The organism is Azotobacter tropicalis, assembly GCF_059739045.1.
Genome location: NZ_AP046059.1, coordinates 2,958,327 through 3,073,669 on the forward strand (window position 1 = coordinate 2,958,327; position 115,343 = coordinate 3,073,669).

The 115,343-nt window shown below is 69.9% G+C and carries 84 protein-coding genes and 11 pseudogenes (2 of these 95 cut by a window edge); 61 read left to right on the top strand and 34 right to left on the bottom strand.

All coding sequences use genetic code 11. The annotated features are described in order from the left end of the window. A protein-coding gene (locus Atro_RS14035) for a LysR substrate-binding domain-containing protein (protein WP_497923199.1) crosses the window boundary here: on the top strand, positions 1-125 show its 3' portion. It extends 583 nt beyond the left edge of the window; 125 of the gene's 708 nt are visible here — the last part of the coding sequence; its start codon lies beyond the left edge, outside the window; it ends in the stop codon at positions 123-125. A 12-nt stretch (positions 126-137) separates the two neighbouring features. Here the strand turns inward: Atro_RS14035 and Atro_RS14040 are convergent, their stop codons facing one another. The 3 genes from Atro_RS14040 to Atro_RS14050 are packed head-to-tail and all read right to left on the bottom strand — an operon-like array spanning position 138 to position 4,387. After that, on the bottom strand, positions 138-1,616 hold the full coding sequence (locus tag Atro_RS14040; protein WP_497923201.1) for an alpha-amylase family glycosyl hydrolase: 1,479 nt from the start codon (positions 1,614-1,616) through the stop codon (positions 138-140). A gap of 9 nt (positions 1,617-1,625) precedes the next feature. Further along, positions 1,626-2,054 (bottom strand): hypothetical protein, encoded by a 429-nt coding sequence (locus tag Atro_RS14045; protein ID WP_497923203.1) that lies wholly within the window; start codon positions 2,052-2,054, stop codon positions 1,626-1,628. Continuing rightward, positions 2,036-4,387: an MGH1-like glycoside hydrolase domain-containing protein gene (locus tag Atro_RS14050; RefSeq protein WP_497923205.1), complete on the bottom strand. Its 2,352-nt coding sequence runs from the start codon at positions 4,385-4,387 to the stop codon at positions 2,036-2,038. The genes Atro_RS14045 and Atro_RS14050 overlap by 19 nt, the downstream gene beginning before the upstream one ends. A 387-nt stretch (positions 4,388-4,774) precedes the next feature. On the opposite strand from Atro_RS14050, the gene Atro_RS14055 reads away from it, so the two are divergent. From Atro_RS14055 to Atro_RS14085, 7 genes and pseudogenes are all read left to right on the top strand, one after another. After that, positions 4,775-5,443: a YjfI family protein gene (locus Atro_RS14055; RefSeq protein ID WP_497923207.1), complete on the top strand. Its 669-nt coding sequence runs from the start codon at positions 4,775-4,777 to the stop codon at positions 5,441-5,443. Positions 5,444-5,458: 15 nt separating this feature from the next. Further along, complete coding sequence (locus tag Atro_RS14060; protein ID WP_497923209.1) at positions 5,459-6,160, top strand: PspA/IM30 family protein; 702 nt, start codon at positions 5,459-5,461, stop codon at positions 6,158-6,160. Between the two features lie 114 nt (positions 6,161-6,274). Beyond that, positions 6,275-6,760 (top strand): rhomboid family intramembrane serine protease, encoded by a 486-nt coding sequence (locus Atro_RS14065; RefSeq protein WP_497927686.1) that lies wholly within the window; start codon positions 6,275-6,277, stop codon positions 6,758-6,760. Between the two features lie 363 nt (positions 6,761-7,123). Then, positions 7,124-7,777, top strand: coding sequence for a DUF2491 family protein (locus tag Atro_RS14070; protein ID WP_497923211.1), 654 nt, complete (start codon positions 7,124-7,126; stop codon positions 7,775-7,777). 15 nt (positions 7,778-7,792) lie between these two features. After that, a pseudogene (locus Atro_RS14075) lies at positions 7,793-8,215 on the top strand (DUF350 domain-containing protein); the annotation flags it as partial. Between the two features lie 19 nt (positions 8,216-8,234). Next, positions 8,235-8,924 carry a DUF1190 domain-containing protein gene (locus tag Atro_RS14080; RefSeq protein ID WP_497923213.1) on the top strand — a complete coding sequence of 230 codons (690 nt, stop codon included), beginning with the start codon at positions 8,235-8,237 and terminating at the stop codon, positions 8,922-8,924. 9 nt (positions 8,925-8,933) lie between these two features. After that, positions 8,934-10,091 (top strand): glutathionylspermidine synthase family protein, encoded by a 1,158-nt coding sequence (locus Atro_RS14085; protein ID WP_497923215.1) that lies wholly within the window; start codon positions 8,934-8,936, stop codon positions 10,089-10,091. 19 nt (positions 10,092-10,110) lie between these two features. Here the strand turns inward: Atro_RS14085 and Atro_RS14090 are convergent, their stop codons facing one another. The 3 genes and pseudogenes from Atro_RS14090 to Atro_RS14100 all read right to left on the bottom strand — a co-directional run bounded on the left by Atro_RS14090 (position 10,111) and on the right by Atro_RS14100 (position 14,476). Then, positions 10,111-11,805, bottom strand: a complete 1,695-nt coding sequence (locus tag Atro_RS14090; RefSeq protein WP_497923217.1) for a methyl-accepting chemotaxis protein — start codon at positions 11,803-11,805, stop codon at positions 10,111-10,113. Between the two features lie 119 nt (positions 11,806-11,924). Beyond that, positions 11,925-13,729: pseudogene (locus Atro_RS14095) on the bottom strand (EAL domain-containing protein). A 141-nt stretch (positions 13,730-13,870) separates the two neighbouring features. Continuing rightward, complete coding sequence (locus tag Atro_RS14100) at positions 13,871-14,476, bottom strand: phosphoesterase (RefSeq protein ID WP_497923219.1); 606 nt, start codon at positions 14,474-14,476, stop codon at positions 13,871-13,873. A gap of 108 nt (positions 14,477-14,584) precedes the next feature. Here Atro_RS14100 and lpxO point away from each other — a divergent pair, with 108 nt between their 5' ends. Continuing rightward, the gene (gene lpxO / locus Atro_RS14105) at positions 14,585-15,484 is read left to right on the top strand and encodes a lipid A hydroxylase LpxO (RefSeq protein WP_497923220.1); all 900 of its coding nucleotides are present in this window, start codon (positions 14,585-14,587) and stop codon (positions 15,482-15,484) included. Positions 15,485-15,539: 55 nt separating this feature from the next. Here the strand turns inward: lpxO and Atro_RS14110 are convergent, their stop codons facing one another. Continuing rightward, a complete protein-coding gene (locus Atro_RS14110; protein ID WP_497923222.1) occupies positions 15,540-16,445 on the bottom strand; it encodes a LysR family transcriptional regulator in 906 nt (301 codons plus the stop codon). A gap of 137 nt (positions 16,446-16,582) precedes the next feature. On the opposite strand from Atro_RS14110, the gene Atro_RS14115 reads away from it, so the two are divergent. From Atro_RS14115 to Atro_RS14135, 5 genes are all read left to right on the top strand, one after another. Continuing rightward, the gene (locus Atro_RS14115; protein ID WP_497923224.1) at positions 16,583-17,281 is read left to right on the top strand and encodes a CoA transferase subunit A; all 699 of its coding nucleotides are present in this window, start codon (positions 16,583-16,585) and stop codon (positions 17,279-17,281) included. Positions 17,282-17,314: 33 nt separating this feature from the next. Further along, on the top strand, positions 17,315-17,971 hold the full coding sequence (locus Atro_RS14120; protein WP_497923226.1) for a CoA transferase subunit B: 657 nt from the start codon (positions 17,315-17,317) through the stop codon (positions 17,969-17,971). Positions 17,972-18,023: 52 nt separating this feature from the next. Further along, entirely contained in the window at positions 18,024-19,214 is a 1,191-nt protein-coding gene (locus Atro_RS14125) for an acetyl-CoA C-acetyltransferase (protein WP_497923228.1), read from the top strand. A gap of 47 nt (positions 19,215-19,261) precedes the next feature. Further along, positions 19,262-20,185: a 3-hydroxyacyl-CoA dehydrogenase family protein gene (locus tag Atro_RS14130; protein WP_497923230.1), complete on the top strand. Its 924-nt coding sequence runs from the start codon at positions 19,262-19,264 to the stop codon at positions 20,183-20,185. A gap of 130 nt (positions 20,186-20,315) precedes the next feature. Beyond that, positions 20,316-21,755 carry a short-chain fatty acid transporter gene (locus Atro_RS14135; RefSeq protein WP_497923232.1) on the top strand — a complete coding sequence of 480 codons (1,440 nt, stop codon included), beginning with the start codon at positions 20,316-20,318 and terminating at the stop codon, positions 21,753-21,755. 58 nt (positions 21,756-21,813) lie between these two features. On the opposite strand, the gene Atro_RS14140 is transcribed toward Atro_RS14135, so the two are convergent. The 3 genes from Atro_RS14140 to Atro_RS14150 are packed head-to-tail and all read right to left on the bottom strand — an operon-like array spanning position 21,814 to position 27,641. Further along, the gene (locus Atro_RS14140) at positions 21,814-23,349 is read right to left on the bottom strand and encodes an efflux transporter outer membrane subunit (protein WP_497923234.1); all 1,536 of its coding nucleotides are present in this window, start codon (positions 23,347-23,349) and stop codon (positions 21,814-21,816) included. Beyond that, a complete protein-coding gene (locus tag Atro_RS14145; protein WP_497923236.1) occupies positions 23,346-26,483 on the bottom strand; it encodes an efflux RND transporter permease subunit in 3,138 nt (1,045 codons plus the stop codon). Before Atro_RS14145 ends, Atro_RS14140 begins: the two co-directional genes overlap by 4 nt. A 3-nt stretch (positions 26,484-26,486) precedes the next feature. Further along, positions 26,487-27,641 (bottom strand): efflux RND transporter periplasmic adaptor subunit, encoded by a 1,155-nt coding sequence (locus Atro_RS14150; RefSeq protein WP_497923238.1) that lies wholly within the window; start codon positions 27,639-27,641, stop codon positions 26,487-26,489. A 216-nt stretch (positions 27,642-27,857) separates the two neighbouring features. Here Atro_RS14150 and Atro_RS14155 point away from each other — a divergent pair, with 216 nt between their 5' ends. Continuing rightward, on the top strand, positions 27,858-28,643 hold the full coding sequence (locus Atro_RS14155; protein WP_497923239.1) for an IclR family transcriptional regulator: 786 nt from the start codon (positions 27,858-27,860) through the stop codon (positions 28,641-28,643). Positions 28,644-28,706: 63 nt separating this feature from the next. Here Atro_RS14155 and Atro_RS14160 read toward each other — a convergent pair. Beyond that, positions 28,707-30,162 (bottom strand): annotated as a pseudogene (locus tag Atro_RS14160) (right-handed parallel beta-helix repeat-containing protein). 618 nt (positions 30,163-30,780) lie between these two features. Here Atro_RS14160 and Atro_RS14165 point away from each other — a divergent pair. Further along, a pseudogene (locus Atro_RS14165) lies at positions 30,781-33,367 on the top strand (M10 family metallopeptidase C-terminal domain-containing protein). Positions 33,368-33,636: 269 nt separating this feature from the next. Further along, a pseudogene (locus Atro_RS14170) lies at positions 33,637-36,634 on the top strand (M10 family metallopeptidase C-terminal domain-containing protein). An 84-nt stretch (positions 36,635-36,718) separates the two neighbouring features. Here the strand turns inward: Atro_RS14170 and Atro_RS14175 are convergent. The 3 genes and pseudogenes from Atro_RS14175 to Atro_RS14185 form a co-directional block, all read right to left on the bottom strand. Next, the gene (locus Atro_RS14175) at positions 36,719-38,050 is read right to left on the bottom strand and encodes a TolC family outer membrane protein (RefSeq protein ID WP_497923241.1); all 1,332 of its coding nucleotides are present in this window, start codon (positions 38,048-38,050) and stop codon (positions 36,719-36,721) included. After that, on the bottom strand, positions 38,050-39,393 hold the full coding sequence (locus Atro_RS14180) for an HlyD family type I secretion periplasmic adaptor subunit (RefSeq protein WP_497923243.1): 1,344 nt from the start codon (positions 39,391-39,393) through the stop codon (positions 38,050-38,052). The genes Atro_RS14175 and Atro_RS14180 overlap by 1 nt, the downstream gene beginning before the upstream one ends. Before the next feature lie 3 nt (positions 39,394-39,396). Then, positions 39,397-41,108: pseudogene (locus Atro_RS14185) on the bottom strand (type I secretion system permease/ATPase). Positions 41,109-41,604: 496 nt separating this feature from the next. Between Atro_RS14185 and Atro_RS14190 the strand changes: the two are divergent. After that, positions 41,605-42,267: a peroxiredoxin gene (locus tag Atro_RS14190; protein ID WP_497923245.1), complete on the top strand. Its 663-nt coding sequence runs from the start codon at positions 41,605-41,607 to the stop codon at positions 42,265-42,267. Positions 42,268-42,980: 713 nt separating this feature from the next. Beyond that, complete coding sequence (locus tag Atro_RS14195) at positions 42,981-44,300, top strand: MFS transporter (protein WP_497923247.1); 1,320 nt, start codon at positions 42,981-42,983, stop codon at positions 44,298-44,300. Positions 44,301-44,360: 60 nt separating this feature from the next. Here Atro_RS14195 and Atro_RS14200 read toward each other — a convergent pair whose 3' ends face one another. The 4 genes from Atro_RS14200 to Atro_RS14215 all read right to left on the bottom strand — a co-directional run bounded on the left by Atro_RS14200 (position 44,361) and on the right by Atro_RS14215 (position 47,714). Further along, a complete protein-coding gene (locus Atro_RS14200; protein WP_497927687.1) occupies positions 44,361-45,137 on the bottom strand; it encodes a formate/nitrite transporter family protein in 777 nt (258 codons plus the stop codon). A gap of 134 nt (positions 45,138-45,271) precedes the next feature. Beyond that, positions 45,272-46,486: an NO-inducible flavohemoprotein gene (gene hmpA / locus Atro_RS14205; RefSeq protein WP_497923248.1), complete on the bottom strand. Its 1,215-nt coding sequence runs from the start codon at positions 46,484-46,486 to the stop codon at positions 45,272-45,274. A 62-nt stretch (positions 46,487-46,548) separates the two neighbouring features. Continuing rightward, complete coding sequence (locus tag Atro_RS14210; protein ID WP_497923250.1) at positions 46,549-47,055, bottom strand: CBS domain-containing protein; 507 nt, start codon at positions 47,053-47,055, stop codon at positions 46,549-46,551. After that, positions 47,025-47,714, bottom strand: coding sequence for an HPP family protein (locus Atro_RS14215; RefSeq protein ID WP_497923252.1), 690 nt, complete (start codon positions 47,712-47,714; stop codon positions 47,025-47,027). The genes Atro_RS14210 and Atro_RS14215 overlap by 31 nt, the downstream gene beginning before the upstream one ends. Before the next feature lie 384 nt (positions 47,715-48,098). Here Atro_RS14215 and Atro_RS14220 point away from each other — a divergent pair, with 384 nt between their 5' ends. Continuing rightward, complete coding sequence (locus Atro_RS14220; RefSeq protein ID WP_497923253.1) at positions 48,099-48,563, top strand: hypothetical protein; 465 nt, start codon at positions 48,099-48,101, stop codon at positions 48,561-48,563. Positions 48,564-48,617: 54 nt separating this feature from the next. Here Atro_RS14220 and hmpA (Atro_RS14225) read toward each other — a convergent pair whose 3' ends face one another. Then, positions 48,618-49,799 carry an NO-inducible flavohemoprotein gene (gene hmpA, locus Atro_RS14225; protein WP_497923255.1) on the bottom strand — a complete coding sequence of 394 codons (1,182 nt, stop codon included), beginning with the start codon at positions 49,797-49,799 and terminating at the stop codon, positions 48,618-48,620. 170 nt (positions 49,800-49,969) lie between these two features. Here hmpA (Atro_RS14225) and norR point away from each other — a divergent pair. Beyond that, a pseudogene (gene norR, locus Atro_RS14230) lies at positions 49,970-51,516 on the top strand (nitric oxide reductase transcriptional regulator NorR). A gap of 95 nt (positions 51,517-51,611) precedes the next feature. On the opposite strand, the gene grxD reads toward norR, so the two are convergent. The 7 genes from grxD to nifA all read right to left on the bottom strand — a co-directional run bounded on the left by grxD (position 51,612) and on the right by nifA (position 56,923). Next, a complete protein-coding gene (gene grxD / locus Atro_RS14235; RefSeq protein WP_497923256.1) occupies positions 51,612-51,941 on the bottom strand; it encodes a Grx4 family monothiol glutaredoxin in 330 nt (109 codons plus the stop codon). A gap of 9 nt (positions 51,942-51,950) precedes the next feature. Then, entirely contained in the window at positions 51,951-52,313 is a 363-nt protein-coding gene (locus tag Atro_RS14240; protein ID WP_497923258.1) for a thiosulfate sulfurtransferase GlpE, read from the bottom strand. Next, positions 52,310-52,897 carry a nitrogen fixation protein NifQ gene (locus Atro_RS14245; RefSeq protein ID WP_497923260.1) on the bottom strand — a complete coding sequence of 196 codons (588 nt, stop codon included), beginning with the start codon at positions 52,895-52,897 and terminating at the stop codon, positions 52,310-52,312. Before Atro_RS14245 ends, Atro_RS14240 begins: the two co-directional genes overlap by 4 nt. After that, complete coding sequence (locus tag Atro_RS14250; protein WP_497923262.1) at positions 52,897-53,340, bottom strand: ArsC/Spx/MgsR family protein; 444 nt, start codon at positions 53,338-53,340, stop codon at positions 52,897-52,899. Before Atro_RS14250 ends, Atro_RS14245 begins: the two co-directional genes overlap by 1 nt. A gap of 12 nt (positions 53,341-53,352) precedes the next feature. Beyond that, on the bottom strand, positions 53,353-53,631 hold the full coding sequence (locus tag Atro_RS14255; protein ID WP_497923264.1) for a 4Fe-4S dicluster domain-containing protein: 279 nt from the start codon (positions 53,629-53,631) through the stop codon (positions 53,353-53,355). A 41-nt stretch (positions 53,632-53,672) separates the two neighbouring features. Continuing rightward, the gene (gene nifB / locus Atro_RS14260; RefSeq protein ID WP_497923266.1) at positions 53,673-55,184 is read right to left on the bottom strand and encodes a nitrogenase cofactor biosynthesis protein NifB; all 1,512 of its coding nucleotides are present in this window, start codon (positions 55,182-55,184) and stop codon (positions 53,673-53,675) included. 281 nt (positions 55,185-55,465) lie between these two features. Continuing rightward, positions 55,466-56,923, bottom strand: a complete 1,458-nt coding sequence (gene nifA, locus Atro_RS14265; protein ID WP_497927688.1) for a nif-specific transcriptional activator NifA — start codon at positions 56,921-56,923, stop codon at positions 55,466-55,468. Between nifA and Atro_RS14270 the strand changes: the two genes are divergently transcribed. Further along, on the top strand, positions 56,885-57,016 hold the full coding sequence (locus Atro_RS14270; protein WP_497923268.1) for a hypothetical protein: 132 nt from the start codon (positions 56,885-56,887) through the stop codon (positions 57,014-57,016). The two genes, nifA and Atro_RS14270, sit on opposite strands and share 39 nt — an antisense overlap. Positions 57,017-57,052: 36 nt before the next feature. On the opposite strand, the gene nifL is transcribed toward Atro_RS14270, so the two are convergent. Further along, a complete protein-coding gene (gene nifL, locus Atro_RS14275) occupies positions 57,053-58,612 on the bottom strand; it encodes a nitrogen fixation negative regulator NifL (protein WP_497923269.1) in 1,560 nt (519 codons plus the stop codon). A gap of 424 nt (positions 58,613-59,036) precedes the next feature. Here nifL and rsxA point away from each other — a divergent pair, with 424 nt between their 5' ends. The 9 genes from rsxA to Atro_RS14320 are packed head-to-tail and all read left to right on the top strand — an operon-like array spanning position 59,037 to position 65,636. Beyond that, the gene (gene rsxA / locus Atro_RS14280; protein ID WP_497923271.1) at positions 59,037-59,609 is read left to right on the top strand and encodes an electron transport complex subunit RsxA; all 573 of its coding nucleotides are present in this window, start codon (positions 59,037-59,039) and stop codon (positions 59,607-59,609) included. Between the two features lie 49 nt (positions 59,610-59,658). After that, positions 59,659-60,183 (top strand): RnfABCDGE type electron transport complex subunit B, encoded by a 525-nt coding sequence (locus tag Atro_RS14285; protein ID WP_497923273.1) that lies wholly within the window; start codon positions 59,659-59,661, stop codon positions 60,181-60,183. Positions 60,184-60,203: 20 nt separating this feature from the next. Beyond that, the gene (gene rsxC, locus Atro_RS14290) at positions 60,204-61,691 is read left to right on the top strand and encodes an electron transport complex subunit RsxC (RefSeq protein ID WP_497923274.1); all 1,488 of its coding nucleotides are present in this window, start codon (positions 60,204-60,206) and stop codon (positions 61,689-61,691) included. Next, positions 61,688-62,767, top strand: coding sequence for an RnfABCDGE type electron transport complex subunit D (locus Atro_RS14295; RefSeq protein WP_497923276.1), 1,080 nt, complete (start codon positions 61,688-61,690; stop codon positions 62,765-62,767). Before rsxC ends, Atro_RS14295 begins: the two co-directional genes overlap by 4 nt. Before the next feature lie 15 nt (positions 62,768-62,782). Then, the gene (rsxG, locus tag Atro_RS14300; protein ID WP_497923278.1) at positions 62,783-63,472 is read left to right on the top strand and encodes an electron transport complex subunit RsxG; all 690 of its coding nucleotides are present in this window, start codon (positions 62,783-62,785) and stop codon (positions 63,470-63,472) included. Positions 63,473-63,485: 13 nt separating this feature from the next. Beyond that, a complete protein-coding gene (locus Atro_RS14305) occupies positions 63,486-64,202 on the top strand; it encodes an electron transport complex subunit E (RefSeq protein WP_497923280.1) in 717 nt (238 codons plus the stop codon). Positions 64,203-64,224: 22 nt separating this feature from the next. Beyond that, positions 64,225-64,488 (top strand): RnfH family protein, encoded by a 264-nt coding sequence (locus Atro_RS14310; protein ID WP_089169628.1) that lies wholly within the window; start codon positions 64,225-64,227, stop codon positions 64,486-64,488. Between the two features lie 24 nt (positions 64,489-64,512). Beyond that, positions 64,513-65,244, top strand: coding sequence for a dinitrogenase iron-molybdenum cofactor biosynthesis protein (locus Atro_RS14315; RefSeq protein ID WP_497923282.1), 732 nt, complete (start codon positions 64,513-64,515; stop codon positions 65,242-65,244). Next, the gene (locus Atro_RS14320) at positions 65,241-65,636 is read left to right on the top strand and encodes a NifB/NifX family molybdenum-iron cluster-binding protein (protein ID WP_497923283.1); all 396 of its coding nucleotides are present in this window, start codon (positions 65,241-65,243) and stop codon (positions 65,634-65,636) included. Before Atro_RS14315 ends, Atro_RS14320 begins: the two co-directional genes overlap by 4 nt. A 584-nt stretch (positions 65,637-66,220) precedes the next feature. On the opposite strand, the gene Atro_RS14325 is transcribed toward Atro_RS14320, so the two are convergent. After that, positions 66,221-66,649, bottom strand: a complete 429-nt coding sequence (locus Atro_RS14325; RefSeq protein ID WP_497923285.1) for a TOBE domain-containing protein — start codon at positions 66,647-66,649, stop codon at positions 66,221-66,223. A 204-nt stretch (positions 66,650-66,853) separates the two neighbouring features. On the opposite strand from Atro_RS14325, the gene Atro_RS14330 reads away from it, so the two are divergent. From Atro_RS14330 to modC, 4 genes are all read left to right on the top strand, one after another. Further along, positions 66,854-67,666: a TOBE domain-containing protein gene (locus Atro_RS14330; protein ID WP_497923286.1), complete on the top strand. Its 813-nt coding sequence runs from the start codon at positions 66,854-66,856 to the stop codon at positions 67,664-67,666. 40 nt (positions 67,667-67,706) lie between these two features. After that, positions 67,707-68,462, top strand: a complete 756-nt coding sequence (modA, locus tag Atro_RS14335) for a molybdate ABC transporter substrate-binding protein (RefSeq protein ID WP_497923288.1) — start codon at positions 67,707-67,709, stop codon at positions 68,460-68,462. A gap of 18 nt (positions 68,463-68,480) precedes the next feature. After that, entirely contained in the window at positions 68,481-69,161 is a 681-nt protein-coding gene (modB, locus tag Atro_RS14340) for a molybdate ABC transporter permease subunit (RefSeq protein WP_497923289.1), read from the top strand. Between the two features lie 79 nt (positions 69,162-69,240). Next, a complete protein-coding gene (gene modC / locus Atro_RS14345; protein ID WP_497927689.1) occupies positions 69,241-70,326 on the top strand; it encodes a molybdenum ABC transporter ATP-binding protein in 1,086 nt (361 codons plus the stop codon). 10 nt (positions 70,327-70,336) lie between these two features. Here the strand turns inward: modC and Atro_RS14350 are convergent, their stop codons facing one another. Beyond that, a complete protein-coding gene (locus Atro_RS14350; protein ID WP_497923291.1) occupies positions 70,337-71,647 on the bottom strand; it encodes an MFS transporter in 1,311 nt (436 codons plus the stop codon). Between the two features lie 268 nt (positions 71,648-71,915). Here Atro_RS14350 and Atro_RS14355 point away from each other — a divergent pair. The 16 genes and pseudogenes from Atro_RS14355 to hypE form a co-directional block, all read left to right on the top strand. Then, positions 71,916-72,986: pseudogene (locus Atro_RS14355) on the top strand (hydrogenase small subunit); the annotation flags it as partial. 1 nt (position 72,987) lies between these two features. Next, a pseudogene (locus Atro_RS14360) lies at positions 72,988-74,795 on the top strand (nickel-dependent hydrogenase large subunit). Positions 74,796-74,811: 16 nt separating this feature from the next. Next, entirely contained in the window at positions 74,812-75,534 is a 723-nt protein-coding gene (gene cybH, locus Atro_RS14365) for a Ni/Fe-hydrogenase, b-type cytochrome subunit (protein ID WP_497923293.1), read from the top strand. Between the two features lie 147 nt (positions 75,535-75,681). After that, entirely contained in the window at positions 75,682-76,311 is a 630-nt protein-coding gene (locus Atro_RS14370) for a HyaD/HybD family hydrogenase maturation endopeptidase (RefSeq protein ID WP_497923294.1), read from the top strand. A gap of 2 nt (positions 76,312-76,313) precedes the next feature. Continuing rightward, positions 76,314-76,640 (top strand): HypC/HybG/HupF family hydrogenase formation chaperone, encoded by a 327-nt coding sequence (locus Atro_RS14375; protein WP_497923296.1) that lies wholly within the window; start codon positions 76,314-76,316, stop codon positions 76,638-76,640. Then, positions 76,637-77,083: a hydrogenase gene (locus Atro_RS14380; RefSeq protein WP_497923298.1), complete on the top strand. Its 447-nt coding sequence runs from the start codon at positions 76,637-76,639 to the stop codon at positions 77,081-77,083. The genes Atro_RS14375 and Atro_RS14380 overlap by 4 nt, the downstream gene beginning before the upstream one ends. Further along, positions 77,080-77,931 carry a hydrogenase expression/formation protein gene (locus tag Atro_RS14385; protein WP_497923300.1) on the top strand — a complete coding sequence of 284 codons (852 nt, stop codon included), beginning with the start codon at positions 77,080-77,082 and terminating at the stop codon, positions 77,929-77,931. The genes Atro_RS14380 and Atro_RS14385 overlap by 4 nt, the downstream gene beginning before the upstream one ends. Then, complete coding sequence (locus Atro_RS14390) at positions 77,928-78,146, top strand: rubredoxin (RefSeq protein ID WP_497923301.1); 219 nt, start codon at positions 77,928-77,930, stop codon at positions 78,144-78,146. The genes Atro_RS14385 and Atro_RS14390 overlap by 4 nt, the downstream gene beginning before the upstream one ends. 6 nt (positions 78,147-78,152) lie before the next feature. Then, entirely contained in the window at positions 78,153-78,608 is a 456-nt protein-coding gene (gene hybE, locus Atro_RS14395; protein ID WP_497923303.1) for a [NiFe]-hydrogenase assembly chaperone HybE, read from the top strand. Beyond that, complete coding sequence (locus tag Atro_RS14400; protein WP_497923304.1) at positions 78,605-79,651, top strand: nickel-dependent hydrogenase large subunit; 1,047 nt, start codon at positions 78,605-78,607, stop codon at positions 79,649-79,651. Before hybE ends, Atro_RS14400 begins: the two co-directional genes overlap by 4 nt. Next, the gene (hypA, locus tag Atro_RS14405; RefSeq protein ID WP_349569164.1) at positions 79,644-79,985 is read left to right on the top strand and encodes a hydrogenase maturation nickel metallochaperone HypA; all 342 of its coding nucleotides are present in this window, start codon (positions 79,644-79,646) and stop codon (positions 79,983-79,985) included. The genes Atro_RS14400 and hypA overlap by 8 nt, the downstream gene beginning before the upstream one ends. A gap of 2 nt (positions 79,986-79,987) precedes the next feature. After that, on the top strand, positions 79,988-80,905 hold the full coding sequence (gene hypB / locus Atro_RS14410) for a hydrogenase nickel incorporation protein HypB (RefSeq protein WP_497923307.1): 918 nt from the start codon (positions 79,988-79,990) through the stop codon (positions 80,903-80,905). A gap of 20 nt (positions 80,906-80,925) precedes the next feature. Next, the gene (hypF, locus tag Atro_RS14415) at positions 80,926-83,232 is read left to right on the top strand and encodes a carbamoyltransferase HypF (protein ID WP_497923309.1); all 2,307 of its coding nucleotides are present in this window, start codon (positions 80,926-80,928) and stop codon (positions 83,230-83,232) included. Beyond that, positions 83,232-83,486, top strand: coding sequence for a HypC/HybG/HupF family hydrogenase formation chaperone (locus Atro_RS14420; protein ID WP_090937317.1), 255 nt, complete (start codon positions 83,232-83,234; stop codon positions 83,484-83,486). The genes hypF and Atro_RS14420 overlap by 1 nt, the downstream gene beginning before the upstream one ends. After that, positions 83,483-84,622, top strand: a complete 1,140-nt coding sequence (hypD, locus tag Atro_RS14425; RefSeq protein ID WP_497923312.1) for a hydrogenase formation protein HypD — start codon at positions 83,483-83,485, stop codon at positions 84,620-84,622. The genes Atro_RS14420 and hypD overlap by 4 nt, the downstream gene beginning before the upstream one ends. Next, complete coding sequence (gene hypE, locus Atro_RS14430; RefSeq protein ID WP_497923313.1) at positions 84,619-85,644, top strand: hydrogenase expression/formation protein HypE; 1,026 nt, start codon at positions 84,619-84,621, stop codon at positions 85,642-85,644. The genes hypD and hypE overlap by 4 nt, the downstream gene beginning before the upstream one ends. Positions 85,645-86,290: 646 nt before the next feature. Here the strand turns inward: hypE and Atro_RS14435 are convergent. From Atro_RS14435 to Atro_RS14450, 4 genes and pseudogenes are all read right to left on the bottom strand, one after another. After that, a complete protein-coding gene (locus tag Atro_RS14435; RefSeq protein WP_497923314.1) occupies positions 86,291-86,686 on the bottom strand; it encodes a hypothetical protein in 396 nt (131 codons plus the stop codon). Between the two features lie 435 nt (positions 86,687-87,121). Then, positions 87,122-87,519 (bottom strand): annotated as a pseudogene (locus Atro_RS14440) (hypothetical protein). 305 nt (positions 87,520-87,824) lie between these two features. Beyond that, complete coding sequence (locus Atro_RS14445; protein WP_497923316.1) at positions 87,825-88,388, bottom strand: HupE/UreJ family protein; 564 nt, start codon at positions 88,386-88,388, stop codon at positions 87,825-87,827. Between the two features lie 120 nt (positions 88,389-88,508). Then, complete coding sequence (locus tag Atro_RS14450; RefSeq protein ID WP_497923317.1) at positions 88,509-89,249, bottom strand: sulfite exporter TauE/SafE family protein; 741 nt, start codon at positions 89,247-89,249, stop codon at positions 88,509-88,511. 198 nt (positions 89,250-89,447) lie between these two features. Here Atro_RS14450 and Atro_RS14455 point away from each other — a divergent pair, with 198 nt between their 5' ends. From Atro_RS14455 to fhuF, 10 genes and pseudogenes are all read left to right on the top strand, one after another. Further along, positions 89,448-89,999, top strand: a complete 552-nt coding sequence (locus tag Atro_RS14455) for a sigma-70 family RNA polymerase sigma factor (RefSeq protein ID WP_497923319.1) — start codon at positions 89,448-89,450, stop codon at positions 89,997-89,999. A 23-nt stretch (positions 90,000-90,022) separates the two neighbouring features. Continuing rightward, the gene (locus Atro_RS14460; protein ID WP_497923321.1) at positions 90,023-91,705 is read left to right on the top strand and encodes a multidrug ABC transporter permease/ATP-binding protein; all 1,683 of its coding nucleotides are present in this window, start codon (positions 90,023-90,025) and stop codon (positions 91,703-91,705) included. 147 nt (positions 91,706-91,852) lie between these two features. After that, entirely contained in the window at positions 91,853-92,056 is a 204-nt protein-coding gene (locus Atro_RS14465; RefSeq protein WP_089169604.1) for an MbtH family protein, read from the top strand. Positions 92,057-92,135: 79 nt separating this feature from the next. Then, positions 92,136-94,643, top strand: coding sequence for an AMP-binding protein (locus Atro_RS14470; RefSeq protein ID WP_497923323.1), 2,508 nt, complete (start codon positions 92,136-92,138; stop codon positions 94,641-94,643). A gap of 47 nt (positions 94,644-94,690) precedes the next feature. Then, the gene (locus tag Atro_RS14475) at positions 94,691-101,164 is read left to right on the top strand and encodes an amino acid adenylation domain-containing protein (RefSeq protein ID WP_497923325.1); all 6,474 of its coding nucleotides are present in this window, start codon (positions 94,691-94,693) and stop codon (positions 101,162-101,164) included. 56 nt (positions 101,165-101,220) lie between these two features. Further along, positions 101,221-102,966, top strand: a pseudogene (locus Atro_RS14480) (amino acid adenylation domain-containing protein); the annotation flags it as partial. Continuing rightward, positions 102,963-108,368 (top strand): amino acid adenylation domain-containing protein, encoded by a 5,406-nt coding sequence (locus Atro_RS14485; protein ID WP_497923326.1) that lies wholly within the window; start codon positions 102,963-102,965, stop codon positions 108,366-108,368. The pseudogene Atro_RS14480 and the gene Atro_RS14485, both read left to right, overlap by 4 nt. Positions 108,369-108,687: 319 nt before the next feature. Next, a complete protein-coding gene (locus Atro_RS14490) occupies positions 108,688-111,885 on the top strand; it encodes a TonB-dependent siderophore receptor (RefSeq protein WP_497923328.1) in 3,198 nt (1,065 codons plus the stop codon). 139 nt (positions 111,886-112,024) lie between these two features. Beyond that, on the top strand, positions 112,025-113,329 hold the full coding sequence (locus tag Atro_RS14495; protein ID WP_497923330.1) for a lysine N(6)-hydroxylase/L-ornithine N(5)-oxygenase family protein: 1,305 nt from the start codon (positions 112,025-112,027) through the stop codon (positions 113,327-113,329). Further along, positions 113,330-114,052 carry a siderophore-iron reductase FhuF gene (fhuF, locus tag Atro_RS14500; RefSeq protein WP_497923332.1) on the top strand — a complete coding sequence of 241 codons (723 nt, stop codon included), beginning with the start codon at positions 113,330-113,332 and terminating at the stop codon, positions 114,050-114,052. Positions 114,053-114,180: 128 nt separating this feature from the next. On the opposite strand, the gene fhuB is transcribed toward fhuF, so the two are convergent. Then, on the bottom strand, positions 114,181-115,343 hold the 3' portion of the coding sequence (gene fhuB / locus Atro_RS14505) for a Fe(3+)-hydroxamate ABC transporter permease FhuB (RefSeq protein WP_497923334.1). 850 nt of this gene lie beyond the right edge of the window; 1,163 of the gene's 2,013 nt are visible here — the last part of the coding sequence; its start codon lies off the right edge, out of view — the gene reads right to left on this strand; its stop codon occupies positions 114,181-114,183.

Sequence of the window (115,343 nt, forward strand, 5' to 3'; positions counted from 1 at the left end):
ACGCCGAGCTGTATATCGCCGCGCGCCAGGACAGCGAGAATCCGGTGCTCCCGGCCTTCATGCGCATGGCCAAGGCGTATTTCGCGCAGCGCAATGCCGGCTCGCCGGCCTGCGAGCAGGACTGAAAACGCCCCGCCCTAAACCTTCGTCACCTCGAAGGCATGGCAGCCCCAGGCCGGCAGGGCGAGGTACAGGCCGCGGGCGGCGAGTTCGTCGCCGTCGCGTTCGTAGCACGCCGTGCCCAGCCGGTCGCGCAGCTGCCAGGTGCGGCCGGCCAGGTCGCTCCACGGCAGCCTGACGTAGCCCTGGCTCGGGTGGTCGGCGTAGTTCACCGCGACCAGGCGGCGCCGCTCGCCCGGGCCGCTCCAGGCGAAGACGATCAGCGCGTCGTGGCTGGGATTGCCCGCCCAGGCGGGGGCGGCGTCGAGCAGTTGCCAGTGGCCGTCGCGCATGACCGGCTCCTTGAGGCAGGCGAGAAGGGCGTCGTAGAAGGCGGCGAGCGCGGCGTCCGGCGTCTCGTCCGGAGCGCGGGCGAGGTGGGTGGGAATGCGCGCCTGCCGACCCTCGCGCTGGCCCTGGTGGAAGAAGCGCAGGCCGGGGCTCAGGAAGGTGATCGCGGCGGCCGCGCGGTGCCGCTCCGCGGCGAAGGTGGCGGCGGCGCGCGGTTCGTCGTGGTTTTCCAGAAAGCGCGCCAGGCGGTCCTGGAAGTCGAGCCCGGCGCGCAGGTGCTCGCGCACGGCCCCGGCCGGACCGGCCACCAGGCGGTCGTAGAGGCGCTTGTCGTAGGTGTAGTCGAAGCCCTGCTGCTGCAGCGTCCACTCCAGGTCCCAGTAGACCTCGGCGAGGAACAGGAAGCCCGGGCGCTCGGCGTGGATCGCCGCGGTGGCCCGTGGCCAGAAGGGCGCGGCGGCGATCCCCCAGGTGCGCGCGAAGACCTCCGGCAACAGCAGCATCGCCATGTCGCAACGCAGCGCGTCGCACTGCCCGGCGATCCGCCGCAGCTCGCCGAGCATGGCCTCCTGCACTGCCGGATTGCCGTAGTTCAGCTGCAGGGTATCGGGCCAGCCGGGGAAGTAGGGATCGCGGCCGTAGGCGAGGATGCGGCTGCCGGCGGCGCTTTCCAGGCGCCGGTAATTCTGTGGCTCGGCGGCCAGCTGCGCCTCGCTGCCGGCGACGAAGAATTCCGGATGCGCGTCGACCCAGCGGTGGTCCGGCGCCAGGTGGTTCGGCACGAAGTCGAGCATCAGCCGCAGGCCGCGCGCCTGCAGGCGTTCGCGCAGGCGGGCGAGGGCCGCGTCGCCACCGAACTCGGCGTGCACCCGGTAGTCCTGGACGGCGAAGCAGGAGCCGCACACGTCGGCCTCGCGAAAATCCGCAAGGATGCGGCGGAATTCGGCCAGCCATTCGGGATGCGACAGCGATACGGCCCGCGCCGCCGCGCCGGTCTGCCAGACGCCGAGCAGCCAGACGAGGTCGAAGCCGTCCTCGGCCAGGCGGTCGAGCTCCGCCTCGCCGAGGTCGTCGAGGGTCGCCGGACGGCCCAGCGCGGCGCCCAGCTCGGCCAGGCGGACCCGGGTGTTGAGCTGGAACAGCGCGGGATAGCGGGGTACGGGCATGGCGGCCTCCTATTCCTGCACCTTGCCGCCCGCCTGCTCGCGGGTCATGCGCGCCTCGAGGCGCTCCCGCGGGGTCTGCCGCACGTCGCTGGCCTCAAGGCGCCCGAACAGGTCCAGCAGGCGGGCGATGAGGCCGGTCCAGCCGGTCTGGTGGCTGGCGCCCAGGCCGGCGCCGGTGTCGCCGTGGAAGTACTCGTAGAAGAGGATCAGGTCGCGCCAGTGCGGGTCGTCCTGGAACTTCGCGCTGTCGCCGTAGACCGGGCGGCGCCCGCCGTCGTCGCGCAGGAACAGGCCGGCGAGCCGCCGGGAGATCTCCTGCGCCACCTCGAAGAGCGTCATGCGCGTGCCGGAGCCGGTGGGGCACTCGACGCTGAGCTCGTCGCCGTAGAAGTAGTAGAGGTTCAGCAGGCCGCGGATGATCAGGGTGTTGACCGGCATCCACACCGGTCCCCGCCAGTTCGAGTTGCCGCCGAACATCCCCGAGTCCGACTCGGCCGGCAGGTAGGCGACGCGGTGTTCCTGGTCGCCGACCCGGAACACGAAGGGGTGCTCCAGGTGGTGGCGCGACAGCGAGCGGATGCCGTGGGGCCGAGGAACTCGTTCTCGTCGAGCAGGTAGCCGAGAACCCGCTCCAGGCGTTCCCGGGACAGCGGCGAGAGCAGCCGGCGGCCGTTCAGGCCGACGTAGCCCTCGCTCGTCGGGGCGACCTTGGCCACCACCTCCGGATGGCGTTCGCGGAACAGCTGGATCAGCTCCAGCAGCCGCGGGTGGCGATTGGCGACGTCCGCATCGAAGGTCGTGCAGGCGCACAGCGGCAGCAGCCCGACCATGGAGCGGACCTTCAGGCGCATGGCCGAGCCGTCGGGCAGGCGCAGCACGTCGTAGAAGAAGCCGTCCGCCTCGTCCCACATCTCGTCGTGATGCTCGCCGATCCGGTCCATGGCGTAGGCGATCCACATGAAATGCTGGAGGAAGTTGAACGCATACTCCTCGTACTGCGGATCGCGGTCGGCGAGGATCAGCGCCATCTCCAGCATGTTCTGGCAGTAGAAGGCCATCCAGGCGGTGCCGTCGGCCTGCTCCAGGGTGCCGCCGGTGGGCAGCGATGCGCTGCGATCGAAGACGCCGATGTTGTCGAGGCCGAGAAAGCCGCCGGCAAAGACGTTGCGGCCCTGCGGGTCCTTGCGGTTCAGCCACCAGTTGAAGTTGAGCCGCAGGCCCTGGAAGGCGCGTTCGAGAAAGGCGAAGTCCTCGCGGCCGAGATCCCGCTCCACCTTGTAGAGAAACAGCGTGGCCCAGGCGTGGACGGGCGGATTGACGTCGCTGAAGTTCCACTCGTAGGCCGGGATCTGCCCGTTCGGATGGCAGTAAAGGCTCTTCAGCATCAGGCTCAGCTGCTCCTTGGCGAAGTCGAAGTCGACCAGCGCCAGGGACAGGGTGTGGAAGGCCAGGTCCCAGGCGGCGTACCAGGGGTACTCCCACTTGTCGGGCATGGAGATGACGTCGCCGTTGAACATGTGGAACCACTCGGCGTTGCGCACCTGCCGGGTGCCGCCGGCCAGCGGATGGGCCTGGTGTTCCTTGAGCCAGGTGTCCACGTCGAACAGGTAGTACTGCTTCGACCAGAGCATGCCGGCGAGCGCCTGGCGGTGGACCCGGCGCTCGTCCTCGTTCAGCGTGTCGGGGACGATCCGCGCGTAGAACTCGTCGGCCTCGGCGAGGCGCGCGGCGAAGACGCTCGCGAAGGACTCGCCGAACGGTTCGCCGAATGGCTCGCCCGAGGGTTCGCCGGCGCTCAGCCGCAGGCGGACCACCGCGCAGCCGCCGGCCGGCACCTCGAGCAGGTAGCGGGCCGCGGCCTTGGTGCCGCTCCGCGCCGGGTTGACGGCCGCCTCCTCGCCGGCGATGAGGTAGCGGTGGAAGGCGTCCTTGACCCAGGGCGAGGCGTTCGGCTGGCGCCAGAGGCGCTCGGCGTTGCTCTCGTTCTCGGTGAACAGCAGCTCCGGCGTCCCCTCGCAGGCCAGGCGGTAGTCGCCCAGCTCCGGATGCGCGGCGTGGATGGAGCCGTCTTGCGCGCGCAGGGCCGGCCTGGCCTGGCCCTCCTTCCACGACCAGGTGTTGCGGAACCACAGGGTTGGCAGCAGTTGCAGCCGCGCGGCCTCGGGACCGCGGTTGTGGACGCTGATGCGGATCAGGAGATCCTCGGGACCGGCCTTGGCGTATTCGAGGACGACGTCGAAGTAGCGGTCGTCGGCGAACACGCCGGTATCCAGCAGTTCGTACTCGGGCTCCTGGCGCGAGCGGTCCCGGTTGGTGTCCACCAGGTCGCTGTAGGGGTAGGCCCGCTGCGGGTACTTGTAGAGGTACTTCATGTACGAGTGGGTGGGCGTCGAGTCGAGGTAGAAGTAGTACTCCTTGACGTCCTCGCCGTGGTTGCCCTCGCGGTTGGTCAACCCGAACAGGCGCTCCTTGAGGATCGGGTCGCGCTCGTTCCACAGGGCCAGGGCGAAGCACAGGCGCTGCCGGTCGTCGCAGATCCCGCCGAGGCCGTCCTCGCCCCAGCGATAGGCCCGCGAGCGGGCCTGGTCGTGGCTGAAGTAGTCCCAGGCGTTGCCGTCCTCGCTGTAGTCCTCGCGGACCGTCCCCCACTGCCGTTCGCTCAGGTAGGGTCCCCACTTCTTCCAGGGAACGCCCGCCTCGCGGGCCTCGTTCAGGCGGCGCTGCTCCGTCACGTCGACGAAACGGGGCGGCTCGTTGAATTGCGGCATCATGATTCGTTCGCGCCTCTAGGTGTCTGGCTGCAGGACCCCGCTTCGCCGCTCTGCCAACTGCCGGAGCGGCTGATTTCTGAATCTAGATCGGCGTGGCCGAAAAGCCAGCAGGGCGGGCGGCAGGGTTCGCGGCAGGGGCGGTAGTCCCGCCTGGAGAGCCGGACGGGTGCAGAGCTAGGGCTGAACCATGACCGGTCGTCGCTCTGGCCGACGGCCATCGAGCCGGCTGCGTTCTTCCCCGGACGAAGGAGCGCACCGCGCCGGCGTCGTCTCCTTTTGCCAACCGCGTCGCGCTTTGCCGCTATCGCCGCAATATCTCACACGTGAGATATTGCGGCCGACTGATCCTTGATCTAATTTTTCTCACATGTGATGGATTCAACGAGCATGCCAAGCAGGAAACCCATGCCGTCCGGAGCGCCGGAGCCTGGCTCCGCGCCGGCCGGATCGAAGAAGAAGCCGTCGAGTTTCTACATGAAGCGCATGCGCGGCGCGCTGGCCGAGGCCGGTTATGTGAAGCACGAGGCCTGGGTGCTGCCCGAGAACCGGGAGCGGCTCAAGCAGCTCGAGAAGCGACTACGCCAGCCGCTGTTGGCCGGCACATTCAGACTGGAGGAATACATGAGCGCAGGGGAAAACTGGACCATCGACCGCCTCTACGGCGCCTTGCAGGCGCTGGACGAGGTGACGGCCGGGGAGATCGGCATCGCCCTGGTCCAGGGCGCCGAGCCGAGCATCAGGCTGCAGATGAACGAGTACGGCGGCCTGCCGATCTACCTCGCGGTGGTCGGCGAGCAGATCGTCGTCGACTCGGTGCTGGTCGACATGGAGGCCATCGCCGACGTCGCCCGCTTCAACGACGCCGTGCTGCGCAGCCGGGAGCTGTTCCCGCTGTCCTCGATCGGCATCGAGACGATGCCCAACGGGCAGACCGTCTACAACATGTTCGGCGCGCTCAGCGCCGCTTCCAGCCTGACCAACGTGGTGACCGAGGTGTTCACCCTGGTCGACAACCTTCAGCGCGCCGCCGAGGCGTTCGAAGACTTCTTCAAGTAACAGGGGAGTATCCGCATGTCAGGCACGTCCATCTGGAGCAAGCTGTTCACCGCCATCCGCGGCGGCGCCACAGAAGTCGGCGAGGCCATCGTCGACCAGCAGGCGCTGCGCATCCTCGACCAGGAGATCCGCGACGCCGACGCCGCGCTGGCCGAGGCCCGCCAGGAGCTGGCCGCGATCATGGCCAAGCACAGCCTGGCGACCCGCCGCGTGGCCGAGCACGACGCCAAGATCCACGACCTCGAAGCCAAGGCCCTGGCGGCGCTGAAGGCCAACCGCGAGGACCTGGCGACCGAGGTCGCGCAGCTGATCGCCAACCTGACCAACGAGCGCGACGCCGAACACAAGCAGGCCGGCGAGTTCGGCGCCTACGTCGAGAAGATGCGCAAGGACGTCGCCAAGGCCGAGGCGCGCATCAGGAGCCTGCGCCAGCAGGTCGACATGGCCCGCGCCCGCGAGAGTGTGCAGAAGGCCCAGGTCAGCGCTTCCATCGCCAGCGGCGGGGCCAACGGCAAGCTGGAGACCGCGGTCGGCACCCTCAATCGCCTGAAAGCGAAGCAGGACCAGCGCGCCGCCGAGCTAGAGGCCCAGGAGCAGCTGGCCGAGGCGTCCACCGGCAACGACCTGGAGCGGCGCCTGAAGGAGGCCGGCATCGTGCCGGACGCCGGCAGCGCCGATGCGGTGCTGGAGCGCCTGCGCAAGCAGGCCGCCGAGTAAGGCAGTAACGCGCGCCGGGGGTGGGGGAGGCCCCGTCCCCGGTGCACCGCCGATCGGGGACAGGCAGTGAATATCGTCGACGGATTCCGCGTGGTGGCCGGCCTGGCCGGGTTGATGCTGGCGCTGCAGGTGGTCAACGCGCTCAGCGGCTACCGCCTCAACGGCTTCGGCCTGCTGCCGCAGTCGCTCTGGGGGCTGCCGGGTATCGTCGCCTCGCCCTTCCTGCATGGCTCGTTCGTGCACCTGGCCGGCAACCTGCTGCCGTTCCTGGTGCTCGGCAGTCTGGTGGCCGCCGAGGGCCGGCGGCGCTTCGTCGCCGTCAGCCTGGTCGTCGTCCTGCTCGGCGGCCTGCTGGTCTGGCTGTTCGGCCGCGACGGCGTGCACCTCGGTGCCAGCGGCTGGGTATTCGGCCTGTGGGCCTGGCTCCTGGCGCGGGCCTGGTACCGGCGCAGCTGGCGCAACCTGCTGGTCGCCGGCGTGGTACTCCTGCTCTACGGCGGCCTGGCGTTCGGCCTGCTGCCGGGGCGCGGGACCTCGTTCGAGTCGCACATCGCCGGGGCGCTCGCCGGCCTGGTCGCGGCGCGGCTGCTGCCGCCCTAGGGCCTGTTAACACTACTCCGCGCGGCCGCGACGGAGCCTGTTTTTGCGCGGGGTTAGGCGCGAGGAGAGAGGTTTGGTCATTCCAAACGAACGACGAGCAACGACGCACCGCGCAAAAACAGGCCCGTCCCTGCGGGTTGCGCGGCAAATGGCGCCATGCGTCGTTGCGGGACTTGGCAAGGGAATGCCATTCCCTGCGTCCCGCGCCTCGCCTGGCGCCATTTGGCGCAGCAACGCGGCTCGCGGAGAGTAGTGTTAACAGGCCCTAGCATCCCCTTGCCGGCGGCCGATCCGTCCGGCGACACCCTATCCAGGGCGGTGAGCCGTCGCACCGCGCCGCCGCCCGTCGCAAGGAGAATGGCCATGAGCTGGCTCAAGCGCATGATGGGCTTCGCAGCCCCGAAGAGCGAATCCGTAGTGCCCGAAACCGGTCCGCTGGGTCTCGCCCGCGGCCGGGCGGTGGGCTTCGATCCCAGCCTGGGCCTGCTGCTCGAGGGCCATTCGCGGGTCTGCGTGCCCGCCCGCCAGTCGATCTGGAGCGAGGGGGTGATCGATCTCGGCCAGTCCCACTGGCTGTCGCGCTACTACCTGGACGACCAGGACTTCTGGCTGCAGGTCCACACCACCGGCGCGCGGGACGGGCAGGTCGAGTCGCTGATCCTGTTCAACTACCTCGACTGCGTCAGTGTTGCCAGCGAGGCGGAGCTGCGCCGCCTGGCCGGGCCGGACAGCCCCATCGGCCTGCCGCGCTACCGCCTCGACGGCGTCGAGTTCGCCCGCGAGTGGGGCAGCGAGGCGGGCCAGACCCGGCTGGTGGATCTCTTCGAGCGGGTGCGCAGCGCCAACGACGAGGCCTACGGCATCGGCCACTACGCGATGCTCTACGCCCGCGACACCGGTCTCACCGCGCGGCGCGAGTTCCTGCTGTTCTCGGTCGAGGAAGACGCCGAGGGTGCCGTCAGCCTCAGCACCGCGCTGGGCGTCTCGCTCTACACCACCGATCTGCACCTCATCTGAAACAGGGAAATACCGATGCTCGACGCATTGCAAATGTCGCTCAACCCGGCGGCCGTGTCCGGCTTCCTCGCCTACATGCTGGGCGCGGCGCTCCTCTTCGTGCTCTTCCAGCTGGTCTACACGCGGCTCACCCCGCACCGCGAGTTCGCCCTGATCCGCGAGGGCAACGTGGCGGCGGCGATCGCCCTGGCCGGGGCGATCGTCGGCTTCGCCATTCCCGCCAGCAACGTGATCGCCCATTCGGTCGGCCTGCTCGACTTCGTGGTCTGGGCATTGATCGCCGCCATCGTCCAGTTGCTGGCGTTCTTCGCCGTCCACCTGGCGCTGCGCGACCTGCCGGCGCGCATCCAGAAGGGCGAGATCGCCGCCGGCATCTACGTGGCGGCGGTGGCGGTCGGCGTCGGCCTGCTCAACGCCGCCTGCATGACCCCAACTGAGCGGCCGACGGGAGGCCCCGATGAAGCGCAGCAGTTACGTGCAACTGTCCCTGGCCACCTCGATCAGCCTGGCGATCGCCGGCTGCGACGACGGGCGGCAGAATCTCTACAACCTCGAGCAGAAGCTCCGCTTCCAGTCGGTGCAGGAGTGCGTGAACCAGAAGATCCCGGTCGACGTCTGCTCCGACGCCTACATGGCCGCCCTCGCCGAGCACCGGCGCATCGCGCCGGTGTACGACCGCCAGGCCGACTGCGAGGCCGACTTCGTGCCCGGCTACTGCCAGGCCGATTCCGCCGGCCGCTACGTGCCGCAGCCGGGCGGCTTCGAGCTGACCGCCAGCGGCGCCGTCACCCAGGCGCAGATGGACAGCGCCCGCGCCCAGGCGGGCGCCTCGGGCAGCTCCCTGGACGGCCTGCTGACGGGCATGCTGATCGGCAACCTGATGAGCGGCCTCGGTGGCGGGCGCTATTACAGCGAGCCGGTGTATCGCTACCGCGACGGCCGCGGCACCTTTTCCAGCTCCACCCTGGGCCGGCGCATCGAGACGGGTTCGACCTTCCCGAACTCGCGGCAGAGCCGCTACGGCCAGGGCTACAGCACCACCACCAGCAAGCCGATTTCGACCTCCGCGGCTACCTCGCGCGGCGGCTTCGGCAGTCAGTCCAGCGCGCGCAGCGGCTGGGGCGGCAGCAGCAGCGTCGGTGGCTGAGGAGGCCTCATGCAGAGAATCGCGATCGACGAACGGCCGGACTGGCGGCGGACCGCCGAGCGGCTCGGCTTCCGCTTCCACACCATCGACGGCGAGGCCTACTGGGACGAGCGCGCCTATTACCGCTTCAGCCTCGCCCAGGTCGAGAACGACATCGAGGCGCCGACCAACGAGCTGCATGCGATGTGCATGGATCTGGTCGAGCGGGTGGTGCACAGCGAGGAGCTGCTCGCGCGCCTGGCGATCCCGCCGGCGTTCCACGAGCTGATCCGCACCTCCTGGGTCGAGGGCCATCCGCACCTCTACGGGCGCATGGACTTCTCCTACGACGGGCGCGGGCCGGCCAGGCTGCTGGAGCTGAACTACGACACGCCGACCAGCCTCTACGAGAGCGCCGCCTTCCAGTGGGGCTGGCTGGAGGAGTGCATGGCCCTCGGCCGGCTGCCGCGCCACGCCGACCAGTTCAACAGCATCGAGGACCAGCTGCGCCAGGCGTTTTCCGAGCTGGGCATCCGCCGGCCCTTCTACTTCGCCGCGCTGCGCGGCTCGGCCGAGGACCGCGGCACCACCGACTATCTGCGCGGGATCGCCGAGCAGGTGGGCATCGCCACCCGGCACATCGACCTCGAGGACATCGGCCTGAACGCCGAGGGCCGCTTCGTCGACCTCGAGGAGCGCTGGATTCCCCACCTGTTCAAGCTGCATCCTTGGGAGTTCGTCTTCCACGAGCCATTCGGCGCGGCGCTGGCCGACTGCGACACGCAGTTCTTCGAGCCGCCGTGGAAGGCGGTGCTTTCCAACAAGGGCATCCTGCCGCTGCTCTGGGAATTCCACGAGGGCCATCCGAACCTGTTGCCCTGCCACCTGGATACGGATGCCGCCAGGCCGGTGCCCAGGGGCTGGGTGCGCAAGCCCTTCTTCTCCCGCGAGGGAGCCAACGTGGAGCTGTGCACGGCGGCGGGCGAGACCTTCCGGGTCGACGGTCCCTATACCGACGCGCCCTACATCCTGCAGGCCTGCGCGCCGCTGCCGCGCTTCGCCGGCAACCACACCCTGATCGGCTCCTGGGTGATCGGCGACAACGCCGCGGGCATGGGCATCCGCGAGGACGACGGCCCGATCACCCGCGACTCCAGCCGCTTCCTGCCGCACGTCATTCTCGACTGAGCCGGGGCGGGGGCGTTGCTCAGAACGCCTCCCACTGCCCCTCGGCGACGCTCGGGGCCGGCCTGGCGCGTTCCCGCCGCGGTGCCGGCCGGGGCGATGCGGCGATCCGCTCCTGCACTGCCGGAACCGGCTCGGGCTGGGGTTCGGCGCCCAGCCGGAACACCGCCACCGCCTCCTCCAGATGCCGCGCCTGCTCGGCCAGCGAGGACGACGCCGCCGACGCCTCCTGCACCAGCGCCGCGTTCTGCTGCGTCACCTCGTCCATCTGCGCGATCGCCGTGTTCACCTGCCCGATCCCCTCGCTCTGCTCGTGCGAGGCCGCCGAGATCTCGTCGATGATGTCGGTCACCCGGTGCACCGCCTTCACCACCTCCTCCATGGTCCGGCCCGCCTGCTCGACCAGTTGCGAGCCGTCGCCGACCCGCTTGGTCGAGGCCTCGATCAGCGCCTTGATCTCCCGCGCCGCCTCCGCCGAACGACCCGCCAGGTTGCGCACCTCGCCGGCCACCACCGCGAAGCCGCGGCCCTGCTCGCCGGCACGCGCCGCCTCCACCGAGGCGTTCAGGGCAAGAATGTTGGTCTGAAAGGCGATCGAGTCGATCACCCCGACGATCTGCGCGATCTGCTGCGAGCTGTCGCTGATCTCGCGCATCGTCTCCACCACCCGGCCGACCACTTCGCGGCCCTGCCCGGCGGTGCCCGACGCGTCGTTGGCCAGCGCGCTGGCCTGGCGGGCGTTGTCGGCGTTCTGCTTCACCGTCGCGGTCAGCTGCTCCATGCTCGCCGCGGTTTCCTCCAGCGAGGCCGCCTGCTGCTCGGTGCGCGAGGACAGGTCGGCGTTGCCGCTGGCGATCTGCTGCGCGCCGACCAGGATCGAGCCGCTGCCGGCGCGCACGCTGCCGACGATCCGCACCAGGCTCTCCTGCATCTCGCGCATGGCCGCCTGCAACTGGCCGATCTCGTTGCCCGAGGTCACCGGGATCGGCTGCGACAGGTCGGCCCGCGCCAGGCGCTGCACGTATCCCACCGCCTCGGTCACCGGGCGGACCACGAAGCCCGTCAGCATCGCCCACAGCCCCAGCATCAGCAGCAGGGCGAAGGCCAGGGAGGCACTGCCGACGATCGCGAAGACACCGAGGCGGGCGTGATAGTCGGCCAGTTGTCGCGCGCCGTGGGCTTCCAGGTAGGCCATGGTGTCGGCCAGGTCCTTGGCGACCTTGGGGCCGCGCTTGAAGATCATCTCGTCCTCGAGCTGGTCGAAGAGGTCGGTGTCGCCGTCCTTCCAGGCCTGCAACTGCTTGCCGAGCGCCGCCAGGGTCTCGTCCAGATCGGCGGCCACCGTTTCCAGCATCTGGCGCCCGTCCTCCTTGGCGAACGGCGGCATGCTCCTGAAGTCCGCCAGGGACTGGCGGGCGGTGCCGAGCAGTCCCTGGAGTTCGGCCTGCTGCTCCTGCCGCTCCACCATGCCGACCAAGCCGACGGCGCTCATCTTGCCGTAGGCTTCCAGGTGCGCGAAGACCTTCAGGCTCAGCCTGTCGATCTGGCGCAGCAGGTCGATGCGGGTGGCGGTCCGCGTGCGGTCTTCGAGCGCCCGGTTGGCCATATCGGTGCCGGTGTAGCCCAGCGTGGCGATGATACCGATCAAGAGCGCGAAACAGGCCAGGGTGGTGGTGACGATCGCCCTGATGCTCAGGCTACGCAAGAAACCCAACATGAAAATCTCCTTAACTGACTGGCTAGTGCGCGGCACCGCTCCCGCCCGGCCGCTCCGGTGCGAAACGCGTCGGCCGGGATCCGGCACCTTGGCATGTGTTCTGAAATGCAACCGCGGTATCAGGTAGTCCGCTCCTGCTCGGGCGCCTGGCCGGGCGTGTCCCGCCGCTGCGCCAGCCGGCGGGTATCGATCACCTTCAGGCTGTTGCCCGGCACGGCCTTGGCCTGCTGCTTGGCCTGGGAGGCCAGTTCGGCGAGGCGCGCGGCGTCCAGCTGCGCGCAGCTTTCCGGAAACAGTTGCACGGCGCCCAGCGACAGGCCGAGCAGCGGGAATTCGCAGGGGCGGCCCTGGCGGTCGTAGCCGGCGAAGCGGCCGGCCTCCAGGTGCTCGCGCTTGTAGTGGCGCCGGCAGTGCGCCGGGAACTCCTCCTGCAGGCGGGCCAGGCGCCGGCGCCAGTCGGGGAGGTCAGCACCAGCAGGAAGTCGTCGCCGCCGATGTGGCCGAGGAAGTCGCACTGCGGGTCGATCTGGCGGCTCAGGCACTGGGCCAGGCCGAGCAGCACCTCGTCGCCCTTGGCATAGCCGTAGCAATCGTTGAACGGCTTGAAGTGGTCGATATCCACATAGCAGACCAGCGCCTCGCAGGGGCTCTGCAGCAGGCTGGTCAGGCACTGCTGGATCGGCACGTTGCCCGGCAGCAGGGTCAGCGGGTTGGCGTGGCGGGCCTGCTGGAGCTTCTGCTCGGTGATCAGCCGGAGCACGTCGATGGCCCGGCCGATGCCGCAGTAGCGGCCGTCCCGGGTGATCACGAAGTCCTCCTCGATGCGCTGGCGGGCGCGGCGGGTCAGCAGGCGGCTGACCTGCTGCAGCGAATGCCCCTGGTCGACGACGAGGAAGTCCGCGCCCATCAGCCGCTCGATCGCCTTGCGGGCGAACAGCTCGGGGCCGAAGGGCTTGAGCAGGGCGTCGGACAGCGCCTGGCGGTGGACCACGCCGACCGGCCGCCGCTCTGCGTCGACGACCGCCAGCAGGTTCAGCGCGGCCTGGCTGCGGAATAGTTCGAGGACCTCGGCGACCGGCGTGCGGTCGGCCACCGCCGGCTGCTCGATAAGCAGCACGGCGAGGCCGGGCTCCTCGCCGCCGAGCAGCGGGCTGGCCGCGCGGGGCTGCGGCAGGCATTCGCGGGCCTGCCGGGCCGGGCGTTCCGCGGGACGGGCGAACAGGTAGCCCTGCAGCAGGTCGACGCCCATCTCGACCAGGGTGGCCAGTTCCTCCGGGCGCTCGATGCCCTCGGCGATGATCCGCGCCTCGGAGGCCCTGGCCAGGCGCAGGATCGAATCGACGAATTCGCGCTTGAGCGGGTCGCGGTCGATGCCGTCGATGAAGTGGCGGTCGATCTTCACGTAGTCGGGACGCAGCTCCGACCACAGGCGCAGGCTGGCGTAGCCGGCGCCGAGGTCGTCGAGGGCGATGGAGAAGCCCATGGCGCGGTAATAGCACAGCGCCGCGTCGAGCAGGGCGAAGTCCTCGATGGGCGTCTGCTCGGTCAGCTCGATCACCACCTGCTGCGGCGGGATGCCCAGCTCCTTGAGCAGCGCCAGGGTGTGTCCGGTGCGCCGCTCGGGTTCGAGCAGCACCTCCGGGGAGACGTTGAGAAACAGCCGGCCGTCGAGGTCGAGTTGGCGAAAGCGCTGGCAGGCGTTGCGCCGGCACAGCGCCTCCAGCTCGCCGAGCCGGCCGGCGCGGCGGGCGGCGCCGAACAGCGGCACGGGCGCGTGCAGGGGGCTGTTGGAGGGGCCGCGGCTCAGCGCCTCGTAGCCGTGGACGCACTGGCCGGAGAGGCTGAGGATGGGCTGGAACAGGGTGCTCAGGGTGCCGCGGGCGAGGATCAGATCCAGGGCGCTCAGCTGCTCGGTGACGGTCATGGAGGGACCCGCGCGGAATAAGGCAAAGTGCCATCAAGGTCGGTACGCGGCTATTGCACGACAACTCCATGACGGTTGTATGACGTGCGTGCCAGATCCGCCGGAAAACCGCATGGCCGGCGCCGCGGCGAAGGCGAGCCTTCAGTCGCGCCAGTCGCGCGGGGCGAAGGCCGCCGGCCGGCCGGACAGGGCCGTCGCCAGGCGGTCCAGCCAGACCTCGACCGGCAGGCGCGGCCCCTCGGTGGCGGCGCCGATGGCGAGCAGGCCGAGCAGCAGGAGGCCGGCCGGGATGCGCCGCAGCGCGAGGCCGTCGAGGCGGCGCAGGAAGAGCAGGGCGCCGGCGCTGCCGAGCAGGCAGCCGGCGATGGCTTCGGAGCGCGGGTGCGAGGCGGCGGCGACCTGGAACAGGCCGTACCACCAGGCCACCGCCAGTGCCGCCAGGGCTGCCGGCCAGCGCCAGGCGGGGCGGATCTGCCGGGCCAGCAGGCTGCTCAGGACCACCAGCATCAGGGTCGCGTTCATCGCCTGGCCGCTGATGACCGTGATATCCAGCCAGCGGATGCCGAGGCCCCAGCCCTTGAAGGCGAGCTTGCTCAGGGCGACCGGCAGGTAGCAGGCGAAGAGGGTGACCAGCCAGGCGCCCAGCGCGCGGGGCGAGCGCCCCGCGAGCAGCCAGGCGGCGATCACTGCGGCCGCCGGCAGCATGACCGACAGGTCGGAATAGCGCGTCAGCCCGTCCGGCAGCATGCCGTTTCACCGCCGCCGGCCTGCGCCTGTCGGTTTCGTTGATGGCATCTCGACCCGCTCCGGCGTAGCATGGGTTCCTTCTTTTTTCCAGTCATAAGCTTATTGCCCGTGAAATTCCTCGTCTTGGCAGTTCTGGTCTTTTCCGTCGGCTATGTGCATCAGCGCGGCCGGGTCCGTCACAAGCTCACCCGCCAGCTCACCGATCACTCGAGCTTCCTGGCGCCGCTGAACACCCTCCTGTACCTGACCTCCCGGGCGCCCAACCAGCCCTACCTGTCGCCCGACGACTTCCCGGAGATGAAGCGTTTCCAGGACAACTGGCAGACCATCCGCGAAGAGGCGCAGGCACTGTTCGAGGCCGGCGAGATCAAGCGTTCCGACACCTACAACGATGCCGGCTTCAACTCCTTCTTCAAGAGCGGCTGGAAGCGCTTCTACCTGAAGTGGTACGGCGACAGCCATCCCTCGGCGAGCAAGCTGTGCCCGAAGACCTGCGCGCTGCTGGAGGAGGTCGGCTCGGTGAAGGCGGCGATGTTCACCGTGATGCCGGCGCACTCCAAGCTGGTGCGCCACCGCGACCCCTACGCCGGTTCGCTGCGCTACCACCTGGGTCTGTCCACCCCCAACGATCCGGGCTGCTTCATCAGCGTCGACGGCCAGACCTACGCCTGGAAGGACGGCGAGGCGGTGGTGTTCGACGAGACCTACATCCACCACGTCGAGAACACCACCGACCAGGATCGGCTGATCTTCTTCTGCGACATGGAGCGTCCCCTGAAGTATGGCTGGGCGACGGCGCTGAACCGCTGGTTCAGCCGTACGGTGATGGCCGCCGCCAGTTCGCCCAACGACGTCGGCGACAGGACCGGCGGGGTCAACCGGGCCTTCAAGTACCTGTACTGGCTGCGCCTGCAGGGCAAGGCGCTGAAGAAGCGCAGCCGCAACCTCTACTACGCCCTGAAGTGGGGCGTGCTGGGCGGCCTGTTCGGGATGTTCCTGCTCAGCTGACAGCGCACGCGTACGGGAAACCGGGCCACCTTGGGTGGCCCGTTTCGTTTGCGCGCTAGCCCGGCTCGCTCGGCGGATAGGCGTCGATCGTCTCCAGCAGCACGTCGCGCAGGGCCTGGGCCGCGCTCGACAGCTGGTGGTCGGCCTGGGTCAAGAGGCCGATGCGCCGCTCGACGACCGGCGCGTGCAGGGCCACGCAGCGGGCGCCCAGCTCCTGCATCTGGCCGATGCACAGCGAGGGCACCGCGCTGACCCCCAGGCCGCTGGCGACCATGCGCCCGACCGTGGCCAGCTGATGGCTTTCGAAGGCCACCGGCAGCTTCTCGCCGTGCGCCGCCAGGTGTTCCTCCAGCAGCAGGCGCACGGCGGACGGGCGCTGCAGGGCGACGAAGTCCTCGCCGAGCAGTTCGCTCCAGCTCAGCCGCGGCCGTCCGGCCAGCGGCGAGTCGGGCGGCAGCACGGCGACGAAGCGGTCGGTGTACAGCGCGTCGAACGCCAGACCGTCCGCGGCCTGCGGCTCGAAGCCGATGCCCAGCTCGACCCGCCGGTTGCGGACCATCTCGATCACCTGCTCGTTGATCACGTCGTGCACCGCCACGTTGACCCGCGGGTAGCGGCCGCGGAACACCTTCAGCGCTGCCGGCAGCAGGTTGCCGGCGAAGGACGGCATGGCGGCCACCGCCACCTTGCCGAGCTGCAGGGTGAAGCGCTGGCGGAGCATTTCCTCGGCGTTGTCCCAGTCGGCCAAGAGCTGCCGGGCGAGCGGCAGCAGGCTCTCGCCTTCCGGGGTCAGGGTCACGCTACGGGTGGTGCGGCTGAGCAGGCGGCCGCCGAGGGATTCCTCCAGGCCCTTGATCGTCAGGCTCAGCGCCGGCTGGGAGAGGTGCAGACGCTCGCCGGCCTGGGCGAAGCTCAGGGTCTGCGCCACGGCGAGGAAGGCGCGCAGCTGCTTGAGGGTCATTCATTGGTTTTCCAAATCAATGCATTGGTAAAACAAACTTAACAAATAAGTCATGGCGCACGACACTGCCTGCAACTTGACATCGCTCTCCGCCAGCGGCGCTGCGGAAGCAGGACAACAACAAGAGGCAGAACAGCATGGCCGGACTCGACAAGCGCGTGGACACCTACGAAGAGGCCCTGGACGGGCTCACCGACGGCATGACCGTCCTGGCCGGCGGCTTCGGCCTGTGCGGCATCCCGGAAAACCTGATCGCCGAGATCCGCCGCCGGCAGGTCAAGGGGCTGACGGTGGTCTCCAACAACTGCGGCATCGACGGCTTCGGCCTGGGCGTGCTGCTCGAGGACCGGCAGATCCGCAAGATGATCGCCTCCTACGTCGGCGAAAACGCCCTGTTCGAGCGCCAGCTGCTCGACGGCGAGCTGGAGGTCGAGCTGACCCCGCAGGGCACCCTGGCCGAGAAGCTGCGCGCCGGCGGCGCGGGGATTCCCGCCTTCTACACCGCGACCGGCTACGGCACCCCGGTTGCCGAGGGCAAGGAGGTGCGCGAGTTCCGCGGCCGCCACTACATCCTCGAAGAGGCGATCACCGGCGACTTCGCCATCGTCAAGGGCTGGAAGGCCGACCACTTCGGCAACGTCGTCTACCGCCACACCGCGCAGAACTTCAACCCGATGGTGGCCAGCGCCGGGCGGATCACCGTGGTCGAGGTGGAGGAGATCGTCGCCCCCGGCGAGCTGGAGCCCAGCCAGATCCACACCCCCGGCATCTACGTCGACCGCGTCGTCCTCGGCCGCTTCGAGAAGCGCATCGAAAAGCGCACCGTGCGCGCCTGAACCCGCCCACCCGACCGAACCAGAGAGACTCCCATGGCACTTTCCCGCGAACAGATGGCCCAGCGCGTGGCGCGCGAGCTGAAGGACGGCTACTACGTCAACCTGGGGATCGGCATCCCCACCCTGGTGGCCAACTACGTGCCCGAGGGCATGGACGTGATGCTGCAATCGGAGAACGGCCTGCTCGGCATGGGCGCCTTCCCCGGCGAGGACGAAGTGGATGCCGACATGATCAACGCCGGCAAGCAGACGGTGACCGCGCGGCCCGGCGCCTCGATCTTCTCCTCGGCCGAGTCCTTCGCGATGATCCGCGGCGGCCACGTCGACCTGACGGTGCTCGGCGCCTTCGAGGTGGACGTCGAGGGCAACATCGCCTCCTGGATGATCCCCGGCAAGCTGGTCAAGGGCATGGGCGGCGCCATGGACCTGGTGGCCGGCGCCGACAACATCATCGTCACCATGACCCACGCCTCCAAGGACGGCGAGTCCAAGCTGCTGGCGCGCTGCACGCTGCCGCTGACCGGCGCCGGCTGCATCCGCAAGGTGCTCACCGACCTGGCCTACCTGGAGATCGAGAACGGCGCCTTCGTGCTCAAGGAGCGCGCGCCGGGGGTGAGCGTCGAGGAGATCGTCGCCAAGACCGCCGGAACGCTGGTGGTGCCCGACTACGTGCCGGAAATGACCTTCTAAGACCCCCACGCCCCGGCCCCGCGCCGGGGCCTTCCCCTTCTGGAGATCCGTGATGCAGGAACAACAAGAAGTCGTCATCGTCGCCGCCGCCCGCACCGCCATCGGCAGCTTCCAGGGCAGCCTGGCGCAGCTGTCGGCGGTCGAGCTGGGCGCCGTGGTGGTCCGCGCGCTGCTCGAGCGCAGCGGCCTGGCGCCGGCCGAGGTCGACGAGGTCATCCTCGGTCAGGTGCTGACCGCCGGGGCGGGACAGAACCCCGCCCGGCAGACCGCGCTGAAAGCGGGCCTGCCGCAGGGCGTGCCGGCGATGACCATCAACAAGGTCTGCGGCTCCGGCCTCAAGGCCCTGCACCTGGCGGCCCAGGCGATCCGCTGCGGCGACGCCGAGGCAATCGTCGCCGGCGGCCAGGAGAACATGAGCCTGGCCCCCTATGTCCTGCCGGGCGCGCGCAGCGGCCTGCGCCTGGGCCACGCCGGCCTGCTCGACAGCATGATCGTCGACGGCCTGTGGGACGCCTTCCACGACTACCACATGGGCATCACCGCGGAGAACCTGGCGGAGCAGTACGGCATCGCCCGCGAGGCGCAGGACGCCTTCGCCGCCGCCTCGCAGCGCAAGGCCCTGGCGGCCATCGAGGCCGGGCGCTTCGGCGACGAGATCGTCCCGGTGAGCATTCCGCAGCGCAAGGGCGAGCCGCTGCGCTTCGAGCGCGACGAGCAGCCGCGTGCCGGCAGCAGCGCCGAGGCCCTGGCCAAGCTGAAGCCGGCCTTCCGCAAGGACGGCAGCGTCACCGCCGGCAACGCCTCGACCCTCAACGACGGGGCCGCCGCCGTGCTCTTGACGAGCGGTGCCAAGGCGCGTGCCCTGGGCCTGCCGGTGCTGGCGCGGATCAAGGCTTACGCCAGCGCCGGCGTCGATCCGGCGCTCATGGGCATCGGCCCGGTGGCGGCGACCCGCCGCTGCCTGGACAAGGCCGGCTGGACGCTCGACCAGCTTGAGCTGATCGAGGCCAACGAGGCGTTCGCCGCCCAGGCGCTGGCGGTGGGCCGGGAATTGGGCTGGAATCCGGAGATCGTCAACGTGAACGGCGGCGCCATCGCCCTGGGGCATCCGATCGGCGCCTCGGGCTGCCGGGTGCTGGTGACCCTGCTGCACGAGATGATCCGGCGCGACGCCAGGAAAGGCCTGGCGACGCTGTGCATCGGCGGCGGGCAGGGCGTGGCGCTGGCGATCGCGCGCGACTGACGCCCGGCCGGGCTTGGGACCACTACAACAAGAACAGGAGTTCCTGCATGACTGCATCCCCCATCGTCATCCTCGGCGCCGGCCTGATGGGCATCGGCATCGCCACCCACCTGGCCCGCCACGGCCACGCCGTCCTGTTGCGCGACCCGGCGGCGGAGCGGCTCGCCGAGGTGCCCGTGGTGGCCGGGAGCATTCTCGCCGAGCTGGCCGACGCCGGGCGCTTCGACCGCGCGCAGACCGAGGCGACCCTGGCACGGCTCGCCACCACTGCGCGGCTCGCGGACGTGGTCGGCGCGCGGCTGCTGATCGAGGCGATCCCCGAGCGGCTTGAGCTCAAGCGGGCGCTGTACGCCGAGCTGGAGGCGCTGGTCGGCGCCGAGGCGGTCATCGCCAGCAACACCAGCGGCCTGCCGCCGGACGCGCTGGCCGAGGGCATGCGCCATCCCGAGCGGCTGCTGATCGCGCATTTCTGGAACCCGCCGCACCTGATCCCGCTGGTGGAGATCGTCCCGGGCAGCGCCACCCGCGGCGAACACCTCGAGGCCGTCCGCGCGCTGCTGGCGGGGATGGAGCTGGAGGCCGTGGTGCTCGACAAGGCGATCCCCGGCTTCATCGGCAACCGCCTGCAGTTCGCCGTGCTGCGCGAGGCGCTGCACATCGTGCAGAGCGGCGCGGCCAGCGCGGAAACCGTCGACCGGGTGATGCGCGCCTCGCTCGGCCGCCGCTACGCCATGGTCGGCCCGCTGGAGGCGGCCGACATGGGCGGCCTGGACACCTTCCTGGATATTTCCCGCCACCTCATGCCGACCCTGGCCGGCGACGAGCGCGTACTGGCCCTGCTCGAGGAGACGGTCGGCGCGGGCCGCACCGGCCTGCGCAGCGGCGAGGGCTTCTACCGCTGGGACGAGGAGCGCCGCGCGCGGCTGCTCCAGCGGCGCGCCCATCAGCTGCGCCATGCCCTGAAGCCCTGAGCGGCAACGCCGGGCCGCGCTGGCGGGCCTGGCGCGGCGCCATGGAATGTGAGAAACCTGTGGACGTCGTCGGAAAAGACGGCCGGCGACGGCTGCTGGAGAACAACAACAACCGACAAGGAAGATCGCGATGGCTACCTATGCCGAAGACAGTCGCTATATCGAAGAAGACAGTCGCTATGCCCGTTTCGCCATCCGCTGTTCGAACTGGGCCGAACGCTGGTTCCCCGATTCCTGGGTGTTCGCCGTGCTGGCGGTGGTCGTCGTCGCGCTGGCGGCGCTGGCCATGGGCGCGCGCCCGGCCGTGACCGCCAAGGCCTTCGGCGACGGGTTCTGGAGCCTGATCCCGTTCACCATGCAAATGGCCTTCGTGGTCATCGGCGGCTACGTGGTCGCCAGCTCGCCGCCGGCCTCCCGGCTGATCGACCGGCTCGCGGCGATGCCGCGGAACGGCCGCTCGGCGGTCTGCTGGGTGGCGCTGATCTCGATGCTCGCCTCGCTGCTGAACTGGGGCCTGAGCCTGGTGTTCGGCGGCTTGCTGGTGCGCGCGCTGGCGCGCCGCGAGGAACTGCGCATGGACTACCGGGCCGCCGGCGCCGCCGCCTATCTGGGCCTGGGCGCGGTGTGGGCGCTCGGCCTGTCGTCCTCGGCGGCGCAGCTGCAGGCGAACCCGGGCAGCCTGCCGCCGTCGATCCTGTCGATCACCGGGGTGATTCCCTTCACCGAGACCATCTTCCTCTGGCAGTCCGGCGTGCTGCTGGTGGCGCTGGTGCTGGTGTCGCTGCTGATCGCCTACGTCACCGCGCCGGGCGCCGCCAGCGCGCGCACCGCCCAGGCCTGCGGGATCGACCCGGGCTTCGCGCCGCCGCCGCCGGCGCAGCGCACGCGGCCCGGCGAGTGGCTGGAATACAGCCCGCTGCTGATCGTCCTGCTGGTGCTGCTCGCCGCCGGCTGGCTGGCCCAGGAGTTCGCCAGCAAGCCGGCCATCGAGGCGATTTCCGGGCTCAACACCTACAACCTGCTGTTCCTGATGCTCGGCGCGCTGCTCCACTGGCGGCCGCGCAGCTTCCTCGACGCGGTGGCGCGGGCGGTGCCGGCCACCGCCGGGGTGCTGATCCAGTTCCCGCTGTACGGCTCGATCGCCGCGATCATGACCAAGGTCGCCGGCGACGACGGCCAGACCCTCACCCACCACATCTCCACGCTCTTCGTGCAGGTCGCCTCGCACGACACCTATGCCCTGCTGATCGGGCTGTACTCGGCCGTGCTCGGCTTCTTCATCCCGTCGGGGGGCGGCAAGTGGATCATCGAGGCGCCCTACGTGATGCAGGTCGCCAACGAGCTGCAATACCACCTGGGCTGGGCGGTGCAGATCTACAACGCCGCCGAGGCGCTGCCCAACCTGATCAACCCGTTCTACATGCTGCCGCTGCTCGGCGTGCTGGGGCTGAAGGCGCGCGACGTGATCGGCTTTTCCTTCGTCCAGTTGCTGGTGCACACACCGCTGGTGCTGGTGCTGCTCTGGGCGCTGGGGACCACGCTGGAGTACCGGCCGCCGCTGATGCCCTGACGGGAGGCTGCGCCGACAAGAACGGGCCACCTTGCGTGGCCCGTTCGCGTTGGGGCGGTCAGGGGGTGCCGGCCGCCGCCGTCGTCTCGCTCGCGCCGGCGACGCTGCTGCGTTCCCAGCCGCCGCCGAGCGCCTTGTACAGGCCGACTTCGCCGTTCAGCTGCTGCAGGCGGTCGTTGAGCAGCTGCTGCTGGGCGGCGAAGAGTTCGCGCTGCGCGTCGAGCACCGTCAGGTAGTTGTCGACGCCCTCGTCGTAGCGCTGGCGGGCCAGCTCGTAGTAGGCCTGGTTGTTGTCGACCAGGTCGCCCTGGGCCTTGAGCTGGTCGTCGTAGGTGCCGCGCGCGGCCAGGCCGTCGGCGACCTCGCGGAAGGCGGTCTGGATGCTGTACTCGTAGGCGGCGACGTTGATTTCCTTCTGCAGCTTGGCGTATTCCAGGTTCCCCTTGAGCTCGCCGAAGGTGAAGATCGGGATGTTGATCGTCGGCACGGCGCTCCAGGTGCCCGAGCCGGCGTCGAACAGGCCGGACAGCTCGCGGCTGGCGGTGCCCGCCCGGGCGGTCAGGGTGATGTTCGGGAAGAACGCCGCGCGCGCCGCGCCGATGCTGGCGTTGGCGGCCAGCAGGCGGTGCTCGGCGGCGAGGATGTCCGGCCGGCGCAGCAGCAGGTCGGAAGGCAACCCGGCGGGGAAGCCGGCGAGCATCGCGTCGTTGACGTCGAGGCCGGCCGGCAGGTCGGTCGGGAAGGGGCCGCCGATCAGCAGCTGCAGGGCGTTGACGTCCTCGGCGATCTGCCGGGTGTAGAGCGCCTTCTGCGCGCGCGCCTGGTCGACCAGGGTGTGCGCCTGGCGCACGTCGAGCTGCGAGGCGACGCCGACTTCCTCGCTGGCCTCGATCAGTTTCAGGCTCTCCTCGTAGCTGGCCAGGGTCGATTCGGTCAGCTTGAGCTGGGCCTGGTCGGTGCGCCAGGCGAAGTAGGCGGTGGCCACGTCGCCGACCAGGGCGATGTGCACGTTGCGCCGGTCTTCCTCGGTGGCCAGGTAGTCCTCCTGGGTCTGCTCGGTGAGGCTGCGGATGCGCCCGAACACGTCGATTTCCCAGGAGCTGGTGCCGAGCGTCACCGAATGGTGGGTCTGGATGAAGGCCTTGGCCTCGGTGGCGGTGCTCGTGCCGCTACCCGATTGGCCGCCGCCGCTGCCGCTGCCGCTCCCCCCGGAGCCGCCGCCGCCGCCGCTGCGGTAGTCGGCCGGCCAGCGCTGGCGGCTCTGGGTGCCTTCCACGCCGATCTTCGGGAACAGGTCGGAGCGCTGCACGCGGTACAGCGCCCGGTAGGCTTCCACGTTGAGCACCGCCTGGCGCAGGTTGCGGTTGTTGTCCACGGCCAGTTCGACCATCCGCTGGAGCGCCGGGTCGCGGAAGAACGCCTCCCAGCCCAGGTCCGCGGCCGGGCCGGTCGCCGGCTGTTCCGGCGCGTAGGCGGCGCCCTGCGGCCAGGCGGCGTCGACCGGCGCTTCCGGGCGCAGGTAGTCGGGGATCAGGCTGCAGCCCGGCAGCGCCAGGGCGCAGGCCACCGCCAGACTCAGGTATCGGTGTCTCATGCCGTCACTCCTTCGGTTTCGGCGGTTTTCTCTTTCCGTTGGAACAGCCCGACCACCGTGACGTAGAACAGCGGTACGAAGAAGATAGCCAAGAAGGTCGCCGCCAGGGTGCCGCCGAGCACACCGGTGCCGATCGAGTGCTGGCTGCCGCTGCCGGGGCCGGTGGCGATGGCCAGCGGCAGCACGCCGAGGGCGAAGGCGATCGAGGTCATGATGATCGGCCGCAGGCGCAGGCGCGCGGCTTCGCTGGCGGCCTGCAGCAGGGGGCGGCCCTGCTGCTCGTGGAGGTCCTTGGCGAACTCGACGATGAGGATCGCGTTCTTCGCCGCGAGGCCCATGGTGGTGAGCATGCCGACCTGGAAGAACACGTCGTTGGACAGCCCGCGCAACAGCGTGGCGGCTACCGCGCCGAGCACCCCGAGCGGCACCACCAGCATCACCGAGAAGGGCACCGACCAGCTTTCGTACAGCGCCGCCAGGCAGAGGAACACGATCAGCAGCGACAGCGCGTAGAGCGCCGGCGCCTGCGAGCCGGCGGCGCGCTCCTCGTAGGACAGGCCGGTATAGGCGATGCCGATGCCCGGCGGCAGCTGGGCGGCGAGGCGGTTCACCACCGCCATGGCGTCGCCGGTGCTGTAGCCGGCGGCCGGCTGGCCGAGGATCTCCACCGAGGGGATGCCGTTGTAGCGCTCCAGCTTGGGCGAGCCGTAGATCCACTGGCCGCTGGCGAAGGCCGAGAAGGGCACCATCTGGCCTTCGGCGTTGCGCACGTACCACTTGTCGAAGTCCTCCGGGGCCAGGCGCGCGTCCTGCCTGCCCTGGACGTAGACCCGCTTGACCCGGCCGCGGTCGACGAAGTCGTTGACGTAGGACGAACCCCAGGCCACCGACATGGTGTTGTTGATTTCCTCGATCGACACCTGCAGCGCGCGGGCCTTCTCGTCGTCGATGGTCACCTGGTACTGCGCCTCGTCGTCCTTGCCGTTCGGCCGCACCATGGTCAGCAGCGGCTCGCGGGCGGCCAGTCCGAGGAACTGGTTGCGCGCCGCCATCAGCGCCTCGTGGCCGAGGCCGGCGTAGTCCTGCAGGAAGATGTCGAAGCCGGTGGCGTTACCCATCTCGCGCACCGCCGGCGGCACCACGGCAATCACCATGGCGTCCTTGATCCTGGCGAAGCGCGCCGATGCGCGCTGGGCCAGGGCGAAGACGTCCTGGCCGGGGTTGGGGCGCTCGCTGAAGGGCTTCAGGCTGACGAACAACAGGCCCGAGCTCTGCCCGCGACCGGCGAAATTGAAGCCGTTGACGGTGAACGCCGAGGCCACGGTGGCGCCTTCCTCGTCGAGCAGGTAGTCGCGCGCCTCGGCCAGCACCGCCTCGGTACGCTCGGCGCTGGAGTTCGGCGGCAGCTGCACCTGCACGAACAGCGTGCCCTGGTCCTCGTTGGGCAGGAAGGAGCCGGGCAGCTTCTGGAACAGGAAGGCCACGCCGCCGATCAGCAGCACATAGATCAGCATGAAGCGCCAACGCCGCTGGATGATGCCGCCCACGCCGCGCTGGTAGCCGTCGGCGCCGCGCTCGAAGGTGCGGTTGAACCAGCCGAAGAAGCCGCGCTTCTCGTGGTGCTCGCCCTTGGCCACCGGCTTGAGCAAGGTGGCGCAGAGCGCCGGGGTGAAGATCAGCGCGATCAGCACCGAGAAGGACATCGCCGAGATGATGGTTATGGCGAACTGCCGGTAGATGACCCCGGCGGAGCCGCCGAAGAAGGCCATCGGCAGGAACACCGCGGAGATCACCAGGGCGATGCCGACCAGCGCGCCGGAGATCTGCCCCATCGACTTGCGCGTCGCCTCCCGCGGCGACAGGCCTTCTTCGACCATGATCCGCTCGACGTTTTCCACCACCACGATGGCGTCGTCGACCAACAGGCCGATGGCCAGCACCATGGCGAACATGGTCATGACGTTGATGGTGAAGCCGCAGGCGAACAGCACGCCGAAGGTGGCCAGCAGTACCACCGGCACCGCCAGGGTGGGGATCAGGGTGGCGCGGAAGTTCTGCAGGAACAGGTACATCACCAGAAAGACCAGCACGATGGCCTCGAACAGGGTGTGCACCACCGCCTCGATGGAGGCGGAGACCATCGGCGCGGTCTCGTAGGGGTAGACCACCTCGACGCCTTCGGGCAGGTAGGGCTTGAGGTTGTCCACCGTCTCGCGCACCGCCGCCACGCTCTCCAGCAGGTTGGCGCCGGGCGCCAGGCGCAGGGCCATGCCGGCCGCCGGCATGCCGTTGAACCGGGAGGCGATCGAGAAGTTCTCGGCGCTCAGGCCGACCTCGGCGACGTGCTTGAGGCGGATCTGCGAGCCGTCGCGGTTGACCTTGAGGAGGATTTCCTTGAACTCGTCGGCGCTGCGCATGCGCGTCTTGCCGACCACCGTGGCGTTGAGTTGCACGCCCCTGCTGGCCGGCAGGCCGCCGAGCTGGCCGGAAGACACCTGCACGTTCTGCGCGCCGACCGCGTCGACCACGTCCTGCGGGGTGAGCTGGTAGCTGTTGAGCTTCTCCGGGTCGAGCCAGATGCGCATCGCGTACTGCGAGCCGAACACCTGGAAGTCGCCGACCCCCTTGGTCCGCGAGATCGGGTCCTGCAGGTTGGAGACGATGTAGTTGCCCATGTCGAAGCCGGTCATGCGCCCGTCGGTGGACACCAGGCCGAGGATCATCATGAAGTTGACCTGGTACTTCACCACCCGGATGCCCTGGCGCTGCACTTCCTCGGGCAGCATCGGCGTGGCCAGCTGCAGCTTGTTCTGCACCTGGACCTGGGCGATGTCGGGATTGATGCCCTGCTCGAAGGTCACGGTGATCTGCAGACTGCCGTCAGCATTGCTGACCGAGGAAATGTAGCGCAGGCCGTCGAGGCCGTTGAGCTGCTGCTCGATCACCTGCACCACGGTGTCCTGCACCGTCTGCGCCGAGGCGCCGGGGTAGGTGACGCTGATCTGGATCGCCGGCGGGGCGATGTTCGGGTACTGGGTGATCGGCAGCTTGAGGATGGCCAGGGCGCCGCCGAGCATGATCACCAGGGCGATCACCCAGGCGAAGATCGGCCGGTCGATGAAAAAGCGCGACATGGTTCAGCGTCCCCCTTGGCCGGTGCCGGGGGCGAAGTCGGCGACCAGGCTGACGTTGCCGGCCTCGACCGGCTTGATGGTGCTTCCGCTGCGCACCCGCTGGGTGCCCTCGACGACCACCCGTTCGCCGTTGGCCAGGCCCTTGCCGATCAGCCAGGCGTTGCCCACGGTGCGCAGCGCCTCGACTTCGCGCAGCTCGACGCTGTTGTCCGGCTTGACCACCCAGGCGGTGGCGACGCCGCGGACATCGCGGATGATCGCCTGCTGCGGGACCAGGATGGCGTCCTGCTGCACGCCTTCCTTGAGCTGGGCGTGGACGAACATGCCGGGCAGCAGCTTGCGCTCGGGGTTGGGGAACACCGCGCGCAGGGTCACCGAGCCGGTGCCCTGGTCGACGTTGACCTCGGAGAACTTCAGGGTGCCGGTCAGCGGATAGACGCTGCCGTCCTCCAGGGTCAGGCTGACCTCGGCCTGGTCCTTGCCGGCGCTCTGCAGGCGACCGGATTCCAGGGCGCTGCGCAGCTCGAGCAGGCGGACGATCGGCTGGGTGACGTCGACGTAGATCGGGTCGAGCTGGTGCACCGTGGCCAGCGCCTGGGTCTGGCCGGTGGTGACCAGCGCGCCCTCGGTGATGGTGGAGCGGCCGATGCGGCCGCTGATCGGCGCCAGTACCTTGGTGTACTGCACGTCGATGCGCCGGACCCGCACCTCGGCCTGGGCCTGTTTCAGGGCGGAGATGGCGTCGTCGTACTGCTGGCGGCTGACCGCGCTGGTCTGCAGCAGGCGCTCGTAGCGCCGGGCGAGGTTCTCGGCGTTGGCCAGGTTGGCCTCGCCGCGGGCCAGTTCCGCCTCGTAGGTGCGCGGGTCGATCTGGTACAGCGGCTGGCCCTTCTTCACCTCGGTGCCCTCGGTGAACAGGCGTTCCTGGAGGATGCCGCCGACCTGCGGGCGCACCTCGGCGACGCGGAAGGCCGAGGTGCGGCCCGGCAGGTCGGTGGTCAGGGTCAGGGGCTGCGCCTGCACGGTGTACACGCCGACCTCCGCAGGTGGCGGCGCGACGGGGGCGGCCGCCTGCCCGGCCTCCTTGCACGCCGCCAGCAGCAGGATTGCGGCCAGCGGCAGGCTGTGGATGAAGGGGAACGGAGCTCTGCGTTTCACGGGGCGGTCTCCTGGCGATCGAGAAGAATTCGGGGGTGAGTGTATCGAATCGTGGTTCAGTGTACCATTATGTGGTTTCCGCTGGGCAATGCCGGATTCGTAAAAAGCTGTGACGGTGAAGAAAATGCCGGCTGGGACCGGGAAGAGGGCGGCACGGGCGTTCCGTGCCGATGAGATGGGCAAGAAGCCCGCGACGATTGTGACGAGTAGCCCGTGATGAGCAGAGAAGCGCCGGAAATCGGCGAAGAGAGCAAGGCCGGGGGCATCCAGGTGATCGCCCGTGCCGCGGCGATCATGCGAACCCTGAGCGAGCATCCCCAGGGCCTCAGTTTGGCGGCCATCGCCCAGGCGGTGAAGCTGCCGCGCTCCACCGTGCAGCGCATCGTCTGCGCGCTGGAGGCCGAGTATCTGGTCGAGGCCATGGGCCCCAGCGGCGGCTTCCGCCTGGGCGCGGCAGTGGGCCAGCTGGTCTACCAGACCCAGACCGACATCATTTCCCTGGTGCGGCCCTACCTGGAATGCCTGTCCAACCGGCTGCAGGAGTCGGTGGCGCTGGCCAAGCCGGCCGGCGAGAAGATCCAGGTGATCGACCGCATCGTCGCCGAGCGCGACCTGCGCGTGGTCTTTCCCATCGGCGCCTTCGCGCCCATGCATTCGACCTCGGCCGGCAAGGTGCTGCTGGCCGGCCTCGGCGACGCCGAGGTGCGTGCGCTGTTGCCCGATCCGCTGCCGCAGATGACCGCCCACACCCGCGACCTGCCGGCCCTGCTGGCCGAGCTGGCGGAGATCCGCAAGAGCGGCTTCACCTTCGACCACGAGGAGTGCAGCGAAGGCATCAGCGCCGGTTCGGTGTCCCTGGACACCTACCTGGGCCGCTACGCGATCTCCGTGGTGCTGCCCTCCGCGCGCGCCGCCCGGCACGTCGAGGCGATCCGCGAGGCCCTGTTGGCCTGCAAGCGCGACATCGAACGGGCGATCGGTCGCGCCGCCTGCCGGCGCTGAGCGGCGGCAGAGCCCGGCCCGCGCGTGCAGGGGTTGCGCGGGGCCGGGCAGGAGGCCGGCGGCTCAGGCCGCCTGGTCGGTCTGCAGGTCGGTGGTGCCGAGCAGGTCGAGCTGGGTGGCGTCGAAGGCGATGTCGGTCGCGGCAAGGCTGTCGACGAAGTTGCCGTCCAGGGCGATCTCGAAGTGGTTGCCCTCGGCGTCGGCCTGGCGGTCCTTGAGGTAGGTCTTGGTGCCGTCCTCGTTCAGCAGCAGGGCGAGGGTGCCGTTGTAGCCGTCGCCCAGGCCGCGGTAGCCGAGCCCGGAGAGATCGATGAGGTCGGCGCCCGGGTGAAGTCGACGATGTCGTCGACCCGGCTGGTGTCGCCCTCGTAGTTGCGGAAGCTGTCCTGGCGCTCGGCGAAGCGGAAGGTGTCGGCACCGCCACCGCCGCTCAGGGTGTCGCGGCCGGCGCCGCCGTCGAGCAGGTCGTTGCCCGCCGCGCCGTCGAGCAGGTCGCGCCCCTCGCTGCTGAGCAGCTGTGCCGCGCCGTCGACGCGGTTGCCCTGCACCGTGGCGTTCAGCGTCTCGTAGTAGTTGCCGGACACCCCGTCGCGGTCGTCGTAGTCTTCCAGGACGATTTCCGCCTTGCCGCCGCCCTGGGCATTGTCATGGATGTCGTTGTCGAGGAGTTGCACGCCGTCGACGCCGCGCACGCGCACCCCGGCCGCGTCGTTGCCGTAGATCTCGGCGCCTTGCAGGCTGGCGTTGCTGGTCATCTTGATCAGTACGCCCTCTTCGCCGTTGTCGTGGTAGGAGCCGCCCTCGATCTGGATGTTGTAGGGGTGGGCGATGTCTTCCGAGCCGCGCTGGACCACCAGGCCGTTGGCGCCGTTGCCGTAGGCGACGTTGTCGCGCAGGAGGATGTCGTGGCTGCTGGTGACCATGTTGAAGCCGTGGCGGCCGTTGTTGTACGAGACGTTGTTCTCGAAGGTGCTGTCGATCTGGAAGTCGCCGACGAAGCCGTCCTTGCCGTTGTCGTGGGCGACGCTGTCGCGGATCGTCAGGTTGACGGTCTGCTCGTGGGGTCGAAGCCGTAGCGCGACACCTCGCGGATCTCCACCCGCTCGGCCGTGATGTTGTAGTCGGCACCCTCCTCGCGGGGAATGTAGCCGGTATAGAAGCCGTCGACCTCGCCCGAGGTGTTGTCCTGGTTGCCGTCGATGGTCAGGTCGCTGATGCCGTAGTCGTGGGTCTTCTCGCCATTCTTCGAGCGGATGATCCCGGTCAGTTTGTGATCCCAGCCGTCGACCAGCTTGATCACCGTCTCGCCCATCCCGGCGCCGTCTATGTGCACATTGCTCTTGATCATCAGCGCGCCGTCGGAGGCCTCGTCGCCGCCGCTGACCCGGTATTCGCCGGCCGACAGGCGAACGGTGCCGCCTCCTGCTTCGTAGGCGGCGTCTATCGCCGCCTGGATGGCGTCCGTATCGTCGGTCTTGCCATCACCCTTTGCTCCGAAATCCTTGACATCGAAATCCATCTACTCGCTTCCGTATGCTGAATGCGCAGCCGAGCGCGGTTTGAAGGAGTCGAGGCGGGAAACGCCGGCCGGCCTTTCCCGCCCCGGCATCGTCGCGACTGTTCGACCTCTGCGCCCGAGGCGCCTCCGGGCGCTCCCTGAATGGGCATGGGAAAACGCCGACGGAAAGGCCGACGCGGTGCCGGGGGTGGGACTGGCGTGCCAATCATTAGTTCGCGAGCAATCGATGAACGGCACCTGCCCCCTGGGAAAGCAGAGCGGATGGTTTTTATCGGTACGAACGTGCCGAAACGCTGATGGGGCAAGGCCTGGCGGGCGATTGGGGTGGGTTCTGGCGTGCGTTTTTGTGACGCATGTCAATTATTAAAAATAAATTCATAATTCCATAAAGAACTAAAAATCAGTTCGTCAGTCTAGGCGAACGGCACCGCGTCGGCCTTTCCGTCGAGCGTTTTCCCATGCCCATTCAGGGAGCGCTCGGACGTGCTTCGGGCGCAGGGTCGAGTAGTCGCGACGATGCCAGAGGCAGGGAATGCTTGTTCGGGCAGTCGGCATCTCCCTCGTCTCACTTCCCTCAAAAGCGCTCGACTGCGCAATTGGTATACGGAAGCGAAGTAGATGGAATTCAATGTCAAGGATTTTGGTGCAAAAGGAGATGGAAAAACGGATGACACGGATGCCATCCAGGCGGCGATAGACGCCGCTTACAAGGCCGGCGGCGGGACGGTTTACCTGCCGGAAGGCGAGTATCGGGTCAGCGGCGGCGACGAGGCCTCCGACGGTGCCCTGATCATCAAGAGCAACGTTTACATGGTCGGCGCCGGGATGGGCGAGACGGTGATCAAGCTGGTCGACGGATGGGACCAGAAGCTCACCGGCATCATCCGCTCGGCCAACGGTGAGGAAACGCACGACTACGGCATCAGCGACCTGACCATCGACGGCAATCAGGACAACACCTCGGGCGAGGTCGACGGCTTCTATACCGGCTACATTCCCGAGGAGGACGGCGCCGACTACAACGTCACCGTCGAGCGGGTGGAGATCCGCGAGGTGTCGCGCTATGCCTTCGATCCCACGAGCAGACCGTCAACCTGACGATCCGCGACAGCGTCGCCCACGACAACGGCAAGGACGGCTTCGTCGGCGACTTCCAGATCGACAGCACCTTCGAGAACAACGTCTCGTACAACAACGGCCGCCACGGCTTCAACATCACCACCAGCAGCCACGACATCGTGTTCCGCAACAACGTGGCCTACGGCAACGGCGCCAACGGCCTGGTCATCCAGCGCAACTCGGAAGACCGGGCGCTGCCCTACAACATCCAGGTCGAGGGCGGCTCCTTCTACGACAATGGCATGGAGGGCGTGCTGATCAAGATGAGCACCGACGTCACCCTGCAGGGCGCCGAGATCTACGGCAACGGCGAGGCGGGCGTGCGCGTGCAGGGCGCCGAGAACGTGCAGATTCTCGACAACTACATCCACGACAACGCGCAGAACGGCATCAACGCGGAAATCCTCCTGGATGCCTACGATGACACCGCCGGGGCGTCCGGTAACTACTACGAGACGCAGAACGTCACGGTGCAGGGCAACACCATCGTCGGTTCGGACAACTCCACCTTCGGCGTGCTGGAGCGCGCCGACGGCACCGACCACAGCACCGTCAGCGACAACAGCATCAGCGGTACGCAGCGCGGGATCGTCTGGCTCTCCGGCGCGGGTTCGACCTTTTCCGGGCTGGCCGGTGTCGAGTACCAGATGATCGATGGCAGCGCCGGCAGCGATCTACTGCTCGGCACGTCGGTCGCCGATCTGATGCTCGGGGGAAGCGGTGCCGACCTCATGGCCGGGATGCCGGCAACGACATCCTCGAGGGCGGTGCCGGCAGCGACCGCCTGAGCGGCGGTGAGGGTGCCGATATCTTCCGCTTCACGGCGGTCAAGGACAGCTATTACACCGCCAGCAGCAATATCGCCGACCTGATCCTCGACTTCGATGCCGAGCAGGACCGCATCGACCTCGCCGGACTCGGGTTCACCGGCCTGGGCGACGGCCACAACGGCACCCTGGCCGTGGTGAGCAACAGCGACGGCAGCCGTACCTACCTGAAGAGCTACGAAGCGGACGCCAACGGCCGCTACTTCTCGCTGACCTTGAGCGGCGACTTCGTCGGTCGGCTCGACGACAGCAACCTGCTCTTCGAGCGCAAGACCGTCAGCGGCAGCGAGGCGGACGACACCCTGCTCGGCAAATCGACGGCGGACAGCCTCGCCGGCGGCGGCGGCAACGACAGCCTCGCCGGCGGCGTGGGCAACGACCTGCTGAACGGCGACGCCGGCGCCGACATCCTGGTCGGCGGCCAGGGGCGCGACCAGCTCACCGGCGGCGAGGGGGCGGACGTGTTCAGCTTCGATGCCGTGACCGACAGCTACCAGGAGTCGGGCGACAACTTCTCCGACTTCATCACCGACTTCGATCTGCGCGAGGACCGGATCGACCTTTCCGGGCTGGGCTTCACCGGCCTGGGCGACGGCCACAACGGTACCCTGCTGCTGTGGACCAACAGCGAAGGCACCCATACCTATCTCAAGAACTTCGACGAGGATGCCGACGGCCGCCGTTTCGAGATCGCCTTGGAGGGAGACCTTTCCGGCCTGAGCGAGACGCAGCTGATCTTCGAGCGTCTGGCCTTGAAAGGCACCAGCGGCAGCGATTCGCTCTCCGGCAGCCGCCTGGACGAGGAGCTGATCGGTGGCGAGGGGCGCGATGTCCTCGACGGGGGCGATGGCGACGACCTGCTCGACGGCGGCGCCGGGCGCGACAGCCTGACCGGCGGCAGCGGGGCGGACATCTTCCGCTTCAGCGACCGCCAGGACAGCTTCCGCAACTACGACACCGGCAACAGCCAGGTCGACTACATCGTCGACTTCACCCCGGGCGCCGATATCATCGACCTTTCCGCCCTCGGCTACAGCGGCCTGGGCGACGGTCACGACGGCACGCTCATCCTGCTGACCAACGCCGAGGGCACCCGGACCTACCTCAAGGACCGCGAGGCCGACGCCGCAGGCAACCACTTCGAGATCGCCCTGGCCGGCAACCTCGTCGACAGCCTCTCCGAGGCGAATATCGCCTTCGATGCGGCCGACCTGGAGCTGCTCGGCACCCCCAGCGCGCAGACCGACCAGGCGGCCTGACGCACCCCCGCCAGCCCGCCCCCGGACGCCCCCGCCTGCGCCCGGGGGCGGGCGAACTAACGGCTGGCGCGCCAGTCTCATTTCCCAGCTACGCGTTCGGCCGTTTCGCCTGCGTGCCGTGCCCTCCCGCGGGCCGGCAGCGCAGGCCGCGAGCCGGGCTGTCGCGTTCAAGCGGGAGATGGGAAAGACTTGTTCGGGCAGTCGGTCGACTCTTCCTCTCCACTTCAAGCAGCGTTCGGCTGCACCTCACTGGATCGGGAAGCGGATAGATGGACTTCAATGTCAAAGACTATGGGGCACTGGGCGATGGCGTCACCGACGATACGGCTGCCATCCAGGCGGCGATCGACGCCGCCTATGCGGCGGGCGGCGGCACCGTCTACCTGCCGGAGGGCGAATACCGGGTCAGCGCCGCCGGGGAGCCCTCCGACGGCTGTCTGATGCTCAAGAGCAACGTCTACCTGGCCGGCGCCGGGATGGGCGAGACGGTGATCAAGCTGGCCGACGGCTCGGACCAGAAGATCACCGGCATGGTCCGCTCGGCCTACGGCGAGGAGACCACCAACTTCGGCATGAGCGACCTGACCCTCGACGGCAACCGCGACAACACCACCGGCAAGGTCGACGGCTGGTTCAACGGCTACATTCCCGGCCAGGAGGGCGCCGACAGCAACGTCACCCTGGAGCGCGTGGAAATCCGCGAGATGTCCGGCTACGGCTTCGACCCCCACGAGCAGACCATCAACCTGACGATCCGCGACAGCGTGGCCCACGACAACGGCCTCGACGGCTTCGTCGCCGACTACCTGATCGACAGCACCTTCGAGAACAACGTTTCCTATAACAACGACCGCCACGGCTTCAACGTGGTCACCAGCACCCACGACCTGACCATGACCAACAACGTCGCCTACGGCAACGGCGGGGCCGGCGTGGTGGTGCAGCGCGGCTCGTACGACATGCCGCATCCCTACAACATCACGATCGACGGCGGCTCCTACTACGACAACGGCCTCGAGGGCGTGCTGATCAAGCTGGCCGACGACGTCACCCTGCAAAATGCCGACATCTACGGCAACGGTTCCTCCGGGGTGCGCGTCTACGGCGCCCAGGACGTGCAGATCCTCGACAACCAGATTCACGACAACGCGCAGAACGGCGGCTACCCGGAAATCACCCTGCAGTCCTACGACGATACCGCCGGGGTTTCCGGCAACTTCTACGCGACCACCAATACCTGGGTCGAAGGCAACGTCATCAGCGGCTCGGCCAACTCCACCTACGGCATCCAGGAGCGCGACGACGGCACCGACTACAGCCACCTCTACGACAACAGCATCGAGGGCGTGCTGGGCGACGCCGTGCTGCTTGCCGGCGACAACTCGACGGTGTCCGACCTGCCCAGCGGCGGCCAGCGCGAGACCCTGGCGGGCGGCGACGGCAACGACGTGCTGAGCGGCGGCGACGGCAACGAGCTGATCCTCGGCGCGGCCGGCAACGACCGCCTGAACGGCGGGGCCGGCGACGACATCCTCGACGGTGGCGCCGGGCGCGACAACCTGAGCGGCGGCGAGGGCGCCGACGTGTTCCGCTTCTCCGCCCGCGAGGACAGCTACCGCACCGACAGCGCGAGCTTCAACGACCTGCTCGTCGACTTCGATGCCGGCCAGGACCGCATCGATCTCTCCGCCCTGGGCTTCTCCGGCCTGGGCGACGGCTACAACGGCACCCTGCTGCTGCAGACCAGCGCCGACGGCAGCCGCACCTACCTGAAGAGCCTCGAGGCGGATGCCGACGGCCGGCGCTTCGAGATCGCCCTGAACGGCAACTTCTCCGGTCTGCTCAACACCAGCAACCTGCTCTTCGAGCGCGCCACCCTGGCCGGCACCGACGGCAACGACGCGCTGCTCGGCAGCTCGGCCGCGGAGATCCTCGCCGGCTATGCCGGTCAAGACAACCTCAATGCGGCCGGTGGCAACGACATCCTGGTCGGCGGCGCCGGGCAGGACAGCCTCACCGGGGGCGCCGGGGCGGATGTGTTCCGCTTCGATGCGCTGACCGACAGCCAGCGCAACTACGACACCCTCGACAACCAGGGCGACCGCATCACCGACTTCACCCTGGGCGAAGACAAGATCGACGTTTCCGCGCTGGCTTCACCGGCCTGGGCGACGGCTACAACGGCACCCTCGCCGTGGTGCTCAACGACGCCGGCGACCGCACCTACCTGAAGAGCTACGAGACCGGCGCCAGCGGCTACCGCTTCGAGTTCTCCCTGGACGGCAACTACCAGGGCCAGCTCGGCGCCGAGCAGTTCGTCTTCGCCGCCGCCGAGGGGCCGCAGACCCTCGAGGGCACGGCCGGCAACGACACGCTGGCGGGCACCGCGGCCGACGAGGTCATCCACGGCGGCGGCGGACGCGACACCCTGAGCGGCGGCGGCGGGGCGGACCTGTTCCGCTTCAGCGAGCTGACCGACAGCTACCGCACGGCGAGCGGCAGCTATGCCGACCTGATCACCGACTTCGATCTGGCCACGGACCGCATCGATCTCTCCGGCCTCGGCTTCAGCGGCCTGGGCGACGGCTACAACGGCACCCTGGCCGTGCAGGTGAACAGCGCCGGCACCCGCACCTACCTGAAGAGCTTCGAGGCGAACGCCGAGGGCGAGCGCTTCGAGATCGCCCTGGACGGCAATCTCGGCGGGTTGAGCGCGTCCAACCTGATTCTCGACGGGCGCGCCGTGCTGAACGGCAGCGAAGGCGACGACGACCTGTACGGAGGCAGTGCCGCCGAAGAGCTGCTCGGCGGGGCGGCCAGGACGAACTGGACGGCGCGGCCGGCAACGACATCCTCGACGGCGGCGCGGGCCGCGATACCCTGACCGGCGGCAGCGGCGACGACGTGTTCCGCTTCAGCGGCACGCTGGACAGCTTCCGCAACTACACCAGCGGTGTGAACGGCACCGACAGCATCGCCGACTTCACCCACGGCGCCGACCTCATCGATCTCTCGACGCTCGGCTACACCGGCCTGGGCTCGGGGCACGACGGCACCCTGACGATCGTCCTCAACGATGCCGGCACCAAGACCTACCTCAAGGACCTCGACGCCGACGCCGAAGGCAACCGTTTCGAGATCGCCCTGGAGGGCAACCACGCCAGCCAGCTCGGTGCGGACGACTTCATCTTCGCCACCGCCGACGCCGGGACCACCGAGCTCGAACTGGTCGGCACCACGACCAGCCAGACCGATCAGGTCGCCTGAGACGGCGCGGGGGCGCAACGCCCCCGCCACCCCGCCGTCACGGCCGTTGCCGGGTCATGCCCGGCGGCCTTTTCCCTGCCGCCTTCACAGCAGGCTCTGCACCTGCTCCAGCAGCTTGCGGTCCATCCGTCCGGTGCGGGTGTGCAGGCCGACGTAGCCGCCGAGCACGTCGAGCTTGGTGTTGAGCAGGTCGCGGCGCGCCTCGAACAGGCGCTGCTGGGCGTCGAGGATGTCCACCGTGGTCCGCACCCCGGCCAGGTAGCCCTTTTCCGCCGACTCCAGGGCGCGCTGGTTGGAGCGCACCGCGGTTTCCAGGGCCCGGCTCTTCTGCAGCCCGCTGCGCACCGCGCGGTAGTCCTGCTCGATCTCCTCGGCCAGGGCCTGCACCTGGCTGTCGCGTTCGGCCTGGGAGCGGCGCAGCGTGGCCTCGGCCTGGCGGCTCGCCGCAGTGAGCGCGCCGCCCTGGTAGATCGGCAGGTTCATCTTCAGGCCGATGTAGTAGCTGGACTGGCGCTGCTGGTCGCCCGTGCTGGTTTCCTCGTCGCTGCGGGTCAGCTGGCCGGTCAGCGACACGGTCGGGTAGTGCTCGGCGTCGCGCGCCCGCGATTCGGCCTCGGCCAGCTCCACCGAAGCGCGGCTGGCCTCCAGCAGGGGGCTGCTCTGCCCGGCCAGATCCAGCCAGTGCTCCAGGCGCTGGCTGTCGCCGGCGAGCAGGCTGGAGGGCGGCAGGCGCTCGCGCATGCCGGCGATGCGCTGCACCGGCAACTGGGCGCGCCCGGAGAGGGTGCGCAGGGCGGCCCGGCGCTTGGCCTGCCAGTCGATCTCCTCGGCGAGCACCAGATCCAGCCGCGCCTGGGCTTCGTCGCGGTCGGTGACGGTGCCCTCGCCGGCGGCGAGCAGCCGCTCGGCCTGGCGTGCCAGGCCCTGGATGGCGGCTTTCTGCTGGCGCACCAGGCGCAGTTCGTTGTTGATCCGCGCCACCTCGAAATAGGCCTCGGCGACCCGCTGGAACAGCTCCTGGCTGGCCAGGCGGTATTCCACCTCGCCGATCCGCCCGCGCACCTTGGCCTGCTCGTAGTTGGCCCAGCGCAGCTTGTCGTAGAGCGGCTGCTGCAGGCCGAGGGTGACGGTGTTGGCGCTGTACTGGTCGCTGTCCACGTACTCCTCGCGATTGCCGCCCTCGATCAGGCCGCCCTCGCCGATCTGCGCGCCGAGGCTGATCTGCGGCAGCAGCTGGGCGCGGCCCTGCGGCTCCTCGTAGCGCGAGGCCTGGTAGGCCTCGCCGGCCGCCCGGTGGCGGGCCTCGTTGTGCAGGGAGGCGTCGTAGAGATCGAGCAGGCTCACTTCCCGCGCGGCCGCATGAAGCGAGCCGGCCTGCAGACAGCACAGGAGCAACAGGGTGGGGCGCAGCGACATCATTCTTCCTTGAAAGCGGTGACCAGGCGTTCGGTGAGGGGTTTGAGCAGGTAGTTCATCAGGGTTCGCTCGCCGGTCCGGACGATCACCTCGACCTGCATGCCGGGCTTGATCTCCAGGCCGCTGCCGGACAGCTCGGCGACCGACTGCGGCTCGACCGCGACACCGACCGCGAAGTAGGGCAGGCGGGTCTGCTCGTCGACCAGCTGGTCGGCGGAGACGGTGTCCACATGGCCGACCAGGGTCGGGGTGTGCACCCGCTGCAGCGAGGAGAAGCGCAGGTCGACCGGCAGGCCGACCGCCAGGCGGTCGGCCACCAGCGGCGGGAACTGCACGCGGACCTGCCAGGGCGAGCCCTGCGGCACGATGTCGAGCAGCCGCTCGCCGGCCGAGGTCACCCCGCCATGGGTGTGCACCGCCAGGGCCATCACCTGGCCGGCGACCGGCGCGCGCACCGAGGCGTGCTCCAGCTCGAAGCGCAGGGCGCGCAGCTGGTCGGCCTGGGTCGAGGCCTCGGCGGCGACCTCGCTCAGCTGGGTTTCCACCTCGCTGCGAAAGCTCTGCTCCTGCTGCAGGCGCTTGAGGGTGCTTTCGTGGATGGTCTGGCGCAGGCGGCCGATCTCGCCGAGGGTCGAGGCCAGCTGCGCGCCGAGCTGGGCGTACTGGCGGTCGGCCTCGAGCAGCCGGTTGCGCGGCACGTAGCCCTCCTCGGCGAGGCCGCGCAGGCCGTTCAGCTCCTTGCCCTGCAGGTCGAGCTGGCGCTGCTGGTTGTGCTGCATGCGCCGGTAGCCGGCGAGCTGCTCCTCGTGGGCGGCGATCTCGTGGCCGAGGATCTTCAGGCGGCTGGCCAGCTCGTCGCGGCGGGTGCGGAACAGGTTCTCCTGCAGGGCCATGGCCTCGCGGGCGCGCGGGTCGGCGGCGTGGGCGAGCAGGTCGGCCGGCCAGGCGATCTGCGCGACGCCCTGGCGTTCGGCATGCAGCCGCGCCTCGATGCTGCGCGCGCTGATGAAGCGGCCGAGGGTCACGTCGAGCTGCGACTGGGCCTGCACGGTGTTCATCTGCACCAGCAGCTGGCCTTGCTCGACCCGGTCGCCGTCGCGCACCAGGATCTCCTCGATGACCCCGGCCACCGCGCTCTGCACGGTCTTGCGCTCGCCGGCCACGATCACCGAGCCGCTGCCGACCACGCCCTGGTCGAGGGGCGCGAAGCCGGCCCAGAGCAGGAAGCCGCCGAGGGCGACGCCCAGGGCGAGCAGCCCGAAGCGGGCCACGGGACCCGGGTCGCAGTCCGCTTCCAGCGGCGGCGGAGTGTGGCGGGGGAGGGAGGGCAGTCCCTGATGCATGCTTCAGTTCTCCGTGCCGGTGGCGCGCCGGGCGTTCAGCTGGCGCAGCGCGTCGAGCACCTCGCCGGCGGGGCCGAAGGCCTGCTGCAGGCCTTCGCGCAGCACCAGCAGGCGGTCGACCACGGCCAGCACGCTCTGCCGGTGGCTGATCAGCACCACGGTCGAGCCGGCCGCCTTGAGGCGCTGCACGGCGCGCAGCAGGGCGGACTCGCCGGCGTCGTCGAGGTGCGCGTTGGGTTCGTCGAGCACCACCAGCTTGGGCAGGCCGTAGAGCGCCCGGGCCAGGCCGATGCGCTGTTTCTGCCCGCCGGACAGGTTGACGCCGCCGGGGCCGATCGGGCTGTCGTAGCCCTGCGGGAAGCGCAGGACCATCTCGTGGATGCCGGCCATCTGCGCCGCCTCGATCACCCGCTCGGCATCGGCCGCGCCGAAGCGCGCGATGTTCTCGGCGATGCTGCCGTCGAACAGCTCGATGTCCTGGGGCAGGTAGCCGAGGTGCGGGCCGAGGGCGTCGGCCGGCCACTGGCCGAGTTCGGCGCCGTCCAGGCGCACCGCGCCGCGCGCCGGCGCCCAGATGCCGACCAGGGTGCGCGCCAGCGAGGATTTGCCGGAGGCGCTGGGGCCGATGACCGCCAGCGCCTCGCCCGGCTCCAGGCGGAAATGGATGCCGCTCAGCACGCTCTTCGTGGCGCCCGGCGGCAGTACGCCGAGCTGCTCGACGGCGAGCTGGCCGCGCGGCGCCGGCAGGCTCATGCGCGGCGGCTCCGGGGGAACTCCTCGAGCAGGCGGGTCAGCCGCTGGTAGCTGCTGCGGGCGTTGCCCAGCTGGCGCCAGGAGCCGATCGCCAGCTCCACCGGGGCCAGGGCGCGGCCGAGCAGGATCGAGGTGGCGATCATCAGGCCGGCGGAGATCTGGTCGTCGAGCACCAGCAGGGCGCCGAGGCCGAGCGACAGCGACTGCAGGGCGAGGCGCACGCCGCGGGTCAGGGCGTTGATCCGCCCGCCGCGGTCGCTGGCCGTGGCCTGGGCGGCGATCGCCCGCTGCTGCAGGGCGTTCCAGCGGCCGCGCAGGGCCGCCAGCATGCCGAGGGCGCGGATCGCCTCGGCGTTCTGCAAGGTGGCGTTCATGTAGCGCGCCGCGGCCATGTTCAGCTGGTTGGCTTCGGCCATGCCGGCGCGGGTGGCCAGCTCGTTCCACAGCGCCAGGCCGAACAGCAGCACGGCGCCGCCCAGGGCGAGCAGGCCGAACCAGGGATGGAAGAGGAAGGCCAGCGCCACGAACAGCGGCAGCCAGGGCGCGTCGAGCAGGGCGATCAGGCCCTGGCCGGTGAGGAACTGGCGCAGGGTCGCCAGGTCGTTCAGCACCTGTGCCGGGTTGGCGTCCGCCTGGCGCAGGCCGCGGGCGAAGGCGGCGTCGTACAGGCGCGGGCCGAGGCGGGCGTCGAGGCCGTTGCTGATGCGGATCATCACCTGGCTGCGCACCCATTCGAGCAGGCCGCCGAGCAGGTAGAAGCCGAGGGCGATCAGGGTGAGCATCAGCAGGGTCATTTCGTTGCGGCTGGCCAGCACGCGATCGTAGACCTGCATCATGTACAGCGCCGGCACCAGCATCAGCAGGTTGCTGACCCCGCTGAACAGGGCGATGCAGCCGAAATAGCGACGATAGGTGAGCACGGCAGCGTCGATTTCCCGCTGCGGATCGAGAGCTGGCTTCATCCGTTGTGAGTACCTGGTGGCGCGGCAGGACGGTGGCCCTGCCTGCTGGGCAAGGATGAGAGTGGCGAGGCGCCAGTTGGTTCCGCTCCCGGGCAGCCTGCCGGCCATCCCCTGGTCCGCCCGGCCGGACGGCGGGACTATTCGGTTTCACGTGAAACATCCGCGCTAGAGAGCCCCGGTCAGCGCTGTCGACGGCCCCGCTCTGTGCCGGGAATTGATCAAAAAAGTGTCGATTAATGGCGATCTGATTGCATTTTGTCGGGGTCGTTCGTGGCGGCTGGCGCTGCGCTTGAATAAGCCGCCCGCGGGTTTATACCTAAGCAGGATCTGCGCTCGGTCGCAGGTCGCTGCCCGGCGGGTTCGCTGCGGGGCGCCGATGCCCGCTCAGGATGCCGTCCCCGCCGCTGGCGTTGGGGACCGGAAGTGGCTGGGCGTTCGGACGTCGGTATCGCCGGTGGAATTCGCCGTTCGAATGACCCACGCAGGAGCCTTGCTCATGTCATTACGCATCAACGATGTCGCTCCCGACTTCAGCGCCGAGACCACCCAGGGCCGGATCCGTTTCCATGACTGGATCGGCGACGGCTGGGCGATCCTGTTTTCCCATCCCAAGGACTTCACCCCGGTCTGCACCACCGAACTCGGCTACATGGCGAAGATCGAGCCGGAGTTCAGCCGTCGCCACTGCAAGCTCATCGGCCTGAGCGTCGATCCCGTCGAGAGCCATCAGGCCTGGCTCAAGGACATCGAGGAAACCCAGGGCTGCCTCCCCCGCTATCCGCTGATCGGCGACCCCGACCTGGCGGTGGCCAAGCTCTACGACATGCTGCCCGCCGACGAGCCCGGCACCTCGGAGGGCCGCACGCCCGCCACCAACGCGACGGTGCGCTCGGTGTTCGTGATCGGCCCCGACAAGCGGATCAAGCTGATGCTGAGCTACCCGATGACCACCGGGCGCAATTTCGACGAGATCCTGCGGGTGCTCGATTCGATGCAACTCACCCAGGCGAGCAAGGTGGCGACCCCGGTGAACTGGAAGCCGGGCGAGGATGTGATCATCGCCGGCTCGGTGTCCGACGACGAGGCGAGGCAACTGTTCCCGCAGGGCTGGCAGGCACCCAAGCCCTATCTGCGTATCGTCAAGCAGCCCGCAGCCTGAGCGGCGCACCGGCAGCCGCTTTGTGCGGCTGCCGGTGGCGATGCGCAGCGTTCCCGGCTGTCGCCCGTTTCGTTGCCATGGGGTCGCTTTTAGGGACAAAAGTCCGCTCGATCGGCGCTCGTTTCCCGAGAAAGCCACACGATCGCCGTGCCCGGCACGGAGGCATTGGGTCCGGCGCCAGGGTGGAGGCCGCTTCGGAAATGAAAAATGTACCATCTGGTTAGTTGTGTTCGGTTATCGACCAGAAGCCCGGTTGGTCGATTGACGCTTTTTTGAGCGGTGGCCAAGATGGCTACCAGGTTGCAGGCCACTCGGCGGGCAACCGGAGCCCGTATATAACAACTTCAAGATCGGTAAACGCTCATGTGCATACTTCACCTCCGCCAAGCCTGCGCTCTTCCCCCCAAGCCCTTGCGGATGTCCCGCATTCCCGGCCTGCGCATCTGGCCGTCGTCCGTCTGCGCCGGATGGCCTAGTCGCGACCGACCGGCTTTGCGCTGAACCCGCTGCGCTGAACCGGCGCCATTAACCACCCCCAGTGATCCGAAGCATTCCCCTCCGCCCACCGCGGCAGGGCGACGCGCTACACGCCCGAAAAAGGATCTTTCACTCCGTCGGCGTCACTGGGGCACGAAAGAGGCTCGACCGGGCTGCCACCTTCCCGGTCCTCGAACGGATGGCTACTGACCATGTTCACTTCGCAAGGTACTTCCATGGCTATACCCGCAGCTGCCGAATCCCCCGCATCGGCCCATGAGTCGGTCGGCAGCAAGATCCGCGCTGCCCTGGCCGTCGGCAAGGTGCGCTGGGGCATGCTCGCCCTGGTGTTCTTCGCCACCACCCTGAACTACATCGACCGCGCCGCGCTGGGCGTGATGCAGCCGATCCTGGCCAAGGAGATGAGCTGGTCCACCATGGACTACGCCAACATCAACTTCTGGTTCCAGGTCGGCTACGCCGTCGGCTTCCTGCTGCAGGGCCGCTTCATCGACAAGGTCGGCGTCAAGCGCGCCTTCTTCCTCGCCGTGCTGTTCTGGAGCCTGGCCACCGGCGCCCACGGCCTGGCGACCTCGGCGGTCGGCTTCATGATCTGCCGCTTCATCCTCGGCCTGACCGAGGCGGCCAACTACCCAGCCTGCGTGAAGACTACCCGCCTGTGGTTCCCGGCCGGCGAGCGCGCCCTGGCCACCGGCATCTTCAACGCCGGCACCAACGTCGGCGCCATGGTCACCCCGGCGCTGCTGCCGCTGATCCTCAGCCTCTGGGGCTGGCAGGCGGCGTTCATCGGCATGGCGCTGCTGGGTCTGGTCTGGCTGCTGTTCTGGGGCCTCAACTACTACAACCCCGAGGAGCATCCGACGGTCAAGCAGAGCGAGCTGGCGTACATCAGCAAGGACGTCGAGCCCGAACCGGCCAAGGTGCCGTTCTCCCGCATCCTGCGCATGCGCGGCACTTGGGCGTTCGCCGTGGCCTATATGATCACCGCGCCGGTGTTCTGGTTCTACCTGTACTGGCTGCCGCCGTTCCTCAACCAGCAGTACAGCCTGGGCATCAGCGTGACCCAGATGGGCATTCCGCTGATGCTAATCTGGCTGACCGCCGACTTCGGCAGCATCGGCGGCGGCATCCTCTCGTCCTTCCTGATCGGGCGCGGGGTGAAGCCGATCCGCGCGCGCCTGGTGTCGATGCTGATCTTCGCCACCTGCATCTGTTCGGTGATCTTCGCCGCCAACGCCAGCGGCCTGTGGGTCGCGGTGCTGGCCATCTCCCTGGCGGTCGGCGCACACCAGGCCTGGACCGCCAACATCTGGAGCCTGGTGATGGACTACACGCCCAAGCACCTGATGAGCACCGTGTTCGGCTTCGGCGGCATGTGCGCGGCGATCGGCGGCATGTTCATGACCCAGATCGTCGGCTATGTGCTGACCGTGACCAACAACAACTACGCCGTGCTGTTCGTCATCATCCCGAGCATGTACTTCCTGGCGCTGACCTGGCTGTACTTCATGGCGCCGCGCAAGATCGAAGGTTGATAACCTTCCGCCATGAAGAAGGGGGCCGTTCGGCCCCCTTCGCTTTTCTGCGGTACCGTTTCAGGACGGCCGCTCTTCCAGCCCGTTGCCACCGCGCCGATAGGCCAGCCAGTACATGCCACCGACCAGCAGGGTGCCGCCGACCAGGTTGCCGGCGGTCACCGCGAGCAGGTTGCCGGCGACGCCGGCGAAAGGCACCGCGCCCTGGGCGTCGAGCGCCAGGCCGAAGGGCAGGAAGAACCAGTTGGCGATCGAGTGCTCGAAGCCGAGGGCGACGAAGGCGGCGATGGGAAAGAGGATGGCGAGGATCTTGTCGGTCACGCTGCGCCCGGCCGTCGCCAGCCAGGTCGCCAGGCAGACCAGGGCGTTGCACAGGATGCCGCGGGCGAAGGCCGCGCCGAGGGTCAGCTCGGCCTTGGCACGGGCGATCTTCAGCGCCGTTTCGCCCACCGCGCCGTCGTGCAGGCCGGCGCTGCCCGCCCAGAGCACCAGCAGCACGGTGCCCAGGCAGCCGACCACGTTGCCGAGGTAGACCAGCAGCCAGTTGCGCAGCACCTCGCGGCTGCCGATCAGCCGGCTGGCCCAGGCCATCGCCAGCAGGTTGTTGCCGGTGAACAGCTCGGCGCCGCCGATCACCACCAGCACCAGGCCCAGGCAGAAGCTCAGGCCGCCGAGCAGCCGGGTCGGGCCGAAACCCAGCTCGCTGCCGGTGAGCACCACGGTGTAGAGGAAGGCGGCCAGGGAGATGAAGGCGCCGGCGAGCACGGCGAGCACCAGCAGGGTGGGGGTGTCGACGCGGGCCTTGGCGACGCCCATGTCTTCGATGTGCCGGGCGATCTGCGCCGGCTGGCAGCTGTCGCCGAGAAAGGGGGGTGGGTCATGAGGAGAGTCCGCTGCGCCGACCCGGCGTCGGCAAAGGCGGCACTCTAGAGGGCCGGGCTCGGCCCTGTCCACCGACGCCCGGCGGCGGGTTATTCGGCGAACAGGTCCGGGCCGAACACCTCGTAGTGGATGTGCGCTTCGCGGATGCCCAGGTTCATCAGGGCGTCGTGCTGCATGCGCATGAAGGGAATCGGCCCGCACAGGTAGTAGTCGGCGTCGGCCAGCAAAATGGACTCACTGATCAGGCGCAGGTCGACCAGGCCCGGATAGTCGTAATCGCGCCCCTGCACGTCCTGCTCCAGCGGTTCGCTGTAGAACACCCACAGCTTGAAGTTGGGGTGCTCCGCCGCCGTCTGGCGCAGGTGGTTCTTCATGGCCTGGACCGCACCGTTGCGCGCGCCGTGGACGAACAGGATCTGCCGCTCCGGGCTCTGCAGCACCCGCGCGAGCATGCTGACCATGGGCGTCAGGCCGACCCCGCCGCTGATCAGCACCACGGGCGTGCTCGCCTGCACGTCGATACAGAAGTTGCCGTAGGGCGGTGCCAGGCGGAGCCGGTCGCCGACCTCGACATGGTCATGCAGCAGGTTGGAGACGTAGCCGGGCGGCTGGCTTTCGCTGCCCGTCTGGCGCTTGACCGAGATGCGGTAGCTGCGCCCGTTGGGGGCGTCGGACAGGCTGTACTGGCGGATCTGCTGCAGGCCGAGCGCCGGCACCTCGACGGCGAGGCCGATGTACTGGCCGGGCTCGAAGTCTTCCACCGGGCCGCCGTCGGCCGGCTCCAGGACGAAGGAGGTGATCTCCTCGCTTTCCGGGGTCTTGTCGCGCACCACGAACTCGCGCCAGCCGGTCCAGCCGCCGGGTGCCGCGGCGCTGCGCTCGTACAGCCGGCTTTCCATGCCCATCAGCAGATCGGCCAGGTTGCCGTAGGCCTGCGCCCAGGCGGAGATGATCTCGTCGGTGGCCGCCTCGCCGAGCACCTCCCTGATCGCCGCCAGCAGGTGCTCGCCGACGATGGGATAGTGCTCGGGGCGCACGCCGAGGCTGGCATGCTTGTTGGCGATGGTTTCGAGCACGGCGCTCAGGCTCTGCGGGTCGTCGATGTTGGCGGCATAGGCGTAGACGGCGCGGGCCAGCGCCTCCTGCTGCTGGCCCTGGGCCTGGTGAGCCATGTTGAAGATGTTCTTCAGTTCGGGGTGGGCCTGGAACATGCGCTCGTAGAAGCGCCGGATGATCGCGTTGCCGTACTGGGCGAGCACCGGGGCCGTGGCCTTGACCGTGTCTTTGGTTTTCTGCGTCAGCATGGCGCGTACCTCGCTGTAGGCGGCGCACATCCCTGTCGTCGGCTTGGGGTCGTTCAAGAACGCTAGTTCGCGGTCGCCGGCCGGTCAACGCGGGCGGAATTCCGATGCTCGCCTCGGCCCAGCGGCGGCTGCAGGCAGAGCCGGTACAGCGCGGCGATCAGGTCGGTCTGGGTGACCAGGCCGACCAGGCGCGCGCCGTCGTCCAGCACCGGCAGGCAGTGCAGGCCCTGCCCGGAGAGCGGCAGCACCAGTTCGGCCAGGTGGGTGTCCTGGCGCACCGCGATCGGTGCTGCGCTCATGACGGCGCCGAGGCGGGTCTGGCCGGGGCGGCGGAAAGCCGGCCAGCGGCGCCGGGGCCAGCAGTGCTCGAGCAGGTCGCTGCGGCTGACGATGCCGAGCAGCCGGCGCGAGGCGCTCTCGATTACTGGCAGCTGTTGCAGGCGATGCTCGCGAAGCAGGTCCCAGGCTTCCTCGAGGGAGGTGTCCGGCGTGGCCCCGTGCAGGTCGCGGGACATGATGTCCGCGGCGACGACCTCGCTCAGGCGCTGGCGAAAGCCGTGCTTCTCCACCTGGCGGACCAGCCGCTCCAGGTCCTCGCGGGTGATGTCGACGTATTCGCCGAAATCCGCCAGCGCGGCGTCGAGCGCGCCATGGCGCGGCGCGAGGCGCTCGTCGGGCCGCGGATCGCGGGTGTGGTGGGGATTCTCCCGGGAGGCGCATGGCGCGGCGGGCGGGTCAACCGGTTGAAGACGTGCGCCAGGCCGAACAGCAGCAGCGAGTTGAAGGCGACCGGCAGCAGCACGGTCGGGCCGTGGGGCGCCAGCTTCGGCCAACTGAAGATGACCGCCAGGGTCAGGGCGCAGCTCGGCGGGTGCAGGCAACGCAGGCCGAACATGCCGGCCAGCGCCAGGGTGGCGCCGAGGCCGGCGGCCGGGAGCGGACCCAGTCCGCTCATCCCCAGCAGGATGCCGATCGACGCGCACAGCAGGTTGCCGCCGACCACCGACCAGGGCCGGGCGAAGGGGCTGGAGGGGGCGGCGAGCAGCAGCACCGCGCTGGCGCCCAACGGCGGCGCAAAGTGCAAGGCCAGATCGGGGGCGAACAGCCACAGGTCGCCGGCGAGGGTCAGCGCGACCACCAGGCAGATGCCGGCCGCGCTGCGCAGCCACTCGTGCGGTGCGGCGAGGGGCAGTCGGGGAAGCAGGGTTTTCAGCTTGGAAGAGGACATCTCGATCGGGCGTGCGCTAGCCGACGTTGGGGCGGGAAAGGAGCCGATTTCTGCCGCACGGGCAGACGGGCCGCTGCATCGTCGGGGCCGTGATCGACCCTGCAGATCCATGCGTTCGCTGTTTTGCCGCGGTTTTCTGGCATTCGCACCGGCCGGGCCGGGCGCGAACCGTGCGTGGCTGCAAGCCGTTCAAAAGAACCGGGGGCTGGCAATTGCCTTGCTGCCACACAACGAGCAGCATTGGCCGGCCCTTTGCCATCTCGTTTGGCGCGGGCGCCCCGGGAGCCGGCACCGCTCCGCTCTGGAGCGGTCGCCGGCGGTCTCACGCTGTTTCTGTTGTTCCGATACCATTTTTCTGCGCTTATCGCTCCCACGAGTCGAAATATGAATAAAGTTCTTGCGATCGCCCTTACCGGCTTCTTCGTTGTTCCGGCCTTTGCCGAGTCGGTCCCGCCTGTGCCCCCGCGTACCCCGCCGGCAGTGGGCGCTTCCGGCGTAGCACCGACGCCCGAAAGCGTCCCGCCGACCGTCCATAGCCAGCGGCCGCGCCCGAACGGCCAGGCCCCGCAGCTGCAAGGCCAGCCGCCGCGTCCGAACGGCCAGGCCCCGCAGCTGCAGGGTCAGCCGCCGCGTCCGAACGGCCAGGCGCCGCAGGGTCAGCCGCCACGCCCGAATGGCCAGGCCCCGCAGTTGCAGGGTCAGCCGCCGCGTCCGAACGGTCAGGCGCCGCAGGGTCAGCCGCCACGCCCGAATGGCCAGGCCCCTCAGTTGCAAGGCCAGCCGCCGCGTCCGAACGGCCAGGCGCCGCAAGTCCCTGCCCAGCCGCCGCGTTCCAGCCTGCAGCCGTAAGTACCCGCTGCCGCGCCCGGGCCGCTCGGCGGCGGTTCGGGCGCGGCAGACCGATCACTCCTCCAGGGCCTGCGCCGGGCCGAAGAATTCGTAGTGGCACTGTTCCTGCGGCACGCCCAGCTCGCGCAGCTGCCGCTTGACCTGCGCCATGAACGGCTTCGGTCCGAGGAAGTACGCCTCCAGATCGCGCTCTGCCGGCAGCCAGGCGGCTAGGCGTTCGGCGTCGAGCCGGCCGTTGGCGTCGGCACGGTCCTCGGCGCGCGGTTCGCTGTAGCAGAAGAACGGCGTGAGCTGCGGATGCTGCCCGGCCAGCGCTTCGACCTGTTGGCGGAAGGCCTGCACGCCGCCGTGCCGCGCGCAGTGGATGAAGCGCACCGGCCGGCCGGCGGGCAGCGCCGCTTCCAGCATGGCCAGCAGCGGGGTGATGCCGACGCCGGCACCGATCAGCACCAGCGGCTTGTCCGAATCGCTCAGGACGAACTCGCCGGCCGGCGGGAAGAGCTCCAGGCGGTCGCCTTCGCCCACCTGGTCGTGCAGGTGGCGGGAGACCCGGCCTTCGGCGTGGCGCTTGACGCTGATGCGGTATTCCTCGCCGTTCGACGCGGCGGACAGCGAGTAGTTGCGGCGCACCTCCTCGCCGTCGAGCAGCAGGCGCAGGCCGATGTACTGGCCGGGCTGGAAGGTCGGCAGCGCGCCGCCGTCCTCCGGGCGCAGGTGAAAGGACACGATTTCCTCGCTCTCCACGACCTTGCGCGCCACGCGGAACGCCCGCGCCCCGCGCCAGCCGCCGGGTGCCGCGGCATTGGCGGCATAGGCCGTCTCCTCGGCGCCGATCAGCAGTTCGGCGAGCATCCCGTAAGCCGCGCCCCAGGCGTCGAGCACCGCATCGGTGGCGATTTCCGCGCCGAGCACCTCGCGGATCGCGCGCAGCAGGCAGGTGCCGACGATCGGGTAGTGTTCCGGCAGCACCTGCAGCGACACGTGCTTGTTGACGATCTGTCCGACCAGCGGGCCGAGCGCCTCGAGGCGATCGATGTGCCGGGCGTACATCAGCACGGCGTTGGCCAGCGCCCGCGGCTGTTCGCCGCTGGCTTGGTGGGCCTGGTTGAACAGCGGACGCACCTCGGGATACTCGGAGAGCATGATCCCGTAGAAATGCCGGGTCAGGGTTTCGCCGCCGGTTTCCAGCAGCGGCACGGTGGCCTTGATGATGGTGCGTTGTTGGGCGGTCAGCATGGGCGACTCCTGTAACGTGCGATGGGCGGCCGCAGGGGCCGCGAGAGGATGCGGGTACTGTTATCAGTTTTCGTGCCAGGGCCGCAGGCCGCGAAAGCCGCGGGCCAGTTGCCTCCTGCTGTTGTTTTGACTACGGTAGTCCGTCGTCAACCAGACAGCATGCTATCGAAATGACTACCGCCCCGCTGCTCGACGCCTTCCTCCCGCTGGTCGCCGACCTGACCCGCGAGCTGCCCGAGACCGAACGCTACCGGCGCCTGCTCGGTGCCCTGCGCCGGCTGTTGCCGGCCGACGCCGCGGCGCTGCTGCGCCTGGACGGCGACACCCTGGTGCCGCTGGCGGTGGACGGGTTGAGCCCGGATACCTTGGGGCGGCGCTTTCGCCTCGACGAGCAGCCGCGCCTGCGCGCGCTGCTGGCGCAGCGCGGCGCCACCCGCTTCGCCAGCGACTGCAGCCTGCCGGACCCCTACGACGGCCTGGTCGAGGGTTGTCCAGCCAGTTGCAGGTCCACGACTGCCTCGGCTGTCCGCTGTACCTGGACGAACGGCCTTGGGGACTGTTGACCCTGGATGCCCTGGATCCGGCGCGCTTCGACGGCATCGATCTCGCCAGCCTGGAGGCGTTCGCCAGCCTGGCGGCCGCCACCGTGCAGGTCGGCGAGCGGATCAGTGCGCTGACTCGCCGCGCCGAGCGCGACGAGCGACTGGTGGAGGTCTACCGCGAGGCCGCCGACCGCCAGGGCAGCCACGAGCTGATCGGCCAGAGCCGCGTCCACCGGCGCCTGCTGGAGGAGATCGCGGTGGTCGCCGGCAGCGACCTGAGCGTGCTGGTCAGCGGCGAGACCGGGGTCGGCAAGGAGCTGGTGGCGCAGGCCATCCATGCCGCCTCGGCGCGCGCTCACAAGCCGTTGATCAGCCTGAACTGCGCGGCGCTGCCCGACACCCTGGTGGAGAGCGAGCTGTTCGGCCATGTGCGCGGCGCCTTCTCCGGGGCGGTGGCCGAGCGCAGCGGCAAGTTCGAGCTGGCCGACGGCGGCACGCTGTTCCTCGACGAGGTCGGCGAGCTGCCGCTGGCGGTGCAGGCCAAGCTGCTGCGGGTGCTGCAGAGCGGTCAGCTGCAGCGCCTCGGCTCCGACCGCGAGCACCGGGTGGACGTGCGGGTGATCGCCGCGACCAACCGCGATCTGGCCGGCGAGGTGCGTGCCGGGCGCTTTCGCGCCGATCTCTATCACCGCCTCAGCGTCTATCCGCTGCCGGTGCCGCCGCTGCGCGAACGCGGCCGCGACGTGCTGCTCCTGGCCGGCTTCTTCCTCGAGGAGAACCGCGCCCGCCTCGGCCTGCGCGGACTACGCCTGAGCGCCGAGGCCCAGACCGCGCTGCTCGCCTACGACTGGCCGGGCAACGTGCGCGAGCTGGAGCACCTGATCGGCCGTGCCGCGCTCAGGGCCATGGCCGGCAGCGAGCAGCGGCGGATTCTCAGCATCGGCGCGGAGCTGCTGGACCTTCCGGACGCAGCGGCTGGCGAGGCGCCGGCGGCCGGCGCCGCCGTCCTGGCGCCGGCGACCGGCGATCTGCGTCAGGCGGTGGAGCAGTTCCAGCGCGAGCGGATTCTCGCCGCTCTGGAGGCGCAGGGGAGCAACTGGGCCGCCGCGGCCCGTGCACTCGGCGTGGACCGTGCCAACCTGCACCGTCTGGCCAGACGCCTGGGATTGCGCTGAGCCGGCTGGCGCACGGGGAGGGTGCGGAAAAGACGACGCCCGGCGCTCTCCAGGCGGGGGACCGGGGAGGGACGCCGGGCGCTGGCAGAGGGGACTCAGGCCTGGGCGGTGGCCTTTTCCAGCAGCGCGTTGAGGCTGCCGTCGGCTTCCATTTCCAGGATGATGTCGCAGCCGCCGATCAGCTCGCCGTTGACGAACAGTTGCGGGAAGGTCGGCCACTGGAACAGCTTCGGCAGCTTCTCGCGGATGTGCGGGGCGGTCAGCACGTTGACGAAGGCGAAGGGCTTGCCGACCTTGCTGAGGGCGCCGACGGCGGCGCGGGAGAAGCCGCATTCGGGCGCCGCGGGGGTGCCCTTCATGTAGATGATCACCGGGTTCTCGGCGATCTGCTTGCGAATGCGTGCTTCGGTGTCCAGGGTTTGCATGGTTCTCTCCTATCCCAGCAGGGCAGCGGCGTGCCGCGCGCGGAGGGCGCGGGCCTGGGCTGCGTGTTGCGGCCTGGCCTTCCAGGCGGCGTAGCCACCTTCCAGGCTGTAGCAGTTGATGAAGCCGAATTCGGCGAACAGGCTTGCCATGTCCGGGCTGGCGTCGCCGTCGGCACAGCAGAAGATCAGGTGCACCTGCTTCGGGGTGACCTTCAGCAGGGTGCGCAGGTTCAGGTCGCTGAGGTGGATGGCGCGCGGGTCGTGCCCCTGGCAATAGGCGCGGGCGTCACGGGTATCCAGCAGCATGACGCTGTCCTGGCTGGCCAGCAGGGCTTCGGCCTGTTCCATGGCGATGCGGGCGAATCGGGTCATACCTCTGCTCCAAAACAGTCGTGATGAGAAGGGCACTGCTCGCAGCTCGGCGAGCGGCAGACGTAGCCGCCATCCTGCTCGCACAGTTGCTTGTAGAAGAACTTCTTCCAGCGCATGTTGTGCACGTTGCGCTCGGCGAGGCTGGGGAAGTTGTGCATCAGCAGGTCGCGCAGGTGATCGCGGCATTCCAGGCCCAGATCGCGCCACAGGTGGTCGCCGCCCAGGCAGGCGGCAGCGAGAATGCTGGACAGCCAGATTTCCTCGGGGTCGCTGCCGCGCCGGCCGGCCAGCAGCAGGTCGCGCAGCTCCGCCCATTCGTCGCGGCGCATTTCCAGCAGGTCTTCGCGCAGCTCGCTGCATTCGTGGGCCAGCGAGCCCAGGCCGGCACTGGTCTGGGTCGCCAGCTCGGGGAAATGGGTCCGGATCAGCTCGGCGTAGCTTTGCTCGTCGAGGCCCAGATGAAACGGCAGGCAGCTCAGGCCGTCGCGCTGGGAGCGCACGATGCGTTCCAGCCAGCGGTGGTTGGCACCTTCATGGCGCATGGCGTGCGGGGTGGCCTCCTGACAGACCACGGCCTCGGCCATTACTGATTCCCCGCGGCCAGGCAACCGATCGAGTTCTGCCCGACCGCACAGCTTTCCAGATCGCTGTCGGCGTCGGGCAGGTCGTTCTTGGCCGGCAGGTGAGTGCACAGCTTGACCAGATCGAAGCCGGCCATGTACTCCGAGCCGTAGCGGATCAGCGGACGGCGGATCAGGATCGGATGGGCCAGCATCAGCTCCAGCGCCTCGTCGGCGGTCAGCTGCGAGGGGTCCAGCTCGCCGTACTTGATCGCCGGCGCCGAGCGGTTGAACCACTCGACCACCGGGCGATCGCCGAAGAACGACTGCAGGCGTTCGGGCGTCCACGGCTCGCTGAGCAGGTTGCGGACCTCCAGTTGCAGGCCGGCCGAGCGCAGCAGCTGCTTCTGCAGACGGTTGGTGGCGCAACCGGGTTTCTCGTAGAAGACGATGCTGGTGCTGGTCATTTTCGGCTCTCCTCAGCGGGCCTGGATTTCGCGCATGGCTTCGGCCAGACGCTCCGGAGGAATGCCGGTCAGCGAGCCCGGCGGGTTGGCCGGGCTGCCGTCGGCGAGCAGGATCGCACCCTCGACCGGGCAGATGCTCGCGCACTGTTTCTCTTCGTAGTCCCCGTCGCACTCGGTGCACTTGCTCGCACTGATCTTGAAGTGCGAGCTACCCAGGGAAATCGCTTCGCTCGGACAGACATCGACACATGCCCAACAATTGACACAGGATTCCACAATTTTCAGCGCCATCACGCACCTCCACGCAATCCTCGAACTGTCCCGCGCCCGGCTCAGGCCTTGGCCTGCAGCAGGGCTCCGTCATTCTCCAGGCGACCCGACTCGATCATTTCCCGATAGACCGCCATGACCGCTTCCTCGATCGGCTCCATGGCGTGTTCGCCATTGGGCTGGATGCCGGCGGCTTCCAAGTCGCTCCACGGCTCGAAACCGATCTTCGAGCAGAGCACCGCTTCGCACCCCTTCAGGGCGCGCAGGCTGCCGGCGAGGGCACTTTCCTTCTCGCCGCAGGTGTCGTTGCCGACGCAGTACTGGTCGACCCGGCGGTGGCCGATGAAGCGCACGCCGGACGGCGAGGCCTCGTAGACCAGGAACTCGGTGGCGTGACCGAAGTGCTGGTTGATCAGGCCGCCGCCGCTGGTGGCCACGGCCATCAGCACCGGACGATAGCGGCCGGTCGTGCTGTTCTGGACAGATGCAACAGACAGGCCAGCCAGCCGGGCCTTCTTCGCCGCCTTCTCGTCCAGCTCTTCCTTGATCGCCGCGTGGATGGCGGCGCGTTTGACCATCGCCGCCTCGTAGTCGATTTCCATCGACTCGATCTTGTCCAGGGTGAACTCGTCACCGCGGTCCTCGCCGAGCATGCCGACCGCGTCGGCGCGGCACTGACGGCAGTGGCGCATCATGTTCATGTCGCCGGCGCAGGCGTCCTGCAGGTCCTGCAGCTCTTCCGGCTCGGGGCTGCGCTGGCCCATCACGCCGTAGAAGGTGCCGTGCTCGGGTTCGGCGATCAGCGGCATGACGTTGTGCAGGAAGGCACCCTTGGCCTTGACGATCTTGCTGACTTCCTTCAGGTGCTCGTCGTTGACCCCGGGGATCATCACCGAGTTGACCTTCACCAGGATGCCGCGCGCCACCAGCATCTCCAGACCCTTCTGCTGCTGCTCGATGAGGATCTTGGCCGCCTTGATGCCGCGGATGCGCTTGTTGTTCCAGTAGATCCACGGATAGATCTTGGCGCCGATCTCCGGGTCCACGCAGTTGATGGTGATGGTCACGTGGTCGATGTTGTGCTTGGCCAGCTCGTCGACGCACTCCGGCAGGGCCAGGCCGTTGGTGGAGACGCACAGCTTGATGTCCGGCGCCTGCTCGCTGAGCATGCGGAAGGTGTCGAGGGTGCGCTTCGGGTTGGCCAGGGGGTCGCCGGGACCGGCGATGCCGAGCACGGTCATCTGCGGGATGGTGGCGGCCACGGCCTTGACCTTCTTGACCGCCTGTTCCGGAGTCAGCACTTCGGACACCACGCCCGGACGCGACTCGTTGGCGCAGTCGTACTTGCGGTTGCAGTAGTGGCACTGGATGTTGCAGGCAGGCGCCACCGCCACGTGCATGCGTGCGAAGTAGTGGTGCGCCTCTTCCGAATAGCACGGATGGTTGTGCACCTTTTCGCGAATGTTTTCCGGCAAGTGGGAGAGCTGATCGTTCGTGCTGCCGCAGCCACTTGAGGAGCAGCCGCCAGCGCTGTGCTGCCCCCCATTGTTTTGCCCAAGTACGCTCAGTTCCATGTTCTGTCTCCGGCTGAGAGAGTCTTTACCCCAAGAGCCGAGCAATACCCGTGCCGATTATTTAAGTTGCTGTTTTTAAAGGATTTATATGAAAACTGAGGGGCTGGTTTGTCGCGCAACGGACAAATCCGCACGATCCTGCGCGCGCTTCTGTACGACAAGCGACAAGCGAAATTCAGCGGGAGACGGCGACGGCGGTCCGGACGGGGCGAAGGCCCGTGGCGGACGGGTACGGAGAGAGGGGAGGGGAGAAGCCGGCCATCCATTGCCGGAGGTTCCCGTCAGATCTTGCGCATGTGGATGTTGAGGGTCTGGATGCGGTAGGCGATCTGCCGCGGCGTCATGCCCAGCAGTCGCGCGGCCTTGGCCTGCACCCAGCCGGCCTGTTCGAGGGCGGCGATCACCCGTTCGCGATCGTCCAGGCTCTCGTCGGCCAGGTTGACCTCGGGCAGCGGCGCGGCGAGCGGCGGGCTCTCGTTGTCGACCCCGGTCAGCGAGACCACGTCGCGGGTGATGGTGCCGTCCTCGCTCATGATCGCCGAGCGTTCCAGGCAGTTCTCCAGCTCGCGCACGTTGCCCGGCCAGCGGTGGCTCATCAGCAGGCGGATGGCGCTGTCGGTGATGGTCAGCGGGCGCCCCTGCTGGCGGCCGATCTTGGTGAGGAGGAATTCCGCCAGTTCGGGAATGTCGGCGGTGCGCTCGCGCAGCGGCGGGATGCGGATGGCCATGACGTTGAGGCGGTAGTAGAGGTCCTCGCGGAACTTGCCTTTCTCCACCTCGTTTTCCAGGTCGCGGTTGGTGGCGGCGACGATGCGCACGTTGACCCGCACCGTCTGGTTGCCGCCGACCCGCTCGAACTCGCCCTCTTGCAGCACGCGCAGCAGCTTGGCCTGGAACATCGGCGAGATCTCGCCGATCTCGTCGAGGAACAGGGTGCCGCCGTCGGCCTGCTCGAAGCGCCCCTTGCGCTGCTTCACCGCGCCGGTGAAGGCGCCCTTCTCATGGCCGAAGAGTTCGGATTCGAGCAGGGTTTCCGGCAGCGCGGCGCAGTTCAGGCGCACGAACGGGCGGTGCGCGCGCGGCGAGTTGTAGTGGATGGCGCTGGCGATCAGCTCCTTGCCGGTGCCGGACTCGCCGAGCACCAGCACGGTGCTGTTCCACTTGGCGACCCGGCGGATCTGGTCGAACACCCGGCGCATGGTGGGGGTGTGGCCCACCACCATGTTCTCGAAGCCGTACTTGCCGCGCACCTCGCGGCGCAACTCGTCGCGCTCGTCGGCGGCCTCGCGGCCGTCCTCGATGTTCACCACCAGGCGCACGGTCTGCGCCAGCAGGTTGGCGACGATCTCCAGAAAGCGCGTGCGCGCCGGCATCTGCTCGTCGGCGCGGCAATCCGGCTGGGCCGCCAGCACGCCGATGGTGTTGCCCTCGGGGTTCTTGATCGGCACGGCGATGAACGGCATTTCCAGGTCGTACAGGGCCAGGCGGTCGAGGAAGCGCGGATCGGCGGAGATGCGCCCGAGCACCACGCTGTTGCCGTGCTTGAGCACGTTGCCGATGACGCCTTCGCCGCTTCGATAGCGCACGCCTTCGCAGGCCTGGGCGACCGCTTCCGAGTCGGTGTGGATGGCGCCGATCTGCAGGGCGCTGTGCTCCGGGTCGGAAATGGTCACCAGGCCGTGCAGCAGGCCGAGGTCGTTGTGCAGCACGGCCAGGACCTGGTCGAGCAGCTCGTCGATCTGCTGTTCCCGGCTGAGCGTGCGGGCGATGCTCGCCAGCGCCTGCAGCTGGAGATCATAGAGTTCGACCGGGGTTGTTTGGCCGAGCGCTGAGGGATGGTTGCATTCATGGGCATTCCCTGTCGCTGTTCAAGTGGAGGCCGAGAAGGGCAGCTCGACGACGATCCGGCAGCCCTCGCGATAATCGGTGTCTACGTGCACCATCCCGGCGTGCTTGGCGACGATCTCCTGGACCACCGGCAAGCCCATGCCGCGTCCGACGCGGTGCGGCGGCTTGGTGCTGAAGAACGGCTCGAACACCTTGAGTACCAGCTCGGGCGGAATGCCCGGCCCGCTGTCGGTGATCTCCATGCGCACCAGGTGGTTCTCCACGCGGGTGCTGATGAACAGCTCGCGGCGGCTGACCTGGTTCTGGCTCATGGACTCGATGGCGTTGTCGACCAGGTGCTTGATCATGCTGCGCAGGCTGCTTTCGCCGCCCATCACCCAGGGCAGGCGCAGCGCCGGCTGCCAGTCGACGACGATGCCCTGGGCCAGCAGCTGGTCGGTGCACAGGGTGATCACCTCGCGGATCAACTGGTTGAGGTTGACCGGCATCTTGGATTCGGCCATGCGCACCGGAATGGAGCCGCTGAGGTTCTCCAGCGCCTCCATGCCGGCCGCGCTGGCCTCGCGCATGGCGCTCAGCACCGGGTCGTTGCCGGCCTTGTCGCCGAGGCGTCGCTCGAGCATGCGCATCGCTGCGTCGATCAGGTTAACCGGACCCTGCAGGCGGTGGATGGCGGCATTGAAGGTCTCGCGCATGCCCTCCAGCAGTTCCTCCTCGGCCATCAGCGCCTTCAGCGCGTTGAGCCGCGAGTCCTGCTGCTTCTGGCGCAGCTCGGAGATGTCGTTGATGGTCAGCAGCAGGTAGCGCTCCTCGGTGGGGGCGAAGAACACATGGGCCTGCTCGTCCTCGATGTGGATGGCCCGGCCGTGGCAGGACAGCCAGCGCGGCGAGCGGCCGCCCAGGTCGAAGGAGATCTCCTTGCCGGAGAAGGCAGTGCCCTGGTTCTCCAGCGCCTCGAAGGGCGTGGCGAGGTTTTCCCGCAAGAGTGCCACCAGGTTCTCGCTGGCGCCGTCCTCGACCAGATCGCGGGCCAGGCGGCAGAAGCTCGGGTTGGACAGCACCACGCGGTGCTGGCGGTCGAGCACCACCATCGCCGCCGGGGCGGCGTTGACCACCGCCTCGATCATCAGGCGCTGGTTGTTGACGCGCTGTTCCAGCTCGTGCAGCTCGCTGGTGTCGCGGTGCATGCCCAGGTAGTAGATGGTCTCGCCGGTTTCGTCGAGCACCGGCGCCACGGTCAGTTCGGCCAGGTACAGGCTCTTGTCCTTGCGCCGGTTGACCAGCACGCCGGACCACGGCTTCTTCTGCGCCAGCCGGCCCCACAGCGCTTGGTAGACCAGGCGCGGCGTGGTGCCGTTGGAAAGGATCGATTCGTTCTTGCCGAGCACTTCCTCGCTGTCGTAGCCGGTGATGGTGCGGAAGGCGCGGTTGGCGTAGAGGATGTTGGCCTTGAGGTCGGTGATGGAGATGGCGATGGGCGCATGCTCCACCGTCTGGCGGAAGATCTCGGGAAGCAGCTCGTCGCTTTCGGCGCCAGGCGCTTGCGGCTCGTTGCTCAGGGTCGGGTTGGCCGGGGTCATGCTGTGCCTCGTCTATCCAAGGGAACCGGCGGGCATGACTGCATCCGCCGGAATGGCGCGTGGGGCCTGAAAAAAATTAGCAAATCCTGTGCCGCACCTTGAGTGTCCGGGCACGCCGAATTGCTCGGAAAAGCCGCGGAACAATGAATTTCCGGGTGGCTGCTCCCTAGCTGTGCGAAAGCGCACAAGCCGGGCGGCAGGCTCAATAACGAGCTGTCACAAACCTTACAAAACCGGGTGCGCCGGGTGGATAGGCGGTCGGCGCGGCGAAGCTCTTTATTGATTTAGGTCAAGTTTTTGAGGGGCTGCAAGGCGCGCCTGTGTAAATTTTGAGCGCTGGCATGCTTGATGCAAAAAGTCTTCGGCAAAAGCGTGCGCCCGACAAAGGTGCATCCAAGGTTCAGCCGAGTAGGTGAGGTCGCTTATGGATTACGTTTTGTTTCTGTTAGGCACCGTGTTGGTTCACAACGTGGTGCTGGTGGGCTTTCTGGGCCTGTGTCCGTTCATGGGCGTGTCGAGCAAGCTCGATCCGTCGATCGGCCTGGCCGTGGCCACCACCCTGGTCATGGGCCTCGGCGGTGCCAGCAGCTGGCTGCTCGAGCACTACGTGCTGCTGCCGCTGGGCATCGGCTTCATCCGCATCCTCGCCTACATCGTAGTCATCGCCGGCATGGTACAGCTGATCGAGATGATCATCCGCAAGGTCAGCCCGCCGCTGTACCGCTCGCTGGGCATCTACCTGCCGCTGATCACCACCAACTGCGCCGTGCTCGGCGTGCCGCTGCTCAGCGTGCGCGAGGGCCACGACCTGACCATGGCCGTGCTGTTCGGCCTGGGCTCGGGCCTGGGCTTCTCGCTGATCATGATCATCTTCGCCGGCCTGCGCGAGCGCCTGGCCCTGGCCAACGTGCCGGCCGCCTTTTCCGGTCCGCCGATCGCCTTCGTCACCGCCGGCCTGCTGGCGCTGGCCTTCATGGGCTTCGGCGGCCTGATCTGATTCTGACACTGGACGGCCGGTGCGACCGGCGACGAGAGGAGGGCAATTTATGATAGAGGCAACTCTGGCTCTGGCAGTGATGGGCGTGCTCCTGGGCTTCGGTCTGGGCCTGGCGGCCCGCAAGTTCGCGGTAAGCGACGAAAACCCCCTGATCAAGGAAGTCAGCGACCTGATGCCCGGCAGCCAGTGCGGGCAGTGCGGTTTCCCCGGCTGCGGCGCCGCTGCCGTGGCGATCGTCGAGGGCAATGCGGCGGTCACCTGCTGCCCGCCCGGCGGCGTGGGGCTGGCCGAGAAGCTGGCCGAGATGCTCGGCGTGAGTCTGGATGCCAGCCAGATGGCCGCTCCCATGATGGCGCGGGTGGAAGCCTCGCAGTGCATCGGCTGCACCCGCTGCTACCGTGCCTGCCCCACCGACGCCATCGTCGGCGCCAGCGGGCAGGTCCACGTGGTGCTGGAGGATGCCTGCACCGGTTGCGGCAAGTGCCGCGACGCCTGTCCGGAAGACTGCGTCATCCTGACCCCGCAGGAGCAGACCTTGGACACCTGGCGCTGGAACAAGCCTGCCGCCGCCTGAGTCGATTACGGAGCCTTCGCATGCACTTCAATCTTTCCAGTATCCGTGGCGGCGTCCATCCGGCCGCCCACAAGGATCTCTCGGCCGCGCTGCCCATCGGCAGCCTGCCGCTGCCACCGCGTCTCTACCTGCCGCTGCGCCAGCACGCCGGGGCCGAGGCCCTGCCGATGGTCAAGGTCGGCGACACGGTGCTCAAGGGCCAGTTGCTGGCCTTCCCGCCGACGGAGGTCTCCGCCCCGGTACACGCACCCACCTCGGGGCGCATCGTCGCCATCGGGCCGATTGCCGCGCCGCACCCGTCGGGTCTCACCACCACCGGCATCACCCTGGAAAGCGACGGTGAGGACCGCTGGATCGATCTGCACGTGTCCGGCGATCCGTTCGCCGAGGACCCGCTGGTGCTCGCCGACCGCGTCGCCCAGGCCGGCATCGTCGGTCTCGGCGGGGCGATCTTCCCGGCGGCGGTCAAGCTCAAGCAGGGCACCCGCCACGAGATCAAGACCGTGGTGGTCAACGGCAGCGAGTGCGAACCCTACCTGACCTGCGACGACCGCATCATGCGCGAGCGCGCCGCGGAAATCGTCGACGGCGCCCGGCTGATCCAGCACATCCTGCGCGCCTACAGCGTGGTCATCGCCATCGAGGACAACAAGCCCGAGGCCCTGGCCGCCATGCGCGCCGCCGCCGAGCACTTCGGCGCCATCGAGGTGCTGGCGGTGCCGGCGCTCTATCCCATGGGTTCGGCCAAGCAGCTGATCCAGGCGGTCACCGGCCGCGAAGTGCCGGCCGGCGGCCGCAGTACCGACGTCGGCGTGCTGGTGCACAACGCCGGTACCGTGTACGCCATCCAGCAGGCCCTGCGTTTCGGCCGTCCGCTGATCTCGCGGGTGGTCACCGTGTCCGGTGCCTGCGTGAAGACCCCGCAGAACCTCGACGTGCTGATCGGCACCCCGGTGCAGGCGCTCATCGACGCCTGCGGCGGGCTGACCGGCACCCCCGAGCAGATGCTGCTCGGCGGGCCGATGATGGGCGCGGTGCTGCCCTCCACCCAGGTGCCGGTGATCAAGGGCGCTACCGGCCTGCTGGCGCTGGCCCAGCACGAGCTGCCGAACAAGGATCCGGCGCCCTGCATCCGCTGCGCGAGCTGCGTGGACGCCTGCCCGATGGGTCTGACCCCGCTGGACATGGCCCTCTATGCCCGCGCCGACGACTACGACGGCGCCAACGAATACGGCCTGCGCGACTGCATCCTCTGCGGCTGCTGCTCCTACGTCTGCCCCTCGCACATTCCGCTGGTGCAGTACTTCCAGTACGCCAAGGGCCAGCAGGACGAACGTCGCAGCGCTTCCCGCAAGAGCGACTACATCAAGCGTCAGACCGAGGCCCGTGCCGCGCGTCTGGCAGAAGAAGAGGCCGCCAAGGCCGCCGCCAAGGCAGCCAAGGAAGCCGCCAAGGCCGCCAAGGCCGCCGCCAAGGCCGCCAAGCCGAGCAGTGAGGTAGAGTCATGAGCACCATCAGCGTCGCGGCGGGGCCATTCGCCCACGACCGCTCCTCGGTCAACCGCATCATGCTGGACGTGTGTCTGGCGCTTGCGCCGGCCACCCTGTTCGGCCTGGTGATGTTCGGCTGGCCGGCCATCAATCTGTGGCTGGTCACCTGCGCCAGCGCCCTGGCCGTCGAGGCGGCCTGCCTGCGCCTGCTGGGCCAGCCCATGCGCCGTCTGCTCGATGGCTCGGCCCTGCTCACCGGCTGGCTGCTGGCGATCTCCCTGCCGCCGTGGGCGCCCTGGTGGATCGGCGTCGGCGGCAGCCTGTTCGCCATCGGCATCGGCAAGCAGCTGTACGGCGGCATCGGCCAGAACCCCTTCAACCCGGCCATGCTGGCGCGCGTCGCCCTGCTGATCGCCTTCCCGCTGCAGATGACCACCTGGGCGCTGCCGCATCCGCTGTTCTCGTCCGCGGCGCCGGGCTTTTTCGACAGCCTGGCGATCACCTTCGCCGGCGCTCCGCTGGCCGACGGCATGACCGGCGCCACCGCGCTGGGCAACCTGAAGACCGAGCTGACCCTCAACCGCACCGCTCAGGACATTCTGGGCAGCAGCTTCAACGTGATCTCGGCGCTGTTCGGTAGCACCCCCGGCAGCCTCGGCGAGACCTCGGAACTGCTGCTGCTGGTCGGCGGCGTCTGGCTGGTGCTGCGCCGCATCATCCACTGGGAAATCCCGGTCGCCATCCTGGCGAGCGTGTTCGCGATGGCGAGCCTCGCCTACCTGATCAATCCGGATCGCTATGCCGGCGGGCTCTATCACCTGACTTCCGGCGGCCTGATCCTGTGTGCCTTCTTCATCGCCACCGACCCGGTGACTTCGCCGATCAGCCGCGTCGGCCGGCTGATCTTTGGCGCCGGCTGCGGCGTGCTGATCTACGTGATCCGCACCTGGGGCAGCTTCCCCGAGGCGGCCGCTTTCGCGGTGCTCTTCATGAACGCGCTGACCCCGCTGATCGATCGCTACTGGCGGCCGCGCGCCTACGGCCGCAACGTCCGGGCAAGCCGCTGGTCGCGGCAAATGGACCAGCCAGGTTAAAGAGGTGGACAAGGTATGAACGATACGACGATGACTCCGGCCGAGGAGGCCGCCGCGCCCGCCGAGGCGGTCGCGGGCAAGCCCACGCTCCTCGAGCGTCTGGAAAAGTGGCGCACGCAGGTGGCCTACCAGGGCCTGTCGCTGGGCCTGATCTGCGCCGTGGTGGCCCTGCTCCTGCTGATCGGCAACGCCATGACCCAGGGCACCATCGCCGACCAGCAGATGGAGGACCGGCTGGCCACGCTGCGCGAGGTGCTGCCCCAGTCGCTGTACGACAACAACCCGCTGGCCGACGGCTTCAAGGTGCAGGACGCCGAGCTCGGCGAGGTCGAGGTGTTCCCGGCGCGCCTGCAGGGCAAGCTCACCGCGGTGGTCTTCCAGGGCAGCAACATCGGCTACGGCGGTCCCATCAACCAGATGATGGCCGTCGACGCCCAGGGCAAGATCCTCGGCGTGCGGGTGCTGTCGCACAAGGAAACCCCCGGCCTGGCCGACAAGATCGAGGCCTCGCGCAGCGACTGGATCAAGGTCTTCGACGGCCTGTCGCTGGACAACACCGCGCTGGGCAAGTGGAAGGTGAAGAAGGACGGCGGTCAGTTCGACCAGTTCGCCGGCGCCACCATCACCCCGCGTGCCGTGGTCAAGACCGTGCTGCAGGGCCTGCAGTTCCAGGCCCGGCATACCGACCAGCTGAAAGCCGAGTAAGAGGAGTCCAACCATGAGTCATTGCGGAGCCCCCAGCGTTCCCGAGCCGGAAAAGAAGGTGCCGTGGCAGTACTTCACCTCGGCCCTGTGGCAATACAACGTCGCCCTGGTGCAGATGCTCGCGCTCTGCCCGACCCTGGCGGTGACCACCACCGCCACCAACGGCCTGGGCATGGGTCTGGCCACCACCCTGGTGCTGATCCTGACCAACGCGCTCATCTCGTCGATGCGCCACACCATTTCTCCCGAGGTGCGCAACCCGGTGATGATCGGCGTGATCGCCGGTGTGGTGACCCTGATCGACATGGCGATGAACGCCTGGATGCACGAGCTGTACAAGGTGCTCGGCCTGTTCATCGCGCTGATCGTAACCAACTGCGCGGTGCTCGGCCGTGCCGAGTCCTTCTGCCTGAAGAACCCGGTGCTCCCCTCGGTCCTCGACGGCGCCGGCATGGGCATCGGCTTCACCGCCGTGCTGGTAGTGATCGGCGGCATCCGCGAGATCCTCGGCAGCGGCACCCTGTTCTCCCAGGCCTCCTCGCTGCTTGGCCCGTACTTCAAGTGGATGGAAATCACCGTGATTCCCGACTTCCAGGGCATCCTGCTGGCCATCCTGCCGCCGGGCGCCTTCATCGTCCTGGGCTTCCTGCTGGCCGCCAAGCGGGTGATCGACCGCAAGCGCGCCGAACGCCGGCAGCAGACCCACGGCGAACTGGTCGTCCTGCAGTAACCGGCTGAGGAGTGATAGCGAAATGAGAGTTTCAGTGGTATATGCCGATCCGGCCAAGCCCCTTCAGCTCAGCTGCAAGGTGGAGGATGGCTGCAGCGTGGAGCAGGCGATCGAGCAGTCCGGCGTGCTGCGCTGCTGCCCGGACATCGACCTGAAGAAGCAGAAGGTCGGCGTGTTCGGCAAGTTCGTTAAGTTGGACAGTCCGCTCAAGGATGGCGACCGCGTCGAGATCTACCAGCGCATCACGAAGGTGGACGAAGACGATGACGACGATGATGACGATTGAGTTCAGTCGCCCAGGAGGCCGCTTATGGTAACCCCCGTGAACATGAGTCGCGAAACTGCCCTGCGCATCGCCCTGGCTGCCAGGGCTCTGCCCGGTACCACGGTCGGCCAGCTGCTGGAAATCCTGCATCAGCAGATCGACGGTCCGCTGACCGAGGAGAGCTTGCAGGGCGTGAGCGTCACCGACCTGAAGATCGGCCTGGCCGGCTCCGAAGAGGATGTCGACATGCTCGACACCCCCATGTCGGCGCTCAAGGATGCGGTGCGCATCCTCTGGGGCGAGGCCGAGGTCGACAGCCTGCCCCACCCGGTGAAGCTGGAACGCATGCCCGAAGGTTCGATCCGCGTGGCCATTGCCTCCAACAACGGTGAGCAGCTCGATGGGCACTTCGGTTCCTGCCTGCGCTTTCTCGTCTATCAGGTGAGCGCCAAGGAGGCTGCGCTGATCGACATCCGCTCCACCCTGGACGTGGCGCTGGCCGAGGACAAGAACGCCTGGCGCGTCGAGCAGATCCAGGACTGCCAGGTGCTCTACGTGGTGTCGATCGGCGGACCGGCGGCGGCCAAGGTGGTCCGTGCCGGCATCCATCCGCTGAAGAAGCCCAAGGGCTGCGCGGCGCAGGAAGCCGTTGCCGAGCTGCAGTCGGTCATGGCCGGCTCGCCGCCGCCGTGGCTGGCCAAGCTGGTCGGCGTTTCCGCCGAGGAGCGGGTGCGCTTTTCCGTGTCCGACGACGAGGAAGAGGCGGTCAAGGCATGAGCGCAGAACGCCGACTGATCGCCGTGGCGGTCGACCGCCAGGGCCGCGTGGCCGACCATGCCGGGCGCGCCCAGCGCTGGGAGGTGTTCGACGTCTGGCCGGGCCAGGCCCCGGTGAGCATCTACGCCATCGAGCTGGCGGAGAAAGCCGTCCTGCACCACTGGCACGTCACCGAGTACCCCGAGCGGCATCCGCTGCATGGCGTGGACGCGGCCATCGCCGCGACCGCCGGCGAAGGCGTCATCCGCCGTCTCGGCGAGCGCGGAGTGACCCTGCTCACCACCGGCGAGAGCGACCCGGAACTGGCGGTCAAGGCCTTCCTGGCCGGCGACCTGCCGCCCGGCAAACCTCATGACGAGCACTCCTGCGGCGGGGAAGGGCACCAGCACTAACGCTGCACCGCCCGCCTGCGCGCCGTCGGATCGGCCTGGCCGACGGCGCGCGGGTTTCCCGCTTCTTCGCTCAAGAATGGGAGCCGCCCGGTTTCCCTGCCTCTGACGTTCCGTCTGCCACTGTTCCTTTGCCCTTGACCAGGCAGCAGCCCGGATCTCCGGGAGTTGTCCGTGCCTGTCCCTCAGGCCGTTGTGGTCTTTTCTCTTCGCCCCTTTCGTGCGTTCGCCCTGTTCGCCGTGCTGCGTCGACTGGAAGCCTGTCGCGGCCGGCGCTCAGTACAGGCCGGGCGCGGCGTCGCCAGCCGGCCCCCGGCGCTGACCAGCACCAGCGTGGTGCGCTGGCGCTCGCGCAGGACGGCCAGGGCGAGGCTTGCGCTGCTGTGCTATGCCAAGTTCGAGAGGGTCGCTGACCGGCGGTCAGGCGCTTGCGCAGATGGAGTTGCAGGCGATCCGGCGGGGCCGGGCGGGTGGGGCGGGAACGGCGAAGAAAGCGCGCGAGCGCGAAGAGGGGCATGGTGCAGATTCGTGAAGAGGCGTGTCTCTTGCAGGCACGCCTCGTGCCATCCGTGAGCGGGCGTTTTCCGTCAGGCCGGGACGCCGAGGATCACGTTGGAGGCCTTGATCACCGCACTGGCGCTGCCTCCCGGCTTCAGGCCCAGTTCGGCGACGGCCTCCTTGGTGACCATGGAGGTGATTTCGGTGCCGCCCGGCAGGGCCAGGGTGACTTCGGCATTGACCGCGCCGGCCTCGATGGTCTTGACGGTGCCGGTCAGGATGTTACGGGCGGACAGGCGATAGCCGCTGCTGTCGGTCATCAGCAGGACCCAGGGCGCCTTGATCACGGCGACCACCGGCTTGCCGGCAGCCAGTTGCAGGGACTTGGCGCTTTCCAGGGTCACTACGGCGGCGAGCTTGTCGCCGCCGCCCAGGACGATGTCCACCTCGGCATTGACCGAGCCTTCCTTCAGGGCGCTGACGGTACCGTTGAAGACGTTGCGGGCGCTGATTTTCATGCTGTGTTCCTCGTCCGATGGTGTGCAGGGTTTGGCACAAGCGCTATATCATATGCAACATAAATTGTTGTGAATATAACAATTCATATGGGACGGAAGTATAGACAAGGCCCTTGGAGAGGCGGAACAATAGCAGGGTGCCATTTGGCATGCCGATTGCTTTATATAAACTCAGGTAGATAGATAATTTACAGGCCACAGACGATGAGCGCCACTCGCTTCCTTGCCCGCATGTCCTTGGACACCGATGTCGGTACCGCCCTGTCCGATACCCGCATCCGCCTGCTCGAGCAGATCGAGCGCGAGGGTTCGATCAATCGCGCGGCCAAGGCCGTGCCGCTGTCCTACAAGGCGGCCTGGGATGCCATCGACACCATGAACAACCTCGCGCCCGAGCCCTTGGTGGTGCGGGTCGCCGGCGGCCGGCAGGGCGGCGGCACCCAGCTCACCGACTACGGCCGGCGCATCGTGGCCATGTACCGCGCCCTGGAGATCGAGTACCAGCACGCCCTCGACCGCCTCTCCGAGCGCCTCAACGAGGTGACCGGCGGCGATATCCAGTCCTTCCAGCGCCTCATGCACTCGATGAGCATGAAGACCAGTGCGCGCAACCAGTTCGCCGGCACCGTCACCGGCCTGCGCGTCGGCGGCGTCGACTACGAGGTGTGCATCCGCCTGGATGCCGAGAACGAGATCGCCGCGATCATCACCAAGGCCAGTGCGGAGAATCTGGAGCTGGCCATCGGCAAGGAGGTCTTCGCCCTGGTCAAGTCCTCCTCGGTGATGCTCACCACCGAGCGCTCGCTCAAGCTCACCGCGCGCAACCAGTTGTGGGGCGAGGTCGTCGAGATCCACCCGGGGCCGGTGAACAACGAGGTGACCCTGGCCCTGCCGTCCGGGCGCAGCGTGACCTGCGTGGTTACCGCCGACAGCTGTGAAGCCCTCGGCCTGGCGCCGGGCGTGGAGGCTTGCGCCTTCTTCAAGTCGTCCAGCGTGATCCTCGCCGTCTACGGCTGAGTTCTTCCCCGTTCCGTTTCCCTCAACATGGAGTAGTCCCATGAGCTTTTCGCTGTCCCGCCTGTGCATCGCCCTGAGCGCCGGTCTGCTCGCCTGCGCCGCCCAGGCCGAGGAGGTGCAGGTCGCCGTTGCCGCCAACTTCACCGCGCCGATCAAGGAGATCGCCACCCAGTTCGAGAAGGACACCGGCCACAAGCTGATCGCCTCCTTCGGCCCGACCGGCGGTTTCTATACCCAGATCCAGAACGGTGCGCCCTTCGAGGTCTTCCTCGCCGCCGACGACACCACCCCGGAGAAGCTGGAGAAGGAAGGCGCCACCGTTCCGGGCTCGCGCTTCACCTATGCGATCGGCAAGCTGGTGCTCTGGTCGGCCAAGCCGGGCTACGTGGACGGCAAGGGCGAAGTGCTGAAGAAAAACGCCTTCAAGCACCTGGCCATCGCCAACCCGAAGACCGCACCCTACGGCGCCGCGGCCACCCAGGTACTGGCCAAGCTCGGCCTGAGCGAGACGGTCAAGCCGAAGCTCGTCGAGGGCGCCAACATCGCCCAGGCGCACCAGTTCGTCGCCACCGGCAACGCCGAACTGGGCTTCGTCGCCCTGTCGCAGGTGTACAAGGACGGCAAGCTCACCGAGGGTTCCGGCTGGACCGTGCCGGCCGACCTGCACGATCCGATCCGTCAGGACGCGGTGATCCTCGCCAAGGGCAAGGACAACCCGGCGGCCAAGGCACTGGCCGATTACCTCAAGGGGCCCAAGGCCGCCGCGGTGATCAAGGCCTACGGCTACGACCTGTAAGCGCAGGAGGTCCAGGCAATGCCGCTGTCCGAGCACGATTTCGCCGCCATCCGCCTGACCCTGGAGCTGGCCTCGCTGACCACCCTGCTGCTCCTGGTGGTCGGCACGCCGATCGCCTGGTGGCTGGCACGTACCCGCTCGCCCCTCAAGGGGCCGGTGGGCGCGGTGGTGGCCTTGCCGCTGGTGCTGCCGCCGACCGTGCTCGGCTTCTACCTGCTGGTGACCATGGGGCCGTACGGCCCCGTCGGTCAACTGACCCAGTCCCTGGGCCTCGGCACGCTGCCCTTCACCTTCGCCGGCCTGGTGGTGGCGTCGGTGTTCTATTCGCTGCCCTTCGTCGTGCAGCCCTTGCAGAACGCCTTCGAGGCGATCGGCGAGCGCCCGCTGGAGGTGGCCGCGACGCTGCGCGCCGGGCCCTGGGATACCTTCTTCACCGTGGTGCTGCCGCTGGCGCGGCCCGGCTTCGTCACCGCCGCGATCCTCGGCTTCGCGCATACCGTGGGCGAATTCGGCGTGGTGCTGATGATCGGCGGCAACATCCCGGAAAAGACCCGTACCGTGGCGGTGCAGATCTTCGACCACGTCGAGGCGATGGAGTACGCGCAGGCGCACTGGCTCGCCGGTGGCATGGTGCTGTTCTCCTTCTTCGTGCTGCTCGCACTCTATTCCAGTCGCCGCTTCAAGCCGGGGCTGAGCTGATCCGCCGGGAGGTTTCGCCATGAGCACCACACTCGAACTCGCCGCCGCCAAGGCCGATGCCGCCGCCCGTGAGGCCGAGATGCCGGCGGACGGCATCCGTGCCCGCTTCCGGGTGAACTATGTCGGGTTCGGGCTGGACGTCGACCTGAAGCTGCCGGGGCATGGCGTGACCGCGCTGTTCGGCCATTCCGGCTCCGGCAAGACCACCCTGCTGCGCTGCGTCGCCGGCCTGGAGCGGGCCGCCGAGGCGCGTCTGGAGATCAATGGCGAGCTCTGGCAGGACAGCGCCGCCGGCGTGTTCCTGCCGACCCACAAGCGCGCCCTCGGCTACGTGTTCCAGGAGGCCAGCCTGTTCCCCCACCTGAGCGTACGGCGCAACCTGGAATACGGCCTGAAGCGCGTCGACGCCGCCGGCCGCCGGGTGTCCTGGGAACGGGTGCTGGAGCTGCTCGGCATCGGCCACCTGCTCGAGCGCCTGCCCGGCCGCCTGTCCGGCGGCGAGCGCCAGCGCGTCGGCATCGCCCGCGCGTTGCTCACCAGTCCGCGCCTGCTGCTGCTGGACGAGCCGCTGGCAGCGCTCGACCTCAAGCGCAAGAACGAGATCCTGCCCTACCTGGAGCGCCTGCACGACGAGCTGGACATCCCGATGCTGCTGGTCAGCCACTCGCCGGACGAGGTGGCGCGCCTCGCCGACCACGTGGTGCTGCTCGACCAGGGCCGGGTGGTCGCCCAGGGCGGGCTGCAGGAGACCCTGGCGCGCCTCGACCTGCCCACCGCCTTCAGCGAGGACGCCGGGGTGGTCATCGAATCGGTGGTGGCCGAGCACGACGACCATTACCACCTCACCCGCCTCGAATTTCCCGGCGGCGCGGTGCTGGTCGCCCGCCGCCCGGAAGCGCCCGGCCAGCGCCTGCGCCTGCGCGTGCACGCCCGCGATGTCAGCCTGGCGCTCAATCAGATCGAGGACACCAGCATCACCAACGTGCTGCCGGCCACGGTGCGTGAGGTGGTCGGGGCCGACACCCCGGCCCATGTGCTGGTGCGCCTGGACGCCGAGGGCACGCCGCTGATCGCGCGGATCACCCGGCGCTCCTGCGACCAGCTCGACGTCCTGCCCGGCAAGCGCATGTGGGCGCAGATCAAGGCGGTGGCGCTGCTCGGCTGAGGTCGCCGTTTCAGGCGGCCGGTGCCGGCGCCAGGGCGGTGCGCCGCCACAGCGCCGCGCCGGCCAGCACCAGCAGCAGGCACAGCGCGCCGACGTAGTAGGCCGGGCCCAGCGGGCTCCACTTCAGCAGCAGACTGACCAGGATCGGCGTCAGGCCGCCGCAGATGGCGTAAGCCAGGTTGTAGGAGAACGACAGCCCGGAGAAGCGCACCGCCGCCGGGAAGGCCTTGACCATCACCATGGGGATGGCGCCGATGCTGCCGACGCAGAGGCCGGCCAGGCCGTACAGCGGCAGCAGCAGGTCGCGGTGCGCGGCGAGGCTGGCGTAGAACGCCGAGGAGCTCACCAGCAGCAGCAGGCCGCCGCAGACGAAGGTCGGCCCGGCGCCGAAGCGGTCCGCCGAGAGGCCCGCCAGCACGCAGCCGAAGGTCAGGCCGACGATCGCCAGGCTGTTGGCCGCGAGCGCTTCGCCGGCGGCGAAGCCGTGCTGGGTCTGCAGCAGGGTCGGGGTCATCAGGATCACCACCACGATGCCGGCCGACAGCACCCAGGTCAGCAGCATCGACAGCAGCACCGCCGGGCGGTGTTCGCGCAGCACCGCCTTGAGCGGCAGCTCGGCGGCCAGCGACTGGCGCAGCTGCAGCTCGGCGAACACCGGCGTCTCGTGCAGCCAGCGGCGCAGGTAGACCGAAACCAGACCGAACACCCCGCCGAGCAGGAAGGGGATGCGCCAGGCCCAGTCGGCCAGCTCCGCGGGGCTGAACGCCCGGTTGATCGCGCTGGCGGTCAGCGAGCCGAGCAGGATGCCGGCGGTCAGCCCGGCGGTCAGGGTGCTGCAGGCGAAGCCGATGCGCCGCTCCGGCACGTGCTCGGCGACGAACACCCAGGCCCCCGGCACCTCGCCGCCGATCGCCGCGCCCTGCACCACGCGCAGCGCCAGCAGCGCCAGCGGCGCCCAGATGCCGATCTGCGCGTAGGTCGGCAACAGACCCATGCACAGGGTCGGCACGGCCATCATGAAGATGCTCAGGGTGAACATGCGCTTGCGCCCGAGCAGGTCGCCGAAGTGGGCCATGACGATGCCGCCCAGCGGGCGCGCCAGGTAGCCGGCGGCGAAGATCCCGAAGGTCTGCAGCTGGCGCAGCCACTCGGGCATCTCGGCGGGGAAGAACAGCTTGCCGACCACCGCGGCGAAGAACACGAAGATGATGAAGTCGTAGAACTCCAGCGCACCGCCGAGGGCGGAGAGCGAGAGGGTCTTGAGGTCGCTGCGGGTCAACGGGCGCGCCGCGGGCGCGGCGCCGGGGTGCTCGGCGGGCATGGGGGCTGGCTTCTCGGGACTGGGGGCAGGGGAATGCCGGCGCACCATAGCAAATTACGCCCCACCCGGCAGCTGCGGCCGCGGGCCAGAGCGGGCGGCCCGCCATCCGACGGGTACCTCTGTACCAAGTCATGACAAAACCATGGCATTGGCGCATCATTCGCGGGGTTTTTATTCAGCAACCGTGGGCAACTCTCCGCCGGCATGCCGTCATAGCCGAAGACGGTGCGCAGGGGCGCCGAAACGACCTGGCCACAAGGGTAACGGCATGTCTCAACTCGAAACCTTCTACGACGTGATGCGGCGTCAGGGCATCACCCGCCGCAGCTTCCTCAAGTACTGCAGCCTGACGGCCGCGGCCCTGGGCCTCGGCCCGACCTTCGCCCCGCAGATCGCCCACGCGATGGAAACCAAGCCGCGCACCCCGGTGCTCTGGCTGCACGGCCTGGAGTGCACCTGCTGCTCCGAGTCGTTCATCCGCTCCGCGCACCCGCTGGTCAAGGACGTGGTGCTGTCGATGATCTCCCTGGACTACGACGACACCCTGATGGCCGCCGCCGGCCACCAGGCCGAAGCGGCTCTCGAAGAGACCATGAGGAAGTACAAGGGCGAGTACATCCTCGCCGTGGAGGGCAACCCGCCGCTCAACGAGGACGGCATGTTCTGCATCGTCGGCGGCAAGCCGTTCCTCGACCAGCTCAAGCATGCGGCCAAGGACGCCAAGGCGGTGATCGCCTGGGGCAGCTGCGCCAGTTGGGGCTGCGTGCAGGCGGCCAAGCCAAACCCGACCCAGGCGGTGCCGATCCACAAGGTGATCACCGACAAGCCGATCATCAAGGTGCCGGGCTGCCCGCCGATCGCCGAGGTGATGACCGGGGTGATCACCTACATGCTGACCTTCGGCAAGCTGCCCGAGCTGGACCGCCAGGGCCGGCCGAAGATGTTCTACGGCCAGCGCATCCACGACAAATGCTACCGCCGCCCGCACTTCGACGCCGGCCAGTTCGTCGAGCACTGGGACGACGAGGGCGCGCGCAAGGGCTACTGCCTGTACAAGGTCGGCTGCAAGGGCCCGACCAGCTACAACGCCTGCTCCACGGTGCGCTGGAACGAAGGCACCTCCTTCCCGATCCAGGCCGGCCACGGCTGCATCGGCTGCTCGGAGGACGGCTTCTGGGACAAGGGCTCGTTCTATGAGCGGCTGAGCAGCATCCCGCAGTTCGGCATCGAGAAGAACGCCGACCAGATCGGCGCTGCCGTCGCCGGCGGCGTCGGTGCCGCCATCGCCGCCCACGCCGCGGTCACCGCCATCAAGCGTCTGCAGAACAAGGGGATCAGGCATGAGCAGCCTGCCGAACGCCAGCCAGCTGGACAAATCCGGCCGGCGCATCGTCGTCGACCCGGTGACCCGCATCGAGGGCCACATGCGCTGCGAGGTCAACGTCGACGCCAACAACGTCATCACCAACGCGGTGTCCACCGGCACCATGTGGCGCGGCCTCGAGGTCATCCTCAAGGGCCGCGACCCGCGCGACGCCTGGGCCTTCGTCGAGCGCATCTGCGGCGTCTGCACCGGCACCCACGCGCTGACCTCGGTGCGCGCCGTGGAGGATGCCCTGAACATCCGCATCCCCTACAACGCGCACCTGATCCGCAACCTGATGGACAAGACGCTGCAGGTGCACGACCACATCGTGCACTTCTACCACCTGCACGCGCTGGACTGGGTCAACCCGGTCAACGCCCTGAAGGCCGATCCAAGGCCACCTCCGCCCTGCAGCAGGCGGTCTCGCCGGCCCACGCCAAGTCCAGCCCCGGCTACTTCCGCGACGTGCAGACGCGCCTGAAGAAGTTCGTCGAGAGCGGCCAGCTCGGCCTGTTCGCCAACGGCTACTGGGACAACCCGGCCTACAAGCTGCCGCCCGAGGCGGACCTGATGGCCGTGGCGCACTACCTGGAGGCGCTGGACCTGCAGAAGGACATCGTCAAGATCCACACCATCTTCGGCGGCAAGAACCCGCACCCGAACTACATGGTCGGCGGCGTGGCCTGCGCCATCAACCTGGACGACGTCGGCGCCGCCGGCGCGCCGGTCAACATGACCAGCCTGAACTTCGTCCTCGAGCGCATCCACGAGGCCCGCGAGTTCACCAAGAACGTCTATCTGCCGGACGTCCTGGCGGTCGCCGGAATCTACAAGGACTGGCTGTACGGCGGCGGCCTGGCCGGGCACAACCTGCTGTCCTACGGCACCTTCACCAAGGTCCCGTACGACAAGTCCAGCGACCTCCTGCCGGCCGGCGCCATCGTCGGCGGCAACTGGGACGAGGTGCTGCCGGTCGACGTGCGCGATCCCGCGGAGATCCAGGAGTTCGTCAGCCACTCCTGGTACACCTACGCCGACGAGACCCGCGGCCTGCATCCCTGGGACGGCGTCACCGAGCCGAAATTCGAGCTCGGCCCGAACACCAAGGGCAGCCGCACCGACATCAAGGAGCTGGACGAAGCGCACAAGTACAGCTGGATCAAGGCACCGCGCTGGCGCGGCCACGCCATGGAGGTCGGCCCGCTGGCGCGCTACATCATCGCCTACGCCTCCGGCCGCGAATACGTCAAGGAGCAGGTCGACCGCTCGCTGTCCGCCTTCAATCAGAGCACCGGCCTGAACCTCGGCCTCAAGCAGTTCCTGCCCTCGACCCTCGGCCGCACCCTGGCGCGCGCCCTGGAGTGCGAACTGGCGGTGGACAGCATGCTCGACGACTGGCAGGCCCTGGTCGGCAACATCAAGGCCGGCGACCGCGCCACCGCCAACGTCGAGAAGTGGGACCCGAGCACCTGGCCGAAGGAGGCCAAGGGCGTGGGCATCAACGAGGCGCCGCGCGGCGCCCTGGGCCACTGGATCAGGATCAGGGACGGCAAGATCGAGAACTACCAGGCGATCGTGCCGACCACCTGGAACGGCACCCCGCGCGACCACCTGGGCAACATCGGCGCCTACGAGGCCGCGCTGCTCAACACGAAGATGGAGCGCCCGGACGAGCCGGTGGAGATCCTGCGCACCCTGCACAGCTTCGACCCCTGCCTGGCCTGCTCGACCCACGTGATGTCGCCGGACGGCCAGGAGCTGACCCGGGTGAAGATCCGCTGAACCGGAGGATTGCGCGATGGCACTGGAAAAATCCCTGGAAAGCGGCGACGGCCAGGAGAAGGTCCGCAAGCAGACCGCGGTGTACGTCTACGAGGCGCCGCTGCGCCTGTGGCACTGGGTCACGGCGCTGTCGATCGTCGTGCTCGGCGTGACCGGCTACTTCATCGGCGCGCCGTTGCCGGCGATGCCCGGCGAGGCGATCGACAACTACCTGATGGGCTACATCCGCTTCGCCCACTTCGCCGCCGGCTACGTGCTGGCGATCGGCTTCGTCGGCCGGGTCTACTGGGCCTTCGTCGGCAACCACCACGCCCGCGAGCTGTTCCTCGTGCCGGTGCACCGCAAGGCCTGGTGGGGCGAGCTGTGGCACGAGATCCGCTGGTACCTGTTCCTCGAGAAGGTGCCGAAGAAGTACATCGGCCACAACCCGCTGGGCCAGCTGGCGATGTTCTGCTTCTTCGTGGTCGGTGCGATCTTCATGAGCGTCACCGGCTTCGCCCTCTATGCAGAGGGCCTGGGGCAGGGCAGCTGGGCCGACCGGCTGTTCGGCTGGGTGATCCCGCTGTTCGGCCAGAGCCAGGACGTGCACACCTGGCATCATCTTGGCATGTGGTACCTGATTGTCTTCGTCATGGTGCATGTCTACCTGGCCGTGCGCGAGGACATCGTGTCCCGGCAGTCGCTGATCTCCACCATGGTCGGCGGCTGGCGGATGTTCAAGGACGACCGGCCGGACTGACCGCCCTGGCGCACCGCCAGAGGGCGCGGGCAGTCTGCGCCGCACCGTTTTTCACCACCCGGGTCGCTGGTCGCCCCGGGTTTTCGCCATCAGGGACGTGCGAGTTGACCCACGGTCCGGGCCGCAACGCCCGGTGGTAAACGATCCATGACAGGCTCCAGCCCCAACATCCTCATTCTCGGCATCGGCAATCTGCTCTGGGCGGACGAAGGCTTCGGCGTGCGCTGCGTCGAGCTGCTCAACGAGCGCTACCGTTTCCCCGACGGCGTGCGGCTGATGGACGGCGGCACCCAGGGCATCTACCTGGTGCAGCACGTCCAGCAGGCCGACTGCCTGATCGTCTTCGACGCCGTCGACTACGGCCTGGCGCCCGGCACCCTGAAGATCGTGCGCGACGACGAGGTGCCCAAGTTCATGGGCGCCAAGCGCATGAGCCTGCACCAGACCGGCTTCCAGGACGTGCTGGCGCTGGCCGCGTTCACCGGCGCCTATCCGCGCGAGCTGCTGCTGATCGGCGTGCAGCCCGAGGAGCTGGAGGACTTCGGCGGCAGCCTGCGCGAGCCGGTGCGCGCCCAGCTGGAGCCGGCGCTGCAGGTCGCCCTGGCCTTCCTCGCCGAGCGCGGGGTGCTCGCCGCGCCGCGCGACGGTGACGCCGAGCAGTTGGCCCCGGCGCAGCTGGCCCTGGGCCGCTACGAGGCCGAGCGTCCGGCCGAGGAGCTGGCCTACCGTCACGGCGACATCCGCTTCATCGCCCAGCCGGGCCGGGAGGACGACTGAGCATGTGCATCGGCATTCCCCTGCAGGTGCTGGAGTGCGCGCCGGGCCGCGCCCTGTGCGGCGACGAGCGCGGCGCGCGCTGGATCGACACGCGGCTGATCGAGCCGCCGGCGCCCGGCGACTGGCTGCTGGTGTTCCTCGATGCCGCCCGCGAAGCCCTCGACGCCGAGCGCGCCGCGCAGATCCGCGAGGCCCTGCGCGCGCTGCAGGCCGTGCAGGCGGGCGATCTGGCCGCCCTCGACGGCCTGTTCGCCGACCTCGACCGTGAGCCGCAACTGCCGCCCCACCTGCAGGCGCAACTGCCCCCCAAGGAGCCGAATAGCCCATGAGTCACCCCCTGATCGAGCGTCTGACCGCGACGCTCGGCTACCCCCTGCTGGACGCCGCCGGTCTCGACCGCCAGGTGCAGGCCCAGCCGTTCTCCGTGCTGTTCTTCGCCGGCGACCCCAAGCGCTTTCCCGAGGCGCTCGACGTCGCGGTGATCCTGCCGGAACTGGTCAAGGCCTTTCCGCAGCTCGCTCCCGCGCTGATCGCCGGTGCGGACGAAGCCGGCCTGCAGGGGCGCTACGGCTTTTCCGTCTGGCCGAGCCTGGTGTTCCTCAAGGAGGGGCGCTACCTGGGCAGCCTGTCGCGGGTGCTGAACTGGGGCGAATACCTCGAGCGCATCCCGGCGATCCTCGCCGGCGAACCCGAGGACCTGCCACGCATTCCCGTGCTGTCGCTGGATGGCGGCGCACCTTCCTGTAGCCAAATGGAGATTAGCGAACCATGACCGGCGATCTGCCCCTTCTCCCACCCGGCTTCGGCCCCGGCTCGCATGGCGAAAAGGACCGGCTCGACTACCTGCCGATGCCGCGCGAGATGCATACCTTCGAGCGTCCTGCGCTGCCGGAGCCCGGCCAACTGGGCGCGCACCCCATCGCCCTGGCGCTGCTGGAGCGGCTGCAGGAGGCGCTGGGCGCCTACCGGATCGGCGAGCAGAGCCGGGTGATCGGCCTCGACCGCCAGCCCAAGGCCGACCTGAAGTTGCTCCAGCAGATCCTCGGCGAGGGCGAGGTGGCGATCCAGGTCGGCGGCCAGCGCCCGGTGCGCATCCAGGAAACCGTGCTGGCCGGGGTCTGGTGGGTGCAGCTGCAGGTCGGCTTGGGCGAGGTCGTCGGCCAGTGGCTGGAGGTCGCCGACATCCCCGCGCTGGTGCGCCGGCGGGCCTTCGCCGAGGCCCGCTGGCCGCGCCTCGGCGCCCTGCCGGACGACCTGCTCAACGCCGGTCCGGTGCTGGTGGAGCTGCTCGACGCGGCGAAGCGGCACGCCGAGCGCCAGCTGGCCACGCCGCACGTGATCAACCTGTCGCTGCTGCCGTTCTCCGCCGAGGATCAGCGCTTCCTCGCCGAGCAGCTCGGCGAGGGCCCGGTGACCGTGCTGTCGCGCGGCTACGGCAACTGCCGCATCGCCGCCACCGCGACCCCCGGCATCTGGCGCGTGCAGTACTTCAACAGCACCGACCGGCTGATCCTCGACACCCTGGAGGTGACCGCCATGCCGCAGGTGGCCTGCGCCGCCCAGGAGGACCTCGACGACTCGGCCGAACGGCTGCGCGAGATCCGCGAGGCGCTGGAGTGAGCGCGCGCTTCGAGGGCAGCTACCTGGGCGACGCCGCGCGCCTGGCCGACGATGCCGTGCTCGAATGCAAGATCTGCTGGCAGCGCTACGACCCCGCCGAGGGCGACCCGGTCTGGCAGATCCCGGCGGGCACGCCCTTCGCCGCGCTGCCGGCGCACTGGCGCTGCCCGCAGTGCGACGGCGACCGCGAGCAGTTCATGGTCGTGGACGACTGAAGGCCCATGCCCAGCCGCGAAGCCATCGAAGCCTACTACCGGGCGGTCGGTACGCGCATGGCCGAGCTGCCGGTGTACAACCCGGCGCTCGCCGTAGAGCTGCTCGGCTGGCGCGCGGTCGAGGGCGTCGGCGCGCTCGGCGTGCTGATCACCCCCTGGTGCATGAACCTGTTCTGGCAGCCGCCGGCCGATGCCGAGCTGCCGGCCAAGGGCGAGCGCGTGCTGCTGGCGCTGCCCTCCGGCGACTACGAATGCACCCTGCACGAGGACGAGCGCCTCGGCCGCTATGCCAGCGCTTCGCTGTGCTCGCCGATGCAGGACTTCCCCGGTCAGGCCGAGGCGCGGGCGATGGCCGAGGAGGTGCTGCGGCTGGTCTTCGCCGAGCCCGAGCCGGAAGCGCCGCATGCTGCTGCGCTGAGCCGTCGCGCCCTGTTTCGTCGCGCCCTGGGCGGTGCGCCGTGAGTGCCCTGGAAACCCTGGCTGGGCGCCTCCTCGTGAAGGTGCGGCTGCAGGATGGTGTCATCCAAGCCGTCGAAACCCGGTTGCAGCGCCCGCTGGCGCAGCTTTCCCGCCTGCTCGTCGGGCGGAGCGCGGAGACGGCCCTGACGCGCCTGCCGCTGCTGTTCAGCCTGTGCGCCGCGGCCCAGCAGGTAGCGGCGCTGCGGGCGCTGGAGCAGGCCGCCGGCTGGCCGGCGATGCCCGAGGTGGAGGCGGGCCGCAGCCGGCTCGCCGAGCTGGAGCTGATCCGCGAGTCCCTGCTGCGCTTGGTGCAGGTCTGGGATCTGCCGCTGCCCCTGGAGCGGCTCAAGGCGCTGCTCGCCCTGTGCCGGCAGGCCGCCGGCCGCCTGCAGCCGCTGAGCGCCTTGCACGCCGCGCCGCTGCCGGCCGATCCGCAGCTGGAGGCGGGCCTGGCTGCGCTGGCCGCCGCCTGGGCGGCTCTGCAATTGCCGGCACCGGCCGACTGGCTGGGGCCGCGTCTGAAGCCCTGGCAAGCGGTCGCGCTCGGCGGAGCGCTGGCGGAACGCTTCGCTCCGGCGGATCTGCCGGCGCTGCTGGCACAACTGCGTGCCGGCGATGCCCGCGCCGAGATCGCCGGTGCGCCGCGGATCACCGGCCCGGCCGCCAGCGCCGGGATGCAGGCGACGGCGGCCGCGCAGATCGAGCAACACGTCGGCGCGCTGCTGCGGCGCACGGCGCAGGCGGTAGACTCGCTGCAACAGCCGCCGCTGCCGCCGGCCGTGGCCGGGTTGGCGGCGGGGGAGGGCGTCGGCCTGGTGCAGACCGCCCGCGGCGCTCTGCTGCACCGGGTCTGCCTGGACAACGGGATGGTCGGCGCCTGGCAACTGCTGGCGCCGACCGACTGGAATTTCCATGCCGACGGCCCGCTACGCCGTCGGCTGTGCGGCGTGCGGGTGGCCGAGGAAGACGCGGGAGCGCTGCTGCGTGAGCTGATTCTCGCGGTCGATCCCTGCGTCGCGTTCGAGGTGAAGATCGTCCATGCATGAGATGTCGATCGCCGAGGGCATCGTCCAGCTCCTCGAAGAACAAGCTGCGGCGCAGCGCTTCGCGCGGGTCAAGGCGGTGTGGCTGGAGATCGGCCCGCTGGCCGCGGTCGAGGTCGAGTCGCTGCGCTTCTGCTTCGAGGCGGTGACCCGCGGAAGCCTGGCCGAGGGCGCACGCCTGGAGATCGTCGAGCTGCCGGGGCGCGCCTGGTGCCTCGGCTGCAACGCCAGCGTGGCGATCCGCCAGCGCTACGACGCCTGCCCGCAGTGCGGCAGTCACCGATTGCAGGTCACCCAGGGCGACGAACTGCGGGTCAAGGAACTGGAGGTAGAGTAAGCATGTGTACCGTTTGCGGCTGCGCCGAGGGCGAAACCCGGATCGAGGGCCAGCACCATCATCACGGCCATGACCACGGTCATCACCATCATGACCACGCCTTCGTGCGCCGCTCGGCGCCGGCCGAGGTCGCGCCGCTGGTGGTCGAGGGCCTGAACCTGCACTTCGGCCAGGGTCCGGCCCGCGCCCATGCGCCGGGCCTCAGCCAGCGCCGCATGGTGCAGATCGAGCAGGACATCCTCGGCAAGAACGACCGCTACGCTGCCGAGAATCGCGCGCGCTTCGACGCTCTGTCGCTGTTCGTCCTCAACCTGGTGTCCAGCCCCGGCTCGGGCAAGACCACCCTGCTCACCAAGACCATCGAGCGGCTCGGCCGGCGCCGGCCGCTGGCGGTGATCGAGGGCGACCAGCAGACCGACCACGACGCCGCGCGCATCCGCGCCACCGGCGTGCCGGCGGTGCAGGTCAACACCGGCAAGGGCTGCCATCTGGACGCGCACATGGTCGGCCGCGCCTTCGAGCAACTGGAGGGTCTGGAAGGCGGCCTGCTGTTCATCGAGAACGTCGGCAACCTGGTCTGCCCGGCGGCCTTCGACCTGGGCGAGGCGCACAAGGTGGCGATCCTCTCGGTCACCGAGGGCGAGGACAAGCCGCTCAAGTACCCGGACATGTTCCACGCCGCCGACCTCATGCTGCTGAACAAGACCGACCTGCTGCCGCACCTGGACTTCGACGTCGAGGCCTGCATCGCCTACGCCCGGCGGGTCAACCCGGACATCGAGGTGATCCGCGTCTCGGCGCGCAGCGGCGAGGGCATGGACGACTGGCTGGCGTGGATCGAGCGCCAGCGCGGCGCCCGCCTGCGCGCCCGGATCGACGCCCTCAGGGCCCAGGCGCAGGCTCTGGAGGCGCTGCTCTGAATCAGCCGGCGGAAGCGGGCGTGCGCCTGCTGCTGCGCGGCCGGGTGCAGGGGGTCGGCATGCGTCCCGGCATGCACCGTCTGGCCACTGCCCTCGGCCTGGCCGGCGAGGTGTGCAACACCGGCGAGGGTGTGCGCATCGACCTGCAGGGCTCGCCGCAAGCGCTCGCCGAATTCGAGCGCCGTCTGCCCGCCGAGCTGCCGCCGCTGGCACGGCTCGATGCCTTCGAACGCACGGCGCTGCCCGGCGGGGCGCGCTTTTCCGGCTTCGCCATCGTGGCCAGCCATGACGAGGCGGGCGGGGCACTGGCGCCGCCGCCGGATGCCGCGGTCTGCCCGGCCTGCCTGGAAGAACTCTTCGATCCGCAAAGCCGCCGCTGGCGCCATCCGTTCATCAACTGCACCCACTGCGGCCCGCGCTACAGCCTGATCCGCGGCTTGCCCTACGACCGTGCCCAGACCAGCCTGGCCGGCTTCGCACTCTGCCCGGACTGCCGGCGCGAGTACCAGGATCCGGCCGACCGGCGCTTCCACGCCCAGCCGATCGCCTGCCCGGCCTGCGGCCCGAGACTCTGGTGCGAGGACGCCGCCGGCGAGCGCCTGCCCGGCGATCCCGTCGCCCTGGCGCTGGCCGCCCTGCGCCGCGGCGAGATCCTCGCCCTGCGCGGCGTCGGCGGCTTCCACCTGGCCTGCGATGCGCGCAACGCCGAGGCGGTGGCCGAACTGCGCCGGCGCAAGCGCCGCCCGGCCAAGCCCTTCGCGCTGATGGCCGCCAACCCGGCCTCGCTGGAGGCGCTGGTCGAGCTGAATGCGGGCGGCCTGGACGAGCTGAGCGGCCCGGCCGCGCCGGTGGTACTGCTGCGCAAGCGGCCCGCCGCCGATGGCCTGCTCGCCGCCGACGTGGCGCCGGATCTCGCCTGGCTCGGCGCGATGCTGCCGCACAGTCCGCTGCACTGGCTGCTCTTTCACGAGGCCGCCGGGCGGCCGGCCGGCACGGCCTGGACCGCCGCGCCCCAGGATCTGGTGCTGGTGATGACCAGCGCCAACCTGAGCGGCGAGCCGCTGATCACCGGCAATGCCGAGGCGAAGGACAAGTTGGCCGGGATCGCCGACCTCTGGCTGCTGCACGACCGCGAGATCCTCAACCGTTGCGACGACTCGGTGGTCAATGCCCTGGGCCGCGCGCCGGTGGTGATCCGCAGCGGCCGCGGCCTGGCGCCCCAGGAAATCCGCCTGGCCCGCTCCGGCCCCTCGGTGCTGGCCCTGGGCGGCCAGCTGAAGAACGCCATCTGCCTGACCGAGGGCGACCGCGCCTGGCTGTCGCCGCACATCGGCGACCTGCACAGCGCCGACGCCTGCCGCGCCCTGGAGCGCACGGTGGTGCAGTTCGGCGAGTTGCTCGGCATCCGTCCCGAGCGCATCGCCTGCGACCTGCACCCGGATTTCTTCGCCAGCCGCTTCGCCCGCGATTACGCCGAACGCTATGGCCTGCCGCTGCACCCCGTTCAGCACCATCACGCCCACATCGCTGCGGTGACGGCCGAGCACGGGCTCGCCGAGCCGGTGCTCGGTCTGGCGCTGGACGGCTTCGGCCTCGGCGCCGACGGCCGGCTGCGCGGCGGCGAGCTGCTGCGGGTGACGGCGGACGGCTGCGCCTGGCTCGGCGAGCTGAGTCCGCTGCCGCTGCCCGGCGGCGACCAGGCAGCGCGCGAGCCCTGGCGCATGGCCGCCGGCGCCCTCTATGCGCTGGACCGCGGCGCCGAGATCGCCGCGCGCTTCGCCGCCGAGCCGGGCAGCGCGGCCATTGCGCGGATGCTCGAACGCGGCTTCAATTGCCCGCCGAGTAGCAGCGCCGGCCGGCTGTTCGATGCCGCCGCGGGCCTCCTGGGCCTGGGCGGGCGCCAGCGCTACGAGGCCGAAGCGGCGCTGCGCCTGGAGTCGCGGGTGGTCGGCCTGCCGGAGGCGGTGCCCGCACTCTGGCGGATCGACGCCGACAACCGCCTAGATCTCTCGCCGCTGCTCGCGGAGCTGGCGGACCTGCACGACCCGCGAGCCGGCACCGAGCTGTTCCACGGCGTGCTGATCGAGGCCCTGGCCGCCTGGGCGGCGCGCGCCGCCGAGACCACCGGCCTGCGCCGGATCGCCCTGGGCGGCGGCTGCCTCCTGAACACCTGGCTGCGCGACGGGCTCTGCGCGCGCCTGTGCGCCGCCGGCCTGGAGCCACTGCTGGCACGGCAGGTGCCGCTCAACGACGGCGGTCTGGCCCTCGGCCAGGCCTGGGCGGTGCTCCTGGCACCGGATACCCCATCGATACGAGGACAAGCGTGATGTGCCTGGCCATTCCGGTCCGCATCGAGGAGCTGCTCGATGAACAGAGCGCGGTCGCCTGCATCGGCGGCCTGCGCAAGACCATCAACGTCGCCCTGCTCGACGACCTCAAGGTCGGCGACTACGTGATCCTGCACGTCGGCTTCGCTCTGCAGAAGCTCGACGAGACCGAGGCGCAGCGCACCTTGGCGCTGCTCGCCGAGCTGGGCCAACTGGCCGAGGCCGAGCAGGCCGCGCAGGGAGAGGCGCCATGAAGTACGTCGACGAATTCCGCGACGGCGCCACCGCGCGCCAGCTCGCCGCGCGCATCGCCGCCGAGGCCGATCCGGCGCGCGCGTACCGGCTGATGGAGTTCTGCGGCGGGCACACCCACGCGATCTTCCGCTATGGCATCCCCGACCTGCTGCCGGCCAACGTGCGGCTGATCCACGGCCCCGGCTGCCCGGTCTGCGTGATGCCGATCGGCCGGCTGGACATGGCCATCGAGCTGGCGCGCCGCCCGGAAGTGATCCTCTGCACCTACGGCGACATGCTGCGCGTGCCGGCGTCCGGGCGCATCAGCCTGCTCAAGGCGCGCGCCGAAGGCGCCGCGGTGCGCATGCTCTACTCGCCGGTCGAGGCGCTGACGCTGGCCCGGGACAACCCGGACAAGGAGGTGGTGTTCTTCGCCATCGGCTTCGAGACCACCACGCCGCCCACCGCGCTGGTGATCGAGCAGGCGCAGAAACTCGGCCTGAAGAACTTCTCGGTGTTCTGCAACCACGTGCTGACCCCGGCGGCGATGCACGCCATCCTCGCCACCCCGGAAGCGCTCGCCGGCACGCTGCAACTGGACGGCTTCATCGGCCCGGCCCACGTCAGCACGGTGATCGGCAGCGACGCCTACGCGCCCTTCCCCGCGCAGTACGGCACGCCGCTGGTGATCGCCGGCTTCGAACCGCTGGACCTGCTGCAGGCGCTCTTGATGCTGGTGCGCCAGCTCAACGCGGGGCGCGCCGAGGTGGAAAACCAGTTCACCCGTGCGGTCACCGCCGAAGGCAACCGCAAGGCCAAGGCGCTGACCGCGCGGGTCTTCGAGGTGCGCGAGAGTTTCGAATGGCGCGGCCTGGGTGCCGTGCCGCACAGCGCCCTGCAGATCCGCGAGGCTTTCGCCGAATTCGACGCCGAGCGGCGCTTCGCCCTCGAACCGCGCAGCGGCCTGGAGAACAAGGCCTGCGAATGCCCGGCGATCCTCCGCGGGGCGAAGAGCCCGCGCGACTGCCGGCTGTTCGGCAATCCCTGCACCCCGGACAACCCGCTGGGCTCCTGCATGGTCTCCTCCGAGGGCGCCTGCGCCGCCTGGTACGCCTACGGTCGCCAGCGCCAGGGCGCCGTGGAGGTGGCCCGATGAGTCGGCTCGATCTGCAGAACGGCAGCGTGGAGATGGTCCACGGCAGCGGCGGTCGCGCCATGGGCCAGTTGATCGAGGAACTGTTCGCCCGCGCCCTGCGCAACCAATGGCTGGACCAGCGCAACGACCAGGCGCAGTTCGAGCTGCCGCCCGGCCGGGTGGTGATGGCCACCGACAGCCACGTGATCTCGCCGCTGTTCTTCCCGGGCGGCGACATCGGCAGCCTCGCCGTGCACGGCACCATCAACGACGTGGCCATGGCCGGCGCCCGGCCCTGCTACCTGGCCGCCGGCTTCATCCTCGAGGAGGGCTTCCCGCTGGCCGACCTGGCGCGCATCGTCGAGTCGATGGCCGCCGCCGCCCGCGAGGCCGGCGTGCCGGTGGTCACCGGCGACACCAAGGTGGTCGAGCGCGGCAAGGGCGACGGGGTGTTCATCACCACCACCGGGGTCGGCGTGGTGCCGGACGGTCTGCATCTTTCCGGCGACCGGGCACGGCCGGGCGACCGCATCCTGCTCTCCGGCAGCATCGGCGACCATGGCGTGACCATCCTCTCCCTGCGCGAGGGGCTCGGCTTCGAGGCCGACATCGGCTCCGACTCCCAGGCCCTGCACGGCCTGGTCGCCGCCATGGTCGAGGCGGTGCCGGAGATCCGCTGCCTGCGCGACCCGACCCGCGGCGGCCTGGGTAACACCCTCAACGAACTGGCCCGCCAGTCGGGCGTCGGCATGCAGCTCCTCGAGCGGGCCATCCCGCTGCGCGAGCCGGTGCGCGCCGCCTGCGAATTCCTCGGCCTCGACCCCTTGTACGTGGCCAACGAAGGCAAGCTGATCGCCATCTGCCCGGCCGAACGGGCCGAGCGCCTGCTGGAGGTCATGCGCGAGCATCCGCAGGGGCGCGAGGCGGCGATCATCGGCACCGTGGTGGCCGACGAGCGCTGCTTCGTGCAGATGGAGACGCTGTTCGGCGGGAGTCGGATGGTGGACTGGTTGAACGGGGAGCAGTTGCCGAGGATTTGCTGACAAGGTGGACGTTTGCACGACCTTTTGGTGTGAAACCGGTGCACTTTCCTCGGCACGACCCACAGGTTTCGCCCTGCACGGCGACTTACTTTTGTCAGTCGCGACAAAAGTAAGCAAAAACGCTTGCCCCTGTCATCCGGCCCTGCCTGCGGCGGGGCTCCCTCCCTCCGTCGTCACTCCAGGGGCCCGACCTAGGCGGCCCCCTGCGAAGGGCCATCCATGGCCCTCGCAGCTCTCGGCTTTGGCATCCTGCATCGCTCTACCTCCTGCGTCCATGCAGTCGTCGCGGCATCCCTGCCGCTCGACCCCTTGCGCGACGACTTCGCTCGGCCTCCTGAAAGGGGCGTTCGGCGCTGCCTGATGGCCTGGGCGTCAAAGCCGAAGCGGGGCCCGCCAGCTTTTCTCTCGACTGTCTGCCAACTCCCCGGAACAGGGCCGGAGCGAGGGAGCCCGCAACGAAGCGCAGCGCCGTGCGAGGCGAAACCTGCCGGTCGGGCAGCGGAAAGCACTTCGTCATAACGATGGAGAGCGGGCCGGCGCCTGCTTGTAGCCGAAACGCACATAGGGCCGGTGCCAAGACGCCAATCCAACTGACCCCAGAAAGCAAAAGCCCGGCTGAAGAGCCGGGCTTTTGGTGTGGAATAACTTACTCGCGGTAGCTGAGTGCGCTGTCGTAGAGGCGGTCGTCAGCCAAGGCGACATCGCTGAACGCGCGGTTACCGCGGGTTTCGACCTTGTCGCCGACGGCGAACTCTTCGGCCGGGGAGCGCACGATCTTTTCCTTGCCGTCGGCGGTGCGGATCTTGTAGGCGCGGTCGCTGAGGCCGGCGGCCTCCTGGGCCTCGCCGCCGAACAGGGCGCCGATGCCGGCACCGATCAGCATGCCGATCGGGCCACCGATGGCGCCGATCATCATGCCGTTCATGCCGCCGACCGATTTGCCGGTGGTTTGATCCTTGGTTTCCTCGAGAACTTCGGCGGCGTTCACGCTACCGGCGGCCAACAGGGTGAGGGTCAGGGCCAGGGTGCCGAGCTTTTTCATGGCAGTTCCTCCGAGGAAACATTCCAGCGATCCGGGTCAAATCGTCGATCGGGACCTGAGGCGCGGCTTTTGGCAGGGCCTCCGTCTCCGTTGAAGCCAAATTAACCTTACGATTGATGTGGGTCAAGAAAAGAAACACTTTTTTGTGCTTCGAGTGGGTTGATCTTCTCGGCACTGTGGTGCAAGAGCCGGCGGGAGAGGGCTGGCGTTCGTTTGGCGTCGTTCCATCGCGGTAGCTGCAGGCGCTGTCGTAGGTGCGGTCGTCGGCCAAGGCGGCGACGTCGTAGACGCGGGTTTCGACCTTGTCGCCGACGGCGCGCGTCGGCTGAGCGGAGAGGTGGGCGGCGGTACGCTGCCGGCCCGCCTGGCGCCTGGGCAGGGCGCCAGGGCCGTGCGGAGCGCCCGCAGGGATGCCGCCCGTGGCGGCGAGCGCGCTCAGCGCAGGGTGCGCGTGCCGCCGTTGGCCGCCAGGGCGGCGGACTTGCCGGCTGACCTGGGATAGGGGCGGTTGCCGCGGATCTCGACCTGGTCGCCGAGTGCGAAACGGCGGTGGGGGAGCGCACCGTCTTCACCTTGCCGCTGTCGGTGCGGACCTGATAGGCGCGTTCGCTGGCCCCGGCGGCCTCCTGGCCGGAGCTGCCGACCAGCGCGCCGACGCCGGCGCCGATCAGGGCGCCGATCGGCCCGCCGATGGCGCCGACCATCATGCCGGTCATGCCGCCGGCGGACTGGCCGGTCGTCTGGTCCTCGGTCTCGCCGATGATTTCGTCGGCCTGTACGTCGCTCAGAGCCAGCAGGCTGAAGGTCAGGGTCAGGATGCCGAACGCTTGCATGTTCATGGCGGTTCCTCCGAGGAGCGTTTCAGTGGGCTTCGCTTTTCCTTATACAGGAACTATGCCAAGCAGTTTGTTCGCTGTTAATCAATGGCTTAGGACTCGAACTGGACAACGATTGTGACAAAGTGTCGCGATGATGACAGAAGCTTTGTCGCAATTCCTGCAGAAAATGGGGCTTTTATTGATCCAGGTCAGTACAGGGGGTATGGATTTGTGCTTCCGGGGCGATTCGCCGGCCCGGGCCGCGCAAAAAAAGACCGGGCACGAGGCCCGGTCCGCAAGCGTTCTGTCGCCGAAGGCGCTCAGATCATCATCAGCGCACCGCTGGCGGCGATGGCCGCGCCGGCGCCACGGGCCAGCAAGGGCAGGCGCTGCTGCACGGCGGCGGCGAGCAGACCGCCGCCCAGGTGCAGGCTCAGGCTGGCGGCGAGGAAGCCGGCGGCGAAGGCGGTCAGGCCGCCGCTGGCTTCCAGGCCGTGGGCATGGCCGTGGAACAGGGCGAAGACGGCGGTCAGGCCCAGCGCTAGCGGTGCCGGCAGGCGCGCGGCGGAGGCGATCAGCAGGCCGAGCAGCAGCACGGAGAGGGCGATGCCGGTCTCCACCTGCGGCAGGCCGACGCCGGCCACGGCCAGGACGAAGCCGCCGAGCAGCGCGGCGAGGAAGGCGGCCGGCACGGCGAGCTTCAGGGCGCGCGGCTGCAGCGCGGCCCAGATGCCGATGGCCAGCATCGCCAGCAGGTGGTCGAGGCCGCCGAAGGGGTGCAGCAGACCGGCGGTCAGGCCGCTCTCGCCATGCCCGGGATGGGCGAAGGCGGCGGCGGGCAGCAGGGTCAGGGCAAGCAGGGGGAGAACGTGGCGTGTGTTCATGTCGGAGTTCCTGGGGGCAAGTCCGGGGCGCGATGGTTCGCAAAGCGCTATGCGAAGCGGCTAGCTGCGCAGCTTAAGGCAAAACAGCCGCCCGTTGCAGCGTCCGGCGCGCCTGCCCGCTCAGAGGTTCTGCACGATCAGCTGGAGGCCGGCGAGCAGCAGGCCGGCCCGGGCGATGCGGTAGAACCACAGGTGGTTGACCCGCTCCTGCAGCCAGAGGCCGGCCCACACGCCGAACGGGACCAGGGGGGCGAGGGCGAGGCTGGTCAGCAGGTTGTCGCCGGAGAACTGGCCGAGCAGCGCATAGGGCAGCAGCTTGACCGCGTTGGTCAGCAGGAAGAACACGTTGATGGTGGCGACGTAGCGCACCTTGTCCAACTGCTGCGGCAGCAGGTGCATCATCACCGGCGGGCCGCCGGCGTGGGCGACGAAGCTGGTGAAGCCGGCCAGCGCGGAGAGCGCGGTGCCCTTGCCGCGCGCCGGCGGCAGCCCGGCCGTGCTGGCCGGCGGGCGCAGCAGGTTGAGCAGCACGAAGGCCACGGCGATGCCGCCGATCAGCAGGGCGATGACCCGCTCGTCGAGCATGCCGAAGGTCAGCGAACCGAGCAGCACGCCGAGCAGCGCGCCGGGCAGCATGATCTTCAGGTTCGCCGCGTCCCACTTGCCGTAGTAGGCGCGCAGGCCGACCAGATCGGCGGTGCAGAGGATCGGCAGCATGATCGCCGCGGCCTGGGTGGGTGGCACGGCGAGCGCCAGCAGCGGTACCGCGATGCCGCCAAAGGCGCCGCCGAAGCCGCCCTTGGACAGGCCGGTCAGCAGCACCGCCGGGATGGCGGCGAGAAGAAGTTCCGTGGACAGCATGGGCGTGCAGCGCTCCTGATCGGGGGCTCGGACATGGTGCGGGCGCCTAGCTGTACCCGTTTCGCCAGGACAGGGCAATAGCGGAGCGGTAGCGGAGTAGCCGAAGCGTCAAGGACGCGGTTTTGTCTGCTTTTTATGTTGTACTGATAATATTTATCATTTAGATTCGTGGCTTGACTCGGGACAGGGAAGCCATCGATGAAGGGTTGCACTTCGTGTTCGCTCGGCGTGAAGGTCGCCGCGGATGCGCTGGAAACGGAGCTGGAAATCATCTATGCCCGCCAGTGGCGCCTGCTGGTGGAGGTCGCCTTCAAGGTGCTGGGCTGCCGCTCGCTGGCCGAGGACGTGGTCCAGGAAGCCTTCCTCAAGCTCTGGGAGAGCCGCGCCGCGCAGGACATCCAGTGCCCGGTCCGCTACTTGTTCCGGGTGGTGCGCAACCAGGCCATCGACCGTCTGCGCCGGCTGATCCTCGAAAACCGCTATCACGTCGACGAGGCGGCGCTCGGCGAGCAGGTCGCGGCGACGCCCTCGCCGGAGCGGGCGACCCTCGGCCAGTGCGAGTGGAGCGCCCTGCTCGAGGCTCTCGACGAGCTGCCCGAGCGCGCCCGCACGGCCTTCGCCATGACCCAGCTGGAAGGCTACAGCCAGCGCGAGGTGGCCGCCCATCTGGGCGCCTCGCCGACCGCCGTGCATTTCCTGATCCGCGATGCCCTGGGTCACTGCCGCGACCGCCTGCAACCCGACGACTGAACCGCCCCGCACAGGACGATCCCATGAAACTGCTTCGCCTGCTGTTCCGCGACAACCCCCGCGCCCTGGCCGGCGTCATGCTGCTGAGCCTAGCCAGCGTGCTGCTCAGCATCGGCACCCTGGCCTTCATCAACCTGCGGCTGATCGCCGCCAGCGAGCGGCCGGGCCTCGCCCTGCTCCAGTTCGGCGCCCTGCTGGCGCTGCTGCTGCTGGTCGCGGCGGGCGCCCAGGTGGCGCTGCACCGCCTCGGCCACCGCTTCGTCTACCGCCTGCGCCGCGACCTGGTGAAGCGCCTGCTGGACACCGACATCCAGCGCCTGGAGCAGCTCGGCGGAGCGCGCATCCTTGCCAGCCTGTCGAGCGACATCCGCAACCTCACCATCGCCTTCGTGCACCTGCCGGAGCTGGTCTACGGCCTGGTGCTGAGCCTGGCCGCCTTCGCCTACCTGGCTTGGCTGTCGGCGCCGCTGTTCGCCGTGACCCTGGCCTGGATGGGCCTCACCCTGGCGGTCGGCTGGCTCTGCGTCGGCCGGGTCAACCGGCACATCCGCCTGCTGCGCGAGGCCGAGGACCGCCTCTACCGCGACTACCAGGCGCTGATCGACGGGCGCAAGGAGCTGGCCCTGAACCGCGAACGCGCCCGCCGCCTGTACGAGGAGGAGTTCGACGCCGACGCCGAGGCCTACCGCCACCACGTGACCCGCGCCGACATCTACAACGGCCTGGCCGGCAACTGGGCGAACATCATGGTGCTCGGCAGCATCGGCCTGGTGTTCTACTGCGCCGGCGGTCTGGGCTGGGCCGGCGCCGCGACGGCGGCGACCTTCGCCCTCACCGTGCTGTTCCTGCGCGCGCCCATGATCGCCGCGGTGGGCTCGCTGCCCAGCCTGCTCGCCGCGCGGGTCGCCCTGGAGGCGCTGGAGGCGCTGGAGCTGGCGCCGCTGCGCCGCGATTTCGAGGCGCCGGCGCCGGCGCCGGCCTGGCAATCCCTGGAGCTGCGCAGCGTGGTCTACCGCTATCCCGGCGAGGGCGACGAGGGCGGCTTCGACGTCGGCCCGCTGGACCTGCGCATCGCGCGCGGCGAACTGCTGTTCCTGGTCGGCGGCAACGGCAGCGGCAAGTCGACCCTGGCGCGCCTGCTGGCCGGCCTCTACCGGCCGGTGGCCGGGCAGATCCTGCTCGACGGCCGTCCCCTGGACGAGGCCGAGTGGCCGGCCTACCGGCGGCTGTTCTCCAGCGTGTTCACCGACTTCCACCTGTTCGCCCGGCTGCTCGGCCCGGACGGCGGCGAGGCCGCAGAGGGCGAGCCCGACCGCTGGCTCGAGCGCCTGCACCTGGCGCACAAGGTCCGTCACGCCGGCGGCCGGTTGCTCGACACCCGCTACTCCCAGGGCCAGCGCAAGCGCCTGGCGCTGCTGCTGGCGATGCTCGAGGAGCGCGACATCCTGGTGCTCGACGAGTGGGCGGCGGACCAGGACCCGCTGTTCCGCCGGCTGTTCTACCGCGAGCTGCTGCCGCAGTTGAAGGCGCAGGGCAAGACGGTGCTGGCGATCACCCACGACGACCACTACTTCGACCAGGCCGACCGCCTGCTGAAGATGGACGGCGGGCGGCTCGTCGAGCTGACCGGCGAGCAGCGCGCGCGCGCCAGCGCCGACGCCCTGCAGGCCATCGGCGGGCCGGCGCGGGCGCTGGCCGCCGACTAGCCGTGTTCTCCGCGCGCGTCCCCCGGCTACGGCCGGGCAGGGCGGTCATACGTCCGATTTTCAAGTTAATGAAAATTATTCTCGTCTTTATCCGTCTGTAACCAGTGATGCGGCACCCTGCCGCCCGACCGAACCAGGAGCCAAGCCATGAGTTTCGACCAAGCCGATACCCAGTTCCATGTGGTGGTCAACGCCGAGCAGCAGTACTCGATCTGGCCGGAATACAAGCCGGTGCCGGCCGGCTGGCAGGAGGTCGGCATCAGCGGCGACCGCCAGACCTGCCTGGCGCACATCTCCGGGATCTGGTCCGACATGCGTCCGCGCAGCCTGCGCGAGGCCATGGCCGAGTGAAACCGGCGCCGCCGTCCGCTTGCGCCGCCATCCCGGTCGCCGCCCGGCGGCCGGGCCGTTCCGCCCCCGAGGTGCCGACATGACCGCCCATTCCCCGCTTTCCCCCCTGCCGCCGGCCGAGACGGGCTGGCAACCGCTCGGCCCGGCCCAGCAGCGGCTGTGGTTCTTCAGCCGCCTGGAGCCGGACAGCGACGCCTACCACCTCGCCGGCCTCTGGCGCTTTTCCGGGCCGCTGGACGCCGAGGCCCTGTGCTACAGCCTCGACCGCCTGCTGGCGCGCCACGCCATCCTGCGCACCCGGCTGCGCGAACGGGGCGGCGTCGCCGAGCAGCGCCCGGGCGAGGTCGTGCCCATGCCGCTGGAGCGCATCGAACTGGACGGTGCCGACGACGCGGAACTCCAGTGTCAGGCCGGCGACTTCGTCGCGCGGCCCTTCGACCTGGCCCGCGGCCCGCTGGTGCGCTGCCAGCTCTACCGGCTCGGCGCGCAGCGCCATGCGCTGGTGATGGTGATGCACCACCTGGTCTTCGATGCCTGGTCGCTGCGCTGGCTGATGGCGGAACTGGCCGAGGGCTATCGCCTGTTCCGCGCTGAAAAGGCGCCGCAGGCGGACGGTGCCGCCCTGGACGTGGCCTACGCCGCCTGCGTCCGGGCGCAGCGCGACTGGCTGGCGGGCGACGAGTGCCGGCGCGAGCTGGACTTCTGGCGCACCGAGCTAGCCGGCGAGGTGCCGGCCCAGACGCTCGCTCCGGACCGTCCGCGTCCGTCGCGGGCGGCCTGCCGGGCGCGTTTCCGCGAACTGCGCCTGCCCGCGCCGCTGGCCGCGCGGCTGCAGGCGCTGGCCGGCGCCTGCCGGGCGACCCCCTTCAACCTGCTGCTCGCCGTTCTCCAGCTGCAGCTGGCGCGCCTGTCCGGCCAGCCCGAGGTGCGCGTCGGCGTGCCGGTGGCCAACCGCACGCGCGACAACGAGGCGCTGCTCGGTTTCCACGTCAACACCCTCGTGCTGGCCGGCCGTCCGCAGGGGCGGCTCAGCGTGCGCCAGTGGCTCGGCGAGGTGCGCGCGCGGCTGCGCCGCGCCCAGGCGCACCGGACGCTGCCGCTGGAGCGGCTGGTCGAGGCGCTGCAGCCGGAGCGCCGCCTCGGCCAGCAGCCGCTGTTCCAGATCGCCTTCAACTACCGCCACGACGAACCCTTGCCGGCCGACTGGCTGCCCGGCCTGGACACGACGTTCGAGCGGCTACCGACCCGCGAGATCCCCTTCGACCTGGCGCTGGACGCGGTGCGCGACGCCGACGGCGGGCTGAGCATCACCGTCGCCTGGGCCGAGGAGCTGTTCGAGGCGGCGAGCGTCGAGCGGCTGGTCGCCGGCTTCGTCGGCCTGCTCGAACAGTGCGTCGCCGACCCCGAGCGCCGGCTGGCCGATCTCGACCTGCTCGACGAGCAGGACCGGGCGCAGCTGGAGGCCTGGAACGCCTGCCGCCAGCCCCACGACCCGGCCCGCCTGCTGCCCGAGCTGATCGCCGAACAGGCCCGCCGGCGCCCGGACGCCATCGCCCTGGTCCACGGCGCGACGCGCATGACCTACGCCGCGCTGGAGGCCCGCGCCAACCGCCTGGCCCGCCACCTGATCGCCTGCGGCGTCGGCCCGGAGGCGCGGGTCGGCCTCTGTCTGGAGCGCGGCACGGCGATGATCGAGGGCCTGCTGGCGATCCTCAAGGCCGGCGGCGCCTTCGTGCCGCTCGACCCGGACTATCCCCGCGAGCGGCTGGCCTATATGGCCGAGGATTCCGGGCTGCGCTGGCTGCTGACGACTTCCGCGCTGCGCGGGCGGCTGCCGCTGAGTGCGGAGGTGGAAACGTTCTGCCTCGATGCACTGGATCTGGGTGTCCATGCCGTCACGCCGCCGGCCGTGACTATCCATCCGCTGAACCTCGCCTACCTGATCTACACCTCCGGCTCCACCGGCCGGCCCAAGGGCGTGGCGGTCAACCACGCGGGGCTGTCCATGCACGTGCAGACCATCGGCCAGCGCTACGGCATGACCCCGGACGATGTGGAGCTGCACTTCGCCTCGATCAGCTTCGATGGCGCCCTGGAGCGCTGGGCGGTGCCGCTGGCCTTCGGCAGCCGGCTGGTGATCCGCGACCAAGAGCTGTGGAGTGCCGAACAGACCTGCGAAGTGCTGCAGAAGGAGGGCGTGACCATCGCCTGCTTCCCGCCCAGCTACGTCGGTCAGCTGCTCGACTGGATCGAGTCCCAGCAACTGACCTTGCCGGTACGCTCCTGGACCCTCGGCGGCGAGGCCTTCACCCGCGAGACCTACGAGCGGTTGCAGCGGGTCCTGCGCCCCCAACGCATCGTCAACGGCTACGGCCCCACCGAGACGGTGGTCACTCCGCTGATCTGGGAGGCCTTCCCCGGCACGGCGCTGGAGGCGGCCTACGCCCCCATCGGCACCCCGGTCGGTCCGCGCCGGTTGTACGTGCTCGACGGCGAGCTCAACCCGCTGCCGCTCGGGGTGGCTGGCGAGCTGTACATCGGCGGCGAGATCGGCCTGGCGCGGGGTATCACCAGCGCCCCGAGCTGACCGCCGAGCGCTTCCTGCCCGACCCGTTCGGCGCCCCGGGCGAGCGCATGTACCGCACCGGCGACCTGGTGCGCTGGCGCGACGACGGCGCGCTGGACTACCTGGGACGGCTCGACCAGCAGGTGAAGATCCGCGGCTTCCGCATCGAGCTGGGCGAGATCGAGAGCCGTCTGTTGGCCCATGAATCGGTGGCCGAGGCGGCCGTCGTTGCAAGAGAAACCCCCAGCGGCAAGCAACTGGTCGGTTACCTGGTACCGCGCGGCCCGCTCGATCCGCAACAGCTCCGCCGCCAACTGGCTGAAGTGCTGCCGGACTACATGGTGCCGGCGCAGCTGATGCTGCTGGAGCGCCTGCCGCTAACCCCGGCGGGCAAGCTGGACCGCGCCGCGCTGCCCGAGCCGCAGTGGCAGGCGCGGGACGACTACGAAGCGCCACAGACCGACTCCGAGCGCATCCTCGCCGGGATCTGGGCGCAGCTCTTGGGCCTGCCGCGGGTCGGTCGCAACGCCCGCTTTTTCGAGCTGGGCGGCGACTCCATCGTCGCCCTGCAGGTGGTCGGCCGCGCGCGTCAGCAGGGGCTGGCGCTGACGCCGCGCGATCTGTTCCAGCAGCAGAGCCTGGCGGCGCTGGCCGCGGTGGCCCGGCCGCTGGCCGCGCCGCGCATCGAGCAGGGCCCGGCCGAGGGCGCCGTGCCGCTGCTGCCGATCCAGGCGCGCCTGCTCGAACGCCAGGGCACGGCGCCGTGCAACCAGTACCTGCTGGTCGAGCTGGCCGAGGACCTCGAGCCGATCCTCCTCGAGCAGGCCCTGCAGGCGCTGGTGGCGCACCACGACGCGCTGCGCCTGCGTTTCGCCGCGGAAGACGGCGTCTGGCGCCAGTGGTACGGGGATGTAAACGAGCGCCATGAGCTGCTCTGGCTCTGCGAGGTGGCCGGCGAGGACGAGCTCGCCGCGCTCGGCGCCGAGGCCCAGCGCAGCCTGGACCCGCAGGCCGGGCCGTTGCTGCGCGCCTGCTGGCTGAGCCAGACCGGCTGTACCGACCGTCTGCTGCTGGCCATCCACCACCTGGCGGTGGACGGGGTGTCCTGGCGAATCCTCCTGGAGGACCTGCTGGCCGCCTACCGGCAGCTGGCGGCGGGGCAGCGCGTCGCGCTGCCGGCGCGGACCAGCTCCTTCAAGGCCTGGGCCGAGCGCCTGCAGGACTGGGCCGCCGGCCCGGCGCAGGCGCAGTGCGCCTTCTGGCAGACCCAGGAGCGCGCCTGCGCGCAGCTGCCCCTGCTGTGCCGCGAGTCGGCCCGCGAGGGCCAGCGCCAGCGTCTCGAACTGAGCCTGCCGGCCGAGTTCAGCCGCGAGCTGCTGCAGGCCGCCCAGCAGGCTTACCGGCTGCGCGCCGACGAGGTGCTGCTCACCGCGCTGAGCCGGGTGCTCTGCGCCTGGAGCGAGCAGTGCTGCGTCTGCCTGCACCTGGAAAGCCACGGCCGCGCGCCGCTGTTCGACGATCTCGACCTCAGCCGCACGGTCGGCTGGTTCACCAGCCTCTACCCGCTGCGCCTGCAGCCGGCCGCCGATCTGCCGGGCAGTCTCAAGGCGATCAAGGAGCAGCTGCGCGCGGTGCGCGACGGCGGCCTGGCCTACGGCCTGCTGCGCCGGCGCGGCGAGCTGGACGGCGTCGTCCCGCAGGTGCTGTTCAACTACCTGGGCCAGTTCGAGGACGACAGCCGCGGGCCGCTGCGCCTGCTCGACGCCGGCCTCTGGCGCGAGGCCGACGCGCCGCTCGACGCGCCCCTGTGCATCGACGCCGAGTTGCGCGGCGGCGCCCTGCGCCTGCGCCTCGACTTCAGCCCCAGCCAGTGGCAGCGCCCGACCCTCGAAGGCCTGCTGCAGCGCCTGCAGGACGAGCTGCGGGCGATCCGCGCCCACTGCGCCCACGCGCCCGCCGGTCTGACCCCCAGCGACGTGCCGCTGGCCGGGCTCGACCAGCCGCGCCTCGATGCGCTGCACGGCGTCGAGGACCTCTACCCGCTGTCGCCGCTGCAGCAGGGCCTGCTGTTCCACAGCCGGCTCGGCGGCGCCGCCAGCTACGTCAACCAGCTGTGCCTGCCGCTCTCCGGCCTCGATCCGGCGCGTCTGCGCCGGGTCTGGGAGGAGCTGCTGGCGCGTCACGCCATCCTGCGCAGCGCCTTCCTCGACGGCGAACCCCCGCTGCAGGCGGTGCACGGCGCCGTCGGGCTGCCCTGGCAGGAGCTCGACTGGCGCGCCGAGGCGGACTTCGACGCCGCGCTGCAGGCCTTCTGTGCCGCCGAGCGCGCCCGCGGCTTCGACCTCGCCCGCCCGCCCTTGCTGCGCCTGGCCCTGCTGCGCCGTGGCGCGCGCGACTGGCTGCTGGTCTGGACCCTGCACCACCTGCTGCTCGACGGCTGGAGCACCGCGCTGCTGCTCGGCGAGCTGCTGGCGCTCTACCACGGCGAGCGCCCGGCCCCGCCCTCTGGCCAGTTCGGCGACTACATTGCCTGGCTGGGGCGGCGCGACGGCGCGGCCGACGAGGCCTTCTGGCGCGCCCGGCTGCAGGGCTTCGCCGAGCCCGGCCGGGTCGCCGGCAGTCTGTCTTGCCGCACGCCGGGCGAAGGGCCGGGGCGCCATCCGCTGCCGCTGGCGGCGGAGCAGGCGGCGGCGCTGCGCGGTTTCGCCCAGCGCCACGGCCTGACCCTCAACACCCTGATCCAGGGCGCCTGGGCCCTGCTGCTCGGGCGCCTGACCGGCAAGTCGCGGGTCTGCTTCGGCACCACCGTGGCCGGCCGGCCGGCCGAGCTGGCCGGCAGCGAGCGGCTGCCCGGCCTGTTCATCAACACCCTGCCGGTGCCGGTCGCGCTGCCCGCCGCTCAGCCGCTCGGCGCCTGGCTGGCGGCGCTGCAGGCCGACAACCTGGCGCTGCGCGAGCACGAGCACACGCCGCTCTACGACATCCAGCGCTGGGCCGGACGCGCCGGCGAGGCGCTGTTCGACAGCCTGCTGGTGTTCGAGAACTACCCGCTGGGCGACGCCCTGCGCCAGGCCGAGCGCGACGGGCTGCGCCTGGGCGCGCCGCAGAGCCACGAGGCCACCCACTACCCGCTGACCCTGGCGGTGCTGCCGGGCGAGGACCTGGAGCTGCTGCTGGCCTACGACCGCGCGCAGTTCGACGCGCCGGCCATCGAGCGGCTGGCCGGCCTGCTGCGGCAGATCCTCGCCGAACTGGTCGGCGATCCGGCGCGCCGGCTGGCCGATCTCGACCTGCTGGACGCGGCGCAGCGCACGCAACTGGAGGCCTGGAACGCCTGCCGCCAGCCTCACGACCCCGCCCGCCTGCTGCCCGAGCTGATCGCCGAGCAGGCCCGCCTGCGCCCGCAGGCCATCGCCCTGGTCCACGGCGACACACGGCTGAGCTACGCCGCGCTGGAGGCCCGCGCCAACCGCCTGGCCCGCCACCTGATCGCCTGCGGCGTCGGCCCGGAGGCGCGGGTCGGCCTCTGTCTGGAGCGCGGCACGGCGATGATCGAGGGCCTGCTGGCGATCCTCAAGGCCGGCGGCGCCTTCGTGCCGCTCGATCCCGACTATCCCCGCGAACGCCTGGCCTACATGGCCGAGGATTCCGGGCTGAAATGGCTGATCACCACCTCGGCCCTGCGCGGCCGGCTGCCGCTGGGCGAGGGCGTCGAGGCGCTCTGCCTGGACCTGCTCGATACCGGCAACTACAGCGCCGAACCGCTGGCGGTGACTATTCACCCGCTGAACCTCGCCTACCTGATCTACACCTCCGGCTCCACCGGCCGGCCCAAGGGCGTGGCGGTCAACCACGCGGGGCTGTCCATGCACGTGCAGACCATCGGCCAGCGCTACGGCATGACCCCGGACGATGTGGAGCTGCACTTCGCCTCGATCAGCTTCGACGGCGCGGTCGAGCGCTGGGCGGTGCCGCTGGCCTTCGGCAGCCGGCTGGTGATTCGCGACCAAGAGCTGTGGAGCGCCGAACAGACCTGCGCGGTGCTGCAAAAGGAGGGCGTGACCATCGCCTGCTTCCCGCCCAGCTACGTCGGCCAGCTGCTGGACTGGATCGAGTCCCAGCAACTGACCTTGCCGGTACGCTCCTGGACCCTGGGCGGCGAGGCCTTCACCCGCGAGACCTACGAGCGGTTGCAGCGGGTGCTGCAGCCGAAACGCATCGTCAACGGCTACGGCCCCACCGAGACGGTGGTGACCCCGCTGATCTGGGAGGCCTTCCCGGATACCGACCTGGACGCCGCCTACGCCCCCATCGGCACCCCGGTCGGCCCGCGCCGGCTGTACGTCTTGGATGCCGAGCTCAACCCGCTGCCGCTCGGGGTGGCCGGCGAGCTGTACATCGGCGGCGAGGTGGGCCTGGCGCGGGGTTATCACCAGCGCCCCGAGCTGACCGCCGAGCGCTTCCTGCCCGATCCGTTCGGTGCCCCCGGCGAGCGCATGTACCGCACCGGCGACCTGGTGCGCTGGCGCGACGACGGCGCGCTGGACTACCTGGGGCGGCTCGACCAGCAGGTGAAGATCCGTGGTTTCCGCATCGAGCTGGGCGAGATCGAGAGCCGCCTGATGGCCGATCCGTCGGTGGCCGAGGCGGCCGTCGTTGCAAGAGAAACCCCCAGCGGCAAGCAACTGGTCGGCTACCTGGTGCCGCGCGGCCCGCTCGATCCGCTCGAAATCCGCCGCCAACTGGCCGAGGCGCTGCCGGACTACATGGTCCCCGCGCAGCTGATGCTGCTGGAGCGCCTGCCGCTGACCCCGGCGGGCAAGCTGGACCGCGCCGCCTTGCCCGAGCCGCAGTGGCAGGCGCGGGACGACTACGAAGCGCCGCAGACCGACTCCGAGCGCATCCTCGCCGGGATCTGGGCGCAGCTGCTGGGCCTGGAACGGGTCGGGCGGCAGGACCGCTTCTTCGAGCTGGGCGGCGACTCCATCGTCGCCCTGCAGGTGGTGTCGCGCCTGCGCAGCGGGCACGGTCTGGCGCTGAGCCTCGCCGCCCTGTTCGAGGCCCCGCGCCTGGCCGACTGCGCCGCGCGCATCGCCCCGGTAGAGCAGCCGGCGCCGGCGCTACGCAGCCTGCCGCGCAGCGGCGCCCTGCTGCTGTCCCACGCCCAGCGCCGCCTATGGTTCCTCGCCCGGCTGGAGCCGGAGAACACCGCCTACCACATGCCGGCCGGCCTCGACCTGCACGGCCGGCTCGACCGCGCCGCCCTGCAGGCCGGCCTGGACCTCCTGGTGGCGCGCCACGAGAGCCTGCGCACGCGCTTCGTCGAGGCCGACGGCGAGCCGCGCCAGCTCGTCCTGCCGCCGACCGGGCTGGGCATCGTCCACCACGACCTGGCCGAACTGGCGCCGGGCGAGCGCGAGGCGGCGGTGCAGGCGGTCACCGCGCAGCTGCTGCACACGCCCTTCGACCTGGCGCGCCAGCCGCTTTTGCGGGTGGTCCTGCTGCGCCTGGGCGAGAACGAACACCGCCTGCTGCTGGTGCAGCACCATATCGTTTCTGACGGCTGGTCGCTGCAGCGCTTCATCGACGAGTTCTGCCGCGCCTACGCGGCCTTCGCCGCGGGCCGCGAGCCGCGCTTCGCTCCGCTGCCGCTGCAGTACGCCGACTACGCCCAGTGGCAGCGCGACTGGCTGGCCGGCGGCGAGGGCGCGCGCCAGCTGGACTACTGGCGCGCCGCGCTGGGCGAGCACCAGCCGCTGCTGGAGCTGCCCGCCGACCATCCGCGGCCGCCGCGCGGCGCTCTGCGCGGCGCGCGCCTGCGCTTCGAGGTGCCGCAGGCGCTGACCGCGCGCCTGCGCGAACTGGCCCGGCGCGAGAACGCCACCCTGTTCGCCGTGCTGCTGGCCGCCTGGCAATCCCTGCTGCACCGCTACAGCGGCCAGGAGGACATCCGCGTCGGCGTGCCGGTGGCCGGGCGCAGTCTGCCGGAAACCGAAGGCGTGCTCGGCTGCTTCGTCAACACCCTGGTGCTGCGCGGCGCGCCGAGCGCGGACAAGCCCTTCCGCCAACTGCTCGGCGAGCTGCAGCAGGCCAGCCGCGGGGCCCTGGCCCACCAGGAGCTGCCCTTCGACCAACTGGTCGAGGCGCTGCAGCCGCAGCGCAGCCTCGGCCACCACCCGCTGTTCCAGGTCGCCTTCAACCACCAGACGGTCGACTTCTCCGCCCTGCACGACCTGCCGGGGCTGCGCGTCGAGCCGTTCGACCCCGGCGCGGCCGGGCTCAGTTCGACCTGGGCCTGGACACCGAGGAAGACCCCGACGGCCGCCTGTCCGGCTTCGTCGGCTACGCCGCCGAGCTGTTCGAGACGCCGCGCATCGAGCGCCTGGTGCAGCACTTCCTGCGCATTCTCGAAGGCCTCTGCGACGACCCGGAGCAGGCCATCGGCCGGCTGCCGCTGCTGGGCGCGGAGGAGGAGGCGCGCATCGCCGCCTGGAACCGCACCGAGCGCGACTACGGCCCCTTCGTCCCGGCGACCGAACTGATCGCCCGCCAGGCCGCGGCCACCCCGGACGCCCCGGCGTTGGCCTTCGGCGCGCGCCGGCTCAGCTACGCCGAGCTGGACGCCGCGATCAACCGCCTGGCCCGGCGCCTGCGCGCCCGCGGCGTCGGCCCCGGCGTGCCGGTCGGCATCAGCCTGGAGCGCTCGGTGGAGCTGGTGCTCGGCCTGCACGCCATCGTCCGCGCCGGCGGCGCCTACGTGCCGCTCGACCCGGACTACCCGGCCGAGCGCCTGGCCTATCTGCTCGAGGACTCCGGCATCGCCCTGCTGCTCGGCCACAGCCGGCTGCTCGACGGCCTGCCGCTGCCCGCAGGCCTCGCCGTGCTCTGCCTGGACACGGAAGACTGCAGCGCCGAGCCGGCCACGCCGCCGGACGTCGTCCTGCAGCCGGACGACCTGGCCTATGTCATCTACACCTCCGGCTCCACCGGCCAGCCCAAGGGCGCCGGCAACAGCCACGCGGCCCTGGCCAACCGCCTGCTGTGGATGCAGGAGGCCTACCGCATCGGCCCCGGCGACTGCGTGCTGCAGAAGACCCCGTTCAGCTTCGACGTCTCGGTCTGGGAGTTCTTCTGGCCGCTGATGACCGGCGCCTGCCTGGCCATCGCCGCGCCGGGCGACCACCGCGACCCGCAGAAGCTGGTCGAGCTGATCGACCGGCACCGGATCACCACCCTGCACTTCGTGCCCTCGATGCTGCAGGCCTTCGTCGCCCATCCGGGGATCGAGGCCTGCACGAGCCTGACGCGCATCCTCTGCAGCGGCGAGGCGCTGCCGGTCGAGCTGCAGACGCGGGCGTTCCAGCGTCTGCCGGGCGTCGCCCTGCACAACCTCTACGGCCCGACCGAGGCGGCCATCGACGTCAGCCACTGGACCTGCGTCGACGAGGGGCGGGCGGCGGTGCCGATCGGCCGGCCGATCGCCAACCTGCGCCTGCACATCCTCGACGGCCAGCTCCAGCGCGTGCCGGTGGGCGTGCCGGGCGAGCTGTACCTGGCCGGCATCGGCCTGGCGCGCGGCTACCACCGGCGCCCGGCGCTGACCGCCGAGCGCTTCCTGCCCGACCCCTTCGGCCCGCCCGGCGCGCGCATGTACCGCACCGGCGACCTGGCGCGCTGGCGCGAGGACGGCGCGGTCGACTACCTGGGGCGCATCGACCATCAGGTGAAGATACGCGGCTTCCGCGTCGAGCTGGGCGAGATCGAGGCGCTGCTCGCCGCCCGGGCCGGGGTCGCCGAGGCCGTGGTGGTGGCCCGCGACACGCAGATCGGCAAGCAGCTGGTCGGCTATCTGGTCGCCGACGGCGAGCCTGCCGACGAGGCCGCCTGGCTGGCCGGGCTGAAGGCCGCGCTCAAGGCGGCGCTGCCCGAGCACATGGTGCCGGCGGCGCTGGTGCGCCTGGCGCGCATGCCGCTGTCGCCCAACGGCAAGCTGGAGCGCCGCGCGCTGCCCGAGCCGCACTGGCAGACGCGTAGCTACCGCGCGCCGCAGAGCGCGCTGGAGCAGGCCCTGGCGGCGATCTGGGCGGAGCTGTTGGAAGTGCCGCAGGTCGGCCTCGACGACAACTTCTTCGAGCTGGGCGGGCATTCGCTGCTGGCCACCCGGGCGGTCGCCCTGCTGCGCCAGCGCCTGGACCTGGAGGTGCCGCTGCGCGCCTTCTTCGAACTGGACAGCCTCGCCGCCCTGGCCGAGTCGCTGGCGCCGCAGGCGCCGGCCGGCGCCGGGGGCGAGGACGGGGCGCTGCAGGAGATGGCGGCGCTGCTCGACGAGCTGGAGGCACTGTGAGCAATCCGATCGACAAGGCCGCGCTGGCGCGGCGTTTTTTGGCCCTCGGCGCGGCCGAGCAGAAGCGCTTTCTCGAACTGCTGAAGGCCAAGGGCATCCGCTTCGAACTGCTGCCGCTGGTGCCGGCGCCGCGCGGCGAACGCCTGCCGGCCTCCCACGCGCAGCGCCGGCTGTGGCTGGCCGCCCAGGTGGAGCCGGAGAGCAGTGCCTACCACATGGTCGGCGCCTTCGCCCTCGACGGCACGCTGGACCGTGCGGCCCTGCTCGGCGCGCTGGCGTTGATCGTCGAGCGCCACGAGGCGCTGCGCACGCGCTTCGTCGAGGCCGCCGGCGCGCCCTGGCAGGTCGTCGACCCGCCGCGGCCGCCGGCCCTGGAGGAACACGACCTGCGCGGCGCGCCGCAGCGCCTCGAGGAACTGGCCGACGCGCATGCCGCGCGGCCCTTCGACCTGGCCGGCGGCCCGCTGCTGCGGGTGCAGCTGCTGCGCCTCGACGCGGCGCGCTGGCGGCTGCAGATCGTCACCCACCACATCGTCTCCGACGGCTGGTCGATCGGCGTGTTCGCCGCCGAGCTGGCCGGTGCCTACGCCGCGCTGCAGCAGGGTCGGGCGCCGGTGCTCGCGCCCCTGCCGATCCAGTACGCCGATTTCGCCCTCTGGCAGCGCGCCTGGCTGGAGGCCGGCGAAGGCGAGCGCCAGCTCGCCTACTGGCGCGAGCGGCTGGGCGGCGAGCAGCCGCCGCTGGCCCTGCCGTACCGCCGGGACGGCGGCGCCGGGCGCAGCGCCGCGCGTATCGTGCGGGCGATTCCCGCCGCGCTGGCCGCACGCCTCGGCGCGCTGGCCAGAGGCGAGGGCGCGACCCTCTTCCAGCTGCTGCTGGCCGCCTTTCAGCTGCTGCTGGCGCGCTACAGCGGGCAGTGCGACATCCGCGTCGGCGTGCCGGTGGCCAACCGCCAGCGGGCGGAGATCGCCCCGCTGATCGGCTTCTTCGTCAACACCCAGGTGCTGCGCGCCGAGCTGCGCCCGCAGGAGTCTTTCCGCGACCTGCTCGGCCAGGTGCGCCGGCGCGCCCTGGAGGCCCAGGAGCACCAGGACCTGCCGTTCGACCGGCTGGTCGAGGCCCTGGCCCCCGTGCGCAACCCTGGGCAGACGCCGCTGTTCCAGGTGCTGTTCAACCACCAGCGCCGCGACCTCGGCGCGCTGCACGAACTGCCCGGCCTGCGCCTGACGCCGCTGGAGCAGCCGGTGCCGCACGCCATCTTCGACCTGGCGCTGGACAGCGAGGAAGGCGCCGACGGCGCGCTGCGCCTGGTGTTCACCCATGCCCGCGAGCGGCTCGACGGTAGCCTGGTGACGCGCATGGCCGGCCACTTCGCCGGCCTGCTCGAACGCCTGGGCGAGTCCCTCGACCGGCCGCTGGCGCAGCTGGACCTGCTCGACGCGCATGACCGGGCGCAACTGGAAGCCTGGAACGCCTGCCGCCAGTCCCACGACCCCGCCCGCCTGCTGCCCGAGCTGATCGCCGAACAGGCCCGCCGGCGCCCGGATGCCATCGCCCTGGTCCACGGCGCGACGCGCATGACCTACGCCGCGCTGGAAGCCCGCGCCAACCGCCTGGCCCGCCACCTGATCGCCTGCGGCGTCGGCCCGGAGGCGCGGGTCGGCCTCTGTCTGGAGCGCGGCACGGCGATGATCGAGGGCCTGCTGGCGATCCTCAAGGCCGGCGGCGCCTTCGTGCCGCTCGATCCCGACTATCCCCGCGAACGCCTGGCCTACATGGCCGAGGATTCCGGGCTGAAATGGCTGATCACCACCTCGGCCCTGCGCGGCCGGCTGCCGCTGGGCGAGGGCGTCGAGGCGCTCTGCCTGGACCTGCTCGATACCGGCAACTACAGCGCCGAACCGCTGGCGGTGACTATTCACCCGCTGAACCTCGCCTACCTGATCTACACCTCCGGCTCCACCGGCCGGCCCAAGGGCGTGGCGGTCAACCACGCGGGGCTGTCCATGCACGTGCAGACCATCGGCCAGCGCTACGGCATGACCCCGGACGATGTGGAGCTGCACTTCGCCTCGATCAGCTTCGACGGCGCGGTCGAGCGCTGGGCGGTGCCGCTGGCCTTCGGCAGCCGGCTGGTGATTCGCGACCAAGAGCTGTGGAGCGCCGAACAGACCTGCGCGGTGCTGCAAAAGGAGGGCGTGACCATCGCCTGCTTCCCGCCCAGCTACGTCGGCCAGCTGCTGGACTGGATCGAGTCCCAGCAACTGACCTTGCCGGTACGCTCCTGGACCCTGGGCGGCGAGGCCTTCACCCGCGAGACCTACGAGCGGTTGCAGCGGGTGCTGCAGCCGAAACGCATCGTCAACGGCTACGGCCCCACCGAGACGGTGGTGACCCCGCTGATCTGGGAGGCCTTCCCGGATACCGACCTGGACGCCGCCTACGCCCCCATCGGCACCCCGGTCGGCCCGCGCCGGCTGTACGTCTTGGATGCCGAGCTCAACCCGCTGCCGCTCGGGGTGGCCGGCGAGCTGTACATCGGCGGCGAGGTGGGCCTGGCGCGGGGTTATCACCAGCGCCCCGAGCTGACCGCCGAGCGCTTCCTGCCCGATCCGTTCGGTGCCCCCGGCGAGCGCATGTACCGCACCGGCGACCTGGTGCGCTGGCGCGACGACGGCGCGCTGGACTACCTGGGGCGGCTCGACCAGCAGGTGAAGATCCGTGGTTTCCGCATCGAGCTGGGCGAGATCGAGAGCCGCCTGATGGCCGATCCGTCGGTGGCCGAGGCGGCCGTCGTTGCAAGAGAAACCCCCAGCGGCAAGCAACTGGTCGGCTACCTGGTGCCGCGCGGCCCGCTCGATCCGCTCGAAATCCGCCGCCAACTGGCCGAGGCGCTGCCGGACTACATGGTCCCCGCGCAGCTGATGCTGCTGGAGCGCCTGCCGCTGACCCCGGCGGGCAAGCTGGACCGTGCCGCCTTGCCCGAGCCGCAGTGGCAGGCGCGGGACGACTATCAGGCGCCGCAGGGCGACAGCGAACGGATTCTGGCGGAAATCTGGGCGCAGCTCTTGGGCCTGCCGCGGGTCGGGCGCAACGACCGCTTTTTCGAGCTGGGCGGCGACTCCATCGTCGCGTTGCAGGTGGTCGGCCGTGCGCGCCAGCAGGGGCTGGCGCTGACGCCGCGCGACCTGTTCCAGCATCAGCGCCTGGCCGAGCTGGCCGGCGTGGCGTGTCCGCCGGCAGCCCAGGCCGTCGACAGCGGGCCGGCCGAGGGCGCCGTGCCGCTGACGCCGATCCAGGCGCATTTCTTCGCCCTCGGCCAGGCCGTGCCGGCGCACTGGAACCAGTCGCTGTGGCTGGAGCTGCAGCGCCCGCTCGATCCCGACCGGCTCGAACAGGCCCTGCAGGCGCTGGTGGCGCACCACGACGCGCTGCGCCTGCGTTTCGCCGCGGAGGATGGCGTCTGGCGCCAGTGGTACGGGGCGCTGGACGAGCGCCACGCGCTGCTCTGGCGGCGCGAAGCCGTCGATGCCGGCGAGGCCGAAGCCTTCTGCGAAGCGGCCCAGCGCAGCCTGGACCTGCACGAAGGCCCGCTGCTGCGCGCGCTCTACCTGCGCCAGCACGGACAGCCGGACCGCCTGCTGCTGGCCATCCACCATCTGGCGGTGGACGGGGTGTCCTGGCGCATCCTGCTGGAGGACCTGCTGGCCGCCTACCGGCAGCTGGCGGCGGGGCAGGGCGTCGCGCTGCCGGCGCGGACCTGCTCCTTCAAGGCCTGGGCCGAGCACCTGCAGCGCTGGGCGAGCGGCGAGGCGGCGCGCCGCGAGCTGGATCTCTGGTGCTCGCGACTGGCCGGCCCGGCGCCGGAGCGGCCGGCGCCGCGGGCGACCTTCGCCGAGCGCCGCAGCCTGCGCCTGGCCTTCGACCGCGCGACCACGCAGCGCCTGCTCGGCGGCGCGGCCGGCGGGCGCCTTGACGCGCTGCTACTCGCCGCCCTGACCCGCGCCTACTGCGCCTGGTGCGGCGAACCGGCGCTGCGCGTCGATCTCGAAGGCCACGGCCGCGAGCCGCTGGCCGAAGGGCTCGACCCGAGCCGCACGGTCGGCTGGTTCACCAGCCTCTACCCGCTGCGCCTGCCGGCGGCCGGTGGCCCGCTCGAACAGCTGGAGCAGGTGCTCGCCGGGCTGCGCCAGGTGCCGCATGGCGGCGTCGGCTACGGCGCGCTGCGCTGGCTCGGCACGCCCGAGGCGCGCGCCGCCCTGGCCGCGCTGCCGCCGGCGCAGCTGACCTTCAACTACCTCGGCCAGTACGCCGGCGAGGCGGACGGCTGGTTCCGCCCGCTGGAGGGCGGCGGCGCCCAGCAGGCGCCCGACAATCCGCTGGGCAGCCTTCTGGCCGTCAACGGGCAGATCTTCGACGGCGCGCTGGCGCTGGCCTGGGAATACGCCGCCGGCCACTACGCCGAGGCGGACGTCCGCGCGCTGGCCGAGGCCTTCCGCGCCGAACTGCTGGCGCTGCTCGACGCCCTCGCCGGCGCGGGCGCCGCCGGGCCTTCGCCGCTGGTGCGCCTGTCGCGCCGGCCGGCGCCGGGTACGCCGCTGTTCTGCCTGCATCCGGTCACCGGCCGGGTCACCGGCTACCAGCCGCTGGCCGCGGCGCTGGAGGGCCGGCACCACCTGCTGGGCCTGCAGTGCCGCAGCTTCCTCGACCCGCAGTGGCGCGACGCGAGCCTCGCGGCGCTGGCCGACGCCTACCTGGCGGCGCTGCTCGCCGAACAGCCGCAGGGGCCGTACCGGCTGCTCGGCTGGTCGCTGGGCGGCAGCCTGGCGCTGGAGCTGGCCGCGCGGCTGGAGGCGCGCGGCGAGACGGTGGCCTTCCTCGGCCTGCTCGACTGCTACGTGCCGGGCACCGAGATCGCCGAAGACGACGCCCGCCATCCCGAGGCGCGGGCGCGTTTCGCCGGGCATCTGCGCCTGCTGCTGCCGGAGCTGGCGGCGCCGGACGATCTGCTGGAGCGGCTCGCACCCCTGACGCCGCTCGACTGGCCGGCGGCCGGCCGCGCCTGGCTGGCCGCGCAGCCGCTGGACGCCCTGGCCGGCAGAGCCTGGAGGAGCTGCTGTTCGCCTGGGCGGTCGAGCAGCACCTGCGCCGGCTGTGCGCCGGCTACCGGCTGCCGGCGGTTTCGGTGCGCCCGCACTGCTGGTGGGCGGCGCAGCCGCCGGGGCGCGCCGAGCTGCTGCGCGCCGGGCTGCGCCGGGCGCTGGGCGAGCCGGCCGGCGAGCGGATCGTCGACACCGACCACCTGGGCATCGTCCGCACCGCCGAGGTGTTCGCCGGACTGGCGCAGGTGCTGGACAGCCTGCAGGGGTAGGGGCGGCAGCGCCGCTGCCGTTGGCGGGTAACGCTGCGCGGTTACCCGCCCTACGGGGTGAGGGGATAGGGGCGGCCATGTCTGCGTAGGGTGGGAAACGGCCGCAGGCCTTTCCCGCCATGGCCGCGGCCACGCTGGAAAATCGCTGCGCGAGTTTTCCACGGGGTGGCCATCCACCCTGCGGGCTACCCGCTGCGCGCTTTTATTCCCTTGCAGATCAATCGGTTGCGGCAATGAAACAATCTTTTACCGGAAATTCCTAAATTTTCCCCGACCCGATCCGTCTTTACAGGCAGGCCTGGATGCAAACAAGAAGCCTTCTTATTTATGGGTTGTGGGGAGTTAGGAGCATGAGGTTGTCGCATCATCCACGGGGGCGGTCCGCTCCCTTCGCCCGAAGGCGTCTGGCCGTGGCGCTGCTCTGCGCGCTGGGCGCGGGCGCCCTGCCGGCCGGCGCCGTCGAGGAGGACGAGGAGGACAAGGGCGTGCTGCAACTGGAGCAGGTCTCGGTGGTCGACAAGGCCGACAGCCCGGTCGGTCCGGACACCGGCTACACCGCCAAGCGCACCCTGTCCGCGACCAAGACCGACACGCCGCTCAACGAGATCCCGCGCTCGGTGTCGATCACCACCGAGCAGCAGATGCGCGACCGCAAGGTGGTCAGCGTCAGCGACGCCCTGCGCTACACCGCCGGCGTGCAGGCCGGCTACTTCGGCGAGGACAACAAGCAGGACTGGTTCATCATCCGCGGCTTCAAGCAGGCCAACAACGGCCTCTACCGCGACGGCAACCGGGTGCATTCCTCCGGCTTCTTCAGCTGGCAGATCGACCCCTTCCTGCTCGAGCGGGTCGAGGTGCTCAAGGGCGCCTCCTCGGTGCTCTACGGCCAGAACCCGCCGGGCGGGGCGATCAACCTGGTCAGCAAGCGGGCGCCTTCCACCGCCTTCGGCGAGGTCGGCGTGCAGTACGGCAGCTACGACCACAAGCAGATGACTCTGGACATGGGCGGCCCGCTGGACGACGAGGGGCGCATCCTCTACCGGATCACCGCGCTCAGTCGCGACAACGGCACCCAGGTCGACCACGTCAACGCCGAGCGCCTGCTGTTCGCGCCGACGCTGACCTTCAACTTCACCGACGACACCTCGCTGACCCTGCGCGCCAGCCTGGATCGCGACAAGTCCGACCCGATGCTGCAGTTCCTGCCCGCCGAGGGCAGCCTGGAGCACGGCGCCGCCAACGGGCAGATCGACGACGAGGACGCGGTGGGCGACCCGAGCTACGAGAAGTTCGAGCGCCACCAGTACAGCTTCGGCTACGAGTTCAGCCACCGCTTCAACGACGCCTGGTCGTTCCAGCAGAACCTGCGCTACGGGCACATGGACCTGGAGCTGCGGCAGATGTACAGCGCCGGCTACCTGAACGATCTGCTGCCCGGCGCCGACCCCACCCGCCGCCAGCTGATGCGCGGGCTGAGCAACGCCGACGGCCAGTCCGACTCGATCTCGGTGGACAACCGCGTGGTCTACAAGTGGGAAGGCGACCGCCTGAAGAGCACCCTGCTGATGGGCCTCGACTACCAGAAGCTCGACATCGACGACAAGGACTACGCCAGCGACCCGCTGGTGCTCAGCCCCATCGACATCTACAACCCCAGCTACGGCGGCCGGGTCAGCCTGGTCAACTACAGCCTGCAGTCGGTGACCGACGCCGACCTGCAGGATTTTCGCACCCGCTTCGACCAGCTCGGCCTCTACCTGCAGGAGCAGGTCAAGTTCGATGACCGCTGGGTGCTGCTGCTCGGCGGGCGCTACGACAAGTCGCGCGCCGACATCGACAACCGCACCACCGGGGTGGACAAGAACGTCCGCGACGAGGAGTTCACCTGGAACGCCGGGCTGGCCTACCTGTTCGACAACGGCCTGACCCCCTACGTCAGCTACTCGGAGTTCTTCCTGCCGGTCGCCGAGGTCAACGGCCGCACCGGCGACCCCTTCGAGCCGGAGGAGGGCGAACAGTGGGAGGCCGGCCTCAAGTACCAGCCGCCCGGCTTCGACGGCTCCTTCAACCTCGCGGTGTTCGAGCTGACCCAGAGCAACGTGCGCAAGAACACCGCCGGCGGCATCCAGACCCAGCTGGGCGAGGTGCGCACCAAGGGCATCGAGTTCGAGGCGGTGGCCAACGTCACCGAGCGCCTGAGCCTGACCGGCTCGATGACCTACCTCGACGCCGAGACCACCAAGTCGGTGCGCGCCAACGAACGCGGCAAGACGCCCTCGCAGGTCGCCGACCGCATGGCCTCGCTGTGGGCGGTCTACACCTTCCGGGGCGGCCCGCTGGACGGCCTCGCCCTGGGTGGCGGCGCGCGCTACACCGGCAACAGCTGGGGCGACAACACCGAGACCATGGAAGTCCCGTCCTACACCCTCTACGACGCCATGGCCAGCTACAGCTGGGACGCCGTCAAGCTGCAGCTCAACGCCACCAACGTGACCGACAAGAAGTTCGTCGCCACCTGTGATTACTACTGCTGGTATGGAACCGCCGCAATGTCACAGCCTCTCTCAGCTATTCCTGGTAACGCCGAACTGCCTTTGCCCGACGGCCGGCGGCTGTCCGCCGCGGGCAGCCTGCTGCTGCTCGACGGCGCGCCGCTGCTGCGCCTGGAGGGCGCCGACGGGCCGCTGCACTGCGAGGTGCTGGCCGAGCCGGAATTCGCCCTGCAGGCGCTGGCCTACTGGCGCTTCAGCCGCGAGCCCGACTGCCAGCGCCTGGCGCTGGCCCTGCCCGACGGCGTGCCGGAAGCGCTGCTGGAGAGCGGCCTGCTCCGCCTCGACGACGGGGTGCCGGTCATCGAGCGCGCCGCCTTCTGGCAACTGCCGGGGCTCTGGCAGCGCGGCCGGCGCAGCGCCGGCTATCCCGAGCAGCCGTGCCTGCACGCCTCCGGGCGGCGCCATCCGCGCCGTCCGCCCAAGCCGCGGGGCGAGGTCTACCGGCGCTTCGACGCCCGCCTCGGCGCCTGGGTGGCGCTGCGCAGCCTCGACGTCGAGACGGACCTGGCGCGCTTCAACCGCTGGCAGAACCATCCGCGGGTGGCCGCCTTCTGGCAGGAGCAGGGCGACCTGGCGCAGCACCGCCGCTACCTGGAGGAACTGGCCGCCGACCCGCGGGTGCTGACCCTGATCGGCGCCTTCGACGACGAGCCCTTCGCCTACTACGAGGCCTACTGGGCCAAGGAGGACCGCATCGCGCCCTTCTACGCGGTCGACGACTACGACCGCGGCATCCACATGCTGGTCGGCGAGGACCGCCACCGCGGCCCGCACAAGGTCGCCGCCTGGCTCGGCGCGCTGGTCCACTACCTGTTCCTCGACGAGCCGCGCACCCGGCGCATCGTCTGCGAGCCGCGCGCCGACAACGCGCGGATGATCCAGCACCTCCAGGCCCTGGGCTTCGCCCGGCTCAAGGAGTTCGATTTCCCGCACAAGCGCGCCGCCCTGATGCTGCTGGAGCGCGAGGCCTTCTTCGCCCGCTGCCGGCTGGCGTGAGCACGTTTTAACAACGCGAGTCGCGCTCGACGCGGCCACCACCACTGATGAGGTCAGGCAGGGACCCGGCTCCCCCGCGCCCGCCGCGCGGCCCGGCAGCCCCCTTGGAATGTCACAGACGACAGGAACGAGAGTGCACATGAGCATAGAAACGCTGGAATACGACGTGATCGGCGTGGGCTTCGGCCCGGCCAACCTGGCCATCGCCATTGCCCTGGAGGAGGACACCAGGACCCGCGAGTCCGGTCTGCGCTACTGCTTCCTGGACAGCAAGCCGGCCTTCGAATGGCACGGCGGCATGCTGCTGGAGAACAGCCGCATGCAGATCTCCTACCTCAAGGACCTGGCGACCCTGCGCAACCCGGCGAGCCGTTTCACCTTCGTCAGCTACCTGCACGCCAAACAGCGCCTGCTGCCCTTCATCAACCTCGGCTCCGTCAACCCGTCGCGCATCGAGTACAACGACTACCTGCGCTGGGCCGCCGCGCACTTCGACGAGCGCGTGCATTACGGCGAGCAGGTGGTCGCCGTGGAGGGCGTCGAGGAGCGTGGCGAGGTGCAGCGCCTGCGGGTGGTCTCCAAGCTGGCCGACGGCCGCACGCGCACCCGGCTGACCCGCAACCTGGTGGTCGGCATCGGCGCCCAGGCGGCGATTCCCGAGCTGTTCGCCGGCCTGCGGGGCGAGCCGCGACTGATCCATTCCTCGCAGTACCTGGAACGCATCGGCCAGTGCTGCCCCGAGCGCGAGGGCCGCTACCGGGTGGCGGTGCTCGGCTCCGGGCAGAGCGCGGCGGAACTCTACACCGACCTGGCCGGTCGCTACCCGCAGGCCGAGATCAGCCTGGTGATGCGCGCCCAGGCGATGCGCCCGGCGGACGACAGCCCCTTCGTCAACGAGATCTTCGACCCGGCCTTCACCGACGTGGTCTACCGCCAGCCGCAGGCCGCCCGCCAGCAGCTGATCCGCTCGCTCAGCCACACCAACTATTCGGTGGTCAACCTGGACCTGATCGAGAGCATCTACCAGGACCTCTACCAGCAGAAGGTGACCGGTTCCGAGCAGCGCCGCCTGCTTGCCAACCGGCAGGTCCAGGCGGTGACGCCCGGCGCCGACGGCCTGCGCCTGAGCCTGCGCGACACCCAGAACGGCAGCGAGGAGCAGCATGCGTTCGACCTGCTGGTGCTCGCCACCGGCTACCGCCGCGACGCCCACTGGCGCCTGCTGGAAGGCATCGAGCGGCACCTGCACAAGGACGCCGGGCTGGAGCGCAGCTACCGCCTGCCGACCCGCGCCGGCTTCCAGCCGAACGTCTTCCTGCAGGGCTGCTGCGAGGACAGCCACGGGCTCAGCGACACCCTGCTGTCGGTGGTCGCGGTGCGCTCCCAGGAGGTGGCCGACGCGCTGCTGGAGGCCTGCCGCCAGCCGCAGGCGGCCTGTGCCTGAGTGATCGAGCCGCTCGCTCCCCTGTTCCAGGGCGCCTTCGCCGCTTACCGCGAGGTGCTGACCCTGGCCGACGACCCGCGCGCCGGCGTGCCGGCGCGCGTCTTCCTGTCTGCCGCGCAGCTCGACGCACAGCTGGCGCGCTTCGCCCCCGAACACGCCGGCGGCGACCCGCGCGCGCGGCTGTCGCTGTGGTCGAAATACTACTTCCGCCGGCTGCTGCCGCCGGTGCTGGCTGCGAGCCTGATCCTCGACCGGCACCTGCCGCTGGCGCTCGACGACGTCCAGATCGTGCCCGGCGCCGACGGCCTGCCCGAAGCTTTCAAGCTGCTGCACGCCGGCGCGGTCTGGACGAACCCGCCCGATCCCTTCGCGCGCTTCGCCGGGCTGCTCGACGAGCACCTGCAGCCGCTGATCCAGAGCCTCGCCGCGCATACCAAGGCGGCGCCGCGGCTGTTCTGGGGCAATGCCGGCGACTACTTCGACTGGTTCCTCGGCCAGCTCGAGGCCCTGCCGCAGCCCGCCGCCCGGCTGGCCGACGGCCGCGCCCTGCTGGCTGCCCCCCTGCGCCCGGACGGCACGCGCAACCCGCTGTTCGAGCCGGTTCGCTACCTGGCCCAGGGCACCGGCCGGCCGCCGCGCCGGCAGCGCCGCCAGTGCTGCATCCTCGACCGCCTCGGCCTGCCGCTCTGCGACGATTGTCCGCGGCGCGATTTACGGCCATGAGGGCGCCGGTGGTGGGAAAGGCCTGCGGCCGTTTCCCGCCCTACGGAGCCCGCAGCCGGGTGTAGGGTGGATGGCCACCCCGTGGAAAACGCGCGCAGCGCTTTTCCGCCGTTACCGCTCCGGCCGCTTCAGCGCCGCCCCAGGCAGAACATGAAGTAGGCCCCGCCGACCAGCGAGGCGAGCAGGCCGGCCGGCAGCTGCAGGGGGAACAGCAGGTTGCGCCCCAGCCAGTCGGCCAAGAGCAGGGTCAGTGCGCCGAGCAGGCTGGCGCCGAGCAGTTGCGGCACCGCCCGGGTCAGGCCGAGCAGGCGTGCCAGGTGCGGGGCGAGCAGGCCGACGAAGCTCAGCGGGCCGACCACCAGGGTCGCCCCGGCGGTCATCAGCGCCGCCAGCAGCAGCAGGCACAGGCGGCTGCGTCCCAGCGGCACGCCGAGGGCGCGCGCGCTGCCCTCGCCGAGCGGCAGCAGCTCCAGCCAGCGCGCGCAGGGCAGGGTCGCGGCGAGCAGCAGCAGGGCGCCGGCGAGCAGCGCCCAGGCGGTCGGTGCGTCGACGAAGTAGGTGGAGCCGGACATCCAGCCGAGCAGGCTCTGCCCGCGCGGATCGCCGCCGGCCAGCAGGAGCACCTGCAGCGCGTCGAAGAAGGCGCTCAGGGCGATACCGATCAGCAGCACCCGCTCGGGGGCGAAGCCGCTTCTGTAGCTCATCGCCACGATCAAGAGCAGCACCGCCAGGGCGCCGCCGGCGCCGAGCGGCAGCTTCAGCGCCAGGCCGGCGCCGGGCAGCAGAAACAGCAGTGCCACCAGACCGAGCGCCGCGCCGGCGCCGAGGCCGAGCACCTCGGGGCTGGCCATCGGGTTGGCGGTGAGCCGTTGCACCAGGGTGCCGGCCAGCGCCAGCAGGACGCCCGCGGCGAGGGCGACCACCACCCGCGGCAGGCGCCAGTCGAGCAGCGTGCCGTCGAGTTGCCAGTCCCAGCCGTGCAGGCCCTGGCCGACGCCGAGGGCGAGCGGCACGCCGAGCAGCAGCAGGCCAGCGAGCAGGGCGAGCCGCCGCCGTGGCCGCGGATGGCGCCAGGCCGCGGTGCCGGCGACGGCCTGCGGGCGTCCGCCGGAGAGCTGCAGGCGCGGCAGCAGCCAGAGCAGCAGGGGCGCGCCGAGCAGGGCGGTGGCCGCGCCGGTCGGCAGCAGCTCGGCGAGCGGCCCGGCCAGGCGCTGGATCGCCAGGTCGGTGAGCAGCAGCAGCGCCGCGCCGAGCAGCGGCGCCCAGAGCAGCCGCTGGCCGAAGCGCCGGG

Excerpts from the sequence above, each read along its gene's own strand:
- Atro_RS14495 (WP_497923330.1), top strand. The coding sequence starts at position 112,025 with ATGAGCATAGAAACGCTGGAATACGACGTGATCGGCGTGGGCTTCGGC.
- Atro_RS14475 (WP_497923325.1), top strand. The coding sequence starts at position 94,691 with ATGTACCGCACCGGCGACCTGGTGCGCTGGCGCGACGACGGCGCGCTG.
- Atro_RS14040 (WP_497923201.1), bottom strand. The coding sequence starts at position 1,616 with ATGCCCGTACCCCGCTATCCCGCGCTGTTCCAGCTCAACACCCGGGTC.
- hypD (WP_497923312.1), top strand. The coding sequence starts at position 83,483 with ATGAAGTACGTCGACGAATTCCGCGACGGCGCCACCGCGCGCCAGCTC.
- hypE (WP_497923313.1), top strand. The coding sequence starts at position 84,619 with ATGAGTCGGCTCGATCTGCAGAACGGCAGCGTGGAGATGGTCCACGGC.
- Atro_RS14350 (WP_497923291.1), bottom strand. The coding sequence starts at position 71,647 with ATGCCCGCCGAGCACCCCGGCGCCGCGCCCGCGGCGCGCCCGTTGACC.
- Atro_RS14330 (WP_497923286.1), top strand. The coding sequence starts at position 66,854 with ATGAGCGCCACTCGCTTCCTTGCCCGCATGTCCTTGGACACCGATGTC.
- grxD (WP_497923256.1), bottom strand. The coding sequence starts at position 51,941 with ATGCAAACCCTGGACACCGAAGCACGCATTCGCAAGCAGATCGCCGAG.
- modB (WP_497923289.1), top strand. The coding sequence starts at position 68,481 with ATGCCGCTGTCCGAGCACGATTTCGCCGCCATCCGCCTGACCCTGGAG.
- Atro_RS14220 (WP_497923253.1), top strand. The coding sequence starts at position 48,099 with ATGAATAAAGTTCTTGCGATCGCCCTTACCGGCTTCTTCGTTGTTCCG.
- hmpA (WP_497923255.1), bottom strand. The coding sequence starts at position 49,799 with ATGCTGACCGCCCAACAACGCACCATCATCAAGGCCACCGTGCCGCTG.
- modC (WP_497927689.1), top strand. The coding sequence starts at position 69,241 with ATGCCGGCGGACGGCATCCGTGCCCGCTTCCGGGTGAACTATGTCGGG.
- Atro_RS14140 (WP_497923234.1), bottom strand. The coding sequence starts at position 23,349 with ATGAGACACCGATACCTGAGTCTGGCGGTGGCCTGCGCCCTGGCGCTG.
- Atro_RS14115 (WP_497923224.1), top strand. The coding sequence starts at position 16,583 with ATGGCCGGACTCGACAAGCGCGTGGACACCTACGAAGAGGCCCTGGAC.
- Atro_RS14130 (WP_497923230.1), top strand. The coding sequence starts at position 19,262 with ATGACTGCATCCCCCATCGTCATCCTCGGCGCCGGCCTGATGGGCATC.
- Atro_RS14110 (WP_497923222.1), bottom strand. The coding sequence starts at position 16,445 with ATGACCCTCAAGCAGCTGCGCGCCTTCCTCGCCGTGGCGCAGACCCTG.
- Atro_RS14325 (WP_497923285.1), bottom strand. The coding sequence starts at position 66,649 with ATGAAAATCAGCGCCCGCAACGTCTTCAACGGTACCGTCAGCGCCCTG.
- Atro_RS14085 (WP_497923215.1), top strand. The coding sequence starts at position 8,934 with ATGCAGAGAATCGCGATCGACGAACGGCCGGACTGGCGGCGGACCGCC.
- Atro_RS14190 (WP_497923245.1), top strand. The coding sequence starts at position 41,605 with ATGTCATTACGCATCAACGATGTCGCTCCCGACTTCAGCGCCGAGACC.
- hmpA (WP_497923248.1), bottom strand. The coding sequence starts at position 46,486 with ATGCTGACGCAGAAAACCAAAGACACGGTCAAGGCCACGGCCCCGGTG.
- Atro_RS14295 (WP_497923276.1), top strand. The coding sequence starts at position 61,688 with ATGAGCACCATCAGCGTCGCGGCGGGGCCATTCGCCCACGACCGCTCC.
- Atro_RS14255 (WP_497923264.1), bottom strand. The coding sequence starts at position 53,631 with ATGGCGCTGAAAATTGTGGAATCCTGTGTCAATTGTTGGGCATGTGTC.
- Atro_RS14100 (WP_497923219.1), bottom strand. The coding sequence starts at position 14,476 with ATGCTGCCGGACGGGCTGACGCGCTATTCCGACCTGTCGGTCATGCTG.
- Atro_RS14045 (WP_497923203.1), bottom strand. The coding sequence starts at position 2,054 with ATGCCGGTCAACACCCTGATCATCCGCGGCCTGCTGAACCTCTACTAC.
- Atro_RS14460 (WP_497923321.1), top strand. The coding sequence starts at position 90,023 with ATGAAACTGCTTCGCCTGCTGTTCCGCGACAACCCCCGCGCCCTGGCC.
- Atro_RS14175 (WP_497923241.1), bottom strand. The coding sequence starts at position 38,050 with ATGTCGCTGCGCCCCACCCTGTTGCTCCTGTGCTGTCTGCAGGCCGGC.
- Atro_RS14055 (WP_497923207.1), top strand. The coding sequence starts at position 4,775 with ATGCCAAGCAGGAAACCCATGCCGTCCGGAGCGCCGGAGCCTGGCTCC.
- Atro_RS14145 (WP_497923236.1), bottom strand. The coding sequence starts at position 26,483 with ATGTCGCGCTTTTTCATCGACCGGCCGATCTTCGCCTGGGTGATCGCC.
- Atro_RS14490 (WP_497923328.1), top strand. The coding sequence starts at position 108,688 with ATGAGGTTGTCGCATCATCCACGGGGGCGGTCCGCTCCCTTCGCCCGA.
- Atro_RS14080 (WP_497923213.1), top strand. The coding sequence starts at position 8,235 with ATGAAGCGCAGCAGTTACGTGCAACTGTCCCTGGCCACCTCGATCAGC.
- Atro_RS14180 (WP_497923243.1), bottom strand. The coding sequence starts at position 39,393 with ATGCATCAGGGACTGCCCTCCCTCCCCCGCCACACTCCGCCGCCGCTG.
- Atro_RS14065 (WP_497927686.1), top strand. The coding sequence starts at position 6,275 with ATGCTGGCGCTGCAGGTGGTCAACGCGCTCAGCGGCTACCGCCTCAAC.
- Atro_RS14195 (WP_497923247.1), top strand. The coding sequence starts at position 42,981 with ATGGCTATACCCGCAGCTGCCGAATCCCCCGCATCGGCCCATGAGTCG.
- Atro_RS14135 (WP_497923232.1), top strand. The coding sequence starts at position 20,316 with ATGGCTACCTATGCCGAAGACAGTCGCTATATCGAAGAAGACAGTCGC.
- Atro_RS14380 (WP_497923298.1), top strand. The coding sequence starts at position 76,637 with ATGAGTCACCCCCTGATCGAGCGTCTGACCGCGACGCTCGGCTACCCC.
- Atro_RS14070 (WP_497923211.1), top strand. The coding sequence starts at position 7,124 with ATGAGCTGGCTCAAGCGCATGATGGGCTTCGCAGCCCCGAAGAGCGAA.
- Atro_RS14450 (WP_497923317.1), bottom strand. The coding sequence starts at position 89,249 with ATGCTGTCCACGGAACTTCTTCTCGCCGCCATCCCGGCGGTGCTGCTG.
- Atro_RS14465 (WP_089169604.1), top strand. The coding sequence starts at position 91,853 with ATGAGTTTCGACCAAGCCGATACCCAGTTCCATGTGGTGGTCAACGCC.
- Atro_RS14125 (WP_497923228.1), top strand. The coding sequence starts at position 18,024 with ATGCAGGAACAACAAGAAGTCGTCATCGTCGCCGCCGCCCGCACCGCC.
- rsxC (WP_497923274.1), top strand. The coding sequence starts at position 60,204 with ATGCACTTCAATCTTTCCAGTATCCGTGGCGGCGTCCATCCGGCCGCC.
- Atro_RS14215 (WP_497923252.1), bottom strand. The coding sequence starts at position 47,714 with ATGTCCTCTTCCAAGCTGAAAACCCTGCTTCCCCGACTGCCCCTCGCC.
- nifB (WP_497923266.1), bottom strand. The coding sequence starts at position 55,184 with ATGGAACTGAGCGTACTTGGGCAAAACAATGGGGGGCAGCACAGCGCT.
- Atro_RS14445 (WP_497923316.1), bottom strand. The coding sequence starts at position 88,388 with ATGAACACACGCCACGTTCTCCCCCTGCTTGCCCTGACCCTGCTGCCC.
- Atro_RS14250 (WP_497923262.1), bottom strand. The coding sequence starts at position 53,340 with ATGACCAGCACCAGCATCGTCTTCTACGAGAAACCCGGTTGCGCCACC.
- rsxG (WP_497923278.1), top strand. The coding sequence starts at position 62,783 with ATGAACGATACGACGATGACTCCGGCCGAGGAGGCCGCCGCGCCCGCC.
- Atro_RS14455 (WP_497923319.1), top strand. The coding sequence starts at position 89,448 with ATGAAGGGTTGCACTTCGTGTTCGCTCGGCGTGAAGGTCGCCGCGGAT.
- Atro_RS14285 (WP_497923273.1), top strand. The coding sequence starts at position 59,659 with ATGATAGAGGCAACTCTGGCTCTGGCAGTGATGGGCGTGCTCCTGGGC.
- hypA (WP_349569164.1), top strand. The coding sequence starts at position 79,644 with ATGCATGAGATGTCGATCGCCGAGGGCATCGTCCAGCTCCTCGAAGAA.
- hypB (WP_497923307.1), top strand. The coding sequence starts at position 79,988 with ATGTGTACCGTTTGCGGCTGCGCCGAGGGCGAAACCCGGATCGAGGGC.
- Atro_RS14385 (WP_497923300.1), top strand. The coding sequence starts at position 77,080 with ATGACCGGCGATCTGCCCCTTCTCCCACCCGGCTTCGGCCCCGGCTCG.
- nifL (WP_497923269.1), bottom strand. The coding sequence starts at position 58,612 with ATGACCCCGGCCAACCCGACCCTGAGCAACGAGCCGCAAGCGCCTGGC.
- modA (WP_497923288.1), top strand. The coding sequence starts at position 67,707 with ATGAGCTTTTCGCTGTCCCGCCTGTGCATCGCCCTGAGCGCCGGTCTG.
- rsxA (WP_497923271.1), top strand. The coding sequence starts at position 59,037 with ATGGATTACGTTTTGTTTCTGTTAGGCACCGTGTTGGTTCACAACGTG.
- Atro_RS14310 (WP_089169628.1), top strand. The coding sequence starts at position 64,225 with ATGAGAGTTTCAGTGGTATATGCCGATCCGGCCAAGCCCCTTCAGCTC.
- Atro_RS14435 (WP_497923314.1), bottom strand. The coding sequence starts at position 86,686 with ATGAAAAAGCTCGGCACCCTGGCCCTGACCCTCACCCTGTTGGCCGCC.
- cybH (WP_497923293.1), top strand. The coding sequence starts at position 74,812 with ATGGCACTGGAAAAATCCCTGGAAAGCGGCGACGGCCAGGAGAAGGTC.
- Atro_RS14155 (WP_497923239.1), top strand. The coding sequence starts at position 27,858 with ATGAGCAGAGAAGCGCCGGAAATCGGCGAAGAGAGCAAGGCCGGGGGC.
- Atro_RS14420 (WP_090937317.1), top strand. The coding sequence starts at position 83,232 with ATGTGCCTGGCCATTCCGGTCCGCATCGAGGAGCTGCTCGATGAACAG.
- Atro_RS14470 (WP_497923323.1), top strand. The coding sequence starts at position 92,136 with ATGACCGCCCATTCCCCGCTTTCCCCCCTGCCGCCGGCCGAGACGGGC.
- Atro_RS14060 (WP_497923209.1), top strand. The coding sequence starts at position 5,459 with ATGTCAGGCACGTCCATCTGGAGCAAGCTGTTCACCGCCATCCGCGGC.
- Atro_RS14320 (WP_497923283.1), top strand. The coding sequence starts at position 65,241 with ATGAGCGCAGAACGCCGACTGATCGCCGTGGCGGTCGACCGCCAGGGC.
- Atro_RS14120 (WP_497923226.1), top strand. The coding sequence starts at position 17,315 with ATGGCACTTTCCCGCGAACAGATGGCCCAGCGCGTGGCGCGCGAGCTG.
- hybE (WP_497923303.1), top strand. The coding sequence starts at position 78,153 with ATGCCCAGCCGCGAAGCCATCGAAGCCTACTACCGGGCGGTCGGTACG.
- Atro_RS14050 (WP_497923205.1), bottom strand. The coding sequence starts at position 4,387 with ATGATGCCGCAATTCAACGAGCCGCCCCGTTTCGTCGACGTGACGGAG.
- Atro_RS14370 (WP_497923294.1), top strand. The coding sequence starts at position 75,682 with ATGACAGGCTCCAGCCCCAACATCCTCATTCTCGGCATCGGCAATCTG.
- Atro_RS14245 (WP_497923260.1), bottom strand. The coding sequence starts at position 52,897 with ATGGCCGAGGCCGTGGTCTGTCAGGAGGCCACCCCGCACGCCATGCGC.
- Atro_RS14240 (WP_497923258.1), bottom strand. The coding sequence starts at position 52,313 with ATGACCCGATTCGCCCGCATCGCCATGGAACAGGCCGAAGCCCTGCTG.
- Atro_RS14375 (WP_497923296.1), top strand. The coding sequence starts at position 76,314 with ATGTGCATCGGCATTCCCCTGCAGGTGCTGGAGTGCGCGCCGGGCCGC.
- Atro_RS14090 (WP_497923217.1), bottom strand. The coding sequence starts at position 11,805 with ATGTTGGGTTTCTTGCGTAGCCTGAGCATCAGGGCGATCGTCACCACC.
- Atro_RS14315 (WP_497923282.1), top strand. The coding sequence starts at position 64,513 with ATGGTAACCCCCGTGAACATGAGTCGCGAAACTGCCCTGCGCATCGCC.
- Atro_RS14305 (WP_497923280.1), top strand. The coding sequence starts at position 63,486 with ATGAGTCATTGCGGAGCCCCCAGCGTTCCCGAGCCGGAAAAGAAGGTG.